Genomic DNA, 103,941 nt, shown 5'->3' with positions numbered 1-103,941 from the left:
CGGCCTGAGCCGACACTGGACGCGTTGCGCTTGTCGAGCAGCTATGCTTCGGTTACTTGCCGCTCGGCCACGACTCGCTCTCGACGGCAGCTTCCCACCATATGGAATGATTACTCCCGACCCGATGTCGGCATTAACTCGGAGGAGCACGCCGCTTAGGCCGTATGACACCGGAAAACGTGATCGATGCCTGCATAAACTGCGCGGCCTCTTGATCGAGGGTGAGCTCCGCCTCAAAGTGGCAGCGCTGGACTAGCTCCATGCTTGCCGTCGGACCATCGACCGAAGTGTTAATAAAATGAGCGTCGTAGTCCCCTGCCACCGCCAGATAGTCCGCAGCGGGCACTTGCACCGTCCATACGACCGACAGCAGATCGAAGGCAACGGCAATGGCAACGGTACCATCCTCATCCTCCCACACAGACAGAAGGTCGGGGTCCTCTGAGCCCTCTAAGTCCTCGACGGCGAACGCCCGGATTGGTGCCAAGCACGCTGCGGGCACGGCAGACGCCGCAAGGAAGCAGTGCACCGACGGCAGCGCTAACTTCTCCAGATGCGCCAGCGCGGTGTCGGCCGCTGCTGTTTCTATCTCAGGAAGCCACCGTTCTTCGAACTCCTCCAACTGCGCATCGGCAAGCAGCCTGCGCGTGGACCGCGACGACACCATTGGCGCGGGATCCACCGACACTGCCATCAGTTCGGCCTCGGGCTCGGACAACGCCATCCTAATGTCGCCGCGCTTGCTCCTTCTGACCCGGCCCTTGAGCTTCACGAGTCCTAGGGCCCGCGCCGCGAACAGGTCGATATCGCCCCACGCAGGCGACGACAGCCTGTTGGAGACCTTTAGGCGAAGCGCCTCCCAGATCAGAGTGACGTAGGACGGCCCGCCGTCGATTGACGACGACACGATACCCACCAGCTCGCCGTTGGCGTTGACCACGGGTCCACCACTCATGCCGCCTTTGGTATCCATCGAGACCTCAATGCACGCGGAAGGCATGCGTTCGCCGCGGCCGTGCGGATAGGCCTTGGTCACCACTCCGGACGTTACAAGCGGTGTGATCAGCGCCTCGGCGTCTTGCAGCGCGCCGTGGCGGTAGCCGAACGCCCAGAGGCGCTCACCGACCAGAGGCAGGGCGACCCGCAGCGGCGCCAGCGTCAGCGGATGGTGCACGTGCGCCTCCGAGTTCAGAGTGCAGCCCAGCAGCGATATGTCTGAGACGATCCGGCGATCCGCTCCGAAGGCACTGGGCCCCGTCACGGTAGACCGCTCGCGCGGAAGCCAGGCACGTGCCCCATCTGGCACGAATGTTAGCAGCACCGGGTCGGCGTTCCGAGCGGTGAACTCTTCCAGCAAGTGCGTGGCCGCCACTGCCAGTCCCGGACCAATCATGACGCCACTGCCCAGCACGATGGGGCCGTCTTCTTCGATCAGGGCGAGGGCGACCAGCGCATCGCCGGCCTCGTGCAACGATCCCATGGGCCCTATGCCGTCCTCGTCAGAATATATGGCGGTGGCCCAGGACCGCTGCAGCGTCGCGAGCGCAGGATTATCTTCGGTGATACGGACTGAGAGCATCGGTCTTTGTCCCCATAGATAGGTCTGATCACGAGACCAGTCGGCCTGCCGCTGGCAGGCACGGTAGCGAGCAACAATTCCGGCAGGCTACGCGTCCGGCGGGTGTGCCAAGCGGGTCAGTCTGGCGCGCGCCCACCTGAATGGCCGTTCAAAACGGGGTACGGTCCTCCAAAATTGACCACTCAATGACTTTGGAGTTGGTCACTGTACCGTTCATCATGCGGTTTGGACCGCAGGTCTTAGGCTCTCTCTCAGCGCCGATAGGGGCTCTTGAAGGCGTGCCACCGCCTCATCAAAAATGTCCTTCGAAAGGACCTGTCTCTTCTCCGTCAGCCGTACAACTTCGAAGTCTCCTAGCTGTACGCTCGTTGGCAAGCGCTCCGCTGCCAATATGACTTGATGGTGAACTCCGGCAGCTCTGCCCAAAACTTGGACCATCTTCGTCAGATTGGAATCGTCCTGGCCCGACTGCTGCGGGGTATCAACGACAAAGGGAAATAGTGGGGAGTCGCCCCATTCAGCGTTGGTCGCGAGCATGGCCAGGTGGACTGCCAGCATGGATCGAGGCGCGGAGCTTCCTCCAGACTGCGCACGTGTACCGGGCTTCGGTTCGCCGATCTGCTCATCTATGGGGACGTCGACCAAGCTGGACAGACTCGATACTTGCGCCGAAAAATACTGGCGCACTGCAGACAGGCGCTTCGGGTCTTCGAACTTCTTGGCCTGTTCGTCCGCCTTCGCCTTCTCTGCCTCGAGTTTCTTCAGTGCCCCGGAAAGATCGCGGCTGACACGCTGGAAGGCTGTGTCGAGTGTCCTCTTGCTCTGAGAAGCGAGGACCTCCTCTAGTTTCAGTTTGGCGCGCCGCTCCTGTTGAAGCTTGTCCAGTTCGGCGATGTCGCGCTCCACTGATTGCAAGCTGGCGCGGATGCTGGCCTCCTTGCTGCCGATGTCGTCCACCTGTGTCCGAAGCTCCATGATGAGACCTCCCAGGGACTCCGCATCGCTGGAGAGAAGAATGCGTGCATGGAAGGAGTTTTCGTGCACGGTGCCACAGGTGGGGCACTCGATGGACTCGCCAGCGCGATCGGTCAGGTATGCAAAGTCACCCTTCAGCTCGCTGGAAGCCGCAAGGGCAATTTTCAGCTCCGACTTCACCTTCTCACGAATGTTGACAAGACCCAGCAGTTGCCCGCGAATGCGAACCTGATCTTGCTGGAGCTTGGTCGCCTTGCGACCAAGCTCGGCCAGTTCGCTGCGGAACGCGGCAAAGTTGAGGGACGGCAGGTTCTTGGGCAGGACGTCTTGCACCCGCTTGAACGCTGCTCGGTGCGCTTCGAGCTCCTTCCGCCGCTCATTGGCTCGGTCACCAATCTCGGTCGAAAGATATTTCGCATGAAAGTAGGCATTGGGCCTCATTCCAATGAAGGATTCGAAGGTGGCGCCCTTCCAGTTCGAGAACTGTGTAAGCTGTTCGAAGGTATCCCAACCGGCGCCCCAACTACCGTCCTGGTCCATATAGAACGGCATGAACATATACTCTGGTCCGGCTTGCGAGAAGGTCGCACTCTGGGGGCGCTTGAGCCTTAGCTCGAAGCCGAAAAAGGCTGCAATCTGCTTGGACCAAGCACTCATGTTGTCGGCAGAGAAGAGCAACTGGTCGTTGTCTTCGAACATACCAAGCCGCTTACCGTCGCGGACAACGATATAGTTGGTGTCGCGATACGCGAACTCCAAGGCGGCGACGGTGTCTGGATCCCAGATGCCTGCGTCGCGCTTTCGAGTCTTGCACCCAAAAACCCAATACAGATTCTTGACGATCCGCGACTTACCGGTTCCGTTCGGTCCCAGCAGCAGCGTCTTCTGACTGAACTGCTGCTTTCTGGCGCTCCCGTCTCTCGCGGACACGAGCCAGAGCGTCTTGTAAGTCACGCGCTGGTTCATTTTTCTTCCTTAGGTTCCGAACCAGCCGGAGCAGTGAATACATTGAGGTCGATTGCATCGAATAGCACCAGTAGCGCCACAGCGCGGATATAGCCCAAGGGTAGGCCGCTGCACTCGGCTAGGCTCGATGCCCGGGCCTCCTCAACAACCTGGTTCATCAGTTCGCCCAACGTCGCCTTCGCGCCGATGGCAGCCTCAACTGGAAATCGAGCCCGCTGAAGCGCGTTCGCGACCCCGCTGAATATCATGTTGGTCCGGTCGGATGCATCGGCGCATACCCTGACCCGGTGGGCCTTGATGTCCTTGCGCTCGATGAAGGGGTGCCCCTCCCGATCCAACTCGGTAGTGGCTTCGTCTAGGATTTCACTCAGCGGCGCCCTCGACTGTGCGACATTGGCCAGGATGTCCAAGGCCTGGGCCTTGGAGATGATGCGGAGCTTGAGTTCTTCAAAGTTGCGTGCGTAGGTGGTGCTGGACGCCCGGCTCTGTATTTCGCTGGCAAGGACACGCGCCGCCACCGACGTATGACTCAGCGGGAACGGCAGCCGACCCGTGGACGATAGTTGCTCTAGCTTCCCACTGACGAAAATCTCTGGCTCACCCAGCGGGAGATTGGTCTTGTAAACCAGAACGCCCGCCAAGTCGACCTCCACTTCCGGGATGCACAGTTGAGTACTGATGGCGAGCTTCACGAGCGTCTGCTGCTCGGCTGTCAGAGAGGACAAGTCTGTATTGGTAGCGAGGGACGCCCCACCAGCTTCGTCGGGCAGCTTGACCCCGATGTTGGAGACAAACTTCAGATTTGCACGGGAGGCCCCGAATTGCGCTCGACGGGCATACAGTTTGGCGAGGATGGAATGCTCATGCGTGCCGTCCTTGCGTTTACTGCCCTTCTTGTGAAGATCCTTCAGAACCCAAACGCCTTCGCGCTCATGCTTCTTGACTTGGCAAAACTCCACTGTTGTGGGGGCTTGCGCGGAATCGAGGATCGCTACGTCCTCCTTGACCTCGACGCCCACGGCGAAGTCATCTTCGCCGCCAAGAAGTTCGGCGATCGATAGGGTGGCCCACCACTGCTGGAAGGTGAAGCCTAGGCTGGCATTGGCGCCGTTCTTCTCGTCTATGGGACGGTCACGGAGTAAGACTGCCAGGCTGTCCTGAACGCTCTCCGCGCGCCTCGTATGGGTCCGCTGTGACATTTATCGCTTCTTGGATTCTGGCCTGTGCTCTCTATCGACAGTATCACCACGTCATCTAAAACGCGACACCGAATTTGCGTAGTCTACTTTACTTGGCATATTGATACACGATGCAAACCCTCTCAACTAACGCCCCTCATTGGCCTATTTAGCAATCTCATGCCAGTCGGACCGAGTTCGACGTCTATGGCCGCTTCGAGATCGAGACCGGCCCTCGAATCAGGGTCAGCTCAGCGTCAGCTCCGGCCGAACAACTGCCACTGCAAAGACGACTAGCGGCGAACCGCCTTTAACGCTTTCTCAGTCATTACGCGCTGAATGGCAACCATCTCTTGCGAACAGGCGTACCCACCAGTTCAATTGGCAGGGACGCCTTTTTGGCATTCCATGCAATACACACTCCCCCGAAATCGCCCCCTTGTTCACCCAGCAGAACTTCGCCACGGAGTAACTCACTGCTGGGATCAAAGGGGTCAGAGTCGTTGATTGCCCGACCCCTTTGATCCGCAAATTCTTTCAGGCGATCGGCCTGATCCCACGACATCTCGGAAAGTTCGCACATCCCCAGAATTCTCCGCCCGCGTTCGCTCCCTGCTTGGCAACACGCTTGGTCATGACGCCCCCGCAGCGTGGGCACGTGGGGGTAGCAACCGGAGGGGACGATCCACCATTTGCCAGTCGTTTACCCGTTGCACTGCTTGCGCTACTAGCAGCCACACGGGCCTGATCGATCATCAGCTTGAGTGCAGCGCCGTCGATCAACTCAATATTTCTGCCCTTGGCAAAAGATTCGGCATCCGCCGTAAACACGCCCGATGTAACGACGAATCCCCCCGTAGCACCTCGTGCAGCCATCACGCCAAACAGTTCGCGGACAACATTCACTGACACCTTGAAACCTCGCCAATGCTTGCACTGGACGAGAAAAATTTCGCCTCCCTTGGAGAGCTCAAGATCAATCCCGCCGTCGGGGCCACCACCCCCGGTTTCGATAACGGAATAGCCGCGCAGCCTGAACGCCTCACCCACCAGAACTTCGAAATCCTGCCAGTTCATCCTGCGGATCGCACCGCCCCCTCCGGCAACTTCGGAGACAAGACTCTGCCGCTTCCTTCGTCCGATATATGACGCACCAGCACCCGCCAGGAAGATCAGGGGCAAAAGGTACTGTCCGTAGTAGGCGAGGGACTTGGTCATTTGTTCAACGACCACTTTCCCCATTTGACCCGGAACGACAGTCATCGGAATATCTACCGTCGCATGACGATGCAGAAACAGGTAGGCGACCAGCGCAATCAATGTACTGACCCACCATGGGAGCATCGCGGCAATATCGAACAGGTCTTCTGCCGCGCTAGTATTTCTTCTTCGTGCCATTTGTCCTTCTCACAATCTTCAAGGGTTCACGGAGCGCCGCGCGCTCTGAACACGCTGCAGTCCGCCCTAACATCCCAGACCACGAAAACGCTTTCGCAGAGCGAAGAGTTCAGCCTGTGCCGACGCCTTCGCAGTTCGCTCTTCCAGTTCAAGCGCCGGTATTTTTCTGTCGAGACGCATGCATTCCTGCTGTGCCTCAAGATCTAGCTGCTGCCGACGCTGGCGCACTTCAAGTTGCTTGGCGTTCAGTCCGGTAAGGGGTTTAAGTGCATCAGCCATCAGCTCACGGTGTTGTTCCCGCTGTACGTCACGGCCGACCCGCTTCTTTCCGGAAATACCGTCCACACCGCGCGTGGGCTCAACCTCGATTTTCTCGGCCCCGAGGCACGGCGAGTCTGTATAGATGATTCGCCCGCCGACCTCGCACTTGAAGACCGTTCTCACAGGGGGTGGCAACTTCTGAGCAATCGCCTGGCCTGCAATGAGTGCAAGCAACCCGGGCAAGACGAAACGCAGACTGAAAGGGCAACGGATATTCATAGCTTATTAGCATACTGGAGTGATAAACAATCCCATGTGACATTATCGTCATATGGTTAATGAAAATGTCACGGCACGGCGCTCATTGGAGTGTATCCATGCTGTGCGGGTGTTTTACGTCATGTACGATACATATCCCAGCGGGAATCCGCTGTTCGTACGAGGCCGATCGAAACCATGACGCGCACCCTCCTCTTCGTCGATGCCGACAATCAGTCTCCCGCGCTCGTGGCGCCGCTGGCGCGTGTGTTCAAGTCTTTTGGGCGCAGCTGCACACAGGCGATCGTGGCGGGCAACGGAAAGGGTGACCGTGTGCGCGGTTGGGAGCAGGCTTTGCAGAGCGAAATGCCCGGCATCGAGGTCCGTTGCCATGTGGCGCCGGTGCGCAAACAATCGGCAGATGTGCGATTGATGTTCGAGCTCGCGGCCGTGCATTACGGCGAGGCAGATCCCGCGACGCTGATCGTGGTGGTGTCGCGCGACGACCTGCTGGTTGCCGCCACCGAGTACCTCGCATCGCAAGGTCACACTGTGCTGATTGCGCTCGGCGCTGCGCCAAACGCCGTTGCGCCGGTGACCGACCTGCCCCTCGTCGCGCTGCCCTTGCCGCAAGCTACGACCGCAGCGCAAGCGGCTGACGTAATCGTCACGCCAACGGGAAATGCACCGGATAGCATCGACGTGCGCACCGTTACTGCGGCTGTCGCCAAGATTCGACAAACGATCGCCCAGGATAAGAAGGGCGGCTATAGCGCATCTGCAGTCGGGCAACTCCTTTCCGAGATGGGGCACGACAAGGCGGCCCGAACGAAGATCCTGCGCGCCATTCCGAACTTCAAGGAGTCAGGCGTTGGCGGCGACAAGCGTCTGATCTTCTGAATCCTCAGGCTTGTACCCAGTACCGCAGCCCGGACACGAATGACGGGCAGCGACGCTCATCCCTTCTGGTACAGCGGCTCCAGCGAATCAAACGACTCTGACCCCTTTGAAACTGTTCGTTTAAGTAGTTTTTAGTAAATCGTGATGAATTTACCGGGTTTGCTGGGCGAAAATCGCTACACTTTCGCCATACCTTGTCATAGCCGGCAGCGAAGTGTCGGGGGTCGTGATTGAAGATGCTTCACGCTCACGATCGAGCCCGCGCTGCCATTCAATCCGCCCTTATTGCTGTCATCGACTCCATGGGAGTACTCATGCTCAAGAAAATCAAGATTGCCGCCGCCGCCCTGCTGATTGCCGCCTCTGCATCCGCCAATGCGACCGTCGTGTCGTTCTCCGTAGACAATTACGGCCCCAGCTATGGCAGTTTTGCCGGGGCAGACACGAACGCCAACGGCATCCTTGCCCAAGACGAACTCACCTCTTTCGTGTTCGATCATCTGGATTATGGCCACCACGTAACCCTGTCGACGCTGTTTGGCTTTGGCGACTTCGACCTGGTCTCGAACACCTGGCTGACCAATGGCTCCGGCTGGGGCACTAACGGTTCGTTCTTCAGCTGGAACGGTGGCGCCAACTCGGTTCACGGAACATGGGCGAACGTCAGCACGTCTATCGTGCAACTCGATGCACAGAGCAACGTACCGGAACCGGCTACGCTGGCATTGCTGGGCATCGGCCTCGCAGGGATTGTTGCGGCCCGTCGAAAGAAAGTCGCCTGACTTTTTCGCGGCAGGCTTGAAAGGAGAGCGAGTAGCCCGACAAACACTTCAGCCTTGTCGATAAAGCTTCTCGAGCACCGCCCGCATATCCTCTGGCAAATACCCCCAGCCACGCTCGGCAATCCGGTCCGGAATGCCGAACAGCGCTTCTGCCACGCCGCCCGCGATGGCGGCCACGGTGTCGCTGTCGCCGCCGATCGAGATTGCGTTGCGGATGGCGTCCTCGAAGTCGGTTGCGGTGAGCGCGCACACCAGCGCCTGGGGGACGGTTTGCTGGCAGGTTTCGTTGAAGCGGTAGGTGGGGCGAATGTCGTCGACGCTGCGGTCGAGGTCGTAGCCGAAGCGCTCGGTGATGGTGCTGCGGATCTCGGCAGGTGCAAGTCGCTGGCGCGCCAGGAAGATGGCCAGCGCGGTGGCTTCTGCGCCCTTGAGGCCTTCCGGGTGGTTGTGCGTGACTTCGGTGGCCGCCTGCGACAGTGCGGTGACTTGCTCGACAGTTTCTGCAAGCAGGCCGGCAGGCGAGATGCGCATTGCGGCGCCGTTGCCGAAACTGCCGTAGGGTGAGGCGTCGTCCGACTGCAGCCACTCGCCAAACATGCCGCCCCAGCCGCCGTTATGCCAGTAGCGCCGCCCCCAGTCCTTGAGCGCTTCGGCCGGCGGACGCTTGTTGATGAGCGCGTCGGCCACGGCGATGGTGCATACGGTGTCGTCCGTATAGAAGGCGCGCGCGTGAAAGAAGGGATCGAAGGTTTTGGCGCGATGATTGTTGAACTCGTATACCGAGCCGACGATATCGCCAATGATGGCTCCCAGCATGATGTGATGTCCTTCGGTTGGGTGGAGAGGCTGTCGCATGAGCCGACGGCATGTTTAGCGTCATTATCTGCCCCCCGCAGGCTCGCCGAATGAGCCCGTATCAGAACACGAAGCAGACGGAGCCGATCAGGCCTGCAAAGGCCGCCACCTGTCGAGCGCACGATTGCACCCTGCACAGTGATAAATATTACTTATCAGTCGATAGAAACGTTTACGCGGCTGATTGTTGCGCCGCACAACACTCTCCACTAGTATTTGAACCGTCTCCTCCACCCTCCTCCTTTGGTGTGGATTTAGCCCGAGCCCGAAAGCGCTCGGGCTTTTTTCTTTTGCGCTTCCGGTCTGTGGTGTGTGGCCGCCCTGGCGCCGAGCCGGACATCGCCGCAACGCATCACTGCCCGTCACGAAAGCTGGCCTAGAATGTACCGGCACCTCCTTCCTGACCCGGGTTCGCACATGCGGGCAAGGGCAAACCGATCACTGCAGGAGCAATCACATGGGCTTCATCACGACCATTTTCATCGGCCTGATCATCGGTCTCATCGCGCGCGTGCTCAAACCGGGCAACGATCAGATGGGCTGGATCATGACCATTCTGCTGGGCATCGGTGGCTCGATGGTGGCGACTTACGGCGGGCAGGTGCTCGGCCTGTATCGCGCGGGCCAGGGGGCGGGCTTCATCGGCTCGGTGATCGGGGCAGTGGTCCTGCTCGCGGTCGTGGGTGCGCTGCGCAAACGATGAGCACCCGGTGCAGCAGCCTGCTGGACTGCTGCACCGTTTCAAGCGGCTTGCGGCCGGATCAGCCGTCCGAAGGCGGGATCAGGACGAAGTTGCCGACGTGCTTTTTCTCGAGAAACTCGCGCTGTGCGTCGGCGATGCCTTCGAGCGGGAAGGTCTTGGCCACGATGGGACGCAGTTCATTGCGCTCGATGTAGCCGATCAGGTTGGGAAAGACCGGCTCGTCCCAGGCCGTGCACCCGATCAGCCTGAGGTCCTTGAGATAGAAGTCGCGCATGTCGAGCGTGACCAGCGGGCCACCGATGGCGCCTGAAGACACATAGCGCCCGGCGCGCTTCATGACCTTGAGCATGCTGCCAAATGTCGCCCCCGCCACGTTGTCGACGACCACATCGACTGCGTTCTCGCCGAGGCTGGCAACGATGTCGTCACCGCGCGCGATCACATGATCGGCACCGATCGCACGCACCTGATCCATTTTTGATGCACCCACGATGGCGGTCACCGTGGCCCCGCGCCGCTTGGCCAGCTGCACGACCGCCGAGCCCACGCCCCCCGATGCACCGGTCACCAGCACATGGTCTGCACTGCTTACCTGCGCGCGATGCACCATGTTCTCGGCCGTCCCGTAGGCGCAGGGAATCGTTGCAAGCTCGGCATCGCTCCAGCCGCTCTCCACCACAAACACTTCCGTTGCAGGCACTTTGACCCACTGGGCGAAGGCGCCGTCGAAATCGGAGCCCATCCACACGGTGTCCATCGACCCGAAGCCGTCCTTGCGCATGCACGCACGGACGAGCACCCGCTTGCCGACAAGCGCGGCATCCACGCCTGGCGCAACCCCAGCGACACGGCCGCAGCAGTCCGTACCCTGGATGAACGGAAACGGCGTGCCCTCGTTCCAGCCACCATCGTCCCGCTCGGTGGCCTCCGCACTGGCGGTTTCCTCGGTCCCGCCGGTCACGCTGGATGAATACCAGCCCAGACGGGTGTTGATTTCCGTGTTGTTGACGCCGGCCGCCAGCACCTGCAGCAGCACCTCGCCCTCGCCCAGGGCGGGAACCGGCACGTCGCAATACACCAGCTTGTCGTAACTGCCATTGCCCACCGTCACGACGGCCTTCATCGTGCTGCTCACACCCCTCGTATCAAACCGGTTCTCGCCGTCCTTTCCACTCAATTCCTTCGTCATTTGCACCACTCCATTCCAGCAACCCTCGCCTTCAGGCGCCCGGGTTCATTAACCGTAACAGTGTCCCAGCAAAAGCGCTGCACCGCAAAAACGGAATTGCAAATGCGACACCTTCTCATTACTATTCTTTCCACTCATGCGCCGTGGAGTTTCGACTTCGGTGCCGAACACGTCCGCCATACGATGGAAAACAACTTCAAGAGGTTAAAGATGCAAGTGCTTCGCCCCCGTGCCCTTCCCCTGTTCGCCGTTGCCCTGCTCGGCACTGCCAGCCTGGCGCATGCCGAGCGCCCCCTGAGCGTCGATGACGCGGGCACGCTCGACAAGGGCGGCGCCAAGCTTGAGGCTGGCTGGTCGAAGGACGACGAAGCCAAAGGCTACGACGCCGCCGCCGGCTTCAGCCCGATCGAGACCCTCGAACTCGAGATCGGCTTCGGGCGTTCGCGCGATTTCGCCGCCGCCGGAAACGAGGCCACCAATGGCCACGGCCTCGCACTGAAGTGGGTGCCGCTGCAATCCGAAACCGGACTGTCCGCGGGTCTCAAGTACGAGTACGGACGTGACCGTACCGAAGGCGAGTCGGCCTATGTGAATTCGCTGACCGGCCTGCTGACCTGGACCTTCGAAGGCGGCCAGATGGTGCACACCAACCTTGGCCGTGAAGTGACCCGTGAGGACGGCGACACCGACGCAGTGAACACCTGGGGCGTGGCCGTCGATCTTCCGCTCACCGAGAAGCTGAGCTTCGTGGCAGAGACCTTCGGCAACGAGGACAGCCGTCCGGACCGGGCCATCGGCCTGCGCTACGAGATCGTCGAAGGCGTGAAGATCTCCGCCGCAGTCGGCCACGGCAACGACCGCAGCTTCGCCAACGCCGGGATCGGCTGGGAGTTCTGATCCACCACGCATGCCCGACCCGGCGTCGGGCATGCGCCCCTGTTCACGCCCCCCGACAACGCACAATGGAGCGAACCCAATGCGCCTGATCACCCTCGTTTCCGCGCTCGCCGCACTGCATTTCTCCACCGCCACGCTGGCCGCCGAGACAGTGACCGCGCCGCGCGTCCTCGCTCACTATGGCGAGCTCGTCCACGCCACCTACGCCGATGCCCATGCCGGCGCACAGGCGCTGCAGAAGGCGGTCGACGCCTTCGTCGCCGCACCGTCCGAAGCCGGACAGCAGGCAGCCCGCAAGGCCTGGCTCGCCGCACGCGAGATCTACGGTCAGACCGAAGCCTTCCGCTTTTACGGCGGCCCGATCGATGGCGAGGACGGCCCCGAGGGCAGGATCAACGCCTGGCCGATGGACGAGGCCTATGTGGACTTCGTCGAGGGCGCAAAGGACGCCGGCATCATTGCCAACCGCACGATCCCCATCGACATGGACACCCTCTCAGGCCTGAATGAGAAGGACGGCGAAGAGAACATCTCCACCGGCTGGCACGCCATCGAGTTCATGCTGTGGGGCCAGGACCTCGACGACAACGGCCCCGGCCGCCGTGCCTACACCGACTTCGTCGACGGCAAGGCGCCCAACGCCGACCGCCGCCGCGCCTACCTGAAAGTCACCACCGACCTGCTGGTGAAGGATCTCGGCGACCTGGCAGCAGCCTGGGCGCCCGGCGCCGACAACTACCGCAAGGGCTTCGTCGCCGACGCGGGCAACGTCGCCAAGGTGATCTCTGCCCTCGGCATCCTGTCGCGCGGCGAACTGGCCGGCGAACGCATCGAAGTGGCGCTCGACTCGCAGAACCAGGAAGACGAGCACTCGTGCTTCTCCGACAACACCCACCGCGACGTCGTGGCCAACGCCACCGGCATCCGCAACGTATGGCGCGGCCAGTACGTCCGCGCCGATGGCAGTGTGCTCAAGGGGCCGGGCGTGCGCGACCTGGTATCGGCGAAGAACAAGGCCGTCGCGAGCCGCGTGGATGCCCAGATCGACACGTCGGTGAAGGCCGCGGAAGCGATTCCTGCACCCTTCGACCGCGCCATCCTGGTCGGCACCCCGGGTCGCAGCAAGGTCGAGGCCACCGTGGTCGCGCTGAAGAAGCAGACCGAAGGCCTGGTCGAAGCAGCTGCGGTGCTCGGCATCAAGCGCCTGAACACCGTCGCGCCCGACTAAACGCCCGGTGACCGAGGGTGCTGACACGGCCACGGGCTGCGGTCTGCACCCTCTCATCCGGCGCCCGCCTCCTTCCCCCTCGCTTTCTGCTTCCGCGCTCATGAAATCCAGACGCCTGCTCCTTGGTCTCGGCGTACTCGCCGCCACCGGCATTGCCTTCGCCGCCGTGCAGTCGGCTCGCCCGACGATCGGCTACGAACCGGGCGAAGAACGCCCCGGCGGCGCCACCACCACGCCCGACCACGGACGCAACGCCTTTTCATACCCGGCGGCTAACCTGTCGATGGACCGGCAGACTGCGTTCTTCATCGGCAACTCGTTCTTCAAGAAGAGCTGGGTCGGCGCACCGGCCTCGACCTCGGGTCGCGACGGGCTCGGCCCGCATTTCATTTCGCGCGCCTGTGCCGGCTGTCACGTGCTCGACGGCCGTGGCGCCCCGCCGGCGGTGGACGCCAACGGCGTCAGCACCGAACAAGCGGTGGGCCTGCTGCTGCGCCTGTCGATCCCCGGTGACGGTGGCAAGGACGGTGTGGTGCCCGAGCCCACGTACGGCTCGCAACTGAACAATCAGGCCCTGCCCGGCATCCGCCCGGAGGCCCTGATCACGGTCAGCTACACCGAGGTACCCGGCCGCTTCGCCGACGGCACGCCCTACAGCCTGCGCCAGCCCACGTACACGCTGAGCGACCCCGGCTACGGCCCGCTGCACCCGCAGACGCTGATCTCACCGCGCATTGCCCCCCAGGTCATCGGCCTCGGCCTGCTTGAGGCCATCCCCGAAGCCCGCCTGCTCGAGATCGCAGCGCGCCAGGCCGCAGACCAGGCCGGCATCTCGGGCCGCCCGAACCGGGTGTGGGATGCGGTGCGGCAGGACTGGGTCGTGGGGCGCTTCGGCTGGAAAGCCAACGTGGGAAGCGTCGCACACCAGACCGCCGCCGCCTTCAACGGCGACATCGGCATCACCTCCAGCCTGTTCCCGCACGAAGAATGCACCACGGCACAGCAGGACTGCCGTGCGCGACTGCAGCAGGAAGCCGTCTGGCGCAGCGAGCGTGGAGAGCACCGCACCGACATCGACGACCGCTCGCTCGATCGCAGCATCTACTACACCACCACGCTCGCGGTGCCCGCCCGGCGCACACCGGCCGACCCGCAAGTCCTCGACGGCAAGCGCATCTTTCATCAGGCACAGTGCGCGAGCTGCCATGTACCGAACCACGTCACTGGCGACTCGGACGCCTTCCCGGAACTGGCAGGGCAATCCATCTGGCCATACACCGACCTGCTGCTGCACGACATGGGTGAGGCACTCGCCGACCACCGCCCCGACTTTGCCGCCGACGGGCGCGAATGGCGCACCCCGCCGCTGTGGGGCGTCGGCCTGATCCAGACCGTGAATGGTCACCAGACCCTGATGCATGACGGTCGCGCACGCGGCGTGCTGGAGGCGATTCTGTGGCACGGCGGCGAGGCGGAAGCCGCCAGGCAGCACGTGCTGGGCCTGAATGCTGCCGAACGCGATGCGCTGGTCCGCTTTGTGGAGTCACTATGATGTTTACCCGGTTTCGTACCAGCCGTTTCGGCCTGCCCTTCGCCGGCCTGCTGTTTTCGCTTGCCCTGCCTGCCCACGCCGCCGCGCCGGCGCCCATCGTGATGCCATCGCAGTGGATGAGCGCCCTGGCCAGCCAGCGCCTTGCGCCAGGCTACCGCCACTTCGGTGACAAGGTGGATGCGCTGGCGAGCGCGCTCGCCGCAAGCTGTGAGGGTCAGCCCGCCGCAGCCGCGGCTGCCCGCCAGCGCTGGCTGGAGGCTGCGCACGACCTGCGCGAACTGAGCCCGCTGCCCATCGGGCCGGTACTCGAGTCGCGCCTGCTGCGCCGCATCGACTTCTGGCCCACCCGTCCGGCACAGATCGAAAGCTCGATCGCGCAGTATGCAAGGACGCCCGCCAACACCGCGCGCATCGGCCTGCCTGCGCGCGGCCTGCCTGCGCTTGAGTACCTTCTGTTCGACGCCGAACGGCCGGCGCTCGCCGACGACGGCCCCGCCTGCCGCTATGCCGTGTGGCTCGCCCACGACACGGCTGCGGGCATCTCTGCGACCGTATCGGCCTGGCCGGACTGGATTGCCGGCCTCGCCGAGGCCGAACCCGAGCGCGAGGCACGCCTGCTCGCCGACGGCATCAACATCCTGATCGGCAGCACCGAAACCCTGCGCCTCAAGTATCTCGAAAAACCCCTGCGCCCGCACACCGGCCCGGCGGGAACCGACGCCTGGCGCAGCCGGTCCGCACGTGCCGGCCTGATGGCGTACTTCTCCGGCCTGCGCGCCGGCCTGCAGGGTGACGAGGGCATGCCCGGGCTCACCGCAATGCTGCGCGGACGCGGACTGCTGACCCTGGCGGAGCGCCTCGACCAGCGCATCGACGCGGTGCAGACGGCGCTGGCAGCGCTGCCCCCGGACTTCGCTGCCGACGCTGCACGCCCGCAGACTGACGCCCTGGTCAGCGAACTCAGCCGCCTGCAACGCCTGCTGGCCGAGGAGCTTGCCGACGCGATGAAGGTCAGCGTCGGCTTCGGAGAGAACGATGGCGACTGATCTGCAGCGCCGCCGCCTGCTGGCCGCCCTTCCCGCCGGCTTCATCCTTGCGCATCTGCCCGCACCTGCCCGGGCCGCGTTTGCCGCCGAACCCGCGCTGCTCACCTGCTGGGCCGACTCGCCCTCCCGCCCGCGCCACTTCTTTGCCGGGCGCAGCACCGACATCTCCCACGCATTCGAGCTGCCCGCACGCGGTCACGAACTGGCCTGGCATCCGTCGGGCGACGGCTCCGCGGTGGTCGCCGCGCGCAGACCGGGCCGCTTTCTGCTGCGCTGGGACGTGGCCAGTGGCCGGCAGCTGGCCGCGTTCGACGTCTATGACGCCGACGAGGACATCCGCCTTGAGGGCCATCTGAGCTTCAGCCGCGACGGACGCCTGCTGTTCGCCACCGAGAGCGAACTCATCAATGGTCACGGCCGCGTGGGCGTGTACGACGCACTCACGCTGCAGCGCCTCGCCGCCTGGCCCACCGGAGGCATTGGCCCGCATGCGCTGATGCAGCTCGCCGACGGTCGCATTGCAGTCGCCAACGGCGGCATCCTGACCCTGCCCGAGACCGGACGCCTCAAGCGCAACCTGGACAGCATGGACCCGACACTCGCGCTGCTCGACCCCGAAGACGGCCGCGTGCTCGCGCAATACCGCGTGCCGGACCCGTGGATGAGCGTGCGCCACATCGCACAGGCGGCCGATGGCCGCATCGCAGTGTCGCTGCAGAACGAAGCCGGGGATGCTGCAGACACGACCAGGGCGCGGCCACTGTTCGCCCTGCTCACGGACGAGGGCTTGCGCTACGGCACGGCAACGCCCGAGGTGCTCGCAGCCTGCGGCGGCTACGCCGGCGACATTGTCGCGATCGACGGGCCGACGGGCCCCGTATTCGCGGTGAGTTGCAGCGTGGCCGGCACGCTTGCGCTATGGGAGGCGGACGGCAGCTTCATCGGCCATCTGCCCACACCCGGCGTCTGTGCGCTGACCGCCACGCGCGGAGGGCTGCTTGCCACCGGCGACGGCGGCGACCTGTGGTCAGTCGCACCCGGCGAAGCCCGCGCCCAGGCGCACTGGCCACACGCATTCGCCTTCGACAATCACGCGCGTCCGGGCTGATCGTCCACGCCTGCAGCAGGCACTCAGAACACCGACAGGCCGGTGCGCGCGACGAACATTTCGAGCGCCTTCATGCCCAGCAGCGAGTTGCCGGTCTCGTCCAGCCCCGGCGACCACACGCACAGGCTGAGGGTATCGGGCAGCACGGCCACGATACCGCCGCCCACCCCGCTCTTGCACGGCAGGCCGATGCGGAAGGCAAACTCGCCGGCCGCGTCGTACGTGCCGCAGGTGAGCATCAGCGAGTTGATGCGTCGTGCCTGGCGATCGGAAACCAGCGCCGAGCCATCGAGCGGATGCGCGCCATCGTTGCACAGGTAGCCAATGGCCCGAGCAAGCTGCACGCAGTTCATTGCCACCGAGCACTGGTGGAAATAGAGATCGAGCACCGGCGCAACATCGTTGTCGATATTGCCGAAGCCTTTCATGAAGTTGGCCAGCGCGATGTTGCGAAAACCCGTCGCTGCCTCCGACGCGGCCACCTCCTCGTCAAACGCCACGGCTTCGCCGGACAGGCTGGAGAGCAGCGCGAGAATTTCGGCCCGCCCATCGCCGCAAGTGCTCACCAGGCGGGCGGCCACCGCAATCGCCCCGGCGTTGATGAAGGGGTTGCGCGGCACGCCGTGTTCGGCTTCGAGCTGCACCAGGGAGTTGAACGGGTTGCCCGAAGGCTCGCGCCCGATGCGCTGCCACAGGACCTCGCCCAGGTTGCGCATGGCGAGAGTGAGCGAGAACACCTTGGAGACACTCTGGATGGAGAACAGCGTCGTCGCATCGCCCGCACAGTACTCCGCGCCCTCCCGGGTGCGCAGTGCAATGCCCAACTGGTGGGGCGAGACCCGCGCCAGGGCGGGGATGTAGCTCGCCACCTTGCCGGCGCCGAGTTCGGGTTTGAGCGTGCTGACGATGTCGTCGAGTACGGGCTGGAAGTCCATCGTCCTGTCCTTGCGAGTGAGGTGCTGCAGAATGGTGCGGACGCTCAGTGCCTGGGGATACCGCTGCGCACCGTATAGACATACAGCGCCTCGACCTGTTCGCGTGCCCACGGCGTGCGCCGCAGAAACTTGAGACTGGAGGCAATGCTGGGCTCGTGATTGAAGCAGCGGATGTCGATCTGCTGCCCGAGTTCCGCCCACGTGTAGTAGGTCAGCAGTTCGTTGAGGATCTTCTCCAGGGTGATGCCGTGGAGGGGATTATTGGGCTGCGCGTCTGCCATGGGCTTGTCTCGAATCGGGGCAGGCGAACGATAGCAGCCCCCGGGCTGCGCCCCAAGTTTTCAGCGGGCGCTGCCGGGGCGGACTATGCCCAGGTATCGATCACGCCCCCCGCGGTTCCGGCGGGCGCAGCCGGCACGGGCGGCAAGGCCTCGAGCAGCTGCATTGCGCTCTGCTCCTGGATATCCATGGCTTTCTTGAGCACCGACATCGACACTTCCTGCTGCAGCTGGGCCGCGGAGTTGGCACTCGCGGCGGCGGCGATGGATGAGACATCCATGTCGCACCTCCTTGTCTGATTCTGGCGAACACGCCAATACCGGGCTTAACGGCAGTGCGCAGAAAAACTTGAATCGCCCGTCACCGTGACCTTGCGCACCAACTTGGTGTTTATCCGAGTACCTTAGTCGGGATAGCACGGGTAACATGACGGAATCTTTCGCGGGCGCCCCTCGCCCCGCCCGCCGCCAATCGAGTCAGCCCCCGCACAATGATTCTGATCCTGAAGTCCTTCCGTTCACTTTACTTTGCCACCCTGCTGATGCTGCTGGGCTCGGGCCTGCTCAGCACTTACCTGGCCTTGCGGGTCGCGGCAACGGCGGACGGCCTGTGGGTGGGTGCCTTGATGACGGCAAACTACGTCGGCCTGGTGCTGGGCGGCAAGGTGGGACACCGGCTGATTGGACGCGTCGGCCACATCCGCGCCTATGTGGCGTGCGCCGGCGTGGTGACGGCGGCCGTGCTCGGTCACGGCCTGACCGACTGGCTGCCGGCGTGGCTGACGCTGCGCATGGTGATCGGCCTGTGCATGATGTGCCAGTACATGGTGATCGAGAGCTGGCTCAACGAGCAGTCCCATGCCGAGCAGCGCGGCCAGGTGTTTTCCGGATATATGGGCGCCTCCTATCTCGGCCTGATTCTGGGCCAGCTGGTGCTGGTGGCGCACCCCGAGCTCGGCCTGGAGTTGCTGATGCTGGTCGGGCTGTGTTTTGCCCTGTGCCTGGTGCCGGTTGCCCTCACCCACAAGCTGCACCCGGCCAAGCTGCACCCGGCGCCGCTTGAGCTGCGCTTCTTCTTCAAACGCGTTCCGCTGTCGCTGATCACCATTCTGGTCGCCGGCTTGCTGATTGGCTCCTTCTACGGCCTCGCACCGCTCTACGGCACGCGCATGGGCCTGACGACCGAGCAGGTCGGTCTGTTCATGGGTAGCTGCATTTTTGCCGGCCTGCTCGTGCAATGGCCGCTGGGCTGGCTGTCGGACCGGCGTGATCGCGTATGGCTGATCAGCCGCTGTGGCGCGGTGCTGGCGGTGTTCGCCCTGCCGCTCGCAGTCTTGCCCGAGGCGCCGATATGGCTGCTGTTCGCGGCGGGCTTTGCGGTGTGCATGCTGCAGTTCTGCCTCTACCCGCTTGCGGTTGCGCTCGCCAACGACCACGTGACCGCAGACCTGCGGGTATCGCTCACCGCCATGCTGCTGCTGACTTTCGGTGTTGGCGCCAGTATCGGCCCACTCCTCGCCGGCGTGCTCATGCGCTTTCTCGGCGCCAACATGCTGTATGTCTTTGTCGCCGTCTGCGCGGCCGTGGTGGCATGGCGGGTGCAGCCCAAGCGCGCGACCCACCTGCATCAGGTCGACGACGCGCCGCTGCATCACATCCCGATGCCCGACAGCACCAGCAGCTCGCCGCTGGCCGCAGCCCTCGACCCGCGGGTCGACGAGCAGATTGCGCAAGAGCAGATGCAGCATGCGGGACCGGAACAGCAGACGTCTCCCCCGACCGACGAACCCGTCGAGCGGCCTTCAGGCAGCTGACGCCGGGCGGGTGCCCTCAGCCCACACCGCGAGACCGACTCAGAGCTGGTTTGGGGGCACGATGCCGTGGCGCTTCATGCGGCGATAAACCGTTGCACGGCACAGCCCGAGCTCAGCCGCTGCCGCAGTCACGCACCACTTGTGGCGCTGCAACGCTTCGAGCAACCATTCCCCCTCACGCTCGCTCCAGCGCGGCCCCGAGCCGGCCATGGACGACATCGCAGTCGGCGCTGGCGCCTGGGGCGCAGGCCTGTGAGCAAGTGACGGCTCCATCAACTCATCGGGCAGATCACACACCCGGATCCGTCCGCTGTCGCTGACCGCGAGCGCAAAGCGCAGCACGTTGCGCAACTGGCGCACGTTGCCCGGCCAGGCATGACCGCACAGCAGGACCATGGCCGCCGGATCGATGTCGGCTTCGCATCCCATCTCGGCCGCTTCCTCGGCCACGAGCAGATTGATCAGGTAGGTCTTGTCCTCACGCATCCTGAGTGCGGGCAGGTAGAGTGTCGCACCACACAGCCTGTAGTAGAGATCCTCGCGGAACAGACCATCGGCAATCAGCTTGCGCAGGTCACGGTGCGAAGCGGCCACCACCGTCAGCCGGATCGGCTGCGCCTTGTCGCTGCCGAGCGGAGTCACCTCCTTTTCGGCCAGCACACGCAGCAGTCGCGTCTGCAGGTGAATGGGCATGTCACCGATTTCGTCGAGGAACAGGGTGCCACCGTCAGCCTGGGCGATCAGCCCCTTCATGCCCTTGCTGCGCCCGCCGGTAAAGGCGCCGGCGGTGTAACCGAACAGTTCGCTCTCGATCAGCGACTCGGGGATTGCGGCGCAATTGATGGCCACGAACGGTTTGTCGCAGCGATCGCTCGATTCGTGCAGGGCCTTGGCCACGACCTCCTTGCCGGTCCCGGTTTCGCCGTGCAACAGAATGCAGACCGACTTGTTGACGAGGCGTTTTGCCTGCCTGATCAGACGCTGCATCTGCGGATCATCCCCCGCCAGGCGGTCGAGCGCGGGCGCGCTCACGTCCGGCTCGGCCATCTGCGCCAGCTCCGTCCTGCGACCGGGCGCGACGCAGGGCGAAATCACATGGGCGTAAAACACGTCGTGATCGAAGGTGGTCAGGGCCGTGCGCTCGTTCAGTAAGGCATTGCGCCCAATGCGCCATACCTCGGCACTGCCTTCGCGGAAGATCGAATCGAGCGAACTGCCCACGAGCGCGCAGGACACGCCGCGGTCACTCCCGGCCCTGAGCACGCGGCGCGCACCATTGTTGGCGCCGACAACGACGCCGTCGGCATCGAAAGCCAGCAGCATTTCACCGCTGGCATCGACCATCGGCCACGCCGCACCCAGCCGCAACACGTAGGCTTCGTGGAAGAAACGCATGAAGTTGGCGTCTTCGACCATCTTGGCGTACATCACCGTCAGCTGCAGCGCCAGGTGCTGACTCTCGCGCGGTGAAGGGGAGCTCAGGGCGGAGATGTCGAGCACCCCGAGCAACGCCCCGGTGGGGTCGAACAGCGGCGCACTGTTGCAGGTCAGCGCGATGTGAGACGAGTCAAAGTGATCGATCTGGTGGCAGGTAATCGGGCTGAGATCGGCGATGCATGTACCCACCGCGCAGGTGCCCGCCCGCGCCTCGCTCCAGTCGGCACCGAGGTAGAGACCCGAGCGTCGGAGTTCTCCCTCCCAACGGTCATTGCCGATGAAGTCCACGGTCACGCCGCTGGCATCGGTCAACAGCAGCACGTAGCCGAGATCGCATACCCGCTTGTAGAGTTGCTCCATGCCTGTGCGTGCGACCAGCAAAAAATCCTCGATCTGCTCGCGGTGCTGGCGCAGCTGGCTGTGTTCGATGATGTGTGCGGGCGTCGGCCGCGTGGGGTCGAGATCGTACTCTTCGATGCAGCGCAGCCAGGAACGCTGGATCCGGTCTTTGGATACGTCATTGCTCCGGGCCACGGACAGCACCCGCGAGATATGATCGCGTTGAGCGAGTTGCATTGCCAATGTCTCCTCCATGCGCGCCTTTGCGGGGAGCCCCCCAGGCGTCGGTCGTACGTCAGGCCGTTCGGGCGGCCTGCGTCGTCATTTCCTCATCTTATATCATTCGTAGCATCCTGCCGGCGCACGGCCCGCCCCCCTTCGGCGCAGACCGTGCGCCTTCATTGCAGTCAGGGCAAGGCCTGGGCCAGCGCCACACCACGCTCAACCACCCAGAACGACGCGACCACGGAGCACGGCAGGGCCAGCACCCGTCCATTGGCAAAGTGCGGGCTTCGCCAGTAGCGCCGCAGCAGCCAGAGCAGCGGCGCAGCGACGAGCGACAGGGCAACCTGGCCCAGTTCAATGCCAAGGTTGAAGCCGACGATCAGGCCCGCAAGATTGCCGGCAAGACTCGATGCAGCGTCGGTCAGCGCGAACGAGAAGCCGAACCCATGGACCAGCCCGACGCAGAACACCACAGGCGCGAGCAGGGCGCGCTCGCTTGCCCTCAGTACCCGCCAGCCGGCGTACACGATGGACGCCGCGATCGCCACCTCCACCCCGGGCGCAAACCACGCAAGCGCATTCAACCCGCCGAATGCGCCAGCGCACAGGGTGATCGAGTGCCCCAGCGTGAAGGCGAGCGAGGTGCGCGCAAACTGCGCCACGCTCGATGCGCCGAGCACCAGCAAGAGGATGAAGAGCACATGATCGAGCCCGCCGAGCACGTGGCGAACGCCCCCCTCGATGTAGTTGAGGAAGCCTGGCTGCGGTTCTGCCGCCTGCGCGCCGCCACCACCTGCAGTCGCCGCCCGCGCCGCCTCGATATCGAATGTGGAGGACAGACTGCCCACACTCTGATGACTGCCGACAGTGCTGTCCTCGCGATGGATGCGCACGATGTTGACAGCACGCTCAGCCAGATCAGGCCACTCGAGGGGACTGCCGGACAAGACCGACTGCACCCCGGGCAGCGGGCGCGGAAAGCGCAGGCGCATGCTGACGACCGCGTCAGCCAGGTCGACCGAGACATCGTCGTACACGGTCACACCATCGCCCACGTTGCGCTCGATCGCTGGCAGATAGGTGAAGGGGTCGCGCGCAGTGAGGGTGTCTATGCGCGCCCCTTCCAGGCTGCCATACGCACCATCGATCTGCAGCGCACGACCGAGGCGCGCCTGCAGCAAGCCGGTGTCGCGACGCAGGGCCGCACCATCCACCAAAAGCTGCCCGCGCTCATCGGTGTCGAGGAAGTGCGGTGGCGGCTGATCACCGCCCACAGTCCAGTCGTGCGGCAGCAGCACCATGGCCAGCGGCATCTGCACATACACCCGCAGCGCGCCATCATGCGGCACGACGTGGACGATGCGGGCCATGAAGTCCTGGAAGTGGGCCCTTGCCATGGCGCCATACGACAGCACACAGGCAAGGAGCAGCCAGACAAGCGTGCGGCCCGCGCCGCACGCGAGCCGCGCCCTTACTTGCGCGGGTCCCACAGCCGCTCACTGGTGGTGAGTTCGTAGGCGCGCCCGTCCGGCGCACTCACGAGTTCCAGCTGCATGCCCCAGGGTGACATGAAGTAGATCCAGGTCAGCCCCTTGAGCGGCCCGTCGGCAAACAGATGGGGTTCGCCGAGGAACTGCACCCCCTTTGCCTTCATGTCTGCCATCGCCGCCTTCATGTCGTCGACATAGAAGGCAATGTGATGCCCGCCGATGTCACTGTTCTTCGGCCCTTGCTTGCGCTGATCGGGCGAGGTGTATTCGAAGATCTCGAAGTTGGTGCCGTTATTGCATCGCACGAGGTGGGCTACCGGAATCTCGGCGCGCGGATTGACGTTGAGGTTCTCCTTCATCCAGTCGTCCTTGAAGGGACCGAACGGACCGATGGTGAAGAAGGCCTTGCAGCCCATCACGCCCACGAAAAAATCCACCGCCTGTTGTGCATTGGGCACGGTGAAGCCGAAGTGTTCAACACCGCGCATGCCGGGTACGGCAGCGTGCGTGGCCGGCAAGATGGCGACCAGGGTAACGGCGGCAACGCAACGACGGAACAGGCGGCCGCTTCTGGAGCTGCTTTCGAGTTTCATTTGAGAGATTCCTTTCATGTTCTGCATTTGTCATTGCTCCTCGCTGCAGGCTTGCTGAGGCGAAAAGGTGGGGGCTCCGCAAGCGGGCCCCCCAAGCTCACGCGAGGAGGAACGCGTTCATCGACTGTGTAGCCCGGAGCACGGAGCACGGACGCTCAGAGTTCGCGCCGCTTCATCGCCCCCGCGATGTATTCCGCCTGCCGGACGGCAAGCGCGACGATGGTGAGCGTGGGGTTGGCCGCGCCACTGGAGGTGAACTGGCTGCCGTCGGACACGAACAGGTTCTTGATGTCGTGCGTCTGCCCCCACTTGTTCACCACACCATCACGCGCCTCTGCGCTCATACGGTTGGTGCCCATGTTGTGGCTGGCCGGATAGGGCGGCATGTCGATCACGCGGGTGGCGCCGATGGCTTCGGACAGCTTGCGCCACTGGCCGAGGCCGTGGCGGCGCATGGCCGCGTCGTTGGTGTGGTCGGTCTTGGTAACGATGGGGATGGGCAGACCGTGCTGATCCTTTTCGGTCGCATGGAGGGTGATACTGTTCTCCTCCTGCGCCAGATCCTCTCCGCATACCCACACGCAGCTCATGTGGTCAAACTTCTCCAGCGCCGAGCTCACCTCGCGGCCCCAGCCACCGGGCTTCATGAAGGCGGCGGCGAAGGGCAGGTGCAGGGCGAGGCCCTCAAGGTGATAGCCACCGACGAAGCCACGGTCGGGGTTGTTGGGCACTTCGTCGGACACCACCGCGGCGATGTCGAAGCCCCGGTACATGTACACCGGCCCGGGATTGATGGTGAGCGCCGCCGCCGTGGTGTGGTTCATGTAGTTGCGGCCGACCTGTCCCGAGGAGTTGGCGAGGCCGTCGGGGAACATCGAGGATGCCGAGTTGAGCAGCAGGCGTGGCGACTCGATGGAGTTGCCGGCAACGCACACCACACGCGCCTTCTGAAGATGCTGACGTCCGTCCTTGTCGGCATAGAGCACGCCGGTGGCCTTGCCGCTGCTGTCATGCTCGATGCGCAGGACCATGCTCTGCGGTCGCAGTTCGGCGTGACCGGTCTCCATCGCACGCGGGATCTCCGAGTACAGCGTCGACCACTTGGCGCCGATCTTGCACCCCTGCATGCAGTAGCCGATCTGCTGACAGGCGGGGCGACCATCGTTGGGGCGCGTGTTGGAAGCCACAGGGCGCACGATCTCCTTGTAGCCGATCTTGCGCGCGCCGGCCTCGATCACCTTGTAGTGGTTGTTGGGCGGCATCGGCGGCAGGCCGCTGGCCTTGGTGCCCGCCACACCCATCTTGCGTTCGGCGATGTCGTAATACGGCGCCAGCTCCTCGTAGCTGATCGGCCAGTCGAGCACATTGGCACCCGGCACGTGGCCGTAGGTGCTGCGGGTCTTGAATTCGTGCTCCATGAAGCGCAGCGCCAGGCCGGACCAGTGCATGGTCGAGCCACCCACGCCCTTCACGATCCACGCCGGCAGGTTGGGATAGGTTTCGGTATGGTGCCAGCCGCCGGCCGAGATGCGCTTGTCGAGCCACGAGATCTTGGCAAACATGGCCCACTCGTCGTTCTCGAAATCCTCCTGGGTGTGGTGCTTGCCCGCCTCGAGGATCACCACGTCGATACCCTGCCGGGTCAGTTCGTCCGCAAGCGTGCCACCGCCCGCGCCGGAGCCGACGATGACGACGACGCTGTTGTCGTCCTTGGAAAAGGTCTTGCTCATGTCTCTTGTCTCCGTCTGTTCTTATGCATGTGCGGGATCAGGCCTGGGGCAGCCAGTCGATATCGTCGAAACCGCGATCGACGTAGCCGCCCTTCTCCCACGACGAGCCCTCCTCGCCGAACAGCGGCCATACCGCCTTGTTGTTGTAGAAGCCGGTCACCATGTCGCCCTTGATCTTCTGGAAGAAGGCGCCGCGCTCGATCGCATACAGCAGACCCAGACGTTCGGTTTCGGTGGGAACGTCGGCATAGGGCTTCCTGAAGCTCGCCATGGCGAGGCGGTCGAGCTGCGCGACGCCGTCGAGAATCAGCTTCTTGAGCGCGGGGTCCTTGGCCGCCATCGCGTCGTAGGGCTCGATCGCGAGCATGTAGTAGCGATCCGAGATCCTGTCGTGGGGGAAGATGTCGCGCGCCATGACCAGCAGGGTCTTGCCCGGACCCGCGCCAAGCTGGGTGAAGCCCGCGGCGAGGGCATCACGCGCAGGCATCATCAGGCTGCCCGCGGACAGCGCGGTCACGCTCGCCGCCGCCACGCCAGAACCTTTGAGAAATCCGCGCCGGCTGACGGTGATCCGTTTTTCAACGACGCGCATGCCCTGCGCTGCAGGGGTGTTGCGGTGTTCGTCCTTCATGATGTCTCCTCTTGTTTTGTACTGCCTGGTCGTAACTTGGGTTTCGCGGGGTTCAGGCCGCCACGGAATGGGTTGGGAGCGGGTTGGAAAGCGGGACCGGGTGCACACCGAGCACATCGGTCAGCATCTGGTGCAGGGCCGAGGCGAAGCCCTCGACCAGCGGCGCTGACCCGAGCGCTTCCTCGCACGACGTCGTCCGACGTTCCAGCGCTGCCCTGTCTCCGGCGGGGCGGTCGAGGGTGTCGCACAGCAGCGTCCAGTCCGGGCGCGCAAGCAGGGTGCCCGAGGTGAGCAGCACCCCGTGGCGGCGGCGCAGCTGCGCGAGGCCGACGATCTTGCGACCGTCGACCACGACCTCCCACGGCGACAGACCGCCGAAGCAGGCCCAGCCCAGGGCGGGATCTGCGGTGCTGCCGCGCACGTCGGCAGGCGACAGGGCGTGTGCGGCAATGCCCATGTCGCGCAGCAGGCCCGCGATCAGCACCCCCAGCCAGCGGTAGCTGGTGACCGTGCCCCCCGCAAGCAGCCGGTGGTCGGGCGGCAGCAGAATTGAGGTGCTGAGCATCCACGGCCCGGTGAGCACCGCGCCGCCACCCGAACTGCGCTGGACGAGCTCGCAACTGGCAGGACGCGAACGCGCCTGATTCAGCAGTGCCGCCTGTGAGCAGCCGAACACCACGCCCGGCGCGCGATAGGTCCACAAGCGCAGCTGCGGTTCGCGCACCGGCGCCTGGAGCAGCGCCTCATGCCAGCGCTGCTCGTCGGTACTGCTCACCATGGCAAGGCGGGGCTCGGCGTCGTACATCACAGATCCGCCGACTCGATGCGGCGCGCGAGGTCGCCCAGAAAAAGCGCCGCCGGGTAGCCATCCACCGCACGGTGGTCGAACACCAGGTGCAGGCCCATCATCGGTGCGATGACGACTTCGCCATTGCGCGCAACAGGCTTGTCGAGCACCCGTGTCACCCCGAGGATCGCGACCTGCGGCGGATTGATGATCGGCGAGAAGCTGTCGATCGCGGTCGTGCCGAGGTTGGTCACGGTGAAGGTGCCGCGCTGGTAGTAGCCGGCACCGAGCGCCCCTGCCCGTGCACCGGAGGCGACCTGCCTGAGCGCATCCGAGAGTGCCGGCAAGGCAAGCCGGTCGGTATTGCGGATGACCGGCACCATCAGGCCGTCGTCGAGACTGACGGCGACCCCGATGTTGATCTCGGGCATGAGCTCAACCGCCTTGTCGCGCATCAGTGCGTTGAGTCGCGGATGTTCGCGCAGGGTGAGGGCAAGCGCACGCAGCACCAGTACGGTGAGCGACACCTTGTCGCCGGCTGCGGCGAGGTCGCGGCGCAGCGCCTCGCAACGGCTCACATCCACCTCGACCGAGTGCAGAACGCGCGGAATCTGCCAGCCCTGCCCCATGTTGCGGGCAATGGCGCCGCGCAACCCGGTGAGCGGAATCATCTGCGCAGCCGGCACGTCGGCTGCTTGCACAGTGCTTGCGGGGGCATTCATGATCAGCCCTCGATCACCGCAAGCACCGCGCCGCGACCGAAGGTGTCGTCGACTGCGACCTTCAGTGCGGCCACCTTGCCGCCGCAGGGGGCAAGGATCTCGTGCGTGGTTTTCACCAGCTCGGCCACGGCCAGGATCTGCCCGGCCTCGACACTGTCGCCCTCGGCCACCTGCCACTCCTGCAGCAAGGCTTCGGTTCCCTCTTCCACATCCGCCCACACGGCGTCGTCCATCACGATATCGGTCATGTGTGTTCTCGCTTTCAGTTCAGGTTGAGTTGCATCAGGTCGCGCACCGCGGCGGCAATGCCATCCACCTGCGGAATGGCAAAGTCTTCGAGCGGGCGGCTGAAGGGAATGGGCACATCGGGCACGGCCAGGCGGCGGATCGGCGCCTTGAGCTTCACGCGGTCGAGATGCTCGGCGACGATCGCCGCGATCTCGCCGGAGAGCCCGAAGGACAGGTAGTCCTCGTCGGCCACCAGCAGGCGGCCGGTCTTGGCCACCGAGCGCAGCACGGCCTCCCTGTCGAGCGGCACCAGGGTGCGCAGGTCGATGATCTCGACGTCGATGCCTTCGGCGGCGAGCTTGTCCGCTGCCAGCACGGCCTTCTGCACCATCTGCGACAGGGTGACGATGGTCAGGTCGCGGCCCTCGCGCACCACCTTGGCCTCGCCGAAGGGGATGGTGTAGGGCTCGAGCGGAACGGCGTTGGTGCTGCCCTCGTAATAGGACATCCACGACAGCCCCATGATGCCCTTGTGATACATGAACACCACCGGGTTGTCGTCGCGGATCGCCGCCGTCATCAGGCCCTTGGCGTCATAGGCGTTGGACGGCACGACGACCTTGAGGCCGGGCACATGAGCGAAGATGCCGTAAAGACATTGCGAGTGCTGGGCGGCGTCGTTGTAGCCACCGCCGATGCCGGTGGTGATCACCACCGGGTACTTGGTGTTGCCACCCGACATGTAGGTGTTCTTGGCGAGGTGGTTGTAGATCTGGTCGAAACACACGCCGAAGAAATCCACGAACATGAGTTCGGAGATCGGCCGCAGGCCTTCGGCAGCGGCGCCGATGGCCGCGCCCATGAAGCCGGTTTCGGAAATCGGCGTATCCATGATGCGGTCGGGGCCGAACTTGTCGAGCAGGCCGGTGGTCGCGCTGAAAATGCCACCGTACTTGCCCACATCTTCACCCATCACGAAGACGCGCTGGTCGCGCTCCATCTCCTGGGCCACCGCCTCCGAGATGGCCTGCGCCATGGTCAGGGTGCGGACTTTGGTTTCTGTTGTCATCGCTGTTTCCTCTCGTCGCGGGTCCGGTTCAGTCGGCAAACACGTGAAGCAGGGCTTCGGACGGTTCGGGATAGGGGCTGTTGCGGCCAAACGCATAGGCCGCCTCGATGCGCTCGCTCACGGCCTTGCGCAGACTGGCATCGCTGGCGTCGTCGAGCAGGTCGCGTGAGCGCAACAGCGCGCCAAGCGCCGGGATGGGGTCGTGGGTGCGCAGCTCCTGCGCTTCGCCCTTGGGGCGGTAGGTTTCGGGGTCACCCTGGAAGTGGCCGAGGTAACGGTCGGTCTTGACCTCGATCAGCGTCGGGCCTTCGCCACGACGCGCCCGTGCAACGGCCTCACCGGCCGCGCGGAACACCGCGACGGCGTCGTTGGTCTCCACCAGCACGCCGGGCATGCCATAGCCGGCCGCGCGAACGGCGTTGGATTCGACCGAGGTCGAGTCATGCTTCTCCACCGAGATGCCATACTTGTTGTCTTCGCACACGAAGATCACCGGCAGCTTCCACAGCGAGGCCAGGTTGAGCGCTTCATGAAAGGCGCCTTGGTTGGCAGCGCCTTCACCGAAGAAGCCAATCGCCACCCAGTCCTTGCCCAGCTTCTTAGCCGCCAGCGCCGCACCGCAGGCTTGTGGTGCGGAGGCACCGACGATGCCGCTGCAGGAGAACTTCACCGCCGGGTCGAACAGGTGCATGTGCCCGCCCTTGCCGCGGCCCAGGCCCGTGGCCTTGCCGAACATCTCGGCGGTCATCGCGTTCAGGTCGACGTTCTTGGCAATCGCGAAGTGATGCGGCCGGTGCGCGCCAACCACGGAGTCTTCCGTCCTCAGGTGGGCACACACGCCCACTGCAACCGGCTCCTGTCCGGCTGCGAGGTGCATCTCGCCCGGCACCGGGCCACCACCGATATCGAAGGCGAGGCCTTTCTGAATCTTGGGGGGGAGCTTGCCCTCGAGATAGACCTTGGCCATGGTCTCCTCGTACTCGCGAATCTCCACCATCTTTTCGTACATCCACAGCAACTGTTCGGATGTCGGGTCCATAGCAGGTGTCTCCTCTAAACGTCTTGTTGGCCGGCGAATCGCCGTGTGTCGCATCCGGCCCCGTCAGCGGCCGGCTTGCCCTTCCTCATCGCAAGAGCGATGCCAGGCGCCATGAACGGCGCAAGAAAGCGTCTCAAGTCACTGTTTTCAATGAACTTGAATGCTTTTTACCGACGCGCTTTCAGGCAAGAAGAGCGCGAATCTGTCGCAGTCGCTGTTACAGCTGTCGCAGGGGCTGTAACAGCTGTGGCGGGGTAATGAACGGGCGTCCGCCGGGCGCGGCACATCGTCGTCAGGAGCGAAGGGGGCAAGACTGGAGGGCGCACAGCGTCGCGTGGGGCGAAGTTGCAATGCACGCCGGAAAGGTCAGGTCAGGTCAAAGCGGACAGCGCAGCCCGCCCTGAAAAGGGCGCGCTGCAGGAATCGGGGGTGGAACCGGAGGTCCGCGAGCCACCGATCGCAGGAAGGGGCTGCGTGACCTCGAGACGGTCAGCGGCAAAGCGCCAGGAAAACTTAGGATCGGCAAGGGCACAGCTGCAGCCGGCCCGGGACGCGGGCGCTGGCACAGCCTTGGCGTGAACAGGCAGGCAACGCGGCGGGACCGGGCAAGCGCAGACCGCCCGCCTGAGTGCCATTCCAGGACGCCCTTCAGACCCCGGCCGCCTGCGCCCCGACTGAAGGGGACGCATCGGCCTGAGCGCCTGGGACGCTTTCAGATCACCCTGGAAGTCACAATAAAAAATGATTGAGCCTCGTCCCGGGGGCTGGCTTACCCCGGGTGCTGCGGAACTCAGGGCTGGGCGCCCACGGTGATGGCAATGCTGCCCACACCGGCGATCCCGCCCTCGAGGCGGTCACCGACCTTCACCGGCCCTACCCCGGCAGGCGTGCCGGTATAGATCAGGTCGCCGGCTTCTAGGGCGAAATAGCGCGACAGGTGGGCGATCACTTCGGGCACGCTCCAGATCTGCGAGGAAAGATCACCCTGCTGGCGGCGCTCACCGTTAACGTCGAGCCAGATCTCGCCGGCTGCGGGATGACCGCTGCCGCTTGCGGGCACGATCTCGGAGCACGGTGCCGCGGCGTCGAAGGCCTTGCCAATTTCCCACGGACGGCCCGCTTTCTTTGCCGCGCCCTGCAGGTCGCGCCGCGTCATGTCGAGACCGACGCCGTAGCCGAACACATGCTCAAGCGCGTCTTCGGCTGCGATGTTGCGCCCACCGCGACCAATCGCGACAACGAGTTCGATCTCGTGATGAACATCGTTCGATTCGCTCGGATACGGAAACACGCTGCCCGATGGGATCAGACTGTCCGGATGCTTGGTAAAGAAGAACGGCGGCTCGCGGTCGGGATCGTGGCCCATTTCGCGCGCGTGGTCGGCGTAGTTGCGGCCCACGCAATACACGCGGCGCACCGGAAAGCGCTTTGCGCTCCCGCTCACTGCGACACTGGGTACGGCCGGGGCAAAGACATACTGCTCGTTGTGATCGGACGACACGTCGGGAATCTCCTTGTTATGTGCGCCCGGAGCGGATCGCGCCCCGGGCTCGCACGTGCGGAAACAAGTCTATCCGCGTCTCGATTTTCCCGGGATACCTACGACGGGAAATTTGAATGCGGCAGGCGCCGGACTCAACGCGGCGCGCTGGCGGCCGATCGCCGCGGCAGAAAGCGCGCCAGCATGGGCCAGCGCAGGTTGCCGAGCAGGGCACCGCTGAGAATCGCTGCTGCCGCGAAGCCGGTTGCGGGTCCGAAGTGATGGCCATTCACCACGATCAGCAGAATGGTCGACAACAAGGGCGTCAGGTAAGCCAGCGCACCGACCGCGCGCGGATCGCCATGCTTCAGTGCGATGTCCCAGGTCAGAAAGGCCAGCCCCATCGGCCCCAGGCCCAGACCCGCAATCAGGGCGAGGTCGCTGCCGGACAGACCAAGCAGGCCGGCACTGCCGAACAGTGCCAGATGCAGCAGGATCGACGCGGCACCCGCCATCAGGCAGCACGCACCGATGGCCGCGGTCGGAAACGACGGCATCCTGCGGCAGCCGAGGGAATAGCCCGCCCACACGAAAGCCGCCGCGATTGCGCTCAGGTAGCCCAGTGCATGCTCGCTCGAGATCGAGAACTTCTCGCCCCCGAGGATCAGAACCGCGCCGCCGAAACCCAGCACCGCGCTCAGCACGTGATTCACGCCCAGACGGTTGCCAGGCAGGAAGACCGGCGTCAGCAGCACGATGAGCAGCGGCCACAGGTATTGCAGCAGGTTGACCTCGACCGCCGGCGCCAGGCCGAAGGCAGCAAACAGCAGGGCGTGGTAGCCGAACAGCCCCCCGACCCCGACCGCATAAGCGCGCGGCTGTGCATGCCACGCGTGCGGCCGCAGGCCACCACCCACCAGACCGCCCACGAACAGGGCAAGGCCGGAACTCACGAGGGGCGGAACATGGCTCACCCGGTCGGTCAGCAAGGCGAGCGACGCCCACACCACAATGGTGAACAGGGCGGCCAACAGCGCGCGCGGTGTCATGCAGAATCCCCTTATGCGGAAATGATGTTGTGCTCGGGCCCGAACGGGAAGGCGGTGATGTTATCCGCACCCTGCTCGGTGACGACAAGAATGTCGTGCTCGCGGTAGCCACCGGCGCCGGCCATGCCTTCGGGCAGCATGATCATCGGCTCCATCGAGACCACCATGCCGGGGACGAGCACGGTCTCGATGTCCTCGCGCAGTTCGAGGCCGGCCTCGCGACCGTAGTAGTGGCTGAGTACGCCGAACGAGTGACCGTAGCCGAAGGTGCGGTACTGCAGCAGGCCGTGGCTGCGATAGATTTCGTTGAGCTCGGCCGCGATGTCGCAGCAGCGCGCGCCCGGACGGATCAGTTCGAGGCCGCGGCGATGCACCTTGCAGTTGATCTCCCACAGTTCGAGGTGGCGGGCGCTCGGCTCGCCGAAGAACAGCGTGCGCTCGAGCGCGGTGTAGTAGCCGGCGATCATCGGAAAGCAGTTCAGCGACAGGATGTCGCCACGCTGCACGCGGCGGGTGGTGACCGGGTTGTGCGCACCGTCGGTATTGATACCGGACTGGAACCAGGTCCAGGTGTCGCGCAGCTCCGAGTGCGGCACGCGCTTGGCGATCTCGCGCACCATGGCGGCGGTCGATGCCAGCGCGACTTCGTACTCGGGCACGTTCTCGGCAATCGCGTCGACGCAGGCCGCGCCGCCGATGTCGGCCACGGCGGCGCCGATCTTGATCAGGGCAATTTCCTCGTCCGACTTGATCATGCGCATGCGCATGGTGGCCGGCGCCACATCGACCCACTCGACGTCGGGGCGGGCGTGCTCGAACTTGCGCAGATTGTCGAGGTTGAGGTGGTCCTGCTCGAAGCCGACACGACGTGCCTTGCCCGGCAGCGCCTCCTTGACCGCGACGACGTAGTTGTCGCGCTGCCAGTCGGTGTAGATCAGGTTTTCGCCGTAGCAGCGGCGATAGCCCTGACCACCGTCGATGTTGGTGGTGATCAGTACCGAGGTGTCCTGGGTGACGACCAGCGCGTAACTGCGGCCGAAGCTGCAGTACAGAAAGTCGCCGTAGTAGTTGATGTTGTGAATCGAAGTCAGCACCACGGCTTCGAGCGATTGCTCGGCCATGTGGGCACGCAGCATACCAAGGCGGCGGTTGACTTCGGGAGCGCTGAAAGTCGGCCGCACTTTGGGGCCGTTGTTCAGGGTGATGAGGCTGGGCATATCCATGATGGCTCCTGGCGGGATGATTGGCGAGGCAAGCATCTCGCATCGGTCCTGAGCCCAACAAGCAGCGATTTCTAATCGGCCGGCATTAGTTTTTCTATGGGCTGACCCAATGCCGGCCGCGCCCGAATGTGCCTATCGCCGTGCCGCGATGCTGTCGGCCAGCACGCACAGAATCTCGAACATCATGGTCGCACCGACGAGTGCGGTGTTGCCGCTCTGATCGAAGGGCGGCGACACTTCCACCACGTCGCCCCCCACCAGGTTCAGACCCCGCAGCCCACGAACCATGCGCAGCGCTTCCAGCGTGGTCAGTCCGCCGATCTCCGGCGTGCCGGTACCGGGCGCATAGACGGGGTCGAGCGCGTCGACGTCGAAGCTGACATAGGTCTGGCCATCGCCGACCACCCGGCGCACCTCGGCGATGACGGCGTCCAGCCCCATGGCGTGGAACTCGTCGATGTCGATCACGCGAATGCCCTGGCGCTCGCCCCAGTCGTTATCGCCATCGTTGTACAGTGCGCCGCGAATGCCGATCTGCACCGTCCGCTTCGGGTCCAGCAGACCTTCCTCGATCGCGCGCCTGAACGGCGTCCCGTGCGTATAGGGGTTGCCACCAAAGTAGGTGTCCCAGGTGTCGGTGTGCGCATCGAAATGCACCATGCCAACCGGCCCGTCCTTTGCCAGTGCGCGCATGATCGGCAGGGTGACGAGGTGGTCGCCCCCCACCGACAGGGGCGCAATGCCCCGCCCGCACACCGTGTCGTAGAAGCCGGCGATGCGTTGCAGCGAATCGAGCAGGTCGGCCGGATTGACCGGCGCATCGCCGAGGTCGGCGCAATTGCACAGCGCAAACGGATTGATGCCGCTGGCCCGGTTGACGTTGCGCACCATCGTCGACAGGTCGCGTACCTGACGCGGCCCGTGCCGTGCGCCGGGGCGGTTGGTGGTGCCGCCATCCCATGGCACCCCGATCAGGCCGATCTCGACTTCCCCGATGTCTGCATCCGTCAGCTGGGTGAAGGGCAGACGCATCAAGGTGGGCAGGCCGGCATAGCGTGGCATCACCGTTCCGGTGATGGGCGCGAACTTGTTTTCACTCATGACTGACTTCCTGATGGCAACATGCTGGAGGTGATGAGTGATTCTTCCACGCCGCCCCGCGGGCTTGAATCCCGATTGTTGAAACCTTAGTTGCGGATTTTCAGAACATTGCTGCCGACACGAGACCCGATGACCACAGTGCGACCACGCCCCGGCGCCGGAGGCCGATCCACATGCTGCGCGTGACCGATATCGACCTGCGCCTGCTGCGCATCTTCAAGAGCGTCACCGATTGCGGCGGATTTTCTGCCGCCGAGACCACGCTCGACATGAACCTGTCGACCATCAGCACGCATATGTCGGAACTCGAGTCGCGCCTCGGCGTGCGTCTGTGCGAGCGCGGCCGGCAGGGCTTCCGCCTCACCGACGAGGGGCGCGCGACCTACCTGCTGGTCGAGCAGCTGCTGAACTCGGTCGAGGACTTTCGCGCAGGCGTCGGCGCCATCCACCAGCAGATCGGCGGGGAGCTGGGCATCGGCGTGGTGGACAACACCCTCACCGATCCGCAGGCGCGCATCAGTGCGGCCATTCTCGCGCTCAAGCAACGCGGCGGCGATCTCCACGTCAGGCTCGAGATCAAGTCACCGAGCGAAATCGAACAGGCGGTGCAGGAGCGCCGGCTGCATGTCGGCATCGTGCCGTCGTACAACGAACTGCCCGGTCTGCGCTATGAACCGCTGTACACCGAAACCCTGACGCTGTACTGCGGCAGCGGTCACCCGCTGTTTGACGCTGCGCCGGCCCGGGTCGAGCTGACGCAGCTCGACGGGCTCGACTTTGTCTCCCGCGGCTACATGCGCGAAAACCGCGAGCTGAGCAGCACGGCGCGTCTCAATGCGAGTGCGACCGTCCATCACATGGAGGCAGTGGCCACCCTGATCCTGTCGGGCGCGTTTGTCGGCTACCTGCCGCAACACTATGCCGCACAGTGGGTCGCGTCGCAGCACATGCGCCCCTTGCGCCCCGACCTGCTGAGCCAGCAGGCCGCATTCAGCATCGTCACCCGCCGCGATCGCGGGCAGACCATCGCGGTGCAGGCCTTCGTCGATGCACTGCGCGGAAACACGGCGAACGCCCGCCCGGCCGGGGCGTGAAACCACCCGGGCCGGGGTATGCACACGCTCAGGCCGCCACCGGCTCCTTGTCGAAACTGAGCTGCAGCGCGGCGTCGCGGCAACGCACGTGATCCTCGGCCTCGGCCCGCATCCATTCGATGAATGCAGCAACACGGGGGCGCGTCTGACCCGCCAGCGGACACACCAGATACACCGCGCCCTCCTGGATCACGTCGGGGAAGGGACGCATCAGCCGCCCTTCAGCAAGGTCGTCCGCACACAGCGAATGGCGCGCGAGGCTGACGCCCTGCCCCCCGCATGCGGCCTGGATCACGAGATCGGCCGGTGAAAAGGCCGCGCCGCCGCGCGTGCTCACATCGAAGCGCGAGATCCGGGTGAAGAACACGTCCCAGTTGGTGCTGTAGTTCGCCTGCGGCAGGGAATCGTGCAGGAGTTGCGTGCGCGCAAGGTCGGTGTAGTCCTTGAGCTTGAGCACTTCCTGCAGCTGCGGGTTGACCACCGGATAGCTCACATCCTCAAACAGCTGGAGCTGCAGCAGACGGGTGTTGTCGGTCCATTCGCAGGACACCGCGACGTCCACCTCGTCGGCCTTGAAGTTGGCCGGGGTCATGTCGCCGTCGATCAGCAGCCTGATGTTCGGATAGGCGGCAGAGAAGCGCGGCAGACGCGGCATCAGCCACCTTTTAGCAAAAGAGGGCATCACGCGCACCTTCAAGGTGCCTTCCTGCGCCTCGCTGCGGATCGTCTGCATCGTGTTGGTGAGCAGTTCGAATGCGGCCGACACCCCCTGCAGCAGGCGCCCGCCTTCACTGGTCAGCCGCAGCCCGCGCGGCAGACGTTCGAACAGCGGATAGCCAAGCCGCCCTTCCAGCGCCAGGATCTTCTGGCTGACCGCGCTCTGCGTCAGGCATAGCTCCTGCGCTGCACGGGTAAAGCTGCCGTGACGCGCCGAGGCTTCGAAATAGCGCAGTGAATCAAGCGGGGGAAGGTGTCGGGAGTCGTGCATGTCGTACGCCTGCAAAGTGTGCCTGTGGTACAACCTAAGCAATATTCGTACCGGCATTAGAAATACTAATGAAAGCGGATTAATAATTGTCGTTTGTGCTGCGCAGCACGTCCCGGCAATCTGGATTCCGCGATGCACACCCGGCCTTCCCCCGAGGCGCCACAGACTTACTCAATGTTGACAAGGAACTGCCATGAAGACGATTCGCCCGCTGCTCAGTCGCCTCCTCATTGGTGCGCTGCTGCCACTTGCCGCTACCGCCGCCCACGCCGACCTGCTCTCCAAGATCAAGGAGAAGGGCGAGATCGTGATCGCCACCGAAGCCCGCTACGCGCCGTATGAAATGCTCGAGGACGGCAAGATCGTCGGCTACGGCAAGGACATTCTCACCGAGGTGATGAAGGACCTGCCCGGCGTGAAGCTCAAGCAGCTCGATGTGCCGTTCCAGGGCATCCTGCCCGGCCTGACCGCTGGCCGCTTCGACTTTGTCGCCACCTCGCTGACGATGACCAAGGTCCGCGCAGCCAACTACGCCTTCACGCTGCCGATCTCGACCGCGGACGTCACCGTCCTCAAGCGTAAGGGCGACACCCGCATCAACAAGGCCGAAGACATGGCCGGCATGGTCGTCGGCAGCCAGTCGGGTGCCGCACAGGTGCAGCTGCTGCGCGAGTACGACGAGAAGACGCTGAAGCCGATGGGCAAGGCGCTGAAGGAGGTCAAGGAGTTCATCGACTACAACGAAGCCTACGCCGCCCTGGCCTCGCGTCGCGTGGATGCCGTCGCCCAGGCACTGCCGAACCTCGCCCCGCTGGTCAAGGAGCGTCCGGACGTGTTCGAAATCGTGATGCCTCCGTTCGGCCCCGCCACCTACTACGGCTGGGTTGGCCGCAACGACGCAGACAGCGCCTCGCTGGTCGCGCTCTTCAGCGACGGCATTGCCAAGCTCAACAAGAGCGGCAAGCTCGCCGAACTGCAGCAGAAATGGTTCGGATTCACGATGCCCGTCCCGTCCGACAAGGTTCCGACGCCGGTCAATTGAGTCATCCGCTGACCGACCGGCCTGGTGCCGGTCGGTCGGGAGAGCGCCATGTTCGATTTCACGGTCGTCCTGACGACACTGCCCCAACTGCTCACCGGTCTGGCCGCCACTTTCGGCGTGTCGATCACGGCCATCGTCCTCGGTTTCTTCCTCGGCTGGGCGATCTGCCTTGGCAGTGTGAGCCACCTGCGCTGGCTGTCCGCCATCAGTCGCCTCTATGTGAGCTTCTTTCGCGGCACGCCGCTGCTGGTGCAGCTCACGCTGGTGTTCTACGCCCTGCCCGCAACCGGGATCAGCCTGCCGCCGCTGGTTGCCGCGGTACTTGCACTCACGCTGAACACCGCCGCCTTTCAGGGCGAGATCCTGCGCGCCGGTTTCCTGATGCTGCCGCGGGGCCAGCTCGAAGCGGCACGCGATCTGGGGCTCACGCGCTGGCAGACGCTGCGCCACGTTCAGGTGCCACAGGTCTTTCGTTCCATGCTGCCGGCACTGACCAACGAAACCATCGACATCATCAAGAACTCCGCCCTGGTGTCCACCGTTGCCGTCACCGAGCTGATGCGAACCGCCCAGGTGTACGCCTCGACCACCTACCGCCCGATCGAGTTCTTTGTCGCGGCCGGTGTCCTTTACCTGGTGCTGACGATGAGTACTGCGCGCATTGGCGCGTGGCTCGAACGTCGCCTGCCCGCTGGCTGAAACGGAGCTCACCATGTTCGATTTTGGACTGATTACGGACAACGCCGACGCCCTCAAGGCCGGCCTGTGGATGACGATCCGCCTGTGCGCGGCGGGCATCGGGCTCGGACTCGTCGGCGGCATGCTGCTGCTCGGGTTCAGGAAACTCTTCGGCCCCCGCCTCGACTTTCTGTATCGCGCCTACATCACGCTGTTTCGCGGCACACCGCTCCTGGTTCAACTGTATGTGGTGTTCTATGGCGGGCCCTACGTCGGCATCGAATGGTCGGCTGAGCAGGTCGGCATCACCGGCCTGGCAATGTACGGCGCCGCCTACTTTGCCGAGATCTTCCGTGCCGGCATCGAGGCGGTGCCGCGCGGCCAGCTTGAAGCGGCGCGCGACCTCGGCATGAACGCCGCACAGACCCTGCGTGTGGTGGTGTGGCCGCAGATGCTGGCGCGCTGCATGCCACCCCTGGTGGGGCAGACCGTCATCCTGCTCAAGGAGTCCTCGGTGCTGTCGATCATCACCGTGCCGGAGCTGACCACGATCGCGATGCGCATCGCCAACGAAAACTTCGCCATCGTCGAGCCCTACGCGGTGCTGGCGCTGACCTACTGGGCGCTCACCGTGGGCGTTGCCCGCGGCGGTCACATGATCGAGCGCCGCTTCACCCGACATCTCGCCCGCCCAGCCTGAAGGAGCCATCATGCAGCACAACTACGCAATCAAGCTCAAGGACGTGCGCAAGCGCTACGGTGATCACGAGGTCATCAAGGGCGTGAGCCTGGACATCGAGCCCAAGGAAGTCGTGACCATCATCGGCGGCTCGGGATCGGGCAAATCCACCCTGCTGCGGTGCATGAACTTCCTCGAGGAGTACAACGCCGGGGAGATCCTGATCAACAACCGGCTGCTGGGCTATGGCACCACCGGCGTGGGCACCTACTACCGGCTGCCGGAGCACGCCATCCGGGCGTCGCTGAGCGATGTCTGCATGGTGTTCCAGCAGTTCAACCTGTGGCCGCACATGAGCGTGATCGACAACGTGTCGACCCCGCTGCGGCTGGTCAAGGGCGTGGCGAAAGACGAAGCGCGCAAACGTGCGCTGGCGGAACTGGAGCGCGTCGGCCTGCAGCACAAGGCAGACGCCTACCCCGGCCAGCTCTCGGGCGGGCAGCAGCAGCGCGTCGCCATCGCCCGCGCACTGACCATGCAGCCCAAGATCATGCTGTTCGATGAGCCGACCTCTGCGCTCGACCCGGAGCTGGTCGGTGAAGTGCTCAACGTGATCCGCGCCCTGTCGGAAGAAGGCATGACCATGGTGATCGTCACCCATGAAATGGGCTTCGCCGCAAAAGTGTCGGACAAGGTGGTCTTTCTTGCCGAAGGCATCATCGAGGAACAAGGCCCGCCGGAGCAGATCTTCGGCGCACCGCAGAGCCCGCGCCTGAAGCAGTTTCTCTCCACCTGGCGGGAGCGTCAGGGCGATTCGCCGCTGTAGGCGGACAGCCTGACGGCAACAAAGTGTCGCCGGCGCAAACCGGAGGCGAAAAACGCTGTCAGACTTTGAACCTCACGGATTCAAGACTGCCATGTCCATCTCGCCTTTCATTGCCGCGCACGACAACAACCCCGACTGGCGTACCGCGCTGAATCACTGTCTGGAACAGCTGACCCGCGCTGCGAAAGCGGACGCGGGTGCTGCGCCGGTGGCCGAATACACGCTGGGCTGGTGCTATCTGACCGACCCCTTTGCCGATGCGGCGGAAGCGATACTCGCCGAACTCAGGCAGCACCTGCCCGGTGTGAGCTGGGTCGGCACGGTCGGGATCGGCATCGCGGCCAGTGGCGTTGAGTACATCGACGAGCCCGCCATTGCCCTGATGCTCGCCCCCTTGCCGCGCGCCTCCTTCAGGCTGTTCTCCGGTCGCCAGCCCTTGCCGATGACGCCGGAAGCCGGCGCGATCAACGCCCACACCGCGCTCGTGCATGCCGATGGCACCACGCCCGACCTGCAGGAACTGCTGCCCGAGCTGGCCGAGCGGACCGCGACCGGATACCTGTTCGGCGGGCTGTCTTCGGCGCGCACCCATACCTTGCAGATTGCCGACGCGGTGCTCACCGGCGGTCTGTCGGGTGTCGCCTTTGCCGAGGACGTCGGCCTGCTGTCGCGGGTGACGCAGGGCTGCCAGCCCATGGGTCCGGCACGACGGGTGACACGCGCCGAGGACAACACGGTGCTCACCCTTGATGGCCAGCCGGCGCTTGCGTGCGTGCTGCAGGACCTGGGACTGGGCAATGACCTCGCCGTCGAGGAGATGGCTGAGGCCCTGTCCTCGACCCTGGTCGGACTGTGCCGCAGCAGCGACGACCAGGCCTCCACGCCGGCCCGCTTCGGCCCGGACACCCTGGTGCGCCACATCGTCGGCCTTGATCCGCGCGCGCGGGTGCTGGCCATCGGCGACGAGGTCGAGACCGGCGCCCAGCTCACCTTCTGCCGGCGCAACCCGGAAGCCGCGCTGGAGGATGTTCGCCGCATCGCGACCGAGATCAGGGATGAGCTCAAGGCCGGCAAGCAGCGCGCCGCCGGCGCCATCTACGTCAGCTGTGTCGGCCGTGGCGGCCCGCACTTCGGTGCGCCGGACGCGGAGATGCGCGCCATCCGCGACGTGCTCGGCGAGTTGCCGCTGGTCGGCTTCTTTGCCAACGGCGAGATCGCGCGCGACCGGCTCTACGGCTACACCGGGGTACTCAGCGTGTTCACCATGCCGGCATGATCTAGCGCCGGCGCACGTACAGCCAGCCAAGGCTACCTGCAAGCAGAATCACCAGGGCGATCGTGCCCTCGTGCTGCCGGGCTTCGTCGAGCAGGTTCAACAGCGCCAGGCCAAAGGCGTAGCCCAGGCCAGTAAACAGCGATGCCCACACCAGTGCAGCCAGCAGGTTGAGTGCGACAAACTCGGCCAGCGGTGCACGGGCGATACCAAGCGCCAACGGCCCCGCGACGCGCAGGCCATAAGAAAAGCGCAGCGCGAAGATGAGCCATCGACGGTGACCGAGCAGGCGCGGACGCAGTTTCTCGACCTTGTTCGCGACCGCAGGAAAGCGGGCCAGCACGCGCTCACCGCGCCAGCGTCCAAGCAGGTACCAGCCCTGATCCACGAGTGCATTCACTGCCGCAGCGAAGAGCGTGATCCCCCACCATGAAGCGTGCCCCTGGTGCGCTGCGTAGCCCGCGAGCACGACGACCGTCTCGCCCTCGAACAGCCCCCCGAGCAGGACGGCCAGATAGATATGCGTTTGCAGCAGCAGGGCGAGATCAGGCATTCACTCTCGATTTCGGAAGTTCAGTACTACTCCGGGGCGGACTGCGCGACTGGTATGGTGGCGCAGGGTCGACTGCGATAAGCTCGGACACATTCAAACTGCCCCATGCGCATTCGCCGCGACACCGTTCAAACAGGCATTCTGCCCCCAATGTGGCGTCGCAGGTGAGCACCTCAGAAGGAAGATCCATGGAGCTCGACCCACGCCAGTTCGCCCCTGCTACCGAGCGCAATCGCCACCTCATCCTCCCCGTCCTGCAGCGCGTGCTGCCCGCCGCGGGCACGGTGCTGGAGATCGGCAGTGGTACCGGCGAACATGCGGTGTACTTTGCTCAAACACTGTCGCACCTGAACTGGCAGCCGAGCGACACGAATCCTGCGGCGCTGGCATCGATCAATGCATGGATCGAACATGCTGGCGCGAGCAACGTCGCCGCACCGCTTGCGCTCGACGTGCGCGCGCCGAAGTGGCCGCTCACCCGGGCCGACGCCCTGGTGTGCATCAATGTGATCCATTACTCGCCCTGGGAAAGCACGCCGGCCTTGCTCGCGGGCGCAGCACGAGTGCTGCCCGAAGGTGGCATCGTGTATCTGTACGGCCCCTACCGGCACAAGGGACGGCACACGGCACCGAGCAACGAAGAGTTCGATGCCTGGCTCAGGAGTCGCGACCCAGAATTCGGTGTGCGAGATATCGAAGCGGTGGAGGCTGAAGCAGCCGCTTGCGGGCTGCGCCTCGACGAAGTCATCGCCATGCCGGCGAATAACTTCAGTCTGATCCTGAAACGCAGCTGAGCACTGCATCCGGGGCGCAGCGGCAAGCCTGCCACCCCGGAGAAGTCATCAAGACATGAGGGCTCAGGCCTTGGGCATGCGGCCCATCAGGTAGAACTGCTCGTTGGGCGGCGTACCGGTGAGGTGCACCAGGCGGTTGCTCATGCTGAAGAACGCGGTGATCGCGCCGATGTCCCAGATGGCCTCGTCGTCAAAGCCGTGTTCGCGCAGCGCGTCCATGTCGGCGGCTTCGATTTCTCCGCCGCGGGTCGACAGCTTGACCGCGAAATCGAGCATCGCGCGCTGACGCGGCGTGATCTCGGCCTTGCGGTAGTTGGTCGCCAGCTGGTCGGCAACACGCGGGTTCTTGGCGCGAATACGCAACACCGCGCCGTGCGCGACGACACAGTACAGACACTCACTCACGCCCGAGGTGGCGACCACGATCATCTCGCGCTCGGCCTTTGACAGGCCGACATCCTTTTCCATCAACGCATCGTGATAGTCAAAAAAGGCGCGGAATTCGGCCGGGCGATGCGCAAGCATCAGAAACACATTGGGAATGAAGCCAGCCTTTTCCTGCACCGCCAGAATCCTGTTGCGGATGTCCTCGGGCAACTCGGTGAGTTCGGGAACAGGGAAGCGGCTGATGGAACGATCGGTCATGCGGGTCTCCTCACAAAAAGTGCCTGTAATTGTTATAGGCGACTGAAAAATCAGCTCACTGACGCTACGGTGGCCGCGCACACTGACGCGGCCACCGGCTCCGTAATTAACGCTTGATCAGCGATTCACATCGACCACGACGCGACCGCGGATCTTGCCATCGAGCAGATCGGAAGCCGCCGGGATGGCATCCGACAGCGCGATCTCGTGGGTGATGAGATCGAGCTTGCTGACATCGAGGTCACGCGCCAGACGGGCCCAGGCTTCGAGGCGATCGACACGCGGGCACATCACGCTGTCGACACCGGCAAGGGTGACGCCGCGCAGGATGAAGGGCGCCACCGTGGCGGGGAAGTCCATGCCCTGGGCGAGACCGCAGGCGGTGACCACACCGCGATAGCGGGTGCTGGCGCAGACGTTGGCCAGGGTGTGGCTGCCGACGGTATCCACCGCACCGGCCCAGCGCTCTTTTGCGAGCGGGCGGCCAGCTGCGGAGAACTGCGCGCGGTCGATGATCTCTGCCGCTCCGAGCGACTTCAGGTAATCCGCTTCCTGCGGACGCCCGGTGGAGGCCACCACGGTGTAGCCGAGCTTGGCCAGCAGGGCCACGGCCACGCTGCCCACGCCGCCATTGGCGCCGGTCACCAGGATTTCGCCCTTGTCCGGGGTCACGCCGTGGCGCTCAAGCGCCAGCACGCACAGCATCGCGGTATAGCCGGCGGTGCCGATGGCCATCGCCTGCTTCGGCGTAAATGCCGAGGGCAGCGGCACCAGCCACTCGCCCTTGAGCTTTGCCTTCTGTGCCAGGCCGCCCCAGTGCCCTTCACCCACGCCCCAGCCATTGAGCACGACCGCGTCGCCGACGGCGATGCCTTCATGGCTGCTCGACTCGACGGTGCCGACCAGGTCGATACCCGGTACCAGCGGAAACTTGCGCACGACCGGACCCTTGCCGGTGATCGCGAGACCGTCCTTGTAGTTCAGCGTGCTGTACTGGACGTTGACGGTCACATCGCCCTCGGGCAGCTGTGCCTCGTCGATGTCGCTCAGCGTGGCGCGATAACCGGCGTCGTCCTTCTCGATCAGAATGCCCTTGAACATGTATCTCTCCTCCTGTGGGTGTACTTATGCCCCGCGCGGCAAAGCCGCGAGGAAACCTTGGTAAAAACGATCCAGCGGATCGGCATTGCGCACGAGCTTGGCTCTGAGCACCGCACCTTCCCAGCCGATCCAGAAAAACTCGGCAAGCGCCGCCGCATCGGCATCGGGCGCGAGCTGCCCGCATCTCTTCGCTGCCTCGAAGCAGTGCGCGAGACGCTGCTGCCAGTCGCAAAACACTGCTTCGAGCTGGACCCGGTAGCTCTCGTTGAGCGCACCCAGCTCCTGCCCCAGGTTGCCGATCAGACAGCCGCGACGAAACTCGAAGCGCGACATGCCCGCCTTGGCGTCCGCCACGAAAGCGGACAGACGCTCAAGCGGCGGCGTGGCTTCGTCCAGCAGCCAGCGATCCAGCTTGCGTGCAAAGTAGTTCGCGTATTGCGCGATGACGGCCGCGCCGAACTCTTCCTTGCTGCTGAAGTAGTAATAGAACGAACCCTTCGGCACCCCGGCACGCTTCAGCACCAGATCGATACCGGTGCTGGCAAAGCCATGCTCGGTCAGGATCTCGGTGCCGGCGCGCATCAGGACCTCGCGGGTATGGTCGCGCGCGCCCTCTTGGCGTGGGGGGCGACCGCGTCGGCGAGCAGTGATCTCTTCAGTCATGAATTTATTATTAGACCGGTCAGTTAATAAATCAAGGAAAATATTCGGCCATCGCGTCGACGGCCGCAAACGGATCGGACTTCACGGGGCCCGGGAAAGGCTCAGCGACTGCCCCAAATGCGCTCCAGCTGGGCATCGCGGCCGCAGCCGCGACGGTAGTAGTTGTAGCGCAGCGGGTTCTTCTTGTAGTAATCCTGATGGTATTCCTCGGCTGGATAGAAGGCTGAGGCCGCGAGGATTTCGGTATGGATGCGCGACACCTTGCCGCTCTTGAGCAAGGCCTCCCGGCTGGCTTCAGCCACCGTGCGCTCGGCTTCGTTCTGCCAGTAAATGCCGGAACGGTACTGCGAGCCGACATCGCAGAACTGGCGATTTCTTGCGGTCGGGTCGATGGTGCGCCAGAAATACTCCACCAGTTGCGGATAGCTGACGCGGGCGGGGTCATAGACCACACGAACCGCCTCGGTATGTCCGGTATTGCCCGCACTGACCTGCTCGTAAGTCGGGTTGACCTCCTTGCCGGCGGTATAGCCCGACTCCGCCGAGACCACCCCGGGCAGCTTCTCGAAATCGGCCTCGGTGCACCAGAAACACCCGCCCGCGAAGATCGCCGTCGCGGTTGCTGCCGGGCTCGTCACAGCGCCGCCGTCGGCGGCAAACGTCATCGTCGCAGCAGCGCTGCCGATCAATACAGCCGTCAGCGCAAGGGCTGCCGTGTTCCGCTTCATCGATGTCACTCCTTGCATTGATTCGTGGGCCCGCATCCGGTGGCTACTTCGCGGGCGAAGGCCGTGCGCCCTGCCCCTTGCCGGATTCGAGTGCCGTTTCATCCAAGCCGGCAAGCGGTGCTTTCATGAGCGCATCGAACTCGGCCTGACCAAGATAATCGAGATCCCAGTGCGAGGTATGGGCGAGCTTCACCTCGTCCTGAATGATGCTGAACCTGTGCTGCTTCGCCGGCATGTCCATGGTGACGCTCTCTGTTGAGGTTACGGGAGTGCGACCGCCGGGACGGGCCCTTCGTTCCTTTCGCCCGGACGCTGTCGCCATTGTCGCGACCGGCGCATCAATCTGCCGCGGTTGGTGTCAGCGTTCACATCCCTCTGCGAACGTCCGCGCTACAGTCGAAGCATCAATCACCCACCTGCGATTGCGCCACGATGCGTACTGCCATCCACCTTCTGACTGCGAGCGTGCTGCTGTTGTGCACCATGCCCGGCTTTGCCGGCAGCAGCAGTGCGGGCGGCGATGCGCCTGCATGGACGGACGAGCCCCCGGTACTCGCCCGCATGCTTGAAGAAGGCTACCGCGCAGAGCGCAGCCGCCTGCCTCGACTGGCGGCCGAGCGCTATTGCACTGCTGCGCGCTACGGCAGCACCGAAGCACAGTTCCACCTCGGCCGCCTGCTGCTGCAGCACCGCGGCATGGACGAGCAGCGCGACAGTGCGACGAACCTGCTGGCGCTGGCCGCACGCCAGGGCCATGAGGCCGCGCAGGCCTTGCTTGCGAGCGGCAGGAACGTGACCGACGTCGGCACCGATCTGCCGGACTGCCTGTACTCGGACGAGACCGGTTCGCTCGCCGACAGCGGAGCAGCAGTGCCGCATGAAGTGGTGGAACGCTTCGTCGCCTCGCTGTCGGTCGAACGCCGCCGTCATGCGCGCCTGGTCCAGCGCCTGGCGCCGGGCTACGACGTCGATCCGCGGCTGGCACTGGCCATCGTGCGCACCGAATCCAACTTCAATGCCGACGCCCGCTCGCCCAGGAACGCGCAAGGCCTGATGCAGCTCATTCCCGATACGGCCGAGCGCTTCGGCGTGCGCAATATCATGGACCCGGAGCAGAACGTACGCGGCGGCTTGGCCTACCTGCGCTGGCTGCTGCAGCGTTTCGAGGGCGACGTGCTGATGACGGCGGCCGCGTACAACGCCGGCGAAGGGGCTGTAGAGCGCTATGGCGGCGTTCCGCCCTATGATGAAACCCAGGAATATGTGCGCCGCATCATGGCGTTCTATCGCGCATCGCAGCATGAGCAACCGGCGCTCCGCATCCTTGCATCGGCCCGTCCGCAGGACAGCTGAACGCAGGCACGCGCAGCACTTCATGCTCCCCGCTTAAGCGGGCGGGCGCCGGCTGCGACTTGCATTCCCTTGTTATGCGGAGGATATTTGCGTCCTCTCCAGTCACATCGACCACCATGCGCATGGATCCGCCCCTGGACAAAGCAGGTGAAGGCCTGTCGGCTCGGCACGCCGCCGCAGCCCGCTGGTTGCCGGCTGCAAACTTCATGCTGGCGGAAGGCATCGACAGCTGCCCGATTCCGATTTTCGTCCTCGATCGCAACCATGTCATTGCGCACTGGAACCGTGCCCTGGCGGCCCTGTCCGGTCTGCCCCCGGAGCGCCAGATCGGCACCTGCAACCAATGGGAAGCCTTCTATCCCAGCGCACGTCCGACGCTCGCCGACCTTGTGCTGGACGGCGCGCTCGAGGACAGGATCAACCAGTTCTATCACGAGAAATCCCGCCCCTCGCCACTGACACCGGGTGCCTTCGAGGCCGAGGACTTCTTCCCGGCCATCGGCGACGGCGGACGCTGGCTGTTCTTCACTGCGGCACCGCTGCACGACGAGGCGGGCGAAGTCGTCGGCGCGATCGAGACCCTGCAGGACGTCACCGAACAGAAGCGCGCCGAGCAGGCCTTGCGCGACAGCGAGGCACGCTACCGCCTGCTGAGCATCACCGACGGGCTCACCGGCCTGTACAACGCCCGTCACTTCTTCGCCCGCCTCGAAACGGAGTGCGAGCGGGCCAGCCGCTACCGTCAGCCGCTGTCGATGCTGCTGCTCGACGCCGACAACTTCAAGCAGCTGAATGACACCTACGGCCACCTGGAAGGCGACTGCGTGCTGCAGGCGCTGGCAAAAGTCATCACGGACAGTACCCGCAGCACCGACACCAACTTCCGTTACGGCGGTGAAGAGTTCGCCCTGCTGCTGCCGGGTACCGGGCTGGACGAGGCCGAACAACTCGCCCACCGCCTGTGCGCCGCCTTTGCCGGCACGGCCGTGGTGCTGTCTTCCGGCATCGTGATCCGGTGCACGATCAGCATTGGCGTGTCGCAGTTTCGGCCGGGCGAGAAACCCGCCGCTTTCATGCACCGTGCGGACCAGGGCATCTATGAAGCCAAGGGCCGGGGGCGCAACTGCGTTGTTGCCACCGATGCAGATACGCCGGGCTGAGACAGGGCACGCGAAAGGCTGCGCACATTCTTGCATGTCCGGTGCTATGGCCTCACTGAGGCATGGGTGATAAAATGCGGCCTGTTTTTAGGGTTTTTGCCCTGATGCCTGTCAAGGCACGGCTTTTCGTGCAAGTTTTTTGGCAGGCAGGCGGTCTGAAATGCTGCCTGGGGCCCAAACACGCTTTCAGCGGAACCGCTTCTGAGGCGGTTTTTTTGTGAGCGGATAACCGTTTCCAACTTTTTGCTTTGCCTCGCGCCAGTCAAAGGATCCAGCATGTCGGTACATCGCGCCCAGAACGCCGCCCAGCGGCCCTCCCGCCTCGCCCTGCCGGTAATCGCCGTCGCTGCAGCCATGCTGCTCACAGGCTGTGGCCAGCAGAACACGGTTGATCCGGAACTCACCGCGACGCTTATCCAGCCTGTCGCCAAACTCGAGGTCAAGGTCTCCAAGGTTGCCCCGGGCAGCCGCACCGGCGAACAGATCTACAAGGCCGTCTGCGCCAGCTGCCACGACTCCGGCGCACTGAACTCCCCCAAGACCGGTGATGCCGGTGCCTGGGCGTCCCGCATCGCGCTGGGCTTCGACGGCCTGACCAGCTCGGCCATTGCCGGCAAGAACAGCATGCCCGCACGCGGCGGCGCAAGCGACCTGACCGACACCGAAGTGAAGCGCGCAGTCGCCTTCCTGGTGAACAAGGCAGGTGCGAACTTCACCGAGCCGCCGGTCGAGCAGTAATCGGGGCCCGGTCCCGGAAAACAGAAGGGCAGCCGCTGGCTGCCCTTTTTTACGTCCGCCTGCCGGCCCCGACCGGCCCGGCGCAGCGTCAGGCGCCGGGCTTGCTGCGCGCTTCGAGCATGGCCATCAGATTGGCTGCTCGCGCGCGCCCTTCCTCGTTCGACACCGGGCCGCTCTTCTTGCGGTCGTTGATACGGATGTCGCCCCCCATCTCGGCGATGAAACGCGAAGGCTCGCACACGCGCACCTCCTTGCCCGCCTTGCGCCGTTCGCACCAGGTGATATTGAGGCTGCGCTGCGCACGGGTGATGCCGACGTACATCAGGCGCCGCTCTTCCTCGACCTTGTCCTCGTCGATGCTGCTCTGGTGCGGCAGGAAACCTTCTTCGACGCCGATCAGGAAGACATGGGGGAACTCCAGCCCCTTGGACGCGTGCAGGGTGGCGAGCTGCACGCCGTCAAAGTCGGGATCTTCCTTGTCCAGCATCGAGATCAGCGCGATGGTCTGGGTCAGCTCGATCAGGTTCTTGCCGTCCTCCGCGCCCTTGCGCCCGAGCCAGTCGACGAAATCGCGCACGTTGCTCCATTTGGTCTCGGCCTCGCGCGTCGTGCAGTGCTCGAACAGCCAGGCCTCGTAGCGGATCGCGGTGAGGAGATCCTCGAGCAGCTGCGCCGCCGGCTCACGCGTGGCGCGGTACTGCATGCGATTGATGAAGCCGGCGAACTGCTGCACGCCTTCGAGCTGCTTCGGATTCAGGTGCTGCGCCGCGCCCTCCTCGAACACCGCGGCGAACAGGCTGATGTGACGGTGCCCGGCATAGTTGCCCAGCGCTTCGATCGTTGCCGCGCCGACGCCCCGCCTGGGCACGGTGATGGCGCGAATGAAGGCAAGATCGTCGTCCTCGTTCATCAGCAGACGCAGGTAGGAGATCAGGTCGCGGATCTCGGGCTTGTCGAAAAAGCTCTGCCCGCCTGAAATCACGTAGGGGATGTGCTGGTTGCGCAACTGCTGCTCGATGATCCGCGCCTGATGATTGCCGCGGTACAGGATCGCGTAGTCCTTGAAGCGGGTACGGTTCTCGAACTTGTGCGCGGTGATCTTCATCGCCACGGTTTCGGCTTCACGATCGGGGTCGGGGCAGTTGGTGACCACGATCTGCTCGCCAATGCCGTGCTCGGACCACAGCCGCTTCTCGAACAGCTTTTCGTTGTTGGCGATCACCGTGTTGGCCGCTTCGAGAATGCGGCGCGACGAGCGGTAGTTCTGCTCGAGCTTGATCACCTTCAGCTTCGGGTAATCGACCTGCAGCAAGCGCAGGTTCTCGACGTCGGCGCCGCGCCACGCATAAATGGCCTGATCGTCGTCGCCCACCGCGGTGAATGCGCCACGCACGCCCGAGAGCAGGCGCAGCAGGCGGTACTGCGCACGGTTGGTGTCCTGGTACTCGTCCACCAGCAGGTAGCGCAGCCGGTTCTGCCAGCGCTCGCGCACCTCGGGGTTTTCGTCGAACAGCCTCACCGGCAGCGAAATCAGGTCGTCGAAATCGACCGCCTGGTAGGCACGCAGCGTGCGCTCGTACTCCTTGTACAGCAGCGCCGCGGTGGAGGCGATCTCGTTGTCGGCCAGTTGCGCAGCCTCCTCCGGCGTGATCATCGCGTTCTTCCACGACGAGATCTGCCACTGCATCTGCTTGGCAATGCCCTTGTCGTTGTCGCCAGACACGTCGGAGACGATCTGTACCGTGTCCGAAGAATCGAGAATGGAAAACTGCGGCTTGAGCCCGCAATGCACCGCTTCCTGTCGGATGATCCGCACGCCGAGCGCATGAAAGGTACACACCGTGAGACCGCCCGGCACGCGGCCGCCCATCAGGTGGGCGACACGCTCCTGCATCTCCCTGGCCGCCTTGTTGGTAAAGGTGATCGCAGCGATGTTCTTTGCGCTGATCCCGCACTCGTTGATCAGGTGCGCGATCTTCTGCGTGATGACCCGCGTCTTGCCACTGCCCGCACCGGCGAGCACGAGACAGGGACCGTCCAGATAGTGGATGGCTTCACGTTGGGGAGCGTTGAGGAGGGCTGACATCTGAAGGGGACCGGAAAAGCAATGCCGCCCGGACAGGCGGCATTGCGGAAGTGTACCCCAAGCCTTGCTCGCGCGCTGCCGGCGCGATCAGGCAGGCGGCTCAGAGTGCGCCGAAGATCTTCTTCGCCAGACCGCCAACCGCACCGACCGGGTCCTTGCGGATCGCACGCTCTTCCTCGGCGATCATCAGGTACAGGCCGTCGAGCGCCTTGCGCGTCACATAGTTCTCGATCTGGGCATCCTCACCCTTCACCAGACCGATACCGGCCGCCTGACCCGCCAGCTTGTTGTACTGACCGGACAGCTCGAGCTTGTCGGTGCTCTTCTTGACCGCCGGCAGGAACAGTTTGGTGAGCTGGTCCTGGGTCTTCTCGCGGAAGTAGCTGGTCACCGAATCGTCGCCCCCCGTCAGGATGTTCTTGGCGTCGGTGACGCTCATCTGCTTCACCGCGTTGGCCAGCAGCGTCTTTGCCTCGGGCACGGCGGCTTCGGCTGCGCGGTTCATCGTGGTCACGAGTTCGTCGAGGTCCTTGCCGCGCCCGGTCATGCGAATCAGCGGCTCGGCCTGGGCCAGCCCGTCGGGCAAGGGAATCTTCACCTTGTCGTTATTGAGAAAGCCGCCGTTACGTCCAAGCAGCTCGACTGCGCGGCTGGCGCCCTGACTCAGGGCCTCTTTAAGGCCACCCGAGGCCTCACTGTCGGTAAACGCGGCCAGTCCGCCGGCCGCCCACACCGGTGCGCTGATGACAAGAAAGGCGAAAACTCTCAGAATGGAACGCATGGCATCCTCCACAAGATCAAGCGATTAGTATGCAGCAGCGGGACGTCGATGCAATTGCGGTTTTCATCCCCGATACGAGGCCCACTGGGCTGACGCCTCCCGACAGCCCGATGTCTCCCGGCACACCGACCGGCTTCGACACCCCACCCGCCGTAACCGCATGAGGCCGCATCTTTCGCGTGCCGTCATTGATAATTCTGTGCATGCGGGCAAACCAATCGGCCCGGACGCTATCCAACAGGCTGAATCACGCCCATACCAAGCGGACAACATGCTGAAAAAAACCCTTCCGTTGATCATCGCTTTCATCGCCGTCACTGCTGCCCACGCCCAGGAGCGTCGCAACGTGGGCGGCTGCGACATCCGGCGCGGCACCTTGTGCACCAGCCTGAACCTGAACGGCGCGGACCTGGCCGGCGTCAATCTGATGAACTCTCAGTTCACCCGCAGCAGTCTCGCCGGCGCCAACCTGCGCGGTGCCGAGCTGGGCGAAGCCAACTTTTCCTACACCGATCTGCGCGGCACGGATCTGCGCGAGGCGTCGATGTCGCGCATCAACCTCAAAGGGGCGCGGCTGAATGAGGCCAGGCTTGCCGGCGCGGACTTGCATGGCGCAACGTTTCAGAATGCAGACCTGAGCGCCGCCGATCTGTCCGACACCATCCTTACCGGGGCGGACTTCACCAACGCCCGCCTGGGCGGCGCACAGTTGAAGAATGCGGACATGCAGCGCGCCAACCTGCGCGCGGCGAACCTGAAAGGCGCCTCGCTTGTCGGCGCCAACCTTCAGGGCGTGAATTTCAACCGGGCATCGCTCGTCGACGCCGATCTGACCGGCGCCAAACTTGGCGGCGCGATCTTTCTCGGCACGCAAACCGAGGGCTGCATCGGCTGCCCCGACTGAGGGCGGGCAGTGCAAGGGAAAACGCTGAGCCTTGCCCGGCGCTTTCCCTGAACACGCCTCAGGCGACGCCGGCGCCGTGCGCCTGCTGATCGGCCCAGTAGCTCGAACGCACCATCGGTCCGCAGGCTGCGTTGCGGAAACCCATCTTCAGTGCTTCGGTTTCGAACATCTTGAACGTGTCAGGATGGACGTAGCGCAGCACCGGCAGGTGACCGCCCGAAGGCTGCAGGTACTGACCGATGGTCAGCATGTCGACGTTGTGCGCACGAAGGTCGCGCAGCACTTCGAGGATTTCGTCGTCGGTTTCACCCAGGCCGACCATCAGGCCGGACTTGGTCAGCACTTCGGGATGACGTGCCTTGAACTGCTTGAGCAGCTCGAGCGAGTAGGCATAGTCGGAGCCGGGACGGGCCTGCTTGTACAGACGCGGCACGGTCTCGAGGTTGTGGTTCATGACGTCGGGCGGCGCCTGGTCGAAGATGTCGAGCGCGATGTCCATGCGCCCGCGGAAGTCGGGCACCAGCACCTCGATGGTGGTCTTGGGCGACGCCTTGCGGGTTTCGGTGATGCACTCGACGAAGTGCTGCGCACCGCCATCACGCAGATCGTCACGGTCGACCGAGGTGATCACCACGTAGTTGAGGCGCATCGCGGCAATCGTCTTGGCCAGATCGACCGGCTCGTTGACGTTCAGCGGGTCCGGACGGCCATGACCGACGTCGCAGAACGGACAGCGGCGGGTGCAGATGTCGCCCATGATCATGAAGGTGGCCGTGCCCTTGCCGAAACACTCATGAATGTTGGGGCAGGAGGCTTCCTCGCACACGGTGTGCAGCTTGTGCTCGCGCAGCGTGTCCTTGATCTCGTTGAAGCGCTCGGCCTCGACGCCGGCACCAAGCTTGATGCGGATCCACTCGGGCTTCTTCAGGCGCTCGGCGGGCACGATCTTGATCGGGATTCGGGCCGTCTTGTCGGCGCCACGCTGCTTGCGAACGGGGGTTTCCATGGTCTCTGTCTCTATTGTTGGGAATTCATCAAGCGCATTGTGCCCATCAGGGCGCCGCACTCATAGCGGGCGCATCCGCAACCGGGCTCACGGGCGGCGGAAGCAGGCGGTCGAGATGGCCGAGCAGGCGCTCACCCGCACCCGCAACGGTTTCGGTCACGCCGAAATCGCGCAGCTGCACGGTCTTGAGCCCTTCGTAACCACAGGGATTGATCCAGCTGAAGGGCGTGAGATCCATGTCGACGTTGAGGCTCAGGCCATGATAACTGCAGCCGTTGCGCACGCGCAGACCAAGTGCAGCCACCTTGGCACCGTCGATATACACACCCGGCGCACCATCCTTGCGCACGGCATTCAGACCGTATTCGGCCAGGGTATCGATGATCGCCTGCTCCATCAGTGACACCAGCTCGCGCACCTTGAGCCGGCGCCGGTGCAGGTCGAGCAGCAGATAGACCACCAGCTGGCCGGGCCCGTGATAGGTGATCTGACCGCCGCGGTCGATCTTGACCAGCGGAATGCCGGCGTCGTTGCGCAGCAGATGCTCGGGAAGCCCGGCCTGCCCGAGGGTGTAGACCGGAGGATGCTCAAGCAGCCAGATTTCGTCCGGCGTGCCTTCATTGCGCCCGGCTGTGAACACCCGCATCGCCTCGAGTGCCGGTTCGTACTCGACAAGACCGAGGCGCTTGATGATCACAGCACCACCTTGACCATCGGGTGCGCCGTGAGCTCGCGATACATCGAATCGACCTGCAACTGCGATACCGCACGGAAGGTGCAGGTGATCGCAAGGTAGTTGCCCTTGCTCGAGGGCCGCATCTCCACGGTCGCCACATCGAAATCCGGCGCATGGGTCAGCACGACCTCGGTCACCGCCTGGGCGAAACCATCCACCCGCGCGCCCATGATCTTGATGGGAAAGTCACAGGGAAACTCGAGCAGCGTCTGTCGGGTTTCTTGCTTGTTCTGATCATCCACTACGCATCACCGTATTCTTGAAGTCCTGATACCACGCATACATCTGCTGCCCCAGCGGGCCCGGACGGCCATTGCCGACCGCTTTGTCATCGAGCCGGGTAATCGGCAGCACTTCCTTGGTCGACGAGGTCATCCACAGCTCATCTGCATGGCGCACCTCGTCTTCGAGAATTTCACGTACCTCATGCTTCAAGCCGTGGCTGACGGCGAGCTCGAGCACCACATCGTAGGTGATGCCGGGCAGCATCAGGTGGCTCTTGGGCGGCGTCAGCACCACGCCGTCCTTGACCATGAAAATGTTCGACGACGACCCTTCGGTCAGGAAACCGTCGCGAAACAGTACGGTTTCGACGCACCCCTGATCGATCGCATGCTGACGAAGCAGACAGTTTGCGAGCAGGGCCACGGTCTTGAGGTCACAGCGCAGCCAGCGGAAATCCGCTGCGCTGACGCAGGCCACGCCTTCTTCGCGCTGATAGTCCGGCGGCGTGATCAGCTGTTCGCTCATCAGGAACACCGTCGGCCGCACCACCTTGGGAAACGCATGATTGCGCTTGTCGTCCGCACCGCGGGAGACCTGCAGATAGACCGACTGGTCCTCCCAGACGTTACGGTCGATCACCTCACGAATGATTGCGGCCCACTCGTCAGGACGATGCGGATTCGGCAGCCGGATGGAAGCCAGCGTGCTCTCGAGACGGGCGACATGCTCCTCCAGCCGGAAGGGATGGCGCGAATACACCGGGATGACTTCGTAGGCACCGTCACCGAAGAGAAATCCGCGGTCCATCGGCGACACCTGCGCTTCGTCGAGTGGCTGATAACGTCCGTTCAGATAACACAGGCTCACAACATCCTCCACTACTCCCCGGTCGCTCAGAGGCTCTTGATCCACAGCACCAGCGCGTCCCAGAAGCGGCCAAAGAACCCGGCCACCGACACGTCCTGCAGCGCCACAACAGGATATTCCCCCAGCACCTTGCCGTCGACACTGAGCTTGAGGGTGCCGATTTCCTGGCCCTTCTGCAGCGGCGCGAGCACTGGCTGCATGCTCTCGAGCGTGGCTTCGACCTTGTCAGCCTGACCCTTGGGCAGCGACAGCACGAAATCGCTGGTGAAGCCGGCCGCCACTTCGTTCTCCTGGCCTTTCCACACGCGGAACTGCGACAGCGCCTGATCGGCGGAATACAGCTTGACCGTGTCGAAGAACTGGAAGCCGAAGTTGAGCAGCTTGAGCGACTCCTGCGCACGCACGGTATCGGACGACGCGCCCAGCACCACCGAGATCAGGCGACGCGGGCCGCGCAAGGCGGTCGACACCAGGCAGTAGCCGGCTGCGCTGGTGTGGCCGGTCTTCATGCCGTCGACCGTGCCGTCCATCCACAGCAGGCGGTTGCGGTTGGGCTGCTTGATGTTGTTGTAGGTGTACTCCTTCATCGAGTACAGCTCGAAGTACTCCGGGAAGTCGCGAATGATCGCCGACGCCAGCAGCGCGAGGTCGTTCGCGGTGGTGTACAGCGCGGGATCGGGCAGGCCGGTGGAGTTGGTGAAGTTGGTGTTCGTCATGCCGAGGCGCTTGGCTTCGCGATTCATCAGCGCAGCAAACGCCTCTTCACTGCCGGCGATGAGTTCGGACAGGGCCACGCAGGCGTCGTTACCGGACTGCACGATCACGCCACGAATCAGCTCCTGCACAGTCACCGGCTTGTTGGGCTCGATGAACATCCGCGAGCCTTCCTGGCGCCACGCCTTCTCCGACACGTTCACCGGCTGCTCCGGCGTGATGCTGCCCGACTTGAGCGCGGAGAAGGTGAGGTAGGCGGTCATCAGCTTGGTCAGCGATGCCGGCTCGATACGCATGTCGGGATCATTGGCGGCGAGCACCTGACCGGTGCTGTGGTCCACCAGTACCCAAGCATTGGCCGCCAGCGCTGGCGCAGGAATGGTCTGGGCGGCTGCCACAAGGGAAAACAGCGAAAACAGGAAAGCAACTAAAAAACGCATCGGAAATGACCAGGTAATTGGAAGGACGGGCGACCCGAAATTATAGGACGCTGCCGGAGAGCTGACCAAAACGGACAGTTTTTGTTTCAAGCTCGGCAAAAAATCAGCGCACGACGACGAAAGGCTGCATTTTCAATGCCGCTGCGATGCGGTCGGCTGCCGAGCGGGCCTCGTCAACCGAGGCGTAAGGCCCGGCATGGAGACGGAAGCGGCTCCCGTCGGCAAACAGCTCGAGGCGATCGGCAAATGCGCTCATCTGCGCCTCGATGGTGGCACGAAAACCCTCGGCGTTGTCGAAGGAGGAGAACGCGCCCAGTTGCAGAAACACCCCGCTACCGGCGGCAGACAGCTGTTGCACCGGCTCATGCGGTCGCGGCGCCACGACCGCAGGCGTTGCCACCGGCTGCGGCGGCTCGCGGTTGGTCATTGGCGGCACCGGATCGGCACTGGCCACCATCGGCAGCTCGTCGGGAAGAATCTGTTCGACCTCGACTTCGGTACTGCCCTGATTGATGTAACCGAGCTTGTAGGCCGCCGTATAGGACAGATCCATCAGGCGGTCCTTGTGAAACGGGCCGCGATCGTTGATGCGCACCACGACCGAATTGCCGGTTGCCAGGCTGGTGACGCGCGCATAGCTCGGAATCGGCAGCGTCGGATGCGCAGCGGTCATCGCATACATGTCGTAAGGCTCGCCGCTTGAGGTGGGCTTGCCGTGGAAGCGACGCCCGTACCAGCTTGCCCGCCCGCGCTCGCGATAGGGCGCAAGTGCGGTCAGCGGGACGTAATCCTGGCCAAACACGTTATACGGCCGGTTGGCAAAACGATGCAGCGGTTCGAGCCGCGGCGACGCATCGGGCACCGCCTCGAGGTTCGACGGCGGGTTGTCATGCGGGCCGTCGTCCTTGTAGTAGCCACCGCCGCGACGCCCGGACTTTGCGGACGACGCGGTCTGTCCGGCGTCGGGCGTCTGCGCCTGCGAGCCGGGCGTGCGCACCGGCGTCTGCCCGCAGGCGGACAGCAGAAGGGTCGCCGCCGCCAGCAGCGCCGCAGTGTAATGGCCCCGGCAGGACATGGTCTCGCGCGCTGCCGCGCACGCAAATCGCATGTTGAGGATCATCGGTTCAGCCTTCAAGTCTTGTTCACAAGCCTGCTGCGGTGAACGCTCATCAGGATACCTACACCCAGACTCAGGGTCACCAGCGCAGTTCCCCCGTAGCTGATGAATGGCAATGGCACGCCCACCACCGGCAGGATGCCGCTCACCATACCCATGTTTACGAAGGCGTAGGTGAAGAAGATCATGGTCACCGCCCCGGCGAGCAGGCGCGTTCCCAGCGTTGGCGCACGTGCCGCGATCAGGAAACCGCGCGCAAACAGCGCCAGATAGATCACCAGCAGCACGAGCGCACCGATCAGGCCAAACTCTTCGGCAAGCACTGCAAAAATGAAGTCGGTATGGCGCTCGGGCAGGAAGGACAGATGGGTCTGGGTGCCATCCATCCAGCCCTTGCCCATGAGCCCACCGGAACCGATGGCGATGGTGGACTGGATGATGTGAAAACCCTTGCCGAGCGGGTCCTGGGTTGGGTCGAGCAGGGTGCACACACGGTGCTTCTGGTAATCGCGCATCCCCACCCACTCGACACCGGGCTGACACAGGGTGTCGCCAAAGGCCACGATGGAGCCGATGCCGACGATGCCCACCACGGCAACCGGCACGATCAGCTTCCACGTCAGTCCGGCAAAGAAGATCACGTAGAAGCCGGCCGCCGCCACCAGCAGGCTGGTACCGAGGTCGGGCTGCTTGACGATGAGCCCGACCGGAACCGCCAGCAACAGGCCGGCGAAGATGAATTCACGCCAGCCGATGCGGCCCTCGCGCTGCTGGAAGAACCAGGCCAGCATCAGCGGCATCGCGATCTTCATCAGCTCGGAGGGCTGGATGCGGGTGACCCCGATATCGAGCCAGCGCTGGGCGCCTTTCGACACCTCGCCGAACAGGGCCACGCCGACCAGCAACACCACGCCCGCCAGATAAAGCGGCAGGGCGAGCGACAGCAGGCGCTGGCTCGGCAGCCAGGCCGCAAACCACATCACGCCGACCGCCACCGCCATGTGCGTCATCTGCGAATCGAGGCGCTCGGGCGAGGCGCTCGACATCAGCACGAAGGCGTAGCCGAAGAGCGCCGCGAGAATCAGCATCAGCACCGGATCGATCGGGCGCAGAAAGGCCTGCAGCAGTCGCAGGGGGTGGAAGCGGTTATCGCTCAATCTGCATTCTCCACCGCATCGACATCCTCCGGCGCCGGCTGGTTGGGGCGCTTGCCCAGCAGGTGATAGTCGATCACCTGACGTGCGATCGGTGCCGCCGACTGCGAACCGAAGCCACCGTTCTCGACCAGCACCGCCAGGGCGATCTTCGGCTTGTCGGCAGGCGCGTAGGCGATGAACCAGGAGTGATCGCGCAGGCGCTCGCGGACCCGCCCCTCGACGTACTTCGACCCCTTGAGCGAGTACACCTGTGCAGTGCCGGTCTTGCCGCCCGATTCATAGGGCGCGCCAGCGAAGGCACGCGAGCCGGTGCCAACCTTGTTGACCTCGACCATGGCGCGCCTGACGGCCGCAACATGCTCGGGCTTGAGCGCGATCTCCCGCACCGGCTCGGGCTCCACCACCCGCTTCTCTCCGGTGCGACTGTCGATGACATGGCGCACGAGATGTGGCCGGAACACCTTGCCGCCATTCACCAGCGCCGCCGTCGCATTGGCCATCTGCAGTGGCGTGTAGGCGTTATAGCCCTGCCCGATGCCGACCGAAATCGTGTCGCCACCATACCAGCGCTGCTGCTCCGGCTTGCGGAAGCGCTTGCGCTTCCACGCCGGCGACGGCAATACGCCTTCGGCCTCGCCGGGCAAGTCGAGCTCCGTTCTCGAGCCGAGTCCGAGCTGGGACATGAAGTTCGCAATGCCCTCGATGCCGAGGTCGTTGGCCAGCTGATAGTAATAGGTGTTGCACGACACCACGATCGACTTGTGCAGATCCACCGTGCCGTGCCCGCCAATCTTGTCGTCCATGAAGCGGTGACCGGCAAAGTTGAAATAGCCCGGGTCCGCAATCGCCTGGGAGGGCGTGCGCTTGCCTGTCGTCAGGCCGGCCAGCGCCATGAAGGGCTTGAACGTGGAGCCAGGCGGATAGGCGCTGTAAATGGCACGGTTGAGCAGCGGATGGTCGGGCGAATCGTTGAGGCCCTTCCAGTCCTGGGTGGAAATGCCGTCCACGAACAGGTTGGGGTCGAAGCTGGGCGCCGACACCAGGGCCAGTACGCCGCCGGTGCTGGGGTCGATCGCGACCAGCGCGCCGCGGCGGTCACCGAACGCCGTCTCGGCGATCTTCTGCAGCTCCATGTCGAGATTGAGCTCAAGGTCGCTCCCGGTCACCGCCGGCGTACTCGATAGCCGTCGCACCGCCCGCCCGCCGGCATTGACCTCGACCTGCTCGAAACCGGTCGTGCCGTGCAGTTCGGCCTCGTAGGACAGCTCCAGACCGCTCTTGCCGATGTGGTCCGACCCGCGGTAGTTGGCCGCGTCGTCGCGCTCTTCGATACGCTCCAGGTCGCGCTGATTGATACGCCCGATGTAACCGACGACATGCGATGCGCTGGCGCCGAGCGGATAGTCGCGGAACAGCCGGGCCTGCACGTCCACGCCGGGGAAGCGGTAGCGCTGGGCGACGAAACGGGCGACCTCCTCGTCACTGAGGCGATTGCGGATCGGCACGCTCTCGAAGCTGCGGCTTTCTTCCAGCAGCTTGCGAAAGCGCCGGCGATCGCGCGCATCGATGGGAACGACCTGATTGAGCGCCTCGATGGTCTCTTCCAGGCCATTGGTACGTGCCGGCGTGATCTCGAGCGTATAGGCGGCATAGTTGCGCGCCAGCACGACGCCGTTGCGGTCGACGATGGTGCCGCGGTTGGGCACGATCGGCAGCAGCGCGATGCGATTGTCCTCGGCACGGGTATGAAAGTAGTCGAACTTCTGCACCTGCAGGTAGTAGAAGCGCGACGCAAGCAGCAGGAAGCACACCAGCGCGAACACCCCCGCCACCAGCACGCGCCAGCGAAAGCGTGATGAATCCTGCTCGGGAGCATGAAACGAAATCATGTCACCGGGCATCAGATGGGCCGGTTGTCGTCACGGTCGGCGGGCTGGTACTGCGGCAGCAGGAGCAGATACATCAGCGGCCACCACAGCAATACGCCGGTGAAGCTCGACAGAAAATACGACCACCCCGGAAACTCCGCACCGGCAATCAGGCGCACCGCCACCATCAGGGCCTGCGTGAGCAGCAGCATCGGCAGCACATGCAGCGCCTGCTGCAGCGCCGAAAACCACATCAGCCGGCGCGCCAGGCCATTGGCGAGGTAGGCGAGCACCACATAGGCCAGGGCATGCTGCCCCATTGCCGCGCCCTGCCCGATATCGACCAGCAAGCCGAAGAAGAAACCCGCGCCCATGCCGATGCGCAGCGGCTCGCGGATACACCAGAAGGCCAGCACCAGCGCGACCCAGTCCGGCACGCCGGGAAGGCGCCCGGTGGGCACATAGACCAGGCCGAGCGCAACCAGCAGGCTGAAATGGATGAACCACAGCCGGACCGGCAACAGGATGCGACTGGAACGATTGGTCGGTTGCATGTCAGGGCGCCGTCACGGGCTGAGCGGGTGGCACGGCGTCGCTCTCGACCGGCCGCGGCGGCGGCAGCACCTGACGCCCGAGCACCAGCACCTGGGCACTGCGTTCGACGCCGGCCAGCGGGCGGCACATGATGCGGGCAAAGGCATCGGATTCGCGGTCAACCGACTCGACCTCGGCCACCGGCAGGCCGGGCACGAAAACGCCGTCCAGCCCCGAGGTCACCAGCGTGTCGCCGGCCTGAATGTCGGCGGTGGCAATCACGAACCTCACTTCGAGCCGTCCCTGCCCGATGCCGAACAGCACCCCGCGCAAGCCATTGCGCAGGACCTGCACCGGAATCGCCTGGTTGCGGTCGGTCAGCAAGGTGACTTCGGACTGGATCGGATACACACGGGTCACCTGACCGAGCACGCCGGCAGCGTCCACGACGGCAAGGCCGGCCTCGACCCCTTGCTGCGCGCCACGGTCGAGAATGACCTTGCGCGCAAACGGGTCCGGTGCGTCGTACAGGATGTCGGCGGCGATGCTGCGCACGCCCACGCGCTGGGACATCTCGAGCAAGCCGCGCAACTGGGCGTTTTCGCGCTCAAGCAGTTCGAAGCGCAGCAGACGCTCACCGCTGCCAAGCTGCTTGCGCCTCAGCTCGGCATTTTCGAGCTGCACACGCACCAGGGTCGCAAAATACACCGAGGCGTTGCGCACGAAGTCGGCCGGCGTAGCCGCGGCCATCTGCAAGGGGTAGGTTGCGACGGACAGCCCCTGCCGCAGCACTTCGAGATAACGAAAGCGCAGATCGGCCACCAGGATCATCAGGCACAGCGAGACGAACAGCAGCAGGCGAACCAGCGGTGCCGGTCCACGATTGAAGATAGGGGGCGGTTGATGGCCGGCGAAGGTCATCCGGAACGTCCTGGTTCAGCAAGGGCCCGGCGACAGCATCGCCGGGCCCTGCAGGTCAATCCGAGGTGAAGATGGAGCCAAGCTTGTCCATCTTGTCCAGCGCCATGCCGCATCCGCGCGCGACGCAGGTCAAGGGTTCTTCGGCGACAATGACGGGCAGGCCGGTCTCTTCCATCAGCAGGCGGTCGAGATCGCGCAACAGGGCGCCACCACCGGTGAGCACCATGCCGCGGTCGGCGATGTCTGCGCCCAGTTCAGGCGGAGTCTGCTCGAGCGCAATCTTGACCGCCGAGACGATCTGATTGAGCGGCTCGGTCAGCGCCTCGAGAATTTCGTTCGACGAGATCGTGAAGCTGCGCGGAATGCCCTCGGCCAGGTTGCGGCCCTTGACTTCCATCTCACGCACCTCGGAGCCGGGGAAGGCCGAGCCGATCTCTTTCTTGATGTTCTCGGCAGTGGTGTCGCCGATCAGCATGCCGTAGTTGCGACGGATGTAGTTGACGATCGAATCGTCGAACTTGTCGCCGCCGACGCGGACGCTGCCCGCATACACCATGCCGCCAAGCGAGATCACGCCGACTTCGGTCGTGCCGCCACCGATGTCGACCACCATCGAGCCAAGCGCATCCGACACCGGCAGGCCGGCGCCGATCGCGGCAGCCATCGGCTCCTCGATCAGGTACACCTGCGAGGCACCCGCTGCCAGCGCCGCGTCGCGGATGGCGCGGCGTTCGACCTGGGTCGAGCCGCAGGGCACGCAGACGATGATGCGCGGACTGGGCGAAAGCAGGCGCGAATCGTGAACCTTCTTGATGAACTGCTTGATCATCTGCTCGGTGACGACGAAATCGGCGATCACGCCGTCTTTCATCGGCCGGATCGCCGTGATGTTGCCCGGCGTCTTGCCGAGCATCTGTTTGGCCGCAGAGCCCACTGCCTGAATGGTGCGCTTGGCATTGGGGCCGCCTTCGGTGCGGATGGCCACAACCGAGGGTTCGTCGAGCACGATGCCTTTGCCACGCACGTAAATCAGCGTGTTGGCGGTGCCGAGGTCGATCGCTAGATCGCTTGAAAAATAGGAACGCAGAAAACCGAACATTGGGGATTCCGAAACCGGTGAGAAGATGCGCCGCAGGGGGCCGGCCCTGAGCAGGGCCAAAGGCGATTATGATAACCTACAAACCTTTGTGGATTCAGCAGGTTTTGTTACTTCATGTCGCTTACCAATGAACAGGTCGGGCGCATCGCCCGTCTAGCCCGTCTTGCGATTTCCGAAACCGAGATCGATGCCACCCGCACGAAGCTCGATGGCATTTTCGGCCTGATCGAGCAGATGCAGGCCGTTGACACCACCGGCATCGAGCCCATGAGCCATCCGCAGGAACTCGCCACCCGACTGCGCGACGACGCCGTGACCGAATCCGATCGCCGCGCCGCCTTCCAGGCCGTCGCTCCGCAGACCGAGGCCGGGCTCTACCTGGTGCCCAAAGTCATCGAATGAACCTTCACGGGGCGCCCGCGACGCATCACGTGCGTGCAGGGTGCATCCCGTGGCCATCCTATCAGCAAGCAGCCACGACATGATCAATGCGTCACTCTCCGCCCTGCGCAGCGCGCTGGACGACAAGCAGATTTCCAGCGTCGAGCTCGCCGGGCTCTTCCTCGACCGCATCGAGGCCCGCAACCCGACGCTGAACGCCTTCATCACCATCGACGGTGAGGGTGCGCTGGCCGCCGCCAGTGCCGCCGACGCGCGCATCGCCCGCGGCGAGGCCGGCCCCCTGACAGGCATCCCGCTCGCCCACAAGGACGTGTTCTGCACCGAAGGCGTGCTCACGACCTGCGGCTCGAAGATGCTCTCAAACTTCGTCAGCCCCTACGACGCGCACGTCGTGTCGCTGCTGAAGAACGCCGGCGCCGTCAGCCTGGGCAAGACCAACATGGACGAGTTCGCAATGGGCTCCTCCAACGAAAACTCGCATTTCGGCCCGGCGCGCAACCCGTGGAACCCCGGCCATGTGCCCGGCGGCTCGTCCGGTGGCTCGGCCGCAGCGGTTGCAGCGCGCCTGGTGCCGATCGCGACCGGTACCGACACCGGTGGCTCGGTGCGCCAGCCGGCCGCGTTCACCGGCGTCACCGGCATCAAGCCGACTTACGGGGCGGTCAGCCGTTACGGCATGATCGCCTACGCTTCCTCCCTCGACCAGGGCGGCGCATTCGGCGCCTCGGCCGAAGACTGCGCGCTGCTGCTGTCGGCCATGACCGGCTTCGATGCGCGCGACTCCACCAGCCTCGACCGCCCGACCGAGAACTACGCTGACGCGCTTGCGCCTGGCAGCTCGGACAAGCCGCTTGCCGGCCTGCGCATCGGCCTGCCGCGCGAGTTTTTCGCCGACGGCATGAGCGACGAAGTACGCGCCGCCATCGACGCCGCAATCGAGCAATACCGCGCACTCGGCGCCACCACGGTCGAGGTCAGCCTGCCCAACGCCAAGCTGGCCATCCCGGCCTATTACGTGATTGCGCCCGCCGAAGCCTCGAGCAACCTGAGCCGCTTCGACGGCGTGCGTTTCGGTCATCGTGCCGCCGAGTACGGCGACCTCAACGACATGTACTGCAAGAGCCGCGCCGAAGGCTTCGGGGCCGAGGTCAAGCGCCGCATCCTGGTCGGTACCTATGTGCTCTCGCACGGCTACTACGACGCCTATTACCTGCAGGCGCAGAAGCTGCGCCGCCTGATCGCCGAGGATTTCCGCAAGGCGCTGAGCGAATGCGACGTCATCGCCGGCCCCACCAGCCCGACCACCGCGTGGGCGCTGGGCGCGATGGGTGATGACCCGGTGCAGATGTACCTCGCCGACATCTACACCATTGCGGTGAACCTCGCCGGCCTGCCCGGCCTGTCCCACCCCTGCGGCTTTGGGGCCGGCTCGCTGCCCGTGGGCATGCAGCTGATCGGCAACTATTTTGCCGAAGGCAAGCTGCTCGCGACCGCCCACCAGTACCAGCAGGCGACCGACTGGCATCTTCAGCGCCCCGCCGATGTTCTGTGAGAACGCAATGATCCACCGCCTGCTTTCCCGCTACCTCACGCCGCTTGCAGCCACGGTGCTGATGGCCGCCTGCGCCACCCCGACGGTCTACCAGCAGGACACCGGTACCGTCATGGAGCACCCGTCCGAGGCCGGCGGCCGGCTCAAGCCGATGCCGATCCGCCCGCTCAACGTGCAGGCCGACTGCCGCTTCAAGGACGAAGTCGGCTACAGCGGAAGTGCGCTGCTTGACGTCAGCTACTCCGAAGTCAGCCGCTTCAAGGCCTCGGTCAGCGTCCCCAAGCGTGGCAGCTGCCACTTCGATCTCGCCGACTTCGAGCAGGTACGCAAGGAGCCCCACGTCGAACTGCGGGCCAGCGATGGCTGCGTTGTGCGCATGTGGGAACAGGGCGACCAGGTCACCGTCGCCTTCGCCCAGTGCGCCAGCCGCTGCGATCGCAACACCTTTGATTACGTATGGCCCATCCTGGTGGATCGGCCGAGCGGTCTCTGCAACTGACCGCCAGCAATAACGGATACAGACATGAGCAGATCGGATTGGGAAGTCGTCATTGGCCTGGAAGTTCACGCCCAGCTCAACACCGCTTCCAAGATATTTTCCGGCACCAGCACCGCCTTCGGCGCCGAACCCAATGTGCAGGCGAGCGCAGTGGATATCGCCCTGCCCGGCGTGCTGCCGGTGCTCAACCGCGGCGCAGTCGAACGCGCGATCCGGCTTGGCCTCGCGCTCGGCTCGCACATCGCGCCCAAGAGCGTGTTCGCACGCAAGAACTACTTCTACCCCGACCTCCCCAAGGGCTACCAGATCAGCCAGTTCGAGCTGCCGGTGGTGCAGGGCGGCACCATCACCATCCGCGTCGGCGAGGGTGAATCCGCCTACGAGAAGACCGTACAGCTGACCCGCGCCCACCTAGAGGAAGACGCCGGCAAGAGCCTGCACGAAGACTTCCACGGCATGAGCGGCATCGACCTCAACCGTGCCGGCACGCCGCTGCTCGAAATTGTCTCCGAGCCAGACATGCGCTCGTCGGCCGAGGCCGTGGCCTATGCCCGCGCCCTGCACGCGCTGGTGCGCTGGATCGATATCTGCGACGGCAACATGCAGGAAGGCTCCTTCCGCTGCGACGCCAACGTCTCGGTGCGCAAGTGGGGCGCCGAACAGTTCGGCACCCGGCGCGAGATCAAGAACCTGAACTCCTTCCGCTTCCTGCAGCAGGCCATCGACTACGAGGTGCAGTGGCAGATCGACACCATTGAGGACGGTGGCACCATCCAGCAGGCCACCGTGCTGTTCGATCCGGACACCGGCGAGACACGCATGATGCGCTCCAAGGAAGATGCGCACGACTACCGCTACTTCCCCGATCCCGACCTGCTGCCGCTGGTGATCGACGAAGCGTGGATCGACCGCGTGCGCAGTGAGATGCCCGAACTCCCGGTTGCGATGAAGGACCGCTTCATCGCCGAACTCGGCCTGTCGGCCTACGACGCTGCGGCGCTGACCGCCTCCAAGGAAATCGCGGCCTATTTCCAGGCCGCGATGGACGCAGCAGGCAGCGCCAACGCTGCCCAGGTGGCCAAGCTGTGCGCCAACTGGATCATGGGCGAGCTCGCCGCACGCCTGAACAAGGCCGATCTCGACATCGCAGCCTCCCCGGTTGCGCCCGCCCAGCTCGCCGGGCTGGTGTCGCGCATCGCCGACAGCACCATCTCCAATGCCATCGCACGCAAAGTGTTTGAAGCACTGTGGAATGGTGAGGGCGCGAGCGCTGACGAAGTCATCGACAAGCAGGGCCTGAAGCAGGTCACCGACAGCGGCGCGATCGAAGCCATGATCGACGAGGTGCTGGCAGCCAACCAGAAATCCGTCGAGGAGTTCCGCGCGGGCAAGGAGAAGGCCTTCAACGCCTTGGTCGGCCAGGTGATGAAGGCCAGCAAGGGAAAGGCCAGCCCGGCCCAGGTCAACGACTTGCTGCGCAAGAAGCTCGCCGGCTGATCCCGCTGCACTGATGCCTGAGACGCCCGGTTGCCATGATGGCAGCCGGGCGTTTTTCTTTGGCGGGGCATGTATCCGCGGCCAGGCGCGCCCCGGCCGGTACGCGCTGTTTCACCGCAGCCCGGCAGCCGGATTCCCTTTCGCTGCGGGGCTGACTATGCTTCAGGGATGTCACCAAGCAGCGGAGCCGACATCATGCGCACCTCGTCATCCCTTCTCGTCACCTTTGTGCTGAGCACCACATTGATCGGCACCAGCCTTGCCGAAATGCCGGCAGACATGCCGAAACGAAAGCCCGGCCTGTGGGAGATGAAGACCTCGATGGCAGAGATGGGCGGCATCGGACAGACCTTCAACATGTGTGTCGGCCCCGAGACCGACGACCTCATCGCACAGCAGGACAGGGGCGAGTGCGCACAGAAGTCCTACCGCCGCGACGGCGACCGCATCCTGTTCAAGGCGGTGTGCAAGGTCGAGGGCAGCACCGCAACGATCGAGGGCGTGTTCTCGGGCGATTTCGTGAACCGCTACAGTGGCGAGATTCGCAGCACCTATGCGCCGCCGCTGCAAGGCATGAAATCCATGACGATGAAGCAGGATGCGCGCTGGCTGGGCGCCTGCAGGCAGGGACAGAAGCCTGGCGACGTCATGATGCAGGGCATGAACGGCATCAATGTTGAGGAGCTGATGAAGAACATGCCGCACGTGCGCTGACGCCCCCGCCGCGCTGCGGCAACAGGCCTGTCCGGCTGCGCAACAGACGACCACTCACGGGTTGAGGAAGGTCAATGCACACCCCTTTCATTCGGTACATTCTTATATGCTTCAATACTGACGATACCGGTTGAACAAAGCCGGACGCTGCGTGATGGAGACAATCATGCCGGACCTGACAGACATCATCGAATGGCTGGGCGAAGATCGCAGCCTTGCGCTCGGCGGACTGCTGATCGGCGCCCTTTTCGGCGCCTTCGCCCAGCGCTCGCGTTTCTGCCTGCGCGCGGCCGTGGTCGAGGTGGCGCGCGGACAGCTCGGCGCCAAGCTCTCGGTCTGGCTGCTGGCCTTCTCCGCCGCAATCATCGTCACGCAACTGCTGCATCTCAGCGGACGCTTCGATACCGCCAACGTCCGCCAGCTCGCGAGCCAGGGCAGCCTGTCGGGGGCGCTGATCGGCGGCCTGATGTTCGGCACCGGCATGATCCTCGCCCGTGGCTGCTCCAGCCGCCTGCTGGTGCTGGCGGCAAATGGCAACCTGCGCGCACTGCTCTCCGGCCTGATCTTCGCGGTCACCGCACAGGCGTCGATGACCGGCATCCTCTCGCCCCTGCGCGAAACCATCGGTACGTGGTGGACGATCGATGGCGGCAACGCCCGCGACCTGCTCGCCTACGTCGGCATCGGGCACGGCGGCGGTTTCGCCTTCGGTCTGTTGTGGTTGCTCGCAGGCGCCTGGTTTGCCAGCCGCCACCGCATCACCGGCTGGGCCTGGGCGGGCGGCCTCGGCGCCGGTGTGATGGTGGCGCTCGCGTGGTGGTTCACCTACGAGATGTCTTCGCGCACCTTCGATCCGACCCCGATCAAGAGCCTGTCCTTCACCGGCCCCTCGGCCGACGTGCTGATGCTGGTGCTGTCGCCGCCAGGCAGACTGCTCGACTTCGACCTCGGCATGGTTCCGGGCGTATTCCTCGGCTCCTTTCTTGCCGCCCTGCTGAGCCGCGAGCTCAAGCTCGAGGGCTTTCAGGGCGGACACGCGATGCGCCGCTACATCGTCGGCGCCCTGCTGATGGGCTTTGGCGGCATGCTGGCCGGCGGCTGCGCAGTGGGTGCCGGAATCTCGGGCGCATCGGTGTTTGCGGTAACTGCCTGGGTGACCCTGTCGGGGATGTGGGCCGGCGCCAGCCTGACCGACTGGGTGATCGACCGCAAGCTCGCGCCCCACCCCCTGCCGGCCACCGCCGTCAGCCCCTGAAACGGCGCCCCGGGCAGCGCAACGCTATAATCGGAAGCATACAAAGAAAGCAGGAAATGCCTCCCCATGTGCCAGCTGCTCGGAATGAACTGCAATGTACCGACCGACATCTGTTTTTCCTTCGCGGGCTTCCGCGCCCGTGGCGGGCTGACCGACCACCATCGTGACGGCTGGGGGATTGCATTCTTCGAGGGGCGTGGCGCGCGCGTCTTTCTCGAGCCCTGCGCCAGCGCCGACTCTCCGGTCGCCGAACTGGTGCGGCGCTACCCGATCCGCTCCCTCAATGTCATCGCCCACATCCGCAAGGCGACCCAGGGGCAGATTCACCTGGAGAACACCCACCCCTTCCAGCGTGAGCTATGGGGGCGATACTGGATTTTTGCCCACAATGGCAACCTGTGCGGCTACCAGCCGTCGCTCTCGGGACGCTTCCTGCCAGTGGGCTCTACCGACTCCGAGCATGCGTTCTGCCACATCCTGGATGCGCTGGCGCAGCGCTTTCCCGATGCTGCGCCCTCACCGCACGAGCTGCATGCGGCACTGAGGACGATCTCCATCGAGATCGGGCGCCATGGCGAGTTCAACTTCCTGCTCTCCGACGGCGACTACCTCTTTGCACACAGCTCTTCGCGCCTGGTCTACGTCATACGGCAGTCGCCGTTTCCGGTGGCCCACCTGTCCGACGAAGACCTCGCCGTCGACTTCAACGAGGTCACCACACCCGACGACCGCGTGGCGGTCATCGCCACCACGCCGCTGACCGACAACGAAACCTGGCAGTCCATTCCCCCCGGCACCCTGCAGGCCTTCCATCTCGGCGCGCCTGTCGCACTTGGCGAAACCTCGACCGTCGCAGCGGAAATCGGCACCGGACTGCCTCGAAGCGCGTAAATCTTCCTTATCGGTGCAATGCAGACGCGCTAAAGTACGGGCTTGCGAGCTTGTTGCCGGATTGAGGTTGTAATGGATTGCCCACTATGCAGCAGCACCCGAGACAGGATCATCTGGCAGGACGAGTTCTGCCGCGTCATCGGCGTGGACGATGCCGACTATCCCGGTTTCTGCCGGGTGATCTGGAAGGCGCACGTTGCCGAGATGACCGATCTTCGGCATGCTGATCAAGCACACCTGCTCGACGTCGTACTGGCGACCGAAAGTGCGCTTCGCGCCCTGATGCAGCCGGCCAAGATCAACCTTGCGAGCTTTGGCAACATGGTGCCGCACCTGCACTGGCATGTGATTCCGCGCTTCACCGACGACCGCCACTTCCCGGAGCCGGTCTGGGGTCGCGAGCAACGACCCGGGCAGCCCCACGCAGCACCCGACGCGGCCACACTGGCGTCCACGATCACTCACGAACTGCTTGCACGCGCTGCCTACTGACCACTGCCGACATCCGCATCCGGAGCTTCCATGGACTACCGCAACCCCGCCGAATGCCTGAGCCTGCTGCCAAGCCTGCAGCTGAGCAAGGTCGACGAGACCCATGCCGTACTGTCGAAGATCATAGGCGGCCTCCTCGACGCGCTCCCCGCTCCGAATCAGCATCTCGAAGTGCTTGAGGCTGCGCGCCCGGTCATTGCCCGCGTCCAGGCCGACATGAGCAGCCGCTACGCAGACCACCCGCTGCCGCCGGACAGCGAAGAGAACGGCACCCTGCTCGAGGTCGTGAACCTGTGGCACAACCTGGCCCGCTCGTATGCACAGATCGCGCGCCACGACGCACAGATGGGCACGCTCGAGGATCAGCGCGCCCTGCTCGCTCAACGCCGGGTGCACTACGCGGGCCAGGTGCTGATCGAGTATTTCCGGGCCCACCGCTCCCTGCCGGCGGGAGTCTGGACCGAGGTTCACGAGAGTTTTGCCGCAGCCGAAAGCACCGGCCTGCTGCGGGCGCGTGTCTCGGACCCGCTCAATACCCTGTGGAAAGCTCAGAGCCCGATGGAGGCCTATATCGCCATCCTGCTGGTCGATCTGGCCAACCCGTTCGGCCGCACCGGCCATGAACTGCTCTGGATCTGCCGCTGGGCACAGCGTTTCGCGCCGTACTGCAGCCTCGACACCGAGACCGAAGGGCGCAAGCCTACGATCTATGGGCTCGACCTCGGCGCAGACCACGGCCTGCGTCCGCTCGGCCTCCTGAACAAGAGCATCGGCTTGCGCAGTTTCGATGGCAGCAAGCTGGCGGGCCAGATCCAGGCCGTGTTCACCCAGTTCAAGCAGGGCGTGACACCGGCCTCGCTCGGGCTCGGTGACGACTGCACGCTCGACACCAGCGCCCGCCTGCTGGTATCGCTCTATCGGCCGTGGGGCCTGGCCTCGGCCGGGCGTCGCTTTCCGCGCCGCGGCAGCCGCGGCCAGGTCGAGCTGACCAGCGACTGGCTCGCCATCGGCTTTCACATTCAGGGCAGATTGTTCGAACAGCCGCGCAGCTACGGACTGACCACCAGCTTCAAGAGCGACATGGCGCTGATGACTTTCGGTGAGCGCGCACCGGAAGCCCCGAGCAAGCTCCACGGCGCCAGTCATCGAAGCGATGCCGAGAAGCTGGGCCTGGTGTGCGAGCGCTGGAACCTGCTCGATCAGTCAGTCGGTGGCTTCCGCCTGGAGCAAAGACCGCACGCGGAGCGGCTGGAGCACCATCAGCTGGTCGGACTCAAGCCGCTGGACGGCGAATACTTTCTGCTCGGCCAGGTCAGCTGGCTGATGTACCGTGACGACGGGGTGCTTGAGATCGGCGTGTATGTATTGCCCGGCGTGCCGCGCGTCGTGGCAGCCCGGCCACTCGCCTCACGCCCGGGGCAACGCGAGCCCTACCAGCAGGCCTTCCTCATCCCGGCCAACAAGGGGCTCAAGGTGGAAAGCTCGCTGATTCTGCCCGCCGGCTGGTACCGGCAGAACCGGGTGGTGGAAGTCTTCGACGGCGGCAAGAGCGCCCAGTTGCGACTGAGCAAGGACGCACTCAAGGGCGCCAATTTCGACCAGGTGCGTTTCGAGGCTATCGCGCCGGAAGCGCCATAAGCCTTGCAGGGGGCAGGCGGACGCTGAACAAGCTGCCTTCACCCTGCTTGCTGCTGACCCTGAGATCGGCCTGGTGGCGCGTCAGGATGTGCTTGACGATCGCCAGACCAAGGCCCGTGCCTCCGGTTTCGCGCGAGCGGCCGCGGTCGACACGATAGAAGCGCTCGGTCAGACGCGGAATATGGATCGGATCGACACCGATGCCGGTATCCCGCACCGAGAACTCCGCACCCTGAGCATCAACGCGCCACACGAGATCGATCTTTCCGCCCTCTGGCGTGTAGCGCACCGCGTTGCTCGCCAGATTGGAGAACGCGCTGTGGATCTCCTTGCCGCTGCCCAGCAGCACACCGTCACCCTCCATCTGCAGCGTCACCGTGTGGCGTCCGGCAGACAGCAGTTCGGTGTCCTCATGGATTTCCTGCATCAGCGCGGCAACATCGATCTTCTCTTCGGCCGGTGCCGGCGCCCCCGTTTCCAGCGCTGACAATGTCAGCAGATCGTCGATCAGACGCCCCATGCGTGACGACTGGTCGAGCGCAAGGCGCAGGAAGCGCATGACATCCTCGCGCTCGTAGTCGTCGAGACCGTCGACCAGGGTCTCGAGAAAGCCGCCAATGACGGTCAATGGCGTGCGCAACTCATGCGAGACATTGGCCACGAAGTCGCGCCGCATGGTCTCGAGGCGCTCGAGTTGCGAAATGTCGCGCGACAGCACCATCTGCTGGTCGTCGCCAAAGGGAATGATCTGAACCTGCAGCGTCAGGCCGCTGCGGCGTCCGGACGTCATGATCAGGGGTTCGTCGTGCTTGCCGGCCTGCAGGTAATGCACGAACTCGGGCTGGCGAACCAGATTGGTGACCGGCGCACCGATGTCGCGCGTGTGATCGAGGCCGAAGTGCTGCTCGGCCTTGAGGTTGATCCATTCGATCGTGTCACTGTCGGAGAGATACAGCACCCCGTCCGGCATGGCCTGGCTGGCGTCATGGAAACGCTCAAGTGCAGACGAGAGACGTTCGCGCATGTCGTACGACACCCGCGATCGGCGATTCAGTTCGGCAAAGACCTGCCCCCAGCTCCCGGCCGCGCGCGGCACCGGCGTACCGATTGGCTCACGGCTCCACATGACGAGCCGGATCAGGTTATGCACATGCCAGCCGAGCAGGGCCAGCACGCCCACAATGAAGGCGGTCAGCCCCCAGGTCACCCCGGCAAAGAGGGCGACCGCGGCCGAGACCAGTGCCAGGAGACACAACGCCGACAGCACGCCGGTCCATAAGTAACGCACGGGTCGAATGATGACGCTCCCTGTTTCTCGATGCCGTCCGATTATCGCACGGCGGGCGCGAGGTCCGCCTGAGCCGAAAAGCGATAACCGCTGCCGCGGACCGTCTGCACCAGCGCGTCGTGCCGCGAAGGCTCGAGTGCGCAGCGCAGGCGACGGATATGCACATCGACCGTGCGCTCTTCGACAAAAACGTGGTCGCCCCACACCTGATCGAGCAATTGCGCACGCGAGTGCACCCGCTCCGGATGGGTCATCAGGAAGTGCAGCAGGCGGAATTCGGTTGGCCCCAGGGACAGCGCCTGCTCACCCGCCGTCACCCTGTGGGTTTCGGGGTCCAGCCTCAGGCCACCCAGCTCGACGGGATCTTCGGTCGCCTGCGGCGCGCGCCTGCGCAGCACCGCCTTGATGCGCGCCACCAGTTCGCGCGGGCTGAAGGGCTTGGTGATGTAGTCGTCGGCACCGGTTTCCAGCCCGCTCACCTTGTCTTGCTCCTCGCCACGGGCGGTCAGCATGATGATCGGGATGCTCCGGGTACGCTCGTCTGCGCGCAAGCGGCGTGCGAAGTCCATGCCGGACGCCCCCGGCAGCATCCAGTCGAGCAGCACCAGATCGGGCAAGGCGTCGCGCACGATGCGCTGCGCCGTTTCGGCGTCCGAGGCACGCACGACATGATGCCCCGCGCGGGCGAGGTTCGCAGCGATCAGTTCCTGGATTGCAGGTTCGTCTTCGACCAGCAGAATATTGGCAGGCATAAGCAGTGACTCCCTTTGATTCCGCAGAGTGTATTTCAGCAGTTTGAAGTTTTGATGACACGTCATCACAGTGAAACAGCGGAGCCCGCTTCCGGCGGGGTGCCGGCGGTGCTGCCCCGGTCTTGGCCGGAGGCCGAATCAGGTATCATTGACCTCCCACTTTGAGGTACTCAGTGATGGCCGGACTCGACAAGGACACCCCTCTTCCCACCGCAATCACCTTGCACAGCAAGTCACGCAAGCTTGAAATTGCGTTTGACGATGGCAGCCTGTTCGAACTTCCCTTCGAATTTCTGCGCGTCTACTCGCCTTCGGCAGAGGTGCGCGGTCATGGCGCAGGGCAGGAAACACTGCAGCAGGGCAAACGCGACGTCGACGTCGTTGCGCTCGAGCCCGTCGGCAACTATGCGATCAAGCCCGTCTTCGACGACGGTCACGACAGCGGACTCTACTCCTGGGACTACCTCTACCTGCTCGGTCGCAATCAGGCCGAAATGTGGCAGGACTACCTCGAGCGCCTTGAGCGGGACCATGGAACCCGGGATCCGGCACTCGTCCCGCCGCCAGCGCCCAAGGGCGGTTGCGGCAGCCACCATCACTGATATCGCCATGAAAGAAAACACCACCCACTTCGGCTTCGAGACCGTCGCCGAAGAGCAGAAACAGAAGAAAGTCGCCGAGGTGTTCTCGTCGGTCGCACAGAAGTACGACGTGATGAACGACCTGATGTCCTTCGGCCTGCACCGGATCTGGAAGGCGTTCACCATCCAGATTTCCGGCGTGCGCAGCGGCGACCGCGTCCTCGACGTTGCCGGCGGCACTGCCGACCTCTCCCTCGCCTTCGCACGCAAGGTCGGCGAGCGCGGACAGGTGTGGCTCACCGACATCAACCATGCGATGCTCTCCCGTGGCCGCGACCGCGTTGTCGACAAGGGTTTCTCCCTGCCCGTGGCACAGTGCAACGCAGAGAAGCTGCCCTTTCCGGACGACTGGTTCGATTGCGTCACCGTTGCCTTCGGACTGCGCAACATGACCCACAAGGATGTCGCCCTGGCCGAGATGCGGCGCGTGCTGCGCCCGGGCGGACGCCTGCTCGTGCTCGAGTTTTCAAAGGTGTGGAAACCGCTCGCTCCGGTGTATGACCTGTACTCTTTCAAGCTTCTGCCGTGGATGGGCAACAAGGTCGCTGACGATGCCGACAGCTACCGTTACCTGGCCGAATCCATCCGCATGCACCCGGGTCAGGAAGAACTTAAGACCATGATGGAACAAGCTGGCCTTCAGCGTGTCGACTACTTCAACCTCAGCGCGGGCGTCGTCGCCTTGCACCGTGGCTACAAACTTTGATCAACGGAGACTCAAGAACAATGAAGCACCTCTTCCTTTCCCTGGTGATGGTGATTTTCACCTTCGGCATCGCGGCGCCTGAAGCCGAGGCGAAACGCCTTGGTGGTGGCAGCAGCTTCGGCATGAAGCGCTCAACGCCGCCCGCAGTGTCGCCCACGCGTCCGTCTGCAGCGCCTCCTGCAGCCGCCGCAGCACAGCCCCGTCGTTCGTGGATGGGCCCGATTGCCGGTCTGGCAGCCGGCCTTGGCCTCGCCGCATTGTTCTCCAGCCTTGGCATGGGTGAGGGTTTCGCCAACTTCGTCATGATCGCCCTGCTCGCCGTCGCTGGCGTGATGCTGTTCAAGTTCCTGTTCCGTCGTGGCGCTTCGCCGCAGGCCCGGGGCATGCAGTACGCCGGTGCGACGCAGGGACAGGGTGCAAGCCCGCTCAACCCGCAGAACGCTCCGGCAATGCCTGCGAGCGGCGCGTCGACCGGCGCACCGCTTGCATCGCCGGCTGTGGCGAACTTTGATGCCGAAGGCTTTGCCCGTCAGGCCAAGCTGAACTTCATTCGCCTGCAGACTGCCAACGACTCGGCAAACCTTGAAGACTTGCGCGAGTTCACCACGCCCGAAGTGTATGCAGAGATCAGCATGCAGATCGCCGAGCGCGGCGACGCACCGCAACGCACCGACGTCGTTGAGCTCAACGCGGAAGTGATCGAGGTCGTCGAGGAAAGCGATCGATACATCGTCAGCGTTCGCTTCACCGGACTTCTGCGCGAAGACGAAGCAGCTGCGCCCGCCGCACTCGATGAAGTCTGGCACCTCGTGAAACCGGTCAGCGGCGATACCGGCTGGCGGGTTGCCGGCATTCAGCAAGCCAACTGATTCCACACACACGAAGAAACGGGGGCCCAGGCCCCCGTATTTACATGATTGACAGCCTCTTTATCTCTGGCGCCAACCATCTGCTTGCCCAGTCTGGCTGGGCGTGCAGCCGACTGCAGCCGCATGCCGGAAAACGGGCACGGCTGGACATTTCACCGGTTTCAATCGACTTCTCGATCACGGACGAAGGACATTTCGCTGCCTGCAGCAGCGATGCGTCACCCGACGTAAGCCTGCAGTTGCCGCTGAGCGAGTCTCCGCGCGCCCTGAACGGTGGCATCGAGGCCTTGATGTCCCAGGTACGCATCGCGGGCAACGCCGAATTTGCCGATGCGCTGGGCTTTGTATTCCGTCACCTGCGATGGGACCTCGAAGAGGATCTTTCCCGCGTCGTGGGGGATATCGCCGCTCATCGCATCGTCAGTACCGGCGTTGCCCTTGGCAAGGCACAGCAACGGCTTGCCGCCAGTCTCAGCGGGAACGCCGTGGAATACTTGACCGAGGAACAGCCGATACTGACCTCGAAACCGATGGTCGCAACCTTCGATGACGACATCCGCGGTTTTCGTGACGCGGTGGCACGGCTGGAGAAGCGTATCGACCGCCTTGGGAAGCGCACCGGGCGCGCACGACGCTGAACAGTCGCGGCGAATGCTACGCAAGCTACAGACGTAAAAAAGGCAGCCGGATCGGCTGCCTTTTTTGTCACTTTGCCGCATTCAGCGCGGGTCGGTGATGCTCAGCTGCGCTTGCGCAGCTTCTGGATCGCTGCGATCTGAGCAATCGCCTCGCTCAGTTCAGCCTGTGCCTTGGCGTAGTCAAGCTGGGCGCTCTGGTTGGAAAGCGCTTCTTCTGCCTTGCGCTTGGCTTCCAGTGCCTTCGCTTCGTCGAGATCCTTGCCGCGAATCGCGGTGTCTGCCAGTACGGTCACCAGACCGGGCTGAACCTCAAGGATGCCGCCAGCAACAAAGACCAGCTCTTCTTCCGCCTGATTCGGAACCTTGACCCGTACCGCACCCGGTCTGATCCGGGTCATCAGCGGCATGTGTCCGGGCAGGATGCCGAGTTCACCCGCCTCGCCAGGCAGCGCGACGAACTCCGCCAGCCCGGAAAAAATCTGCTCTTCCGCACTGACGATGTCTACGTGAACCGTCATAGCCATGGTATGTCCTCTTCAATTCCGCGCGACGGAGATCGCCGCGCGGGTGAGCGAATTACTGGAGCTTCTTCGCTTTCTCGATGGCCTCTTCGATGCCGCCGACCATGTAGAAAGCCTGTTCGGGCATGGAGTCACACTCGCCGCTCACGATCATCTTGAAGCCCTTGATCGTGTCGTTGAGGGTCACGTACTTGCCGGGCGAACCGGTGAAGACTTCCGCAACGTGGAAGGGCTGCGACAGGAAGCGCTGGATCTTACGCGCACGGCCCACGGCGAGCTTGTCTTCGGGAGACAGTTCGTCCATGCCCAGAATCGCGATGATGTCACGCAGTTCCTTGTACTTCTGCAGCGTCTGCTGAACCTGACGAGCCACGTTGTAGTGCTCTTCACCCACAACCAGCGGGTCGAGCTGGCGGCTGGTGGAGTCGAGCGGATCGACGGCCGGGTAGATACCCAGAGCGGCGATGTCACGCGACAGCACGACGGTGGAGTCGAGGTGCAGGAAGGTCGTTGCAGGCGACGGGTCGGTCAAGTCATCCGCAGGCACATACACGGCCTGGATGGAGGTAATCGAACCCACCTTGGTCGAGGTAATACGCTCTTGCAGACGGCCCATTTCTTCAGCCAGCGTCGGCTGATAGCCCACGGCAGAAGGCATACGGCCCAGCAGTGCGGACACTTCGGTACCGGCCAGCGTGTAGCGGTAGATGTTATCCACGAAGAACAGGATGTCGCGGCCGTCGTCACGGAAACGCTCGGCCATCGTCAGGCCGGTCAGCGCCACGCGCAGACGGTTGCCCGGGGGTTCGTTCATCTGACCGAACACCATCGCAACCTTGTCGAGAACGTTGGAGTCCTTCATCTCGTGGTAGAAGTCGTTACCCTCACGAGTACGCTCACCCACACCAGCAAACACCGACAGACCTGCGTGCTGCTTGGCGATGTTGTTGATGAGTTCCATCATGTTCACCGTCTTGCCCACACCGGCGCCGCCGAACAGGCCGACCTTACCGCCCTTGGCGAACGGGCAGATCAGATCGATAACCTTGATGCCGGTTTCGAGCAGCTCGACGGAAGGCGAAAGTTCGTCGAACTTCGGTGCCTTCTGGTGAATCTGACGCTTCTCTTCGCATTCGATCGGACCAGCTTCGTCGATCGGGCGACCCAGCACGTCCATGATGCGGCCGAGGGTGCCTTCACCGACCGGAACCGAGATGCCGGCGCCGGTGCTGCCAACCTTCATTCCGCGGCGCAGGCCATCGGAAGAGCCCATCGCAATGGTACGCACCACGCCATCACCGAGTTGCTGCTGGACCTCGAAGGTCAAGCCGTCTTCGGCAAAGGAGTTGGCAGCGTCTTCGAGCTTCAGAGCCTCATAAATCTTGGGCATCGCGTCGCGCGGGAACTGAATGTCCACCACCGCGCCGATGCACTGAACGATCGTACCAGTACTCATCGTTTTTCCTTAATTCAATAATCCGTTAGACCGCCGCGGCGCCGCTGACGATTTCCGACAGCTCTTTGGTGATCGCGGCCTGGCGGGTCTTGTTGTAGACCAGCTGAAGCTCGCCAATCACGTTCTTCGCATTGTCGGAAGCAGCCTTCATTGCCACCATACGTGCGCTCTGCTCGGAAGCCATGCTCTCGGCCACTGCCTGATACACCAGCGCTTCGACGTAACGCACCAGCATTTCGTCGATCACGACTTGCGGATCGGGCTCGTAGAGGTAGTCCCACGAAGTGTCGGGCGTACCCAGCTTCTCGCCGGTCAGCGGCAGCAGCTGTTCGAGCATGGGTTCCTGCTTCATCGTATTGATGAAACGGGTATAGACCACGAAGACCGCGTCGAGCTCGCCGTTCTGGAAAGCATCGAGCATCACCTTGACCGGGCCGATGAGCTTTTCAAGGTGCGGCGTGTCGCCCAACTGCACGACATGCGAAGCAACCTTGGCGCCCACCCTTTGCATGAAACCGAAACCCTTGTTGCCGATGCAGCAGGCACGGATCTCGGTTGCACCAGCGGCTTCCCATTCCTTCATCGCAGTCACGGCTACGCGCTGGACGTTGGTGTTCATGCCGCCACAAAGGCCCTTGTCGGTCGTCACCAGAATCAAGCCCACCCGCTTGACCTGGTCCTTGCGGACCAGGAAGGGGTGTTGGTATTCAGTTACATTGGCCTGAGACAGGTTCGCGGCGAGTCGGCGGATCTTTTCGGCATAGGGTCGGGCAGAGCGCATCCGGTCCTGCGCCTTGCGCATTTTGGATGCGGCCACCATTTCCATGGCCTTGGTGATCTTGCGCGTGTTTTGCACGCTCTTGATCTTGGTACGGATTTCCTTACCGCTAGCCATATTCCGTCTCCGTCCGCAGCGTTAAGCCCAGCTCTTCTTGAACTCGGTGATCGCAGCGACCAGGAGCTTTTCGCCGTCGGCGTCGAGTTCCTTGGTGTCGGCGATCTTCTTCACGAGATCAGCGTTCTTGGTCTTGACGAACTGCTGCAGGCCGGATTCGAAGGCCAGCAGGCGCGGCACGTCGACATCGTCGAAGTAACCGTTGTTCACCGCGTACAGCGTGATGGCCATGTCCGAGATCGACAGCGGCGAGTACTGAGCCTGCTTCATCAGCTCGGTCACGCGGCGACCACGCTCGAGCTGCTTGCGGGTTGCGTCGTCGAGGTCGGAAGCAAACTGGGCAAACGCTGCGAGTTCGCGGTACTGCGCCAAGTCGGTACGGATACCACCGGAGAGCTTCTTGATGACCTTGGTCTGGGCCGAACCACCGACTCGCGACACCGAGATACCGGCGTTGATAGCGGGACGGATACCGGCGTTGAAGAGGTCGGTCTCAAGGAAGATCTGGCCGTCGGTAATCGAAATCACGTTGGTCGGAACGAACGCGGAAACGTCGCCGGCCTGGGTTTCGATGATCGGCAGTGCGGTCAGCGAACCGGTCTTGCCCTTCACTTCGCCGTTGGTGAACTTCTCGACGTAGTCGGCATTCACACGAGCAGCGCGCTCGAGCAGGCGGGAGTGCAGATAGAACACGTCGCCCGGGTAAGCTTCACGGCCCGGCGGACGACGCAGCAGCAGGGATACCTGACGGTAAGCCCAGGCCTGCTTGGTCAGATCGTCATAAACGATCATCGCGTCCATGCCGCGGTCGCGGAAGTACTCGCCCATCGTGCAGCCGGAGTAGGCCGACAGGTACTGCATGGCAGCAGATTCGGAAGCGGTTGCGGCCACGACGATGGTGTATTCCATCGCGCCGTTCTCTTCCAGCTTGCGCACCACGTTGGCGACGGTCGAAGCCTTCTGACCGATTGCCACGTAGACGCAGAACATGTTCTGGCCTTTCTGGTTGATGATCGCATCAACCGCGACGGCCGTCTTACCAGTCTGGCGGTCACCAATGATCAGCTCGCGCTGACCACGGCCGATCGGCACCATGGAGTCGACCGACTTCAGACCGGTCTGAACCGGCTGGGAGACGGACTGACGTTCGATAACGCCCGGCGCGACCTTTTCGATCTTGTCGGTCAGCTTGGCGTTGATCGGGCCCTTGCCGTCGATCGGCTGGCCCAGTGCGTTCACGACACGGCCGATCAGCTCGGGGCCGACAGGCACTTCGAGAATGCGGCCAGTCGCCTTGACGGTGTCGCCTTCGGTGATTTGCTCGTATTCGCCGAGCACAACGGCACCGACGGAGTCACGCTCGAGGTTGAGCGCGAGGCCGTAGGTGTTGCCGGGAAACTCCAGCATTTCGCCTTGCATGACGTCGGTCAGGCCGTGGATGCGGGTGATACCGTCCGTGACGGAGACCACCGTACCCTCGTTACGCGACGTGGCGGCGAGCTGCAGGTTCTGGATCCGGCTCTTAATCAGGTCACTGATTTCAGAGGGGTTGAGTTGCATAGATGTATGCTCCTAGTTCTTAAGCGCAGCGGCCATGTTCGCGAGCTTGCCGCGGACCGAGGCGTCGATCACTTCGTCGCCAATGGCGATGCGGACCCCACCGATAAGCTCGGGGTCGATACTGACACTCACGTCGAGCTTGGTCTTGAAGCGGGCTTCAAGATCAGCTTTCAGCGAAGCCAGTGCGGCATCGTCAAGCGGGAAGGCTGAGGCGATTTTTGCCTCAAGGACGCCCTCATGTTCGTTCTTCAGTGCAACGAACAGGTCACGGATCTCCGGAAGCACTTGCAGACGTTCTCCTTCCACGAGGACGCGGATGAAGTTCTGCTGTTCGGCGCTCAGATCACCAGCAACTTCCAGCATCAGCTTGTTCAGCTGTTCGCCGGAAAACTTGGGATCATTGAAGAGCGCCAGCATTTCGGAGTCGGCCGCCACGGAGGCGAGCCGATCCAGCACTTCCGACCAAGGCCCCAGCGCACCTGCCCCGCGAGCCAGCTCGAAGGCGGCATCGGCATAGGGACGCGCGATGGTGACATTCTCGGCCATGACTTATTGCAGTTCCTGTTTCAGGTTGGCAAGCAGCTCGGCATGCACCTGGGTGTTGATCTCGCGGCGCAGAATCTTCTCTGCACCGGCAACAGCCAGATGGGCGACCTGGTCGCGCAGGGCTTCCTTGGCGCGCTGGGCAGCAGTGCCGGCTTCGGCTTCGGCTGCTTCACGTGCGGCGGCGATGATGCGGTTGGCTTCGGCACGGGCCTCGTCGACCAGTTGGCTCGCCTGCTTTTCAGCGGAGGCGCGCACATCACCCGCGGATTCGCGAGCCTTGCGCAGTTCCTCGACGACCTTCTTTTCGGCAAGTGCCAGATCCGACTTAGCCTTATCCGCAGCTGTCAGCCCGTCTGCGATCTTTTTCGCACGCTCGTCAAGTGCCTTCACAATGGGCGGCCACACGAACTTCATCGTGAACCACGCCAGAATGAAGAACACAACGAGCTGAGCTATCAGAGTTGCGTTCAAATTCACTGTTCTTGGCCCTCAGGTATGTTGAGAGGAACTCGAACCGATTAAAGCTGGAACGGGTTGGCGAAGGCGAACATCATGGCGATACCAACGCCGATCAGGAACGCAGCGTCGATCAGACCAGCCAGCAGGAACATCTTGGTTTGCAGGGCGTTCATCAGTTCGGGCTGACGTGCCGAGGCTTCGAGGTACTTGGAACCCATGATGCCGATACCGATACATGCACCGATGGCGCCCAGACCAATGATCAGACCGGCAGCCAGAGCAACAAAACCCAGAACGTTTTCCATGACAACTCCTTACTAAAGGTGATTGAGTTTAAAACCAGGTACTGCGAGAAAAGATTAGTGACCTTCGTGAGCCTGACCGATGTACACCAGGGTCAGCATCATGAAGATGAAGGCCTGCAGGGTAATGATCAGGATGTGGAAGACCGCCCAGATCGAGCCGGCAATGACGTGACCCACGAAACCGAACACGGTTGCGGTCGAGCCGAGCAGCGCAATCAGAATGAAGATGAGTTCGCCAGCATACATGTTGCCGAACAGTCGCATGCCGTGTGATACGGTCTTGGCGACGAATTCGATCATCTGCATCGCGAAGTTGATCGGATACAGCAGCGGGTGGCTGCCGAAGGGCGCGGTGAAGAGCTCGTGAATCCAGCCCGACAGACCCTTGATCTTGATGTTGTAGTAAAGACACAGCAGCAGCACGCCGGAAGACATGCCGAGCGTGGCGGAGAGGTCGGCCGTCGCGACGACACGCATGTAGGCATGCGCCGGATCGCCGCCTGCGGAAGCATAGACACCTTCCCAGATGCGCGGCAGCAGATCGACCGGGACCAGGTCCATTGCGTTCATCAGGAAGATCCAGACGAATACGGTCAGCGCGAGCGGGGCAACGAACTTGCGCGACTCGGCGCTGTGAATGATGCCCTTGGCCTGATCGGCCACCATTTCGACCATCAGCTCGACGAAGCCCTGGAAGCGCCCCGGCACGCCTGAGGTGGCCTTGCGCGCGGCAAGCCACAACAGGAACACGGTGAGCAGGCCGATCGAGATCGAATAGAACATCGAATCGAGGTTGATGACGCTCCAGTCGATGATGTTCTCTTGAGCGTGACCAGTGGAATTGAGGTGCGTCAGGTGATGAACGACGTACTCGGATGCGGTGGGTGCGTTGCCAGCCATAGTCAGGTCTTTACCAAAAATGCAAATAAATTCGCTTTCAGTGCCAGTACCAGCCCGATCAGGAGAGCGCCCCAATGGACGTCTGCATAAACGGCGAGTACTAGCCCCAGTAATCCGACAATCGAGGCGAGCTTGATGAACTCACCTGCAACAAAGGCGGTCACAGTCGCTGTGCCGTTGCGACGTGTCGTCAGCATCAGCCGCCAGGCGAAGAACCAGCTTGGTACAACACAGGCCAGCCCACCGGATGCAGCAGACACCGCGCCACGCACCCCGAAAAAAACGGCCGCAATGGCCGTTGCCAGAATGGTTGCGCCTAGTTGCAGCAGGACTGCCTTGTGCATCCGTTCCTCACCAAGCGACGCGCACACAGCCGCGCCCGCCTAAAAATCCCGGCAATACTAGGGGTTAACCGTAGTAAAGTCAATTCGTGCATGTGCAAAAACAACGTCGCGGCGATTTCGCGGGCTCGACACTTATATAAGATAAATCATTGCATTCATTGAGAGATTTGATGCAGTGCACGAATACGAAACCATGAATCCGGACTACCCACGCCACATCGACCCGCCCATGCCGGACAGATCGGCAACGGACGTCCATCATATGCCTGGATGCCTGCGAGCGGTGATTGAACGCAGCTTTTCTGGGACGGGCTTCGACCGTTCTTCGGCACGACGCATTGCGCAGGGCGCATTCGAGCACAAGGGCATGTGCGCATGAGTCATCAGTTTTCGCTGCTGCGCCAGCGACGCTTTCTGCCATTTTTTCTGACGCAGTTCCTCGGCGCCTTCAACGACAACCTGTACAAGAACGCGCTTGTCGTACTGCTGACCTTTCAGGCGATGCGGTATACCTCGCTTGCGCCTGGCATCCTGGTGAATCTGTGCGCAGGCCTGTTCATCCTGCCGTTTTTCCTGTTCTCCGCCACAGCGGGGCAGATTGCCGACAAGTATGAGAAGAGCCGCCTGATCCGCATCACCAAGTTGCTCGAAATCGGCGTCATGCTGCTGGCAAGCCTTGCATTCGTGCTCGACGCGCTGTCGCTGATGCTTGTCTGCCTGTTCCTGATGGGCGCGCAGTCCGCGCTGTTCGGCCCGGTCAAGTATGCAATCCTCCCTCAGCACCTTGCCGCCGACGAACTGATCGGAGGCAATGCGCTCGTCGAGTCGGGCACCTTCGTCGCCATCCTGATCGGCACCCTCGCCGGGGGCGTACTGATCAGTGTTGCCGGTGGCAGCGCATGGATCTCCGCAACGGCCCTGCTGCTGGCGATCCTTGGCTATGTTTCGAGCCGGGGCATTCCGGTCGCACCTGCGGCCTCACCTTCGCTTCGCATCAACTGGAACCCGATCACCGAGACCTGGCGCGGATTCCAGTTCACACGACGCAACCGCACCGTATTCCTGTCGATTCTCGGCGTGTCGTGGTTCTGGTTCTACGGCGCGCTGTTTCTTTCGCAGTTTCCAGCCTATGCCAAGGATATGCTCGGCGGCGACGCGCATGCTGTGGTGCTGCTGCTCGCCGTGTTCTCCATCGGCATCGGCCTGGGCTCGCTGCTGTGCGAGCGGCTTTCGGGCGGCAGGGTCGAGCTCGGCCTGGTTCCGTTCGGCTCCGTGGGCTTGACCCTGTTCGCTCTCGACCTGTGGTGGAGCAGCCCGCTCGCGCTCGCCGGCGGCGCTCCATTGCCACTGACTGAAGTCCTTTCAACCCCGGGTGTGTGGCGGGTTCTGCTCGACCTCGTCGGGATCGGCACCTTTGGCGGGTTCTTCATCGTCCCGCTGTACGCCCTGATCCAGAGCCGCAGCGAACAGGCCCACCGCTCACGCATCATTGCCGGCAACAACATCCTCAATGCCCTGTTCATGGTGGTCGCTGCCGGCATGGGTGCGGGGCTGCTCGCCGCCGGCTTCAGCGTGCCGCAGCTTTTTCTCGTGACCGCCGTGCTGAACGCACTGGTCGCACTCTACATCTACGCCCTGGTGCCCGAGTTCGCGCTGCGTTTTCTGGTGTGGCTGCTGGTTCACACGGTGTACAGGCTCAGGACGAAAGGCATTCAGAACATCCCCGCCAGCGGTCCGGCGGTGCTGGTCTGCAACCATGTAAGCTTTGTCGATGCCATGATCATCATGGCGGCAAGTCCGCGACCGGTGCGCTTCGTCATGGACCATCGCATTTTTTCCATGCCGCTGCTGTCGTTTGTCTTCAGGATCAGCGGGGCGATCCCGATTGCACCGGCAAAGGACGATCCTGCCATGCTGGAGCGCGCTTTCGACGAGGTCGCGCGGACGCTGGAGGCCGGCGACCTGGTGGCAGTGTTCCCGGAAGGCCGGATCACCGACAATGGCGAGCTTTACCCCTTCCGTCCGGGTATCCGCCGCATTGTCGAGCGGACGCCGGTTCCGGTGGTGCCGATGGCATTGCGTGGCCTGTGGGGCAGCACGTTCTCGCGCAAGGACGGTCCCGCGCTGTCGCATCCGCTGCGACGCGGAATCTTCAGCCGCATCGAACTCGCCGTAGCCGCCCCGGTGCCGCCGGCCGCGGCACACCCGGAATACCTGCAGCAACAAGTAAGCGCCTTGCGCGGCGATCGTCGCTGAAGGCAAGAGAAGGATGATTTGATGAGTTTTTTCTTGTGGGTTGCCGCAGGCGCGATGCTGGGCCTGATCGACGGCGTGAGTGTTGCGTTTCTCGGTGCAGTGCTCGGCGGAATGATTGCGAGCCTGCGCAAGGAGCGCGCACAGACGCTCGCCCGCCACGAGGGCAGAATTGCCGCACTCGAACGCGAACTCGACGCGCTCAACATGCGGCTGGGCGAGGATCGTAGCAGCGCGACGGCCAGCGCCGCCGCAGCTCGGATCGCACAGGCGAACGCCGCAGCATCACGCACCGATGCTGCGCCCGAGCTCCCGCCGTCACCGGACGCGCGCGTCGTCATGGAGGACACAGACGCAGCCAATGCGTCCGCCCATCCGGCGGGTGCGGATCCGACCCGGACCATCGACACGCCCCCGCCGCAAGTGGGCGCCCGCAACAGCGATCCGGCAACACAGATCGATCTCGACGCCCTCTATACCCGCTGCCGCGACTGGTTTTTCGGCGGCAACACCCTGGTACGCACCGGCATTCTGGTGCTGTTCTTCGGCCTCGCCTTCCTCGTCCGCTATGCGATGGAGAACGCGATGCTGCCGCCCGAGCTGCGCCTTGCCGGCATCGCCTGCGTGGGCATCGCGCTCGGGGCCGTCGGCTGGCGCCTGCGCCATGTGCGTCGCGGCTATGCGCTGAGCCTGCAAGGCGGTGGCATCGCCGTGCTCTATCTCACCGCGTTTGCAGCGCTGCGCCTGTACGGGATCATGCCGGCGGGCACCGCCTTCGCGGTGATGCTCGCCCTGGTCGGTGTCGCCGCCTTTCTCGCCATCCGCCAGGACGCCGCGATCCTCGCCATCATCGGCAGTGCAGGCGGCTTTGCCGCACCCATTCTGGCTTCAACCGGCGGTGGCAGCCACGTTCAGCTGTTTACCTATTACGCCCTGCTCAATGCGGGCGTGCTGCTGCTGGCCTGGCGCAAGGCGTGGCGCGGACTCAACCTGACCGGCTTCGTATTCACCTTTGCCATCGGTTTGGCCTGGGGCGCACGTTTCTATCACCCCTGGTATTTCAGCACCACCGAGCCTTTCCTCCTGCTGTTCTTCCTGATGTATGTTGCGGCCGCGGTGAGCTACGCATGGAAGCAGGCCCCCGCGCTGCGCGACCCGGTCGACGGCACCCTGGTGTTCGGCGTCCCTGTGGTCGGCTTCGGCTTGCAGGCCGCACTGGTGCACGGCATGCCCTACGCCCTGGCCTGGAGTGCCGCTGCCGTGGGTGTTTTCTACCTCGTGCTGGCAGCGGCGCTGAAGCGCGTGCGCAAACCCGATCTCGAACTCCTCATCGCCAGCTTCGTTGCACTTGGCATTGCCTTCCTCAGCCTTGCCATTCCACTCGCATTCGACGGGCGCTGGAGCGCAGCAGCCTGGGCGCTTGAGGGCGCGGCGCTGTGGTGGATCGGACGGCGTCAGCAGCGCCGGCTGCCGGCGGCAAGCGGTCTGCTGTTGCAGGCTGGTGCGGGCGTGCTGTTTGCTGCCGACCTGGCTCAGCACAGCGGGCTGCGCAACCTGCCCGTCATGAACAGCGCTTTTCTTGGCAGCACGATGATTGCAGGCGCGGGTTTCGTCAGCGCGTGGCTCGCTGCACGCCAGCCGCAGGCATCGAAATGGTCGCAGCGGATCACGCATGCGCTGCTGGCCTGGGCATGGCTGTGGTGGCTCGGTGGCGCCTGGGCCGAGATCGACACCCATCTTGCAACCGGCTACCAGCCCGCCGCAGCGCTCGCGCTGTTCGCACTCAGCGGCGCACTTGCATGCGCGCTGGCACCCAGGCTGACCTGGCCAGGCCTGCTCAGCGCCGGCCTGCTGCCGCTCGGCGGCATGATGCTGGCACTGGGGCAGACCATTGCGTATGGTGTTCCGCCCTCGGGCTTCGGCGGCTGGCTTGCATGGCCGCTCGGACTCGCACTTCACGCCTACAGCCTGCGCGCACTCGACAGTGGCCGACTGGACCGTCCGGTGCTCACCCTCGCCCATGCCGCCGGGGTGTGGGTGCTGGCCCTCGCCCTGTCGCAGGAAGCCGGCCTGCAACTGGCCAGCATGGCCGTCGGCAACGGCTGGCAGCTCGCCGCCCATGCGCTTCCGCCTGCACTGTTGCTGGCCGGGATTGCCCGCATGGCGCAGGATGAGAACTGGCCAATGCGACCGTGGAAGGATGCCTATCAGCTGTGGGCTGCAGGCCCGCTGGCACTCGCGCTGGGCCTGTGGTCGCTGGGGGTCCATTCATATGGCGACGGCAGCGCGGCACCCTTCGCCTATCTGCCGCTGCTCAATCCGCTCGACCTGACGCTGGCGATCGCACTTGGCGCCATCGCATGGTGGCTGCGCCGGGGCGAGGCCGAAATCACCTGCGTCGCCGGCCCCTTGATCCGCCTGCAGGGCGCGCTCGGGCTGGTCGCCTTCATCGCCGCCAACGCCGCACTGCTGCGCGCAATGCATCACATGACGGGCGTCCCGTGGACGCTGTCGCAGCTCCTGGGAGACGACACCACCCAGGCGGCGCTGTCGCTGTTCTGGGCCATTCTTGGGCTGGGGCTGATGCTGCTCGCCAACCGCCGCGCAAGTCGCGCGACCTGGCTTGCGGGTGCCGGCCTGATGGCGGCGGTGGTGTGCAAGCTGTTCGTGGTGGACATGGCGGCCAGCGGCACGCTGACGCGCATCGTGTCCTTCATTGGCGCCGGCATGCTGTTGCTGGTGGTGGGCTACTTCTCGCCGCTGCCGCCCAAAGCGGATGCGGCAGCGCAGGCTGAAGCCGAAGGCTAACGCCTGCTGCGTACGGATGCGGCCCGGTACCAGGCCGCACGCGCTCAGCGCAGGCGACCGAGCAGGCCGTCGAGCTGGTCGAGACTGCCGAAGCGGATGGTGACCTCACCCGCGCCTTTCTTGTTGGCCTTGATCTTCACCGTTGCACCGATGGTGTCGGCGATTTCCTCTTCGAGGCGAACGAGGTCGCGGTCCAGCGGCTGTGCCGCCTTCTTCTGCCGCGGGTTCAGCGTGTGCTGCACCAGGCGCTCGGTATCGCGCACAGACAGCTGTCTGGCGGCAACCAGGTTGGCGAGCTGAATCTGGCTCGCGGCGTCGAGCGGCAACAGGGCGCGGGCATGGCCCATGTCGATGTCGCCCGCCATCAGCAGTTCCTGCACCGGCTTGGCCAGATTGAGCAGGCGCAGCAGGTTGGAGGCGGCCGGGCGCGAACGCCCCACCGCATCGGCAGCCTGCTGATGGGTCATGGCGAACTCGTCGATCAGGCGCTGGATGCCACCTGCTTCTTCGAGCGGATTGAGGTCTTCACGCTGGATGTTCTCGATCAGCGACATCGCCAGGGCCGCTTCGTCGGGGATCTCGCGCACCAGGCAGGGCACCTCGTCCAGACCGGCAATCTGTGCTGCCCGCCAGCGCCGTTCGCCCGCGATGATCTCGTACTCATCCTCGCCGACCAGGCGGACGAGGATGGGTTGCATCACCCCCTGGGCCTTGATCGAGGCCGCCAGTTCCTCTAGCGACCCCGGGTCCATGCGCGTACGCGGCTGATACTTGCCGGGCTGCAGCGCATCGGTGGGCAGCGTCTGCAAGGCGCCCTTTTCGGATTCGTCCTCGCGGTTGGCGGCCAGCAATGCATCGAGGCCGCGGCCGAGGCCTTTGAGTTTGGGTGGGCTCATCCGGTCGTCTTTGTTTTGGAGTGGCTCATTGAATGGCGGGCAGTGTCTCTCACAAGGTCTTTACGCGCTCGATCATCTCGGCGGCAAAGGCCATGTAAGCCTGCGCGCCCTTGGCCGACTTGTCGAACACCACGCCGGGCATGCCGTGACTGGGCGCTTCGGCCAGGCGCACGTTGCGCGGCACGATGGCGGAGAACACCTTGTCGCCGAAGTGCCCCTCGAGCTGGGCCGAGACCTGCTGCTGCAGCGTGACGCGCGGGTCGAACATGACGCGCAACAGGCCGATGATCTTGAGATCGCGGTTCAGGTTGGCGTGCACCTTCTTGATCGAGCTGACCAGGTCGGACAAGCCCTCGAGCGCGTAGTACTCGCACTGCATCGGGATGATCACGCCATGCGCGGCGCACAGGCCGTTCAGGGTGAGCAGCGACAGCGAGGGCGGGCAGTCGATGAGGATGAAGTCGTAGTCGGCATCGAAGGGCGCGAGCGCATCCCGCAGCCGCTTTTCGCGCTTCTCGAGATTGACCAGTTCAACTTCCGCACCGGCCAGGTCGCGGTTGGCGGGCAGGACGTCGTAGCCACCGGTGGACGAGTTGACGCGCACGTCGGCAAGCCCGGACAGCCCCACCAGCAGGTGATAGACGGAAGTGGTCAGGCTGCGCTTTTCCACCCCGCTGCCCATGGTTGCATTGCCCTGCGGATCGAGGTCGATGAGCAGGGTACGCTGACCCGCCTGATGCAGGGCAGCAGCGAGATTGACGCAGGTGGTGGTCTTGCCCACCCCGCCCTTCTGGTTGGCTACACAGAAAATACGAGCCATGGTCGAGTTCAGAAGCTTCCGGTTGCAGGACGCGCACACGGTGTGCACATCCTCAAGTGTAGTTCAATGCGGCAGCGCAGCACGCGCGCCGGGCGTAATTTAAGCAGCATGTCCTGCAGGACTGCGGCGAATGATCAGCAGGTGGCGCTCGGCATCCAGCCCCGGCACCGTGAGTGGATGCACCTCGCTCAGCGCCCATCCGGCGGGCAGCACGGCAAGCTCATCGGCCGGATGCACGCCCTTCATCGCGTACAGCGCCCCACTCTCGGCCACCAGGTGACCGGCGAGATTGACGAAATCGGCCAGGCTGGAGAAGGCGCGCGAAATGACGCCGTCGGCCGCGCCGCCCGGCAGGCGATCGGGCTGTACCTGCTCGACCCGCGCGTTGATCACGCTGAAGTTGCCCAGCTTGAGCTCGATCTTGGCCTGCTGCTGGAACGTTGCCTTCTTGTTGACCGTTTCCACCGAGCTCACCACCAGTCCGCTGCGCACGATGGCCAGCGGAATGCCGGGCAGGCCGCCGCCGGAACCGATGTCGGCGAGCTTGCCCAGATCGCCCACCCAGGGCAGCACGGCGAGCGAATCGAGCAGGTGATGGGTGATCACTTCACGCGGATCGCGCAAGGCAGTGAGGTTGTAGACCCTGTTCCACTTCAGCAGCAGCTCGCCGAAGGCGAGCAGGCGATCGACGGTTTCCTGCGGCAGCACAAGGCCAAGCGCCGCGATGCCCTCATTCAGTTCGCGGGCGTGGGAAGCAAGTGCACCGCTCATGCCAGCTTCCGTCCTTCGTCCGCACGCGCAGCCAGATCGCGGCGCTTGAGCCACACCAGCAGCAGCGAAATCGCCGCCGGCGTGATGCCCTGGATGCGTCCGGCCTGGCCGATGGTTTCAGGTCTGTTGAGGTTGAGCTTCTGCTGCACTTCCTTGGACAGTCCCCGCACCTCGGAGTAATCGAGCGTGGGCGGCAGCGGCGTGGATTCGGCCTGCAGCTGACGCGCCACCTCGTCGTCCTGGCGGTCGATGTAGCCCTGATACTTGGCCGCAATCTCCAGCTGCTCGACCACCTGCGGATCGGCTTCGGGCTGCTCGGGCGCGCCCGGCAGGCTCATCAGGGCGGCATAGCTGGTTTCGGGCCGGCGCAGCAGTTCGAAGTAGCGGTACTCGCGCTCGAGCGGCTTGCCGAACACGCGGAGCTGGTCTTCCGCCGGAATCGCATCCGGGCGCGCCCAGCTCGACTTGAGGCGGGCGGATTCGCGCTCGATCCCCTCGCGCTTGGCGCAGAAGGCCGCCCAGCGCACATCATCGACCAGGCCAAGCTCACGGCCCTGTTCGGTGAGGCGCAGATCGGCATTGTCTTCGCGCAGCTTCAGGCGGTACTCGGCACGCGAGGTGAACATCCGGTACGGCTCGGCCACACCCCGCGTGATGAGATCGTCGACCAGCACGCCGAGGTAGGCCTCGTCGCGACGCGGGCACCAGGGCTCGCGCCCCTGCACCTGCAGCGCCGCATTGGCACCGGCCAGCAAGCCCTGCGCCGCGGCTTCTTCGTAGCCGGTGGTGCCGTTGATCTGACCGGCGAAGAACAGCCCGCCGATGGACTTGGTCTCGAGACTGCTCTTGAGGTTGCGCGGATCGAAGTAGTCGTATTCGATCGCATAGCCCGGACGCAGGATGTTTGCATTCTCCAGCCCGCGGATGCTGCGCACGATGTCGAGCTGCACATCGAAAGGCAGCGAGGTCGAGATCCCGTTGGGGTAGATCTCGTGCGTCGTCAGCCCTTCCGGCTCAAGGAAGATGTTGTGGCTGTCCTTGTCGGCGAAGCGGTGGATCTTGTCTTCGATCGACGGGCAGTAGCGCGGCCCCACGCCCTCGATCACGCCGGAATACATCGGCGAGCGGTCGAGGTTGGCGCGGATGATGTCGTGGGTGCGGGCGTTGGTGCTGGTCATCCAGCACGGCAGCTGTGCCGGATGCTGGCTGACCGAGCCGAGGAAACTGAACACCGGCTCGGGGTTGTCGCCGGGCTGCTCGCTCATCACCGAGAAATCGATGCTGCGGGCATCGAGCCGCGGCGGCGTGCCGGTCTTGAGGCGGCCCTGTGGCAGCGCGAGCTCCTTGAGGCGCTGGCCGAGCGACACCGCCGGGGGGTCGCCCGCACGGCCCGCAGAATAATGCTGCATGCCGACATGGATCAGGCCGTTGAGGAAGGTGCCGGCGGTCAGCACCACGGTGGGGGCCTCGAAACGCAGGCCGATCTGGGTGACGACGCCGGTGACGCGGTCGCCGACCACGGTGAGATCATCCACCGCCTGCTGGAACAGCATCAGGTTGGGCTGGTTTTCCAGCCGCTTGCGGATCGCCGCCTTGTACAGCACACGGTCGGCCTGGGCACGAGTCGCGCGCACCGCCGGCCCCTTGGAGGCATTGAGGATGCGGAACTGGATGCCGCCCTCGTCGGTGGCCTGCGCCATCGCACCGCCGAGCGCATCGACTTCCTTGACCAGATGGCCCTTGCCGATACCGCCGATCGACGGGTTGCAGCTCATCGCCCCCAGGGTCTCGATGTTGTGGGTGAGGAGCAGCGTCTGCGCGCCCATGCGCGCCGCCGCCAGGGCAGCCTCGGTCCCGGCGTGACCGCCGCCGACCACGATGACATCGAAACGGGTGGGATAGAGCATGGCGCGCTCCGCGCAGTAAACCTTTTGGGAAGGGGCGAGATTCTACGCTTTCGTACCGCAAAAACCTAGCACCTGCATCCCATGTTCCACGAAATAACCATTTTTAAACATGGTTTTATACTTCGAGACGGGACGGGTTCCGCAACTTCGTGCAGCGCTGTCGTGTGCTCAGTCCGGGTTTGATGTGTCGTCGGAAAACTCATTGGCAATGCGCTTGAACGCGTCTTCCACGGCAAGGAAAGCATCCACGATTGCCGGATCGAAATGCCTGCCCCGACCGTCCCTGATGATCTCCGCAGCACGATCATGGGTAAAAGCGGGCTTGTACACCCGTCGGCTGATCAATGCATCATAGACATCGGCCACCGCCATCAAACGCCCCGGCAAGGGTATCTGCTCACCCTGCAGACCGCGCGGGTAGCCCGTTCCATCCCAGCGCTCGTGATGACTCAGGATCAGTTCGCGCGCAAGGCCCAGAAATGAACTGGTGCCGAGGCGTTCCTCGGCCACCTCAAGTGCCTTGCTGCCGTACAGGACATGCTGCTTCATCTCCTCGAACTCTGCGGGCGTGAGCGCGCCCGGCTTAAGGAGGATCACATCGCGCACGGCAACCTTGCCAATATCATGCAGGGGCGCGCAGCGATAGAGCAGGTCGATGGTCTCCTCGTCGAGGAACGTGCGATAGCCATCCAGCTGGCTCAGGTACTCGGCAAGCACCCGGACATAGCGCTGTGTCCGCTTGATATGGCCGCCGGTTTCCGAATCGCGGTATTCAGCCAGCGTTGCAAGGGCCTCGATCGTGACCTGCTGGGTCAGGGTCAGTTCTGCGGTGCGTGCCTGGACGAGCGCTTCGAGTCCCCGTTCGTAGCGCTTGAGCGCCAGGTGGTTGCGCACCCGCGCTTTCACCACCACCGGCTCGAACGGTTTGCGGATGTAATCCACCGCGCCCAGCGCGAGCCCATTGGCTTCGTCGCCGGTCTGATCGAGCGCGGTAATGAAAACCACGGGAATGTGCGCGGTCGCCGAATCACTTTTAAGTCTGCGGCAGACCTCGTACCCGTCCATGTCCGGCATCATGACATCCAGCAGAATGATGTCCGGCTGGGGCGAGGCATGGGCGATTTCCAGGCCTTTCCTGCCTGATACGGCGGCGTGCACGACGTAATCCGCGCGCAGCAACTGGCGCAGCAGTTCGATGTTCTCGGGGGTGTCGTCAACAACCAGAACGCTCTGCTTGTCCGTGCATTCGATTGTCATTTCATGTGCTTTTCAACGTGACCTGATAGCGTAACCCGAATCGGTGATCAAGGTCATCGGCCAGTTCGTCGAGTACGGGCAAGGCGCGTTCAAAGTCGAACGCGCGAACACACTCGTCCAGTCGCGCCAGGGGCCCGATGCCGGATCCGAGCCCCGCCTGCAAGGCATCCAGTTCTTCGACCGCATCGGTATTGCTGGTCGCCAGCAGCTGACGCAAGCGGTCAAGATGCGCCTGCAGCGCGTCCCGGTCCAACGGGGCTGCGGGGGCATCCGGCACCGGCTCAAGCCGGCCCAGGCCATCGATGACTTCCGACAGGGTGCGCTCGACCGCGCCGACACAGCGTTCGATGCGATCCCGCTGCGCTGCATGCCTGCAGGCCATCTCGAGCGCCGTCGCATCGGCTGCGAGCATGGTCGCGCCGATTGAGGCCGACACACTCTTCAGGGAATGGGCCAGGCGCGTCGCCGTCGGAGGGTCCTTGTCGGCGAGCGCGGCGCGGAATCGCGCAACGAAGTCTTGCTGCCCCTGCAGGAAAAGCCGCAGCAGTTTGCGGTACGTGCGCTCGTCGCCATTCGACACGGCCAGGCCCGCCGCCGTATCGATGCCAGGCAAGCTCACCGGGAAGGCTTCGCACACTTCGCCGCCAGGCCTGACATCCATCTCCGCACCGACGCGAACCTGCGGATGAATCCACCTGGCCATCGTCATGAACATCTTGACCACATCGAGCGGCTTGTCGATCTGGTCGTTCATCCCCACGCCCATCGCCTTTTCGCGATCGCCCGCCATGACATCCGCCGTCATCGCAATGACAGGCAAGTCCTTCCATCGCGGGTCCGAGCGAATCGCCCGGGTCGCCTGGAAACCATCCATCACCGGCATCTGCAGATCCATCAGCACGCCATCGAACGCCTCACGCCCCAGCCACTCCAGCGCCTCGCGCCCATTGCTGGCGATGCGGGTGGAAATCCGCGCGTTGGTCAGGAGATCAGTTGCAAGCTCCTGGTTGAGTTCATTGTCTTCCACCACCAGCACATGCGCGCCGCGCAGACGTTCGATCACCGCCCTGTTCTCGGCATCACGCATCGCCCGATGGGCGCGCAGCGGCACCTTGTATCCGTGGACACGCTGAATAGCGTCAAGCAGCGACGACGGCGTCACCGGCTTTGCGATCACCTCGTCCGCAGCGGCGTCCGCCGGCACTTCGCCAGGATCGCGCGCGGTGACCATGATCACTTTTGGCTGCTGCGCATGAGGCCATTCGGCACGGATACGGCGCGTACATTCCAGCCCATCCATGCCGGGCATCACCCAGTCCATGAGCACCAGGCCATACGGCGTGCCATCCCGGCACGCGGCGTCGATCTCGGCAAGGGCCTGTTCGCCGCTTGCGGCGGTGCGAACCCTGAAGCTCAGCAGCGTAAGCATGGCGCTCAGAATATCGCGCGCACTGCTGTTGTCATCGACGATCAGCACGCGCATGCCCTTGAGGTCGTCGACCGGCTGCAAGCGCTCATCCACGGCATCGGCCCGGCAGGGCAGCGAGATGGTGAAGTGGAACTCACTGCCCTGCCCTTCCACGCTGTGCACGCCGATATGCCCGCCCATCATCTCGACCAGGTTCTTCGAAATCGCCAGGCCCAGCCCGGTCCCACCAAAGCGGCGTGTCGTGGACGTGTCAGCCTGGGTAAAGTGCTTGAACAGCTGGTGCTGCTGCGCCGGACTGATGCCAATCCCGGTGTCGCGGACGGAAAACCTGAACGTTGCCCTCTGTGCGTGCGCTGCGGCGCCGGTGTCGCCGGCTTCAGGCACCCCGGGCTCACGGGATAGCACCTCAACCTTGAGCACGACCTCGCCAGACTCGGTGAATTTCACCGCGTTGTAGCCCAGATTGGTGAGCACCTGGCCAATTCGCAGCGGATCGCCAGCAAGCTGCTGCGGCACATCGGGCCGAACGTCCAGCAGCAGTTCCAGGCCCTTCTGCTCGGCCTTGAGGCCCACCACGTTCGCAAAATCGGTGAGCACATCCTGCAGGCTAAACGGCACTTCCTCGAGTTCCAACCTGCGTGCCTCGATCTTGGAAAAGTCGAGAATGTCATTGATCAGCCCCAGCAGTGATCCTGCAGAACGCTGCACTCTGACCAGATAGTTGCGCTGGCGCGGCGTGAGCTCGGACTCGAGCACCAGATGCACCATGCCGGTGACGACATTCAGCGGGGTACGGATCTCATGGCTCATGTTGGCCAGGAAGTCGGACTTGGCCTCATTCGCCGCATCTGCCGCCTGCCGGGCCTTCTCGAGCTCGATTTCACCCTGCTTGCGGGCCGTGATATCGAGCATCGCACCCAGCATGCGAACGGGCCGGCCAGCATCGTCGGACACAACCTGTACGATCTGTTCGACATACCGGCGCCCCCCCGTCCCCGCCTGCACGATCCGGTGTTCGAACTGCAGCCGTCGTGACGGATCGTGCCACGCGTTCTCGAGCGCTGAACGCACCCTCTTCCTGTCGTCCGGATCCACCGCATCCAGAAAGCGCGCCCAGGTCGGTGCGACTGCGTCCGGTTCGAAGCCGAAAATGCGAAACAGCTCTTCCGACCACTGCTGCCGGTCGTCCTTGCGCGTCCACACCCAGCTTCCCAGATGCGTCATCTCCTGCGCGCCCTCCAGGATGGTCCTGCTCTCGGAAAGTGCCTCGGTCGTAGCCGACAGTTCTGCCGTGCGCTCGACGACTCTCGTCTCGAGTTCGCTCTGTATCTTGCTCAGCTCGGCAGTGCGTTCGGCAAATCCGCGCGCCAGCGCCTCGAGCTCGTCACCCGTGCCCAGCGGAGCGCCAAGCGCCTCAGCCGCATCGTTGGAGGTCACACGCCGGTAGAGCTCAAGAATCGGACGCGCGATGGAGTTTCCGATCCACGCCGAGACAAAGACCGCGATCAGGGTCAGCACGCCGCCCAGCAGCAACAGGCGCTGCGTGACGGCCCAGACCGCCGTGTTGCGGACGGATTCGGGTACGCCGACCTCGACCTCCAGCCCGAGGTCATGCAGCAGGGGAGTCCGTGCGTCGGGCCGGAAGCGCTGGCTGATGTAGGACGGGCCTTCGACGTGATTGAATGCGATCAGCTCGCGCTCGCCATCGATCAGACGAAAATACGCTTGTGGAAGGTCGACCTGATTGCGCCTGCCGATTGCGCCAAGATCGAACTCGACCACAACTGCGCCCTGCACGGTCTTGTAGAAGTAAATGGGGATGGCCACCACCAGACGGTCGACTTCCGGCCGTATGAACAGGGCCCGGGTTCCAAGCGCCAGCGCGCTGCGCAATTCGCGCGAGGCGTTGTAATCGACGACGCCGCTATCGGTCTGGAACACCGGCCGGCCGTCGAAATCGACCAGCGAAAACACCGCGACATCGCGCCCTTCGGCAAAGTTTTCCGTCAGCTTCGGCAGGTAGGTGCTGCGCCCCTGCGCATCGACGAGGCCGTTGACGACGAGCTGGTTGTCGGCAAGGCGCTCGGTGTTCTCGACCAGATACGCAATCCGCTGCTCCAGCAGTGCCTGCGTCGACCTTCCCGCGCCCTGGAGCGTTTGCTGCATCTGATGCTCGATGTTGCCGTCGAGCAGCACCGCGACGAGCGCGGTCGCAAGAATCATGGTCGCGGCCACGAAGCCAGCAACCTGCAGCACCAGACGGCGCTTCAGACTGCGCCCGTGGTGCGCGCCGGAAGACGAAGCGGAACGTTCAGTATCCATCGCGGCGCGTGTCCGGATCAGTGCTCGGCACGCACGATTGCACCATTGCTCGCGTAGCGTGCCATATGAAAGTTCTCAACCCCCATTGCGTCGTGGCGCCGGGGCGAAAAGGCCGGCGCATACCGTCGCACCGCGCCCTCGAAGGGTGGCAGGGATTCGAGCGCGCGTTGCACCGCGGCATGCTCGGTCGTCCCTGCCTGCTGAACTGCCAGCGCCAGAAGATGCACGCTGTCATATGCCTGCGCAACGGCCTGCGGCACCGGAACGTCCTGATTCCGGTCCAGCGCGTAACGCGCACGGTAGCGCTGCTCCAGCGCCTGGCTCGCGGCGCGGCTGTTGCCGACAAAGGTAAAGGTCTGGAAGAAGCTGAGATCCACCTTTGCCAAAGCCTCGCTGTTGTCGCCCCAGAAATCGCCACAGCTGATGCCCCAGTGCGACACGACGCGCGTCAGCACGCCACGCTCGGCCAGGCGCTTCACGATCCGCCCGCCCTCATCGGGCGCAGCGATCATCATCAGTACGTCTGCGCCGCTCCGCTCCACCCGGGACACCTGAAGCTCGAAATTGGTCTCACCGCGATTGAAACTCTCTGCCGCCACGAAATCGAGTCCCCGCTCCTTGAGCTCCGCGCGCATCGACTCAAGGTTGCCGCGCCCCCACAACGAGTTCTCGAACAGAATGGCCGGCCGCTGGCCATGGCGCAGTACGTGCTCAATAACGAAAGGTGCAACCAGCGTATCGGAAGCAGACACGCGAAATACCGGATCGGCCGCGCGATCCAGGGCAATCACCTCGGCGGCAGCCGCCCACGGCACGACGAAGGGCAAGCCGGCGCGGCGCACGACATCGCCTTGTGCCACTGCGACGCTGGACTGCACGCCGCCAAGCACACCGACCACATCCGGACGGGAAGCGAAATATTCCATGTCGCTCACGCCCAGGCTTGGCAAACCCTTGTGATCGCGTGCAATCAGTTTCAGCTTCCTGCCCAGCACGCCGCCGGAAGCGTTGATCTCGTCAATCGCCAATGCCGCACCACGCCTGAAACCCAGACCGGCGCTGCGACACTCCTGCGAGAGATCGGCATCCAGCCCGACAACCATCTCATCGCCACGACCATACTTGCGATCGAGCAGCTCCTCGGACAGGGACAGCACATCGGCGCCGATCACCTCCTCGAAAATGCCCGGAATGTGCTCGGTCGCAGCCGCAAACTGTGCACGCTCCTGTGCGGTCAGCTGGTGGATCGAGACACCCGACAGCCGAATGGTCTCGAGCAGCGCCTCCTCGCGTCGACGGGTTTCGGCACGCTCCCAGGGCGTCAGCTCGCGCGCGGTGTCGATCAACAGCGCCTGTTCGCTTGCGGACAGGCGGTCAAACACCTGCGCACTGATCATGAAGATGTATCCCAGATACCCGTGACTGCTCAGGGTCAGGTGCGACTGCACCTCGTGCAGGCCCATGCTGACGATCGCCACCAGGGGATTCTCCTGGCCATCCACAGCCTGATCGGCCAGCGCCTGGCGGGTCGCATGAAAGTCGATCGGGATCGAATGCGCCCCAAAGGCATGGAACTGCTCCATCAGCAGGCGGCTTTTCATGATGCGGATATTCATTCCCGCGAAATCGGCGGGGCTGCGCAGCGGCCTGTTTGCAGTGAAATGCTTGAATCCGTTTTCCCAGAAGGTGACGCCGATCAGATCAATGTCGCGCAGCTTCCCGAGCAGAATTCGACCGGGTTCGCCGTCGAGCATGTCGTACAGGTCTTCGCGCGCAGGAAAATAGAATGGCAGGTCTGCGTACTGCATGGCCGGCAAGGACACGCTCACCTTGGCTGTCGGGGTCAGCAGGATGTCGAGTTCGCCACGACGCGCCATCTCCAGCATCTGATCGTCGGTGCCGAGCTGCTGGGCGGGAAAGACCTTCACCTGCAGCTGTCCGCCGCTGCGCTCGGCAACAAGCGCTGCAAAGCGCGCCGCCGCCTGATGCAAGGCACTGTCTTCGGGAATGTTGTGTCCGAAACGCAGCACATCGATCGCAGCAGGTGCCACTTCGTTGCTCACGACGGGTTCAGAGTTGTCGCGATACACCAGCGATGTAGCCAGGAGCAACGCAATCAACAGGATCAGCCCGATGACGGCTGCAACAGGATTCTTGAACATGGCACCACTCCGGCCCGGACGGCACATGCACACCGCATTTCGCCCAGCAAAATCCTTATCGGCGCCAAGATTATCACTTTATGCATAACCGTCGCGGGAACATTCTCACGCATTGCTGTCGATCAGCCAGGGTACTGAGGGCGCACACGAACGGCCGCCACCACCCCGGCAATCAGCAAGGCAATGCCGGCCAGTGTCAGCGGCTCCGGCCAGACGCCACGCAGGATGAAGGCGTAGCTCAGCGCAGCAAGGGTTTCGAACACGATCAGCTGGCCCACCATTGCCGTGGGCAGACGCTGGCTGGCCTGATTCCAGCACAGCGTGCCGAGCCAGGAGGCGAGCAGCGCAATCGCGAGCATCAGACCAAAAAAGAAGGCCGGTCGCGGCCCGAGCGGCATCGGAAAGCTGCTGTCGGAAAGCGCCATTCCGCCCCACAGCAACACATAGCCCCCCAGCGCCAGCGGCAGCGTGGCCAGTCCCTGAGCCGTCGCCCATACGCGCGGGCTGCGGTCGGGATGCTCGCGCAGCCAGTCCGCATTGCGGATCGGATACCACGTCCAGCACACCACCGCGCCCAGGCCGAGCACGCCCCCCACGATGTAACGCCCGGCGTCGGCATCGGCGTCCGCCCGCAATGCGTTCAGCTCCACCTGATTGACGCAGGCAATCCCGACGGCGATCACCAGCAGGGGCAAGGCCAGCCGTGACCACGGCAGGCGCCCGTCCCGATCGCCGTTACGCAGGTTCGACACGATGGCGATCACCACCGGCAAGGTGCCGATCAGCATCGTCGGCAAGGGGCCGCCGGCGCGCTGAATCGCACTGGACAGAAAGAAGTAGTAAAGAAGGTTGCCGATCGCCGCCAGCTTGAGCGCATCCCTCCAGTCGGCACGCGTCAGCCGCGCCAGGCCCCGGCGGTCAATCCACGCCAGTGGCAGTGCAATCAGACCAAAGGCGAGATAACGCCCGACCACCTGCAAGGCCGGAGGATATTCCTCCAGCAGCATGGGGCCGACAAACACCAGCCCCCACAACAAACCTGCGCCGAGGGCGTACAGGACACCGAGCCACATGAGGAGCATTCCGCTTCAATGAATTGCGGCAGTGTCCCGCTTTGCGGCGCATGCGTCTTGTATCGGATTGCGGTTTGCTCAGCACCGCACCTGGCGCTGATACTTCGCCGGCGTCACCCCGTAGCGGCGCGAAAAGGCGCGCGTCAGATGCGCCTGATCGGACAGGCCGACCGTCACTGCCACCTGGGCAGCAGTCACGCCAGTCGCCAGCAGGCGCTTGGCCTCGGCCAGCCGCAGCGCCATCAACATCTGGTGCGGACTCACGTGGTAGCAGGCCTGGAAACTTCGCAGAAAATGATAAGGGCTCAGATCGGCCACAGCGGCAAGCTCGGCAAGCGAAACCCGGGCGTCCAGGCTCGCGTGCAGAAGGTCGATCACGCTGGCAAAACGTGGCGCACCTTCGGCGGGCAATGGCCGCGACACCTTGGCGTGGCGCCGGAATGCCGCCAGCAGATCGAGCATCAGACCATCCGCCTCGAGCGCGTCATCTGCGCGCCACAGGGAATCGAGCAGCGTTCCGACGCGGGCAGCCGTCGTCGCGTCCTGGCACACCGCATCGTGAAACCACCATCCCGCTTCACCGGTGATCGTCTCCACCACGGCTGCGTCGACGTAGATCATCCGGTAGCGCCATCCGCCTTCGGTTTCGGCCCGCCCCGTATGCAGTTCGCCGGGATTCATCAGCACCAGCGACCCGGGGGGCGCCAGGTGCTCGCCACCGCGGTAGCGGAAACGCTCGACACCGGACTCGATCGCGCCCAGCCCGAACCCGTCATGCGCATGCGGCTCAAAGGCGTGTCGCACGATGTGAGCGCGATAGCACTCGACGCCGTCGAACTGCGCTGGACGCCGGAACTCTGCAGCATCGCGCAGATCGTCAAATTTTGTCGGCACACCTTCCATCACGCAAACATAGCACGACCGCGAAAAACGCCCACTCAGGCAGCCCCCGGCCCCAATGGCAGCGCAGTCTTGTCGATCACCCGGCGCAGCACGAAGCTCGAGTGCACGCCGGTCACGCCGGCAATGCGGGTCAGGCGGTTGAGCAGCAGCTCCTGGTAGGCGTCCATGTCGGCCACCACCACCTTGAGCTGATAGTCGGCTTCCTGACCGGTAATCAGCAGGCACTCTAGGACCTCGGGGATGACTGCAACCTGCGACTCGAAATTGACGAAGCGCTCTGGCGTATGGCGGTCCATCGAAATGTAGATCAGCGCCATCAGCGACAGGCCGAGCTTGCGCGCATCGAGCATGGCGCGATAGCCGGTGACAAGGCCGGACTCTTCCAGCGTGCGCACCCGGCGCAGACAGGACGAAGGCGACAGGCTGATGCGGTCGGCAAGGTCCTGATTGCTGATACGGCCTTCGTCCTGCAACACCTCGAGGATCTGGCGGTCGTAGCGGTCGAGCTGCATGCAATGTCTCCGATCGCGTTTCAATCGGCAGATTCTTGCATCAAACCCGAGCTCAATGCAGTGGATGGCGTAAAAATGACCGGCCCGGCCAACTGCGGCTCAGCCGGGATCACACCCTCTCGGCAGATCGCGTTCGGCGGCAGTGACAGTAGACGAACTGCTGAACCGCACCCGAGGGCGTCGCGTGTGCCTC

The 103,941-nt window shown here is 64.0% G+C and carries 101 protein-coding genes (1 of these 101 only partly in view); 35 read left to right on the top strand and 66 right to left on the bottom strand.

Annotated features, from left to right (window positions below):
* Positions 1–133: 133 nt before the first annotated feature.
* From AC22G6_RS06525 to AC22G6_RS06505, 5 genes are all read right to left on the bottom strand, one after another.
* On the bottom strand, positions 134–1,579 hold the full coding sequence (locus AC22G6_RS06525; RefSeq protein ID WP_487366097.1) for a S1 family peptidase: 1,446 nt from the start codon (positions 1,577–1,579) through the stop codon (positions 134–136).
* Between the two features lie 216 nt (positions 1,580–1,795).
* The gene (locus tag AC22G6_RS06520; RefSeq protein ID WP_108947933.1) at positions 1,796–3,520 is read right to left on the bottom strand and encodes a hypothetical protein; all 1,725 of its coding nucleotides are present in this window, start codon (positions 3,518–3,520) and stop codon (positions 1,796–1,798) included.
* Positions 3,517–4,719, bottom strand: coding sequence for a dsDNA nuclease domain-containing protein (locus AC22G6_RS06515; RefSeq protein WP_108947932.1), 1,203 nt, complete (start codon positions 4,717–4,719; stop codon positions 3,517–3,519). The genes AC22G6_RS06520 and AC22G6_RS06515 overlap by 4 nt, the downstream gene beginning before the upstream one ends.
* Positions 4,720–5,235: 516 nt before the next feature.
* The gene (locus AC22G6_RS06510) at positions 5,236–6,096 is read right to left on the bottom strand and encodes a restriction endonuclease (protein WP_487366096.1); all 861 of its coding nucleotides are present in this window, start codon (positions 6,094–6,096) and stop codon (positions 5,236–5,238) included.
* A 66-nt stretch (positions 6,097–6,162) separates the two neighbouring features.
* Entirely contained in the window at positions 6,163–6,636 is a 474-nt protein-coding gene (locus AC22G6_RS06505; protein WP_487366095.1) for a hypothetical protein, read from the bottom strand.
* A 177-nt stretch (positions 6,637–6,813) separates the two neighbouring features.
* On the opposite strand from AC22G6_RS06505, the gene AC22G6_RS06500 reads away from it, so the two are divergent.
* Positions 6,814–7,515: an NYN domain-containing protein gene (locus tag AC22G6_RS06500; RefSeq protein ID WP_487366094.1), complete on the top strand. Its 702-nt coding sequence runs from the start codon at positions 6,814–6,816 to the stop codon at positions 7,513–7,515.
* Between the two features lie 314 nt (positions 7,516–7,829).
* Positions 7,830–8,297, top strand: a complete 468-nt coding sequence (locus tag AC22G6_RS06495) for a PEP-CTERM sorting domain-containing protein (RefSeq protein ID WP_487366093.1) — start codon at positions 7,830–7,832, stop codon at positions 8,295–8,297.
* A 48-nt stretch (positions 8,298–8,345) separates the two neighbouring features.
* Here the strand turns inward: AC22G6_RS06495 and AC22G6_RS06490 are convergent, their stop codons facing one another.
* Positions 8,346–9,113: an ADP-ribosylglycohydrolase family protein gene (locus tag AC22G6_RS06490; RefSeq protein ID WP_487366092.1), complete on the bottom strand. Its 768-nt coding sequence runs from the start codon at positions 9,111–9,113 to the stop codon at positions 8,346–8,348.
* Positions 9,114–9,609: 496 nt separating this feature from the next.
* Here AC22G6_RS06490 and AC22G6_RS06485 point away from each other — a divergent pair, with 496 nt between their 5' ends.
* Positions 9,610–9,855: a GlsB/YeaQ/YmgE family stress response membrane protein gene (locus AC22G6_RS06485; RefSeq protein WP_108950138.1), complete on the top strand. Its 246-nt coding sequence runs from the start codon at positions 9,610–9,612 to the stop codon at positions 9,853–9,855.
* A 58-nt stretch (positions 9,856–9,913) separates the two neighbouring features.
* Here AC22G6_RS06485 and AC22G6_RS06480 read toward each other — a convergent pair whose 3' ends face one another.
* A complete protein-coding gene (locus AC22G6_RS06480) occupies positions 9,914–11,044 on the bottom strand; it encodes an alcohol dehydrogenase family protein (RefSeq protein WP_487366091.1) in 1,131 nt (376 codons plus the stop codon).
* Between the two features lie 210 nt (positions 11,045–11,254).
* On the opposite strand from AC22G6_RS06480, the gene AC22G6_RS06475 reads away from it, so the two are divergent.
* The 5 genes from AC22G6_RS06475 to AC22G6_RS06455 all read left to right on the top strand — a co-directional run bounded on the left by AC22G6_RS06475 (position 11,255) and on the right by AC22G6_RS06455 (position 16,875).
* Entirely contained in the window at positions 11,255–11,941 is a 687-nt protein-coding gene (locus AC22G6_RS06475) for a hypothetical protein (RefSeq protein ID WP_487366090.1), read from the top strand.
* 79 nt (positions 11,942–12,020) lie between these two features.
* Complete coding sequence (locus AC22G6_RS06470; RefSeq protein WP_487366089.1) at positions 12,021–13,169, top strand: imelysin family protein; 1,149 nt, start codon at positions 12,021–12,023, stop codon at positions 13,167–13,169.
* A gap of 100 nt (positions 13,170–13,269) precedes the next feature.
* Positions 13,270–14,721: a di-heme oxidoreductase family protein gene (locus tag AC22G6_RS06465; protein ID WP_487366088.1), complete on the top strand. Its 1,452-nt coding sequence runs from the start codon at positions 13,270–13,272 to the stop codon at positions 14,719–14,721.
* Positions 14,718–15,767, top strand: coding sequence for an imelysin family protein (locus AC22G6_RS06460; protein ID WP_487366087.1), 1,050 nt, complete (start codon positions 14,718–14,720; stop codon positions 15,765–15,767). The genes AC22G6_RS06465 and AC22G6_RS06460 overlap by 4 nt, the downstream gene beginning before the upstream one ends.
* Positions 15,757–16,875, top strand: a complete 1,119-nt coding sequence (locus AC22G6_RS06455; protein ID WP_487366086.1) for a DUF1513 domain-containing protein — start codon at positions 15,757–15,759, stop codon at positions 16,873–16,875. The genes AC22G6_RS06460 and AC22G6_RS06455 overlap by 11 nt, the downstream gene beginning before the upstream one ends.
* Positions 16,876–16,898: 23 nt before the next feature.
* On the opposite strand, the gene AC22G6_RS06450 is transcribed toward AC22G6_RS06455, so the two are convergent.
* The 3 genes from AC22G6_RS06450 to AC22G6_RS06440 form a co-directional block, all read right to left on the bottom strand.
* Positions 16,899–17,810 carry a glutaminase gene (locus tag AC22G6_RS06450; RefSeq protein ID WP_487366085.1) on the bottom strand — a complete coding sequence of 304 codons (912 nt, stop codon included), beginning with the start codon at positions 17,808–17,810 and terminating at the stop codon, positions 16,899–16,901.
* Between the two features lie 44 nt (positions 17,811–17,854).
* Complete coding sequence (locus AC22G6_RS06445; RefSeq protein ID WP_487366084.1) at positions 17,855–18,091, bottom strand: VF530 family protein; 237 nt, start codon at positions 18,089–18,091, stop codon at positions 17,855–17,857.
* 83 nt (positions 18,092–18,174) lie between these two features.
* Entirely contained in the window at positions 18,175–18,369 is a 195-nt protein-coding gene (locus tag AC22G6_RS06440; protein WP_108950131.1) for a YjfB family protein, read from the bottom strand.
* Between the two features lie 210 nt (positions 18,370–18,579).
* Here AC22G6_RS06440 and AC22G6_RS06435 point away from each other — a divergent pair, with 210 nt between their 5' ends.
* Entirely contained in the window at positions 18,580–19,902 is a 1,323-nt protein-coding gene (locus AC22G6_RS06435) for an MFS transporter (RefSeq protein WP_487366083.1), read from the top strand.
* A 39-nt stretch (positions 19,903–19,941) separates the two neighbouring features.
* Here the strand turns inward: AC22G6_RS06435 and AC22G6_RS06430 are convergent, their stop codons facing one another.
* From AC22G6_RS06430 to speB, 14 genes are all read right to left on the bottom strand, one after another.
* Entirely contained in the window at positions 19,942–21,915 is a 1,974-nt protein-coding gene (locus AC22G6_RS06430) for a sigma-54-dependent Fis family transcriptional regulator (protein ID WP_487366082.1), read from the bottom strand.
* 170 nt (positions 21,916–22,085) lie between these two features.
* On the bottom strand, positions 22,086–23,300 hold the full coding sequence (locus AC22G6_RS06425; protein ID WP_487366081.1) for a HupE/UreJ family protein: 1,215 nt from the start codon (positions 23,298–23,300) through the stop codon (positions 22,086–22,088).
* A 74-nt stretch (positions 23,301–23,374) separates the two neighbouring features.
* Complete coding sequence (locus AC22G6_RS06420; protein ID WP_487366080.1) at positions 23,375–23,986, bottom strand: VOC family protein; 612 nt, start codon at positions 23,984–23,986, stop codon at positions 23,375–23,377.
* A gap of 155 nt (positions 23,987–24,141) precedes the next feature.
* Positions 24,142–25,716, bottom strand: coding sequence for a GMC family oxidoreductase (locus AC22G6_RS06415; protein ID WP_108950126.1), 1,575 nt, complete (start codon positions 25,714–25,716; stop codon positions 24,142–24,144).
* Positions 25,717–25,753: 37 nt separating this feature from the next.
* Positions 25,754–26,347, bottom strand: a complete 594-nt coding sequence (locus AC22G6_RS06410) for a twin-arginine translocation signal domain-containing protein (protein WP_234418855.1) — start codon at positions 26,345–26,347, stop codon at positions 25,754–25,756.
* A gap of 52 nt (positions 26,348–26,399) precedes the next feature.
* On the bottom strand, positions 26,400–27,152 hold the full coding sequence (locus AC22G6_RS06405) for a lipoate--protein ligase family protein (protein ID WP_487366079.1): 753 nt from the start codon (positions 27,150–27,152) through the stop codon (positions 26,400–26,402).
* Positions 27,152–27,856, bottom strand: a complete 705-nt coding sequence (locus tag AC22G6_RS06400; RefSeq protein WP_108950124.1) for a 2-oxo acid dehydrogenase subunit E2 — start codon at positions 27,854–27,856, stop codon at positions 27,152–27,154. The genes AC22G6_RS06405 and AC22G6_RS06400 overlap by 1 nt, the downstream gene beginning before the upstream one ends.
* A 2-nt stretch (positions 27,857–27,858) precedes the next feature.
* Positions 27,859–28,104 carry a lipoyl domain-containing protein gene (locus AC22G6_RS06395; protein ID WP_108950123.1) on the bottom strand — a complete coding sequence of 82 codons (246 nt, stop codon included), beginning with the start codon at positions 28,102–28,104 and terminating at the stop codon, positions 27,859–27,861.
* A 14-nt stretch (positions 28,105–28,118) separates the two neighbouring features.
* Complete coding sequence (locus AC22G6_RS06390; RefSeq protein WP_108950122.1) at positions 28,119–29,153, bottom strand: alpha-ketoacid dehydrogenase subunit beta; 1,035 nt, start codon at positions 29,151–29,153, stop codon at positions 28,119–28,121.
* Between the two features lie 28 nt (positions 29,154–29,181).
* Complete coding sequence (locus tag AC22G6_RS06385) at positions 29,182–30,192, bottom strand: thiamine pyrophosphate-dependent dehydrogenase E1 component subunit alpha (RefSeq protein ID WP_487366078.1); 1,011 nt, start codon at positions 30,190–30,192, stop codon at positions 29,182–29,184.
* 790 nt (positions 30,193–30,982) lie between these two features.
* Positions 30,983–31,693 carry a fumarylacetoacetate hydrolase family protein gene (locus AC22G6_RS06380; RefSeq protein WP_487366077.1) on the bottom strand — a complete coding sequence of 237 codons (711 nt, stop codon included), beginning with the start codon at positions 31,691–31,693 and terminating at the stop codon, positions 30,983–30,985.
* A 134-nt stretch (positions 31,694–31,827) separates the two neighbouring features.
* The gene (locus AC22G6_RS06375; RefSeq protein ID WP_487366076.1) at positions 31,828–32,721 is read right to left on the bottom strand and encodes a DMT family transporter; all 894 of its coding nucleotides are present in this window, start codon (positions 32,719–32,721) and stop codon (positions 31,828–31,830) included.
* 11 nt (positions 32,722–32,732) lie between these two features.
* On the bottom strand, positions 32,733–33,944 hold the full coding sequence (locus AC22G6_RS06370) for a M24 family metallopeptidase (protein WP_487366075.1): 1,212 nt from the start codon (positions 33,942–33,944) through the stop codon (positions 32,733–32,735).
* 132 nt (positions 33,945–34,076) lie between these two features.
* Positions 34,077–35,045 carry an agmatinase gene (gene speB / locus AC22G6_RS06365; RefSeq protein ID WP_487366074.1) on the bottom strand — a complete coding sequence of 323 codons (969 nt, stop codon included), beginning with the start codon at positions 35,043–35,045 and terminating at the stop codon, positions 34,077–34,079.
* Between the two features lie 173 nt (positions 35,046–35,218).
* Here speB and AC22G6_RS06360 point away from each other — a divergent pair, with 173 nt between their 5' ends.
* Positions 35,219–36,139, top strand: a complete 921-nt coding sequence (locus tag AC22G6_RS06360) for a LysR family transcriptional regulator (protein WP_487366073.1) — start codon at positions 35,219–35,221, stop codon at positions 36,137–36,139.
* Positions 36,140–36,167: 28 nt separating this feature from the next.
* On the opposite strand, the gene AC22G6_RS06355 is transcribed toward AC22G6_RS06360, so the two are convergent.
* Positions 36,168–37,127 carry a LysR substrate-binding domain-containing protein gene (locus AC22G6_RS06355; RefSeq protein ID WP_487366072.1) on the bottom strand — a complete coding sequence of 320 codons (960 nt, stop codon included), beginning with the start codon at positions 37,125–37,127 and terminating at the stop codon, positions 36,168–36,170.
* Between the two features lie 193 nt (positions 37,128–37,320).
* Between AC22G6_RS06355 and AC22G6_RS06350 the strand changes: the two genes are divergently transcribed.
* The 5 genes from AC22G6_RS06350 (at position 37,321) to AC22G6_RS06330 (ending at position 41,628) form a co-directional block, all read left to right on the top strand.
* Complete coding sequence (locus AC22G6_RS06350; RefSeq protein WP_108950113.1) at positions 37,321–38,169, top strand: transporter substrate-binding domain-containing protein; 849 nt, start codon at positions 37,321–37,323, stop codon at positions 38,167–38,169.
* 48 nt (positions 38,170–38,217) lie between these two features.
* Entirely contained in the window at positions 38,218–38,868 is a 651-nt protein-coding gene (locus tag AC22G6_RS06345; RefSeq protein ID WP_487366071.1) for an amino acid ABC transporter permease, read from the top strand.
* Between the two features lie 13 nt (positions 38,869–38,881).
* Positions 38,882–39,547 carry an amino acid ABC transporter permease gene (locus AC22G6_RS06340; protein WP_487366070.1) on the top strand — a complete coding sequence of 222 codons (666 nt, stop codon included), beginning with the start codon at positions 38,882–38,884 and terminating at the stop codon, positions 39,545–39,547.
* A 10-nt stretch (positions 39,548–39,557) separates the two neighbouring features.
* Complete coding sequence (locus AC22G6_RS06335) at positions 39,558–40,352, top strand: amino acid ABC transporter ATP-binding protein (protein ID WP_108950111.1); 795 nt, start codon at positions 39,558–39,560, stop codon at positions 40,350–40,352.
* A 91-nt stretch (positions 40,353–40,443) separates the two neighbouring features.
* Positions 40,444–41,628, top strand: coding sequence for an FIST signal transduction protein (locus AC22G6_RS06330; protein ID WP_487366069.1), 1,185 nt, complete (start codon positions 40,444–40,446; stop codon positions 41,626–41,628).
* Between the two features lies 1 nt (position 41,629).
* Here AC22G6_RS06330 and AC22G6_RS06325 read toward each other — a convergent pair whose 3' ends face one another.
* Positions 41,630–42,178, bottom strand: a complete 549-nt coding sequence (locus tag AC22G6_RS06325; RefSeq protein WP_487366068.1) for a DedA family protein — start codon at positions 42,176–42,178, stop codon at positions 41,630–41,632.
* 188 nt (positions 42,179–42,366) lie between these two features.
* Here AC22G6_RS06325 and AC22G6_RS06320 point away from each other — a divergent pair, with 188 nt between their 5' ends.
* A complete protein-coding gene (locus AC22G6_RS06320; protein WP_487366067.1) occupies positions 42,367–42,972 on the top strand; it encodes a DUF938 domain-containing protein in 606 nt (201 codons plus the stop codon).
* 63 nt (positions 42,973–43,035) lie between these two features.
* Here the strand turns inward: AC22G6_RS06320 and AC22G6_RS06315 are convergent, their stop codons facing one another.
* The 5 genes from AC22G6_RS06315 to AC22G6_RS06295 form a co-directional block, all read right to left on the bottom strand.
* Positions 43,036–43,617 (bottom strand): peroxidase-related enzyme, encoded by a 582-nt coding sequence (locus AC22G6_RS06315; RefSeq protein WP_487366066.1) that lies wholly within the window; start codon positions 43,615–43,617, stop codon positions 43,036–43,038.
* A 117-nt stretch (positions 43,618–43,734) separates the two neighbouring features.
* Positions 43,735–44,718, bottom strand: a complete 984-nt coding sequence (acuI, locus tag AC22G6_RS06310) for an acrylyl-CoA reductase (NADPH) (RefSeq protein WP_487366065.1) — start codon at positions 44,716–44,718, stop codon at positions 43,735–43,737.
* 24 nt (positions 44,719–44,742) lie between these two features.
* Positions 44,743–45,381, bottom strand: coding sequence for an acrylate utilization transcriptional regulator AcuR (gene acuR, locus AC22G6_RS06305; protein WP_487366064.1), 639 nt, complete (start codon positions 45,379–45,381; stop codon positions 44,743–44,745).
* 101 nt (positions 45,382–45,482) lie between these two features.
* A complete protein-coding gene (gene msrA / locus AC22G6_RS06300; protein ID WP_487366063.1) occupies positions 45,483–46,109 on the bottom strand; it encodes a peptide-methionine (S)-S-oxide reductase MsrA in 627 nt (208 codons plus the stop codon).
* Between the two features lie 43 nt (positions 46,110–46,152).
* Positions 46,153–46,350, bottom strand: a complete 198-nt coding sequence (locus tag AC22G6_RS06295) for a hypothetical protein (protein WP_487366062.1) — start codon at positions 46,348–46,350, stop codon at positions 46,153–46,155.
* Between the two features lie 191 nt (positions 46,351–46,541).
* On the opposite strand from AC22G6_RS06295, the gene AC22G6_RS06290 reads away from it, so the two are divergent.
* The 3 genes from AC22G6_RS06290 to AC22G6_RS06280 all read left to right on the top strand — a co-directional run bounded on the left by AC22G6_RS06290 (position 46,542) and on the right by AC22G6_RS06280 (position 49,360).
* The gene (locus AC22G6_RS06290; RefSeq protein ID WP_487366061.1) at positions 46,542–47,462 is read left to right on the top strand and encodes a lytic transglycosylase domain-containing protein; all 921 of its coding nucleotides are present in this window, start codon (positions 46,542–46,544) and stop codon (positions 47,460–47,462) included.
* Between the two features lie 122 nt (positions 47,463–47,584).
* Complete coding sequence (locus AC22G6_RS06285; protein ID WP_487366060.1) at positions 47,585–48,622, top strand: sensor domain-containing diguanylate cyclase; 1,038 nt, start codon at positions 47,585–47,587, stop codon at positions 48,620–48,622.
* 276 nt (positions 48,623–48,898) lie between these two features.
* Positions 48,899–49,360, top strand: a complete 462-nt coding sequence (locus AC22G6_RS06280) for a c-type cytochrome (RefSeq protein WP_487366059.1) — start codon at positions 48,899–48,901, stop codon at positions 49,358–49,360.
* Positions 49,361–49,448: 88 nt separating this feature from the next.
* On the opposite strand, the gene AC22G6_RS06275 is transcribed toward AC22G6_RS06280, so the two are convergent.
* Entirely contained in the window at positions 49,449–51,446 is a 1,998-nt protein-coding gene (locus AC22G6_RS06275; protein WP_108950099.1) for a UvrD-helicase domain-containing protein, read from the bottom strand.
* Between the two features lie 100 nt (positions 51,447–51,546).
* Positions 51,547–52,227, bottom strand: a complete 681-nt coding sequence (locus tag AC22G6_RS06270; RefSeq protein ID WP_108950098.1) for a DUF4197 domain-containing protein — start codon at positions 52,225–52,227, stop codon at positions 51,547–51,549.
* 160 nt (positions 52,228–52,387) lie between these two features.
* On the opposite strand from AC22G6_RS06270, the gene AC22G6_RS06265 reads away from it, so the two are divergent.
* Positions 52,388–53,131, top strand: coding sequence for a pentapeptide repeat-containing protein (locus AC22G6_RS06265; RefSeq protein ID WP_487366058.1), 744 nt, complete (start codon positions 52,388–52,390; stop codon positions 53,129–53,131).
* 58 nt (positions 53,132–53,189) lie between these two features.
* On the opposite strand, the gene lipA is transcribed toward AC22G6_RS06265, so the two are convergent.
* The 11 genes from lipA to AC22G6_RS06210 all read right to left on the bottom strand — a co-directional run bounded on the left by lipA (position 53,190) and on the right by AC22G6_RS06210 (position 63,815).
* The gene (gene lipA / locus AC22G6_RS06260; protein WP_108950096.1) at positions 53,190–54,137 is read right to left on the bottom strand and encodes a lipoyl synthase; all 948 of its coding nucleotides are present in this window, start codon (positions 54,135–54,137) and stop codon (positions 53,190–53,192) included.
* A 46-nt stretch (positions 54,138–54,183) separates the two neighbouring features.
* Complete coding sequence (gene lipB, locus AC22G6_RS06255) at positions 54,184–54,834, bottom strand: lipoyl(octanoyl) transferase LipB (protein ID WP_487366057.1); 651 nt, start codon at positions 54,832–54,834, stop codon at positions 54,184–54,186.
* Positions 54,831–55,115: a YbeD family protein gene (locus AC22G6_RS06250; RefSeq protein ID WP_108950094.1), complete on the bottom strand. Its 285-nt coding sequence runs from the start codon at positions 55,113–55,115 to the stop codon at positions 54,831–54,833. Before AC22G6_RS06250 ends, lipB begins: the two co-directional genes overlap by 4 nt.
* Positions 55,108–55,965, bottom strand: a complete 858-nt coding sequence (locus tag AC22G6_RS06245; RefSeq protein WP_487366056.1) for a D-amino acid aminotransferase — start codon at positions 55,963–55,965, stop codon at positions 55,108–55,110. Before AC22G6_RS06245 ends, AC22G6_RS06250 begins: the two co-directional genes overlap by 8 nt.
* A gap of 26 nt (positions 55,966–55,991) precedes the next feature.
* Positions 55,992–57,119 (bottom strand): D-alanyl-D-alanine carboxypeptidase family protein, encoded by a 1,128-nt coding sequence (locus AC22G6_RS06240; RefSeq protein ID WP_487366055.1) that lies wholly within the window; start codon positions 57,117–57,119, stop codon positions 55,992–55,994.
* A gap of 103 nt (positions 57,120–57,222) precedes the next feature.
* A complete protein-coding gene (locus AC22G6_RS06235) occupies positions 57,223–58,227 on the bottom strand; it encodes a septal ring lytic transglycosylase RlpA family protein (RefSeq protein ID WP_487366054.1) in 1,005 nt (334 codons plus the stop codon).
* Positions 58,228–58,250: 23 nt separating this feature from the next.
* Positions 58,251–59,393: a rod shape-determining protein RodA gene (gene rodA, locus AC22G6_RS06230; protein WP_487366053.1), complete on the bottom strand. Its 1,143-nt coding sequence runs from the start codon at positions 59,391–59,393 to the stop codon at positions 58,251–58,253.
* The gene (gene mrdA, locus AC22G6_RS06225; RefSeq protein WP_487366052.1) at positions 59,390–61,282 is read right to left on the bottom strand and encodes a penicillin-binding protein 2; all 1,893 of its coding nucleotides are present in this window, start codon (positions 61,280–61,282) and stop codon (positions 59,390–59,392) included. Before mrdA ends, rodA begins: the two co-directional genes overlap by 4 nt.
* Positions 61,283–61,293: 11 nt before the next feature.
* A complete protein-coding gene (mreD, locus tag AC22G6_RS06220) occupies positions 61,294–61,815 on the bottom strand; it encodes a rod shape-determining protein MreD (protein WP_487366051.1) in 522 nt (173 codons plus the stop codon).
* Between the two features lies 1 nt (position 61,816).
* A complete protein-coding gene (gene mreC / locus AC22G6_RS06215; RefSeq protein WP_487366050.1) occupies positions 61,817–62,716 on the bottom strand; it encodes a rod shape-determining protein MreC in 900 nt (299 codons plus the stop codon).
* Between the two features lie 55 nt (positions 62,717–62,771).
* Positions 62,772–63,815: a rod shape-determining protein gene (locus AC22G6_RS06210; protein ID WP_108950089.1), complete on the bottom strand. Its 1,044-nt coding sequence runs from the start codon at positions 63,813–63,815 to the stop codon at positions 62,772–62,774.
* A gap of 114 nt (positions 63,816–63,929) precedes the next feature.
* On the opposite strand from AC22G6_RS06210, the gene gatC reads away from it, so the two are divergent.
* From gatC to AC22G6_RS06165, 9 genes are all read left to right on the top strand, one after another.
* Positions 63,930–64,217 (top strand): Asp-tRNA(Asn)/Glu-tRNA(Gln) amidotransferase subunit GatC, encoded by a 288-nt coding sequence (gene gatC, locus AC22G6_RS06205; RefSeq protein ID WP_108950088.1) that lies wholly within the window; start codon positions 63,930–63,932, stop codon positions 64,215–64,217.
* A 79-nt stretch (positions 64,218–64,296) separates the two neighbouring features.
* Complete coding sequence (gatA, locus tag AC22G6_RS06200; protein ID WP_487366049.1) at positions 64,297–65,769, top strand: Asp-tRNA(Asn)/Glu-tRNA(Gln) amidotransferase subunit GatA; 1,473 nt, start codon at positions 64,297–64,299, stop codon at positions 65,767–65,769.
* Positions 65,770–65,776: 7 nt separating this feature from the next.
* A complete protein-coding gene (locus AC22G6_RS06195; RefSeq protein ID WP_487366048.1) occupies positions 65,777–66,268 on the top strand; it encodes a hypothetical protein in 492 nt (163 codons plus the stop codon).
* Between the two features lie 24 nt (positions 66,269–66,292).
* Complete coding sequence (gatB, locus tag AC22G6_RS06190) at positions 66,293–67,765, top strand: Asp-tRNA(Asn)/Glu-tRNA(Gln) amidotransferase subunit GatB (protein ID WP_487366047.1); 1,473 nt, start codon at positions 66,293–66,295, stop codon at positions 67,763–67,765.
* A gap of 195 nt (positions 67,766–67,960) precedes the next feature.
* Positions 67,961–68,479 (top strand): DUF3617 domain-containing protein, encoded by a 519-nt coding sequence (locus AC22G6_RS06185; protein WP_487366046.1) that lies wholly within the window; start codon positions 67,961–67,963, stop codon positions 68,477–68,479.
* Between the two features lie 166 nt (positions 68,480–68,645).
* Complete coding sequence (locus AC22G6_RS06180) at positions 68,646–69,734, top strand: YeeE/YedE family protein (RefSeq protein WP_487366045.1); 1,089 nt, start codon at positions 68,646–68,648, stop codon at positions 69,732–69,734.
* Between the two features lie 66 nt (positions 69,735–69,800).
* Complete coding sequence (locus tag AC22G6_RS06175) at positions 69,801–70,625, top strand: class II glutamine amidotransferase (RefSeq protein WP_487366044.1); 825 nt, start codon at positions 69,801–69,803, stop codon at positions 70,623–70,625.
* A gap of 72 nt (positions 70,626–70,697) precedes the next feature.
* Positions 70,698–71,117, top strand: coding sequence for an HIT family protein (locus tag AC22G6_RS06170; protein WP_487366043.1), 420 nt, complete (start codon positions 70,698–70,700; stop codon positions 71,115–71,117).
* A 30-nt stretch (positions 71,118–71,147) separates the two neighbouring features.
* Positions 71,148–72,755: a hypothetical protein gene (locus AC22G6_RS06165; protein WP_487366042.1), complete on the top strand. Its 1,608-nt coding sequence runs from the start codon at positions 71,148–71,150 to the stop codon at positions 72,753–72,755.
* Here the strand turns inward: AC22G6_RS06165 and phoR are convergent.
* Positions 72,733–74,043, bottom strand: a complete 1,311-nt coding sequence (phoR, locus tag AC22G6_RS06160) for a phosphate regulon sensor histidine kinase PhoR (RefSeq protein WP_487366041.1) — start codon at positions 74,041–74,043, stop codon at positions 72,733–72,735. The genes AC22G6_RS06165 and phoR overlap by 23 nt on opposite strands.
* A gap of 41 nt (positions 74,044–74,084) precedes the next feature.
* The gene (gene phoB, locus AC22G6_RS06155; protein ID WP_108950081.1) at positions 74,085–74,795 is read right to left on the bottom strand and encodes a phosphate regulon transcriptional regulator PhoB; all 711 of its coding nucleotides are present in this window, start codon (positions 74,793–74,795) and stop codon (positions 74,085–74,087) included.
* Between the two features lie 176 nt (positions 74,796–74,971).
* On the opposite strand from phoB, the gene AC22G6_RS06150 reads away from it, so the two are divergent.
* From AC22G6_RS06150 to AC22G6_RS06135, 4 genes are read left to right on the top strand one after another with little or no spacing between them, the layout of a single operon-like run.
* Positions 74,972–75,397: a gamma-butyrobetaine hydroxylase family protein gene (locus AC22G6_RS06150; protein WP_487366040.1), complete on the top strand. Its 426-nt coding sequence runs from the start codon at positions 74,972–74,974 to the stop codon at positions 75,395–75,397.
* A gap of 7 nt (positions 75,398–75,404) precedes the next feature.
* Positions 75,405–76,142, top strand: coding sequence for a bifunctional demethylmenaquinone methyltransferase/2-methoxy-6-polyprenyl-1,4-benzoquinol methylase UbiE (gene ubiE / locus AC22G6_RS06145; RefSeq protein WP_487366039.1), 738 nt, complete (start codon positions 75,405–75,407; stop codon positions 76,140–76,142).
* A gap of 20 nt (positions 76,143–76,162) precedes the next feature.
* A complete protein-coding gene (locus tag AC22G6_RS06140) occupies positions 76,163–77,011 on the top strand; it encodes a Tim44 domain-containing protein (protein ID WP_487366038.1) in 849 nt (282 codons plus the stop codon).
* 44 nt (positions 77,012–77,055) lie between these two features.
* A complete protein-coding gene (locus AC22G6_RS06135) occupies positions 77,056–77,649 on the top strand; it encodes a ubiquinone biosynthesis accessory factor UbiJ (RefSeq protein ID WP_487366037.1) in 594 nt (197 codons plus the stop codon).
* 101 nt (positions 77,650–77,750) lie between these two features.
* On the opposite strand, the gene AC22G6_RS06130 is transcribed toward AC22G6_RS06135, so the two are convergent.
* From AC22G6_RS06130 to AC22G6_RS06090, 9 genes are read right to left on the bottom strand one after another with little or no spacing between them, the layout of a single operon-like run.
* Positions 77,751–78,173 (bottom strand): F0F1 ATP synthase subunit epsilon, encoded by a 423-nt coding sequence (locus AC22G6_RS06130; protein WP_108950076.1) that lies wholly within the window; start codon positions 78,171–78,173, stop codon positions 77,751–77,753.
* 52 nt (positions 78,174–78,225) lie between these two features.
* Positions 78,226–79,626, bottom strand: a complete 1,401-nt coding sequence (gene atpD / locus AC22G6_RS06125; protein WP_108950075.1) for a F0F1 ATP synthase subunit beta — start codon at positions 79,624–79,626, stop codon at positions 78,226–78,228.
* Between the two features lie 25 nt (positions 79,627–79,651).
* Entirely contained in the window at positions 79,652–80,521 is an 870-nt protein-coding gene (gene atpG / locus AC22G6_RS06120) for a F0F1 ATP synthase subunit gamma (RefSeq protein ID WP_487366036.1), read from the bottom strand.
* A 21-nt stretch (positions 80,522–80,542) separates the two neighbouring features.
* Positions 80,543–82,081, bottom strand: a complete 1,539-nt coding sequence (atpA, locus tag AC22G6_RS06115) for a F0F1 ATP synthase subunit alpha (protein WP_108950073.1) — start codon at positions 82,079–82,081, stop codon at positions 80,543–80,545.
* A gap of 12 nt (positions 82,082–82,093) precedes the next feature.
* Positions 82,094–82,627, bottom strand: coding sequence for a F0F1 ATP synthase subunit delta (locus AC22G6_RS06110; RefSeq protein ID WP_108950072.1), 534 nt, complete (start codon positions 82,625–82,627; stop codon positions 82,094–82,096).
* A gap of 3 nt (positions 82,628–82,630) precedes the next feature.
* Positions 82,631–83,104, bottom strand: coding sequence for a F0F1 ATP synthase subunit B (locus AC22G6_RS06105; protein ID WP_108950071.1), 474 nt, complete (start codon positions 83,102–83,104; stop codon positions 82,631–82,633).
* A gap of 41 nt (positions 83,105–83,145) precedes the next feature.
* Positions 83,146–83,391 (bottom strand): F0F1 ATP synthase subunit C, encoded by a 246-nt coding sequence (gene atpE / locus AC22G6_RS06100; protein WP_002925444.1) that lies wholly within the window; start codon positions 83,389–83,391, stop codon positions 83,146–83,148.
* Positions 83,392–83,445: 54 nt separating this feature from the next.
* Positions 83,446–84,291, bottom strand: coding sequence for a F0F1 ATP synthase subunit A (atpB, locus tag AC22G6_RS06095; protein WP_108950070.1), 846 nt, complete (start codon positions 84,289–84,291; stop codon positions 83,446–83,448).
* A gap of 2 nt (positions 84,292–84,293) precedes the next feature.
* Positions 84,294–84,635: an ATP synthase subunit I gene (locus AC22G6_RS06090; protein WP_108951451.1), complete on the bottom strand. Its 342-nt coding sequence runs from the start codon at positions 84,633–84,635 to the stop codon at positions 84,294–84,296.
* Between the two features lie 375 nt (positions 84,636–85,010).
* Between AC22G6_RS06090 and AC22G6_RS06085 the strand changes: the two genes are divergently transcribed.
* Both AC22G6_RS06085 and AC22G6_RS06080 read left to right on the top strand, forming a co-directional pair.
* Positions 85,011–86,891 (top strand): MFS transporter, encoded by a 1,881-nt coding sequence (locus AC22G6_RS06085; protein ID WP_487366035.1) that lies wholly within the window; start codon positions 85,011–85,013, stop codon positions 86,889–86,891.
* Positions 86,892–86,912: 21 nt separating this feature from the next.
* Positions 86,913–89,696, top strand: coding sequence for a DUF2339 domain-containing protein (locus AC22G6_RS06080; protein WP_487366034.1), 2,784 nt, complete (start codon positions 86,913–86,915; stop codon positions 89,694–89,696).
* A gap of 44 nt (positions 89,697–89,740) precedes the next feature.
* Here the strand turns inward: AC22G6_RS06080 and AC22G6_RS06075 are convergent, their stop codons facing one another.
* The 11 genes from AC22G6_RS06075 to AC22G6_RS06025 all read right to left on the bottom strand — a co-directional run.
* On the bottom strand, positions 89,741–90,592 hold the full coding sequence (locus tag AC22G6_RS06075; RefSeq protein WP_108950067.1) for a ParB/RepB/Spo0J family partition protein: 852 nt from the start codon (positions 90,590–90,592) through the stop codon (positions 89,741–89,743).
* A 49-nt stretch (positions 90,593–90,641) separates the two neighbouring features.
* Positions 90,642–91,412, bottom strand: coding sequence for a ParA family protein (locus AC22G6_RS06070; RefSeq protein WP_108950066.1), 771 nt, complete (start codon positions 91,410–91,412; stop codon positions 90,642–90,644).
* Positions 91,413–91,511: 99 nt separating this feature from the next.
* The gene (gene rsmG, locus AC22G6_RS06065; RefSeq protein WP_487366033.1) at positions 91,512–92,183 is read right to left on the bottom strand and encodes a 16S rRNA (guanine(527)-N(7))-methyltransferase RsmG; all 672 of its coding nucleotides are present in this window, start codon (positions 92,181–92,183) and stop codon (positions 91,512–91,514) included.
* Positions 92,180–94,090, bottom strand: coding sequence for a tRNA uridine-5-carboxymethylaminomethyl(34) synthesis enzyme MnmG (gene mnmG / locus AC22G6_RS06060; RefSeq protein ID WP_487366032.1), 1,911 nt, complete (start codon positions 94,088–94,090; stop codon positions 92,180–92,182). The genes rsmG and mnmG overlap by 4 nt, the downstream gene beginning before the upstream one ends.
* A 168-nt stretch (positions 94,091–94,258) precedes the next feature.
* A complete protein-coding gene (locus AC22G6_RS06055) occupies positions 94,259–95,347 on the bottom strand; it encodes an HD-GYP domain-containing protein (RefSeq protein WP_487366031.1) in 1,089 nt (362 codons plus the stop codon).
* A gap of 1 nt (position 95,348) precedes the next feature.
* On the bottom strand, positions 95,349–99,098 hold the full coding sequence (locus AC22G6_RS06050; RefSeq protein ID WP_487366030.1) for a response regulator: 3,750 nt from the start codon (positions 99,096–99,098) through the stop codon (positions 95,349–95,351).
* A gap of 17 nt (positions 99,099–99,115) precedes the next feature.
* On the bottom strand, positions 99,116–101,260 hold the full coding sequence (locus tag AC22G6_RS06045; RefSeq protein WP_487366029.1) for a DctP family TRAP transporter solute-binding subunit: 2,145 nt from the start codon (positions 101,258–101,260) through the stop codon (positions 99,116–99,118).
* Between the two features lie 122 nt (positions 101,261–101,382).
* Positions 101,383–102,333 carry a DMT family transporter gene (locus AC22G6_RS06040; RefSeq protein WP_487366028.1) on the bottom strand — a complete coding sequence of 317 codons (951 nt, stop codon included), beginning with the start codon at positions 102,331–102,333 and terminating at the stop codon, positions 101,383–101,385.
* 78 nt (positions 102,334–102,411) lie between these two features.
* Positions 102,412–103,236 carry an AraC family ligand binding domain-containing protein gene (locus AC22G6_RS06035; protein ID WP_487366027.1) on the bottom strand — a complete coding sequence of 275 codons (825 nt, stop codon included), beginning with the start codon at positions 103,234–103,236 and terminating at the stop codon, positions 102,412–102,414.
* Positions 103,237–103,271: 35 nt separating this feature from the next.
* Complete coding sequence (locus AC22G6_RS06030; protein WP_487366026.1) at positions 103,272–103,748, bottom strand: Lrp/AsnC family transcriptional regulator; 477 nt, start codon at positions 103,746–103,748, stop codon at positions 103,272–103,274.
* 109 nt (positions 103,749–103,857) lie between these two features.
* Positions 103,858–103,941, bottom strand: the 3' portion of a protein-coding gene (locus AC22G6_RS06025; RefSeq protein ID WP_487366025.1) for a class I SAM-dependent methyltransferase. The gene runs 561 nt beyond the window's last position; the window shows 84 of its 645 coding nt (coding positions 562–645); its start codon lies beyond the right edge, outside the window; it ends in the stop codon at positions 103,858–103,860.

Source organism: Parazoarcus sp. PS-13 R2A (genome assembly GCF_057621855.1).
The sequence above is the reverse complement of the archived record's forward strand: the minus strand, read 5'-3'. Positions and strand labels throughout refer to the sequence as shown.

Coding starts and splice junctions, on each gene's coding strand:
- AC22G6_RS06525 (WP_487366097.1), bottom strand. CDS start 1,579: ATGCTCTCAGTCCGTATCACCGAAGATAATCCTGCGCTCGCGACGCTG.
- AC22G6_RS06520 (WP_108947933.1), bottom strand. CDS start 3,520: ATGAACCAGCGCGTGACTTACAAGACGCTCTGGCTCGTGTCCGCGAGA.
- AC22G6_RS06515 (WP_108947932.1), bottom strand. CDS start 4,719: ATGTCACAGCGGACCCATACGAGGCGCGCGGAGAGCGTTCAGGACAGC.
- AC22G6_RS06510 (WP_487366096.1), bottom strand. CDS start 6,096: ATGGCACGAAGAAGAAATACTAGCGCGGCAGAAGACCTGTTCGATATT.
- AC22G6_RS06505 (WP_487366095.1), bottom strand. CDS start 6,636: ATGAATATCCGTTGCCCTTTCAGTCTGCGTTTCGTCTTGCCCGGGTTG.
- AC22G6_RS06500 (WP_487366094.1), top strand. CDS start 6,814: ATGACGCGCACCCTCCTCTTCGTCGATGCCGACAATCAGTCTCCCGCG.
- AC22G6_RS06495 (WP_487366093.1), top strand. CDS start 7,830: ATGCTCAAGAAAATCAAGATTGCCGCCGCCGCCCTGCTGATTGCCGCC.
- AC22G6_RS06490 (WP_487366092.1), bottom strand. CDS start 9,113: ATGCTGGGAGCCATCATTGGCGATATCGTCGGCTCGGTATACGAGTTC.
- AC22G6_RS06485 (WP_108950138.1), top strand. CDS start 9,610: ATGGGCTTCATCACGACCATTTTCATCGGCCTGATCATCGGTCTCATC.
- AC22G6_RS06480 (WP_487366091.1), bottom strand. CDS start 11,044: ATGACGAAGGAATTGAGTGGAAAGGACGGCGAGAACCGGTTTGATACG.
- AC22G6_RS06475 (WP_487366090.1), top strand. CDS start 11,255: ATGCAAGTGCTTCGCCCCCGTGCCCTTCCCCTGTTCGCCGTTGCCCTG.
- AC22G6_RS06470 (WP_487366089.1), top strand. CDS start 12,021: ATGCGCCTGATCACCCTCGTTTCCGCGCTCGCCGCACTGCATTTCTCC.
- AC22G6_RS06465 (WP_487366088.1), top strand. CDS start 13,270: ATGAAATCCAGACGCCTGCTCCTTGGTCTCGGCGTACTCGCCGCCACC.
- AC22G6_RS06460 (WP_487366087.1), top strand. CDS start 14,718: ATGATGTTTACCCGGTTTCGTACCAGCCGTTTCGGCCTGCCCTTCGCC.
- AC22G6_RS06455 (WP_487366086.1), top strand. CDS start 15,757: ATGGCGACTGATCTGCAGCGCCGCCGCCTGCTGGCCGCCCTTCCCGCC.
- AC22G6_RS06450 (WP_487366085.1), bottom strand. CDS start 17,810: ATGGACTTCCAGCCCGTACTCGACGACATCGTCAGCACGCTCAAACCC.
- AC22G6_RS06445 (WP_487366084.1), bottom strand. CDS start 18,091: ATGGCAGACGCGCAGCCCAATAATCCCCTCCACGGCATCACCCTGGAG.
- AC22G6_RS06440 (WP_108950131.1), bottom strand. CDS start 18,369: ATGGATGTCTCATCCATCGCCGCCGCCGCGAGTGCCAACTCCGCGGCC.
- AC22G6_RS06435 (WP_487366083.1), top strand. CDS start 18,580: ATGATTCTGATCCTGAAGTCCTTCCGTTCACTTTACTTTGCCACCCTG.
- AC22G6_RS06430 (WP_487366082.1), bottom strand. CDS start 21,915: ATGCAACTCGCTCAACGCGATCATATCTCGCGGGTGCTGTCCGTGGCC.
- AC22G6_RS06425 (WP_487366081.1), bottom strand. CDS start 23,300: ATGGCAAGGGCCCACTTCCAGGACTTCATGGCCCGCATCGTCCACGTC.
- AC22G6_RS06420 (WP_487366080.1), bottom strand. CDS start 23,986: ATGAAACTCGAAAGCAGCTCCAGAAGCGGCCGCCTGTTCCGTCGTTGC.
- AC22G6_RS06415 (WP_108950126.1), bottom strand. CDS start 25,716: ATGAGCAAGACCTTTTCCAAGGACGACAACAGCGTCGTCGTCATCGTC.
- AC22G6_RS06410 (WP_234418855.1), bottom strand. CDS start 26,347: ATGAAGGACGAACACCGCAACACCCCTGCAGCGCAGGGCATGCGCGTC.
- AC22G6_RS06405 (WP_487366079.1), bottom strand. CDS start 27,152: ATGTACGACGCCGAGCCCCGCCTTGCCATGGTGAGCAGTACCGACGAG.
- AC22G6_RS06400 (WP_108950124.1), bottom strand. CDS start 27,856: ATGAATGCCCCCGCAAGCACTGTGCAAGCAGCCGACGTGCCGGCTGCG.
- AC22G6_RS06395 (WP_108950123.1), bottom strand. CDS start 28,104: ATGACCGATATCGTGATGGACGACGCCGTGTGGGCGGATGTGGAAGAG.
- AC22G6_RS06390 (WP_108950122.1), bottom strand. CDS start 29,153: ATGACAACAGAAACCAAAGTCCGCACCCTGACCATGGCGCAGGCCATC.
- AC22G6_RS06385 (WP_487366078.1), bottom strand. CDS start 30,192: ATGGACCCGACATCCGAACAGTTGCTGTGGATGTACGAAAAGATGGTG.
- AC22G6_RS06375 (WP_487366076.1), bottom strand. CDS start 32,721: ATGACACCGCGCGCGCTGTTGGCCGCCCTGTTCACCATTGTGGTGTGG.
- AC22G6_RS06370 (WP_487366075.1), bottom strand. CDS start 33,944: ATGGATATGCCCAGCCTCATCACCCTGAACAACGGCCCCAAAGTGCGG.
- speB (WP_487366074.1), bottom strand. CDS start 35,045: ATGAGTGAAAACAAGTTCGCGCCCATCACCGGAACGGTGATGCCACGC.
- AC22G6_RS06360 (WP_487366073.1), top strand. CDS start 35,219: ATGCTGCGCGTGACCGATATCGACCTGCGCCTGCTGCGCATCTTCAAG.
- AC22G6_RS06355 (WP_487366072.1), bottom strand. CDS start 37,127: ATGCACGACTCCCGACACCTTCCCCCGCTTGATTCACTGCGCTATTTC.
- AC22G6_RS06350 (WP_108950113.1), top strand. CDS start 37,321: ATGAAGACGATTCGCCCGCTGCTCAGTCGCCTCCTCATTGGTGCGCTG.
- AC22G6_RS06345 (WP_487366071.1), top strand. CDS start 38,218: ATGTTCGATTTCACGGTCGTCCTGACGACACTGCCCCAACTGCTCACC.
- AC22G6_RS06340 (WP_487366070.1), top strand. CDS start 38,882: ATGTTCGATTTTGGACTGATTACGGACAACGCCGACGCCCTCAAGGCC.
- AC22G6_RS06335 (WP_108950111.1), top strand. CDS start 39,558: ATGCAGCACAACTACGCAATCAAGCTCAAGGACGTGCGCAAGCGCTAC.
- AC22G6_RS06330 (WP_487366069.1), top strand. CDS start 40,444: ATGTCCATCTCGCCTTTCATTGCCGCGCACGACAACAACCCCGACTGG.
- AC22G6_RS06325 (WP_487366068.1), bottom strand. CDS start 42,178: ATGCCTGATCTCGCCCTGCTGCTGCAAACGCATATCTATCTGGCCGTC.
- AC22G6_RS06320 (WP_487366067.1), top strand. CDS start 42,367: ATGGAGCTCGACCCACGCCAGTTCGCCCCTGCTACCGAGCGCAATCGC.
- AC22G6_RS06315 (WP_487366066.1), bottom strand. CDS start 43,617: ATGACCGATCGTTCCATCAGCCGCTTCCCTGTTCCCGAACTCACCGAG.
- acuI (WP_487366065.1), bottom strand. CDS start 44,718: ATGTTCAAGGGCATTCTGATCGAGAAGGACGACGCCGGTTATCGCGCC.
- acuR (WP_487366064.1), bottom strand. CDS start 45,381: ATGACTGAAGAGATCACTGCTCGCCGACGCGGTCGCCCCCCACGCCAA.
- msrA (WP_487366063.1), bottom strand. CDS start 46,109: ATGAAGCGGAACACGGCAGCCCTTGCGCTGACGGCTGTATTGATCGGC.
- AC22G6_RS06295 (WP_487366062.1), bottom strand. CDS start 46,350: ATGGACATGCCGGCGAAGCAGCACAGGTTCAGCATCATTCAGGACGAG.
- AC22G6_RS06290 (WP_487366061.1), top strand. CDS start 46,542: ATGCGTACTGCCATCCACCTTCTGACTGCGAGCGTGCTGCTGTTGTGC.
- AC22G6_RS06285 (WP_487366060.1), top strand. CDS start 47,585: ATGGATCCGCCCCTGGACAAAGCAGGTGAAGGCCTGTCGGCTCGGCAC.
- AC22G6_RS06280 (WP_487366059.1), top strand. CDS start 48,899: ATGTCGGTACATCGCGCCCAGAACGCCGCCCAGCGGCCCTCCCGCCTC.
- AC22G6_RS06275 (WP_108950099.1), bottom strand. CDS start 51,446: ATGTCAGCCCTCCTCAACGCTCCCCAACGTGAAGCCATCCACTATCTG.
- AC22G6_RS06270 (WP_108950098.1), bottom strand. CDS start 52,227: ATGCGTTCCATTCTGAGAGTTTTCGCCTTTCTTGTCATCAGCGCACCG.
- AC22G6_RS06265 (WP_487366058.1), top strand. CDS start 52,388: ATGAGGCCGCATCTTTCGCGTGCCGTCATTGATAATTCTGTGCATGCG.
- lipA (WP_108950096.1), bottom strand. CDS start 54,137: ATGGAAACCCCCGTTCGCAAGCAGCGTGGCGCCGACAAGACGGCCCGA.
- AC22G6_RS06240 (WP_487366055.1), bottom strand. CDS start 57,119: ATGCGTTTTTTAGTTGCTTTCCTGTTTTCGCTGTTTTCCCTTGTGGCA.
- AC22G6_RS06235 (WP_487366054.1), bottom strand. CDS start 58,227: ATGCGATTTGCGTGCGCGGCAGCGCGCGAGACCATGTCCTGCCGGGGC.
- mrdA (WP_487366052.1), bottom strand. CDS start 61,282: ATGATTTCGTTTCATGCTCCCGAGCAGGATTCATCACGCTTTCGCTGG.
- mreD (WP_487366051.1), bottom strand. CDS start 61,815: ATGCAACCGACCAATCGTTCCAGTCGCATCCTGTTGCCGGTCCGGCTG.
- mreC (WP_487366050.1), bottom strand. CDS start 62,716: ATGACCTTCGCCGGCCATCAACCGCCCCCTATCTTCAATCGTGGACCG.
- AC22G6_RS06210 (WP_108950089.1), bottom strand. CDS start 63,815: ATGTTCGGTTTTCTGCGTTCCTATTTTTCAAGCGATCTAGCGATCGAC.
- gatC (WP_108950088.1), top strand. CDS start 63,930: ATGTCGCTTACCAATGAACAGGTCGGGCGCATCGCCCGTCTAGCCCGT.
- gatA (WP_487366049.1), top strand. CDS start 64,297: ATGATCAATGCGTCACTCTCCGCCCTGCGCAGCGCGCTGGACGACAAG.
- AC22G6_RS06195 (WP_487366048.1), top strand. CDS start 65,777: ATGATCCACCGCCTGCTTTCCCGCTACCTCACGCCGCTTGCAGCCACG.
- gatB (WP_487366047.1), top strand. CDS start 66,293: ATGAGCAGATCGGATTGGGAAGTCGTCATTGGCCTGGAAGTTCACGCC.
- AC22G6_RS06185 (WP_487366046.1), top strand. CDS start 67,961: ATGCGCACCTCGTCATCCCTTCTCGTCACCTTTGTGCTGAGCACCACA.
- AC22G6_RS06180 (WP_487366045.1), top strand. CDS start 68,646: ATGCCGGACCTGACAGACATCATCGAATGGCTGGGCGAAGATCGCAGC.
- AC22G6_RS06175 (WP_487366044.1), top strand. CDS start 69,801: ATGTGCCAGCTGCTCGGAATGAACTGCAATGTACCGACCGACATCTGT.
- AC22G6_RS06170 (WP_487366043.1), top strand. CDS start 70,698: ATGGATTGCCCACTATGCAGCAGCACCCGAGACAGGATCATCTGGCAG.
- AC22G6_RS06165 (WP_487366042.1), top strand. CDS start 71,148: ATGGACTACCGCAACCCCGCCGAATGCCTGAGCCTGCTGCCAAGCCTG.
- phoB (WP_108950081.1), bottom strand. CDS start 74,795: ATGCCTGCCAATATTCTGCTGGTCGAAGACGAACCTGCAATCCAGGAA.
- AC22G6_RS06150 (WP_487366040.1), top strand. CDS start 74,972: ATGGCCGGACTCGACAAGGACACCCCTCTTCCCACCGCAATCACCTTG.
- ubiE (WP_487366039.1), top strand. CDS start 75,405: ATGAAAGAAAACACCACCCACTTCGGCTTCGAGACCGTCGCCGAAGAG.
- AC22G6_RS06140 (WP_487366038.1), top strand. CDS start 76,163: ATGAAGCACCTCTTCCTTTCCCTGGTGATGGTGATTTTCACCTTCGGC.
- AC22G6_RS06135 (WP_487366037.1), top strand. CDS start 77,056: ATGATTGACAGCCTCTTTATCTCTGGCGCCAACCATCTGCTTGCCCAG.
- AC22G6_RS06130 (WP_108950076.1), bottom strand. CDS start 78,173: ATGGCTATGACGGTTCACGTAGACATCGTCAGTGCGGAAGAGCAGATT.
- atpD (WP_108950075.1), bottom strand. CDS start 79,626: ATGAGTACTGGTACGATCGTTCAGTGCATCGGCGCGGTGGTGGACATT.
- atpG (WP_487366036.1), bottom strand. CDS start 80,521: ATGGCTAGCGGTAAGGAAATCCGTACCAAGATCAAGAGCGTGCAAAAC.
- atpA (WP_108950073.1), bottom strand. CDS start 82,081: ATGCAACTCAACCCCTCTGAAATCAGTGACCTGATTAAGAGCCGGATC.
- AC22G6_RS06110 (WP_108950072.1), bottom strand. CDS start 82,627: ATGGCCGAGAATGTCACCATCGCGCGTCCCTATGCCGATGCCGCCTTC.
- atpE (WP_002925444.1), bottom strand. CDS start 83,391: ATGGAAAACGTTCTGGGTTTTGTTGCTCTGGCTGCCGGTCTGATCATT.
- atpB (WP_108950070.1), bottom strand. CDS start 84,291: ATGGCTGGCAACGCACCCACCGCATCCGAGTACGTCGTTCATCACCTG.
- AC22G6_RS06090 (WP_108951451.1), bottom strand. CDS start 84,635: ATGCACAAGGCAGTCCTGCTGCAACTAGGCGCAACCATTCTGGCAACG.
- AC22G6_RS06085 (WP_487366035.1), top strand. CDS start 85,011: ATGAGTCATCAGTTTTCGCTGCTGCGCCAGCGACGCTTTCTGCCATTT.
- AC22G6_RS06080 (WP_487366034.1), top strand. CDS start 86,913: ATGAGTTTTTTCTTGTGGGTTGCCGCAGGCGCGATGCTGGGCCTGATC.
- AC22G6_RS06075 (WP_108950067.1), bottom strand. CDS start 90,592: ATGAGCCCACCCAAACTCAAAGGCCTCGGCCGCGGCCTCGATGCATTG.
- AC22G6_RS06070 (WP_108950066.1), bottom strand. CDS start 91,412: ATGGCTCGTATTTTCTGTGTAGCCAACCAGAAGGGCGGGGTGGGCAAG.
- rsmG (WP_487366033.1), bottom strand. CDS start 92,183: ATGAGCGGTGCACTTGCTTCCCACGCCCGCGAACTGAATGAGGGCATC.
- mnmG (WP_487366032.1), bottom strand. CDS start 94,090: ATGCTCTATCCCACCCGTTTCGATGTCATCGTGGTCGGCGGCGGTCAC.
- AC22G6_RS06055 (WP_487366031.1), bottom strand. CDS start 95,347: ATGACAATCGAATGCACGGACAAGCAGAGCGTTCTGGTTGTTGACGAC.
- AC22G6_RS06050 (WP_487366030.1), bottom strand. CDS start 99,098: ATGGATACTGAACGTTCCGCTTCGTCTTCCGGCGCGCACCACGGGCGC.
- AC22G6_RS06045 (WP_487366029.1), bottom strand. CDS start 101,260: ATGTTCAAGAATCCTGTTGCAGCCGTCATCGGGCTGATCCTGTTGATT.
- AC22G6_RS06040 (WP_487366028.1), bottom strand. CDS start 102,333: ATGTGGCTCGGTGTCCTGTACGCCCTCGGCGCAGGTTTGTTGTGGGGG.
- AC22G6_RS06035 (WP_487366027.1), bottom strand. CDS start 103,236: ATGGAAGGTGTGCCGACAAAATTTGACGATCTGCGCGATGCTGCAGAG.
- AC22G6_RS06030 (WP_487366026.1), bottom strand. CDS start 103,748: ATGCAGCTCGACCGCTACGACCGCCAGATCCTCGAGGTGTTGCAGGAC.